Annotated in this window: 94 protein-coding genes (2 of these 94 only partly in view); 83 read left to right on the top strand and 11 right to left on the bottom strand. The window is 36.9% G+C overall.

Annotated elements, in window-relative coordinates:
• From AA0017_RS15470 to AA0017_RS15390, 17 genes are all read left to right on the top strand, one after another.
• Positions 1-281: the 3' portion of a hypothetical protein gene (locus tag AA0017_RS15470; RefSeq protein ID WP_413375857.1), read on the top strand. 220 nt of this gene lie to the left of the window's left edge; the window shows 281 of its 501 coding nt (coding positions 221-501); the start codon falls outside the window, past its left edge; it ends in the stop codon at positions 279-281.
• Between the two features lie 98 nt (positions 282-379).
• Positions 380-796, top strand: coding sequence for a hypothetical protein (locus AA0017_RS15465; RefSeq protein ID WP_413375855.1), 417 nt, complete (start codon positions 380-382; stop codon positions 794-796).
• 708 nt (positions 797-1,504) lie between these two features.
• Entirely contained in the window at positions 1,505-2,617 is a 1,113-nt protein-coding gene (locus AA0017_RS15460; RefSeq protein WP_413375854.1) for a sugar ABC transporter substrate-binding protein, read from the top strand.
• Between the two features lie 599 nt (positions 2,618-3,216).
• Entirely contained in the window at positions 3,217-4,737 is a 1,521-nt protein-coding gene (locus tag AA0017_RS15455) for an ATP-binding cassette domain-containing protein (RefSeq protein ID WP_413375852.1), read from the top strand.
• A gap of 12 nt (positions 4,738-4,749) precedes the next feature.
• Complete coding sequence (locus AA0017_RS15450; protein WP_413375850.1) at positions 4,750-5,922, top strand: sugar ABC transporter permease; 1,173 nt, start codon at positions 4,750-4,752, stop codon at positions 5,920-5,922.
• Between the two features lie 245 nt (positions 5,923-6,167).
• Positions 6,168-7,148, top strand: a complete 981-nt coding sequence (locus tag AA0017_RS15445) for a sugar ABC transporter substrate-binding protein (protein ID WP_413375848.1) — start codon at positions 6,168-6,170, stop codon at positions 7,146-7,148.
• Positions 7,145-8,608, top strand: coding sequence for a sensor histidine kinase (locus AA0017_RS15440; RefSeq protein ID WP_413375846.1), 1,464 nt, complete (start codon positions 7,145-7,147; stop codon positions 8,606-8,608). Before AA0017_RS15445 ends, AA0017_RS15440 begins: the two co-directional genes overlap by 4 nt.
• Complete coding sequence (locus AA0017_RS15435) at positions 8,583-10,124, top strand: response regulator (RefSeq protein WP_413375844.1); 1,542 nt, start codon at positions 8,583-8,585, stop codon at positions 10,122-10,124. Before AA0017_RS15440 ends, AA0017_RS15435 begins: the two co-directional genes overlap by 26 nt.
• Positions 10,125-10,155: 31 nt before the next feature.
• Entirely contained in the window at positions 10,156-11,253 is a 1,098-nt protein-coding gene (xylF, locus tag AA0017_RS15430) for a D-xylose ABC transporter substrate-binding protein (protein ID WP_413375842.1), read from the top strand.
• Positions 11,254-12,265: 1,012 nt separating this feature from the next.
• The gene (locus AA0017_RS15425) at positions 12,266-12,658 is read left to right on the top strand and encodes a RidA family protein (RefSeq protein ID WP_413375840.1); all 393 of its coding nucleotides are present in this window, start codon (positions 12,266-12,268) and stop codon (positions 12,656-12,658) included.
• Between the two features lie 146 nt (positions 12,659-12,804).
• Positions 12,805-13,032 carry a helix-turn-helix transcriptional regulator gene (locus AA0017_RS15420; protein ID WP_413382619.1) on the top strand — a complete coding sequence of 76 codons (228 nt, stop codon included), beginning with the start codon at positions 12,805-12,807 and terminating at the stop codon, positions 13,030-13,032.
• 54 nt (positions 13,033-13,086) lie between these two features.
• On the top strand, positions 13,087-13,338 hold the full coding sequence (locus AA0017_RS15415) for a hypothetical protein (RefSeq protein WP_413375838.1): 252 nt from the start codon (positions 13,087-13,089) through the stop codon (positions 13,336-13,338).
• 649 nt (positions 13,339-13,987) lie between these two features.
• Positions 13,988-14,911, top strand: coding sequence for a hypothetical protein (locus AA0017_RS15410; protein ID WP_413375836.1), 924 nt, complete (start codon positions 13,988-13,990; stop codon positions 14,909-14,911).
• 234 nt (positions 14,912-15,145) lie between these two features.
• Positions 15,146-15,559 carry a hypothetical protein gene (locus tag AA0017_RS15405; RefSeq protein ID WP_413375835.1) on the top strand — a complete coding sequence of 138 codons (414 nt, stop codon included), beginning with the start codon at positions 15,146-15,148 and terminating at the stop codon, positions 15,557-15,559.
• Between the two features lie 213 nt (positions 15,560-15,772).
• Positions 15,773-16,495, top strand: a complete 723-nt coding sequence (locus AA0017_RS15400) for a class I SAM-dependent methyltransferase (RefSeq protein WP_413375833.1) — start codon at positions 15,773-15,775, stop codon at positions 16,493-16,495.
• A 57-nt stretch (positions 16,496-16,552) separates the two neighbouring features.
• The gene (locus AA0017_RS15395; protein ID WP_413375831.1) at positions 16,553-17,101 is read left to right on the top strand and encodes a GNAT family N-acetyltransferase; all 549 of its coding nucleotides are present in this window, start codon (positions 16,553-16,555) and stop codon (positions 17,099-17,101) included.
• A gap of 398 nt (positions 17,102-17,499) precedes the next feature.
• Positions 17,500-17,895 carry a DUF4181 domain-containing protein gene (locus AA0017_RS15390; protein ID WP_413375829.1) on the top strand — a complete coding sequence of 132 codons (396 nt, stop codon included), beginning with the start codon at positions 17,500-17,502 and terminating at the stop codon, positions 17,893-17,895.
• Positions 17,896-18,017: 122 nt separating this feature from the next.
• On the opposite strand, the gene AA0017_RS15385 is transcribed toward AA0017_RS15390, so the two are convergent.
• A complete protein-coding gene (locus tag AA0017_RS15385) occupies positions 18,018-18,287 on the bottom strand; it encodes a hypothetical protein (protein ID WP_413375827.1) in 270 nt (89 codons plus the stop codon).
• A 382-nt stretch (positions 18,288-18,669) separates the two neighbouring features.
• Here AA0017_RS15385 and AA0017_RS15380 point away from each other — a divergent pair, with 382 nt between their 5' ends.
• The 14 genes from AA0017_RS15380 to tnpA all read left to right on the top strand — a co-directional run bounded on the left by AA0017_RS15380 (position 18,670) and on the right by tnpA (position 43,740).
• The gene (locus tag AA0017_RS15380; protein ID WP_413375825.1) at positions 18,670-20,847 is read left to right on the top strand and encodes an MMPL family transporter; all 2,178 of its coding nucleotides are present in this window, start codon (positions 18,670-18,672) and stop codon (positions 20,845-20,847) included.
• Between the two features lie 557 nt (positions 20,848-21,404).
• A complete protein-coding gene (locus AA0017_RS15375; RefSeq protein ID WP_413375823.1) occupies positions 21,405-22,361 on the top strand; it encodes a carbohydrate ABC transporter permease in 957 nt (318 codons plus the stop codon).
• Between the two features lie 16 nt (positions 22,362-22,377).
• On the top strand, positions 22,378-23,196 hold the full coding sequence (locus AA0017_RS15370) for a carbohydrate ABC transporter permease (protein ID WP_413375821.1): 819 nt from the start codon (positions 22,378-22,380) through the stop codon (positions 23,194-23,196).
• Positions 23,197-23,226: 30 nt separating this feature from the next.
• Positions 23,227-24,564, top strand: coding sequence for an ABC transporter substrate-binding protein (locus AA0017_RS15365; RefSeq protein ID WP_413375819.1), 1,338 nt, complete (start codon positions 23,227-23,229; stop codon positions 24,562-24,564).
• Positions 24,565-24,781: 217 nt separating this feature from the next.
• On the top strand, positions 24,782-26,605 hold the full coding sequence (locus AA0017_RS15360; RefSeq protein WP_413375817.1) for a cache domain-containing sensor histidine kinase: 1,824 nt from the start codon (positions 24,782-24,784) through the stop codon (positions 26,603-26,605).
• Entirely contained in the window at positions 26,586-28,139 is a 1,554-nt protein-coding gene (locus AA0017_RS15355) for a response regulator transcription factor (protein WP_413375815.1), read from the top strand. The genes AA0017_RS15360 and AA0017_RS15355 overlap by 20 nt, the downstream gene beginning before the upstream one ends.
• Positions 28,140-28,273: 134 nt before the next feature.
• Positions 28,274-29,974 carry a DUF2264 domain-containing protein gene (locus AA0017_RS15350; protein ID WP_413375813.1) on the top strand — a complete coding sequence of 567 codons (1,701 nt, stop codon included), beginning with the start codon at positions 28,274-28,276 and terminating at the stop codon, positions 29,972-29,974.
• Positions 29,975-30,178: 204 nt separating this feature from the next.
• Positions 30,179-31,306 (top strand): glycoside hydrolase family 88 protein, encoded by a 1,128-nt coding sequence (locus tag AA0017_RS15345; RefSeq protein ID WP_413375811.1) that lies wholly within the window; start codon positions 30,179-30,181, stop codon positions 31,304-31,306.
• A gap of 676 nt (positions 31,307-31,982) precedes the next feature.
• Positions 31,983-38,768, top strand: coding sequence for an immunoglobulin-like domain-containing protein (locus AA0017_RS15340; protein WP_413375809.1), 6,786 nt, complete (start codon positions 31,983-31,985; stop codon positions 38,766-38,768).
• Between the two features lie 304 nt (positions 38,769-39,072).
• Entirely contained in the window at positions 39,073-39,684 is a 612-nt protein-coding gene (locus AA0017_RS15335; protein WP_413375807.1) for a peptidoglycan-binding domain-containing protein, read from the top strand.
• Between the two features lie 359 nt (positions 39,685-40,043).
• A complete protein-coding gene (locus tag AA0017_RS15330; RefSeq protein WP_413375805.1) occupies positions 40,044-40,985 on the top strand; it encodes an iron-hydroxamate ABC transporter substrate-binding protein in 942 nt (313 codons plus the stop codon).
• 66 nt (positions 40,986-41,051) lie between these two features.
• A complete protein-coding gene (locus tag AA0017_RS15325) occupies positions 41,052-42,059 on the top strand; it encodes a FecCD family ABC transporter permease (RefSeq protein WP_413375803.1) in 1,008 nt (335 codons plus the stop codon).
• Positions 42,056-43,075 (top strand): FecCD family ABC transporter permease, encoded by a 1,020-nt coding sequence (locus AA0017_RS15320; RefSeq protein WP_413375801.1) that lies wholly within the window; start codon positions 42,056-42,058, stop codon positions 43,073-43,075. Before AA0017_RS15325 ends, AA0017_RS15320 begins: the two co-directional genes overlap by 4 nt.
• Before the next feature lie 203 nt (positions 43,076-43,278).
• A complete protein-coding gene (gene tnpA / locus AA0017_RS15315) occupies positions 43,279-43,740 on the top strand; it encodes an IS200/IS605 family transposase (protein WP_413382362.1) in 462 nt (153 codons plus the stop codon).
• A 214-nt stretch (positions 43,741-43,954) separates the two neighbouring features.
• Here tnpA and AA0017_RS15310 read toward each other — a convergent pair whose 3' ends face one another.
• Positions 43,955-44,761 (bottom strand): alpha/beta hydrolase, encoded by an 807-nt coding sequence (locus AA0017_RS15310; RefSeq protein WP_413375799.1) that lies wholly within the window; start codon positions 44,759-44,761, stop codon positions 43,955-43,957.
• A gap of 207 nt (positions 44,762-44,968) precedes the next feature.
• Positions 44,969-46,153, bottom strand: coding sequence for a helix-turn-helix domain-containing protein (locus AA0017_RS15305; protein WP_413375797.1), 1,185 nt, complete (start codon positions 46,151-46,153; stop codon positions 44,969-44,971).
• Between the two features lie 153 nt (positions 46,154-46,306).
• On the opposite strand from AA0017_RS15305, the gene AA0017_RS15300 reads away from it, so the two are divergent.
• From AA0017_RS15300 to AA0017_RS15265, 8 genes are all read left to right on the top strand, one after another.
• Entirely contained in the window at positions 46,307-47,245 is a 939-nt protein-coding gene (locus tag AA0017_RS15300) for an ROK family protein (RefSeq protein ID WP_413375795.1), read from the top strand.
• Positions 47,246-47,375: 130 nt separating this feature from the next.
• Positions 47,376-48,083, top strand: a complete 708-nt coding sequence (locus tag AA0017_RS15295; protein WP_413375793.1) for an SDR family oxidoreductase — start codon at positions 47,376-47,378, stop codon at positions 48,081-48,083.
• Between the two features lie 413 nt (positions 48,084-48,496).
• Positions 48,497-49,504: an LLM class flavin-dependent oxidoreductase gene (locus AA0017_RS15290; protein ID WP_413375791.1), complete on the top strand. Its 1,008-nt coding sequence runs from the start codon at positions 48,497-48,499 to the stop codon at positions 49,502-49,504.
• Positions 49,505-49,934: 430 nt separating this feature from the next.
• Positions 49,935-51,263: an MATE family efflux transporter gene (locus tag AA0017_RS15285; RefSeq protein WP_413375789.1), complete on the top strand. Its 1,329-nt coding sequence runs from the start codon at positions 49,935-49,937 to the stop codon at positions 51,261-51,263.
• Between the two features lie 278 nt (positions 51,264-51,541).
• Positions 51,542-52,633, top strand: coding sequence for an NAD(P)-dependent alcohol dehydrogenase (locus tag AA0017_RS15280; RefSeq protein WP_413375787.1), 1,092 nt, complete (start codon positions 51,542-51,544; stop codon positions 52,631-52,633).
• A gap of 294 nt (positions 52,634-52,927) precedes the next feature.
• Positions 52,928-53,602, top strand: coding sequence for an alpha/beta hydrolase (locus tag AA0017_RS15275; RefSeq protein ID WP_413375785.1), 675 nt, complete (start codon positions 52,928-52,930; stop codon positions 53,600-53,602).
• A gap of 122 nt (positions 53,603-53,724) precedes the next feature.
• Positions 53,725-54,597 (top strand): VOC family protein, encoded by an 873-nt coding sequence (locus AA0017_RS15270; protein ID WP_413375783.1) that lies wholly within the window; start codon positions 53,725-53,727, stop codon positions 54,595-54,597.
• A gap of 55 nt (positions 54,598-54,652) precedes the next feature.
• Positions 54,653-55,252 (top strand): cysteine hydrolase, encoded by a 600-nt coding sequence (locus AA0017_RS15265; protein ID WP_413375781.1) that lies wholly within the window; start codon positions 54,653-54,655, stop codon positions 55,250-55,252.
• Positions 55,253-55,367: 115 nt separating this feature from the next.
• On the opposite strand, the gene AA0017_RS15260 is transcribed toward AA0017_RS15265, so the two are convergent.
• The 3 genes from AA0017_RS15260 to AA0017_RS15250 are packed head-to-tail and all read right to left on the bottom strand — an operon-like array spanning position 55,368 to position 58,838.
• A complete protein-coding gene (locus tag AA0017_RS15260; protein WP_413375779.1) occupies positions 55,368-57,401 on the bottom strand; it encodes a TRAP transporter permease in 2,034 nt (677 codons plus the stop codon).
• Positions 57,398-57,907, bottom strand: a complete 510-nt coding sequence (locus tag AA0017_RS15255) for a DUF1850 domain-containing protein (protein ID WP_413375778.1) — start codon at positions 57,905-57,907, stop codon at positions 57,398-57,400. The genes AA0017_RS15260 and AA0017_RS15255 overlap by 4 nt, the downstream gene beginning before the upstream one ends.
• Positions 57,861-58,838, bottom strand: coding sequence for a TAXI family TRAP transporter solute-binding subunit (locus tag AA0017_RS15250; protein ID WP_413375776.1), 978 nt, complete (start codon positions 58,836-58,838; stop codon positions 57,861-57,863). Before AA0017_RS15250 ends, AA0017_RS15255 begins: the two co-directional genes overlap by 47 nt.
• A 906-nt stretch (positions 58,839-59,744) precedes the next feature.
• On the opposite strand from AA0017_RS15250, the gene AA0017_RS15245 reads away from it, so the two are divergent.
• The 3 genes from AA0017_RS15245 to AA0017_RS15235 all read left to right on the top strand — a co-directional run bounded on the left by AA0017_RS15245 (position 59,745) and on the right by AA0017_RS15235 (position 61,139).
• On the top strand, positions 59,745-60,494 hold the full coding sequence (locus AA0017_RS15245; RefSeq protein ID WP_413375774.1) for a DUF6904 family protein: 750 nt from the start codon (positions 59,745-59,747) through the stop codon (positions 60,492-60,494).
• 34 nt (positions 60,495-60,528) lie between these two features.
• Positions 60,529-60,702 (top strand): zinc-ribbon domain containing protein, encoded by a 174-nt coding sequence (locus AA0017_RS15240; RefSeq protein WP_413375772.1) that lies wholly within the window; start codon positions 60,529-60,531, stop codon positions 60,700-60,702.
• A 131-nt stretch (positions 60,703-60,833) separates the two neighbouring features.
• Complete coding sequence (locus AA0017_RS15235) at positions 60,834-61,139, top strand: hypothetical protein (protein WP_413375770.1); 306 nt, start codon at positions 60,834-60,836, stop codon at positions 61,137-61,139.
• Positions 61,140-61,348: 209 nt separating this feature from the next.
• Here the strand turns inward: AA0017_RS15235 and AA0017_RS15230 are convergent, their stop codons facing one another.
• On the bottom strand, positions 61,349-61,960 hold the full coding sequence (locus AA0017_RS15230; RefSeq protein ID WP_413375768.1) for a tetratricopeptide repeat protein: 612 nt from the start codon (positions 61,958-61,960) through the stop codon (positions 61,349-61,351).
• A gap of 1,064 nt (positions 61,961-63,024) precedes the next feature.
• Here AA0017_RS15230 and AA0017_RS15225 point away from each other — a divergent pair.
• The 15 genes from AA0017_RS15225 (at position 63,025) to AA0017_RS15155 (ending at position 77,860) form a co-directional block, all read left to right on the top strand.
• On the top strand, positions 63,025-64,548 hold the full coding sequence (locus AA0017_RS15225) for a helix-turn-helix domain-containing protein (RefSeq protein ID WP_413375766.1): 1,524 nt from the start codon (positions 63,025-63,027) through the stop codon (positions 64,546-64,548).
• Positions 64,549-64,743: 195 nt separating this feature from the next.
• Positions 64,744-66,195 carry an aldehyde dehydrogenase family protein gene (locus AA0017_RS15220; RefSeq protein ID WP_413375764.1) on the top strand — a complete coding sequence of 484 codons (1,452 nt, stop codon included), beginning with the start codon at positions 64,744-64,746 and terminating at the stop codon, positions 66,193-66,195.
• A 12-nt stretch (positions 66,196-66,207) separates the two neighbouring features.
• The gene (locus AA0017_RS15215) at positions 66,208-67,077 is read left to right on the top strand and encodes an NAD(P)-dependent oxidoreductase (RefSeq protein WP_413375762.1); all 870 of its coding nucleotides are present in this window, start codon (positions 66,208-66,210) and stop codon (positions 67,075-67,077) included.
• Between the two features lie 21 nt (positions 67,078-67,098).
• Positions 67,099-67,905 (top strand): DUF3100 domain-containing protein, encoded by an 807-nt coding sequence (locus AA0017_RS15210; RefSeq protein WP_413375760.1) that lies wholly within the window; start codon positions 67,099-67,101, stop codon positions 67,903-67,905.
• Complete coding sequence (locus tag AA0017_RS15205) at positions 67,889-68,338, top strand: hypothetical protein (protein ID WP_413375758.1); 450 nt, start codon at positions 67,889-67,891, stop codon at positions 68,336-68,338. Before AA0017_RS15210 ends, AA0017_RS15205 begins: the two co-directional genes overlap by 17 nt.
• 657 nt (positions 68,339-68,995) lie before the next feature.
• Complete coding sequence (locus tag AA0017_RS15200; RefSeq protein ID WP_413375756.1) at positions 68,996-69,682, top strand: hypothetical protein; 687 nt, start codon at positions 68,996-68,998, stop codon at positions 69,680-69,682.
• A 2-nt stretch (positions 69,683-69,684) separates the two neighbouring features.
• On the top strand, positions 69,685-69,852 hold the full coding sequence (locus AA0017_RS15195) for a hypothetical protein (RefSeq protein ID WP_413375754.1): 168 nt from the start codon (positions 69,685-69,687) through the stop codon (positions 69,850-69,852).
• A 108-nt stretch (positions 69,853-69,960) separates the two neighbouring features.
• Entirely contained in the window at positions 69,961-70,701 is a 741-nt protein-coding gene (locus AA0017_RS15190; protein ID WP_413375752.1) for a helix-hairpin-helix domain-containing protein, read from the top strand.
• Positions 70,702-71,299: 598 nt separating this feature from the next.
• On the top strand, positions 71,300-71,983 hold the full coding sequence (locus AA0017_RS15185; RefSeq protein WP_413375750.1) for a response regulator transcription factor: 684 nt from the start codon (positions 71,300-71,302) through the stop codon (positions 71,981-71,983).
• Between the two features lie 11 nt (positions 71,984-71,994).
• Positions 71,995-73,032, top strand: a complete 1,038-nt coding sequence (locus AA0017_RS15180; RefSeq protein ID WP_413375748.1) for a sensor histidine kinase — start codon at positions 71,995-71,997, stop codon at positions 73,030-73,032.
• Positions 73,033-73,201: 169 nt separating this feature from the next.
• Positions 73,202-73,981, top strand: coding sequence for an ABC transporter ATP-binding protein (locus AA0017_RS15175; protein ID WP_413375746.1), 780 nt, complete (start codon positions 73,202-73,204; stop codon positions 73,979-73,981).
• Complete coding sequence (locus AA0017_RS15170; protein ID WP_413375744.1) at positions 73,978-75,900, top strand: FtsX-like permease family protein; 1,923 nt, start codon at positions 73,978-73,980, stop codon at positions 75,898-75,900. Before AA0017_RS15175 ends, AA0017_RS15170 begins: the two co-directional genes overlap by 4 nt.
• A 15-nt stretch (positions 75,901-75,915) precedes the next feature.
• Positions 75,916-76,230, top strand: a complete 315-nt coding sequence (locus AA0017_RS15165; RefSeq protein ID WP_413375742.1) for a YxeA family protein — start codon at positions 75,916-75,918, stop codon at positions 76,228-76,230.
• A 203-nt stretch (positions 76,231-76,433) separates the two neighbouring features.
• Positions 76,434-77,102: a DNA alkylation repair protein gene (locus tag AA0017_RS15160; protein ID WP_413375740.1), complete on the top strand. Its 669-nt coding sequence runs from the start codon at positions 76,434-76,436 to the stop codon at positions 77,100-77,102.
• A gap of 428 nt (positions 77,103-77,530) precedes the next feature.
• Positions 77,531-77,860 carry a DNA-binding protein gene (locus AA0017_RS15155; RefSeq protein WP_413375738.1) on the top strand — a complete coding sequence of 110 codons (330 nt, stop codon included), beginning with the start codon at positions 77,531-77,533 and terminating at the stop codon, positions 77,858-77,860.
• 994 nt (positions 77,861-78,854) lie between these two features.
• On the opposite strand, the gene AA0017_RS15150 is transcribed toward AA0017_RS15155, so the two are convergent.
• Both AA0017_RS15150 and AA0017_RS15145 read right to left on the bottom strand, forming a co-directional pair.
• On the bottom strand, positions 78,855-80,249 hold the full coding sequence (locus AA0017_RS15150; RefSeq protein WP_413375736.1) for a glycoside-pentoside-hexuronide (GPH):cation symporter: 1,395 nt from the start codon (positions 80,247-80,249) through the stop codon (positions 78,855-78,857).
• Positions 80,250-80,476: 227 nt separating this feature from the next.
• Positions 80,477-81,916 (bottom strand): FAD-binding oxidoreductase, encoded by a 1,440-nt coding sequence (locus AA0017_RS15145; RefSeq protein ID WP_413375734.1) that lies wholly within the window; start codon positions 81,914-81,916, stop codon positions 80,477-80,479.
• A 321-nt stretch (positions 81,917-82,237) separates the two neighbouring features.
• On the opposite strand from AA0017_RS15145, the gene AA0017_RS15140 reads away from it, so the two are divergent.
• From AA0017_RS15140 to AA0017_RS15115, 6 genes are all read left to right on the top strand, one after another.
• Positions 82,238-82,870 carry a WYL domain-containing protein gene (locus AA0017_RS15140; RefSeq protein ID WP_413375732.1) on the top strand — a complete coding sequence of 211 codons (633 nt, stop codon included), beginning with the start codon at positions 82,238-82,240 and terminating at the stop codon, positions 82,868-82,870.
• An 88-nt stretch (positions 82,871-82,958) separates the two neighbouring features.
• Positions 82,959-84,041: a hypothetical protein gene (locus AA0017_RS15135; RefSeq protein ID WP_413375730.1), complete on the top strand. Its 1,083-nt coding sequence runs from the start codon at positions 82,959-82,961 to the stop codon at positions 84,039-84,041.
• 959 nt (positions 84,042-85,000) lie between these two features.
• A complete protein-coding gene (locus AA0017_RS15130; RefSeq protein WP_413375728.1) occupies positions 85,001-86,548 on the top strand; it encodes a type I restriction-modification system subunit M in 1,548 nt (515 codons plus the stop codon).
• Positions 86,545-87,786 carry a restriction endonuclease subunit S gene (locus AA0017_RS15125; protein ID WP_413375727.1) on the top strand — a complete coding sequence of 414 codons (1,242 nt, stop codon included), beginning with the start codon at positions 86,545-86,547 and terminating at the stop codon, positions 87,784-87,786. The genes AA0017_RS15130 and AA0017_RS15125 overlap by 4 nt, the downstream gene beginning before the upstream one ends.
• A gap of 1 nt (position 87,787) precedes the next feature.
• Positions 87,788-88,984, top strand: coding sequence for an AAA family ATPase (locus tag AA0017_RS15120; protein ID WP_413375725.1), 1,197 nt, complete (start codon positions 87,788-87,790; stop codon positions 88,982-88,984).
• 41 nt (positions 88,985-89,025) lie between these two features.
• Positions 89,026-92,124: a type I restriction endonuclease subunit R gene (locus AA0017_RS15115; protein WP_413375723.1), complete on the top strand. Its 3,099-nt coding sequence runs from the start codon at positions 89,026-89,028 to the stop codon at positions 92,122-92,124.
• An 84-nt stretch (positions 92,125-92,208) separates the two neighbouring features.
• On the opposite strand, the gene AA0017_RS15110 is transcribed toward AA0017_RS15115, so the two are convergent.
• A complete protein-coding gene (locus tag AA0017_RS15110) occupies positions 92,209-92,358 on the bottom strand; it encodes a hypothetical protein (RefSeq protein WP_413375721.1) in 150 nt (49 codons plus the stop codon).
• A 31-nt stretch (positions 92,359-92,389) separates the two neighbouring features.
• On the bottom strand, positions 92,390-93,427 hold the full coding sequence (locus tag AA0017_RS15105; RefSeq protein ID WP_413375719.1) for an IS701 family transposase: 1,038 nt from the start codon (positions 93,425-93,427) through the stop codon (positions 92,390-92,392).
• Between the two features lie 508 nt (positions 93,428-93,935).
• Between AA0017_RS15105 and AA0017_RS15100 the strand changes: the two genes are divergently transcribed.
• The 20 genes from AA0017_RS15100 to AA0017_RS15005 form a co-directional block, all read left to right on the top strand.
• A complete protein-coding gene (locus AA0017_RS15100) occupies positions 93,936-94,973 on the top strand; it encodes a nucleotidyltransferase (RefSeq protein WP_413375717.1) in 1,038 nt (345 codons plus the stop codon).
• Between the two features lie 10 nt (positions 94,974-94,983).
• Positions 94,984-96,798, top strand: coding sequence for a ThiF family adenylyltransferase (locus AA0017_RS15095; protein ID WP_413375715.1), 1,815 nt, complete (start codon positions 94,984-94,986; stop codon positions 96,796-96,798).
• Positions 96,795-97,271: a Mov34/MPN/PAD-1 family protein gene (locus tag AA0017_RS15090; RefSeq protein WP_413375713.1), complete on the top strand. Its 477-nt coding sequence runs from the start codon at positions 96,795-96,797 to the stop codon at positions 97,269-97,271. Before AA0017_RS15095 ends, AA0017_RS15090 begins: the two co-directional genes overlap by 4 nt.
• A complete protein-coding gene (locus tag AA0017_RS15085) occupies positions 97,268-98,383 on the top strand; it encodes an SAVED domain-containing protein (protein WP_413375711.1) in 1,116 nt (371 codons plus the stop codon). The genes AA0017_RS15090 and AA0017_RS15085 overlap by 4 nt, the downstream gene beginning before the upstream one ends.
• Before the next feature lie 259 nt (positions 98,384-98,642).
• Positions 98,643-98,948 (top strand): response regulator transcription factor, encoded by a 306-nt coding sequence (locus AA0017_RS15080; protein ID WP_413375709.1) that lies wholly within the window; start codon positions 98,643-98,645, stop codon positions 98,946-98,948.
• 26 nt (positions 98,949-98,974) lie between these two features.
• A complete protein-coding gene (locus AA0017_RS15075) occupies positions 98,975-99,322 on the top strand; it encodes a winged helix-turn-helix domain-containing protein (RefSeq protein ID WP_413375707.1) in 348 nt (115 codons plus the stop codon).
• A gap of 95 nt (positions 99,323-99,417) precedes the next feature.
• Positions 99,418-100,332, top strand: coding sequence for an ATP-binding cassette domain-containing protein (locus AA0017_RS15070; protein ID WP_413375705.1), 915 nt, complete (start codon positions 99,418-99,420; stop codon positions 100,330-100,332).
• Positions 100,329-101,078: an ABC transporter permease gene (locus AA0017_RS15065; protein WP_413375704.1), complete on the top strand. Its 750-nt coding sequence runs from the start codon at positions 100,329-100,331 to the stop codon at positions 101,076-101,078. The genes AA0017_RS15070 and AA0017_RS15065 overlap by 4 nt, the downstream gene beginning before the upstream one ends.
• Positions 101,079-101,098: 20 nt before the next feature.
• The gene (locus AA0017_RS15060) at positions 101,099-102,007 is read left to right on the top strand and encodes a sensor histidine kinase (protein WP_413375702.1); all 909 of its coding nucleotides are present in this window, start codon (positions 101,099-101,101) and stop codon (positions 102,005-102,007) included.
• A gap of 276 nt (positions 102,008-102,283) precedes the next feature.
• On the top strand, positions 102,284-103,285 hold the full coding sequence (locus AA0017_RS15055) for a tRNA dihydrouridine synthase (RefSeq protein WP_413375701.1): 1,002 nt from the start codon (positions 102,284-102,286) through the stop codon (positions 103,283-103,285).
• A gap of 343 nt (positions 103,286-103,628) precedes the next feature.
• Positions 103,629-103,898 (top strand): hypothetical protein, encoded by a 270-nt coding sequence (locus AA0017_RS15050; RefSeq protein WP_413375699.1) that lies wholly within the window; start codon positions 103,629-103,631, stop codon positions 103,896-103,898.
• Between the two features lie 384 nt (positions 103,899-104,282).
• Positions 104,283-106,859 carry an McrB family protein gene (locus AA0017_RS15045; RefSeq protein WP_413375697.1) on the top strand — a complete coding sequence of 859 codons (2,577 nt, stop codon included), beginning with the start codon at positions 104,283-104,285 and terminating at the stop codon, positions 106,857-106,859.
• Entirely contained in the window at positions 106,828-109,290 is a 2,463-nt protein-coding gene (locus AA0017_RS15040) for a DUF2357 domain-containing protein (protein WP_413375695.1), read from the top strand. The genes AA0017_RS15045 and AA0017_RS15040 overlap by 32 nt, the downstream gene beginning before the upstream one ends.
• 68 nt (positions 109,291-109,358) lie before the next feature.
• Positions 109,359-110,432 (top strand): endonuclease NucS domain-containing protein, encoded by a 1,074-nt coding sequence (locus tag AA0017_RS15035; RefSeq protein WP_413375692.1) that lies wholly within the window; start codon positions 109,359-109,361, stop codon positions 110,430-110,432.
• 56 nt (positions 110,433-110,488) lie between these two features.
• Positions 110,489-110,725 (top strand): hypothetical protein, encoded by a 237-nt coding sequence (locus AA0017_RS15030; RefSeq protein WP_413375690.1) that lies wholly within the window; start codon positions 110,489-110,491, stop codon positions 110,723-110,725.
• A gap of 45 nt (positions 110,726-110,770) precedes the next feature.
• The gene (locus tag AA0017_RS15025; protein ID WP_413375688.1) at positions 110,771-111,277 is read left to right on the top strand and encodes a DUF4652 domain-containing protein; all 507 of its coding nucleotides are present in this window, start codon (positions 110,771-110,773) and stop codon (positions 111,275-111,277) included.
• Between the two features lie 793 nt (positions 111,278-112,070).
• The gene (locus AA0017_RS15020) at positions 112,071-112,649 is read left to right on the top strand and encodes a plasmid pRiA4b ORF-3 family protein (RefSeq protein ID WP_413375686.1); all 579 of its coding nucleotides are present in this window, start codon (positions 112,071-112,073) and stop codon (positions 112,647-112,649) included.
• A 359-nt stretch (positions 112,650-113,008) separates the two neighbouring features.
• Positions 113,009-114,061 (top strand): ring-opening amidohydrolase, encoded by a 1,053-nt coding sequence (locus AA0017_RS15015; protein ID WP_413375684.1) that lies wholly within the window; start codon positions 113,009-113,011, stop codon positions 114,059-114,061.
• On the top strand, positions 114,058-115,059 hold the full coding sequence (locus AA0017_RS15010) for an amidohydrolase family protein (protein ID WP_413375682.1): 1,002 nt from the start codon (positions 114,058-114,060) through the stop codon (positions 115,057-115,059). The genes AA0017_RS15015 and AA0017_RS15010 overlap by 4 nt, the downstream gene beginning before the upstream one ends.
• A 30-nt stretch (positions 115,060-115,089) precedes the next feature.
• Positions 115,090-115,343, top strand: partial view of an ABC transporter permease gene (locus AA0017_RS15005; RefSeq protein WP_413375680.1) — the beginning only. 580 nt of this gene lie beyond the right edge of the window; 254 of the gene's 834 nt are visible here — the first part of the coding sequence; it begins with the start codon at positions 115,090-115,092; its stop codon lies off the right edge, out of view.

Genomic DNA, 115,343 nt, shown 5'->3' with positions numbered 1-115,343 from the left:
CGGAAGAAGAAATGAAGCAGATATACAATGAGATGATCAAGATAGATATAATGAGTGACCTGAATTTGGAAGGAGATAAGCAATGTGACGTTGAACCGCCTTCCATATCAGAGTGGACGATTCAAATAAATAATGAGATAAATAGCTTTGCATATGGTAATTATTGTGAACATCCAGAGGTTATTTTAGATTTAATCGAACTTGAAGATTTTATACACGAAATCGTTTCTTCTAAAGATGAATATAAAGCATTACCAGAAGCAAAGGGATTTTATGAATAGGACGTTATCTATACATGGGTATTAGGGGGACGATATTTAATGGTTAACATTAAACAAGTTCCAAATTTTTTTAATACTATTATATAGAGGGTGTATTTATGAAAAAAAATCTTAAATGGGCCATTTTTGCCGTAATGATGATGATTATTGGAGCTATTATTGCAACTATTATCGGTGCTATAGCTCTCATAGGCGTTATATATCCTTCAGGTGAAATAACGGTCACGATAGAGAATCAAACCGATCAAGATATTGAAGGGCTAATGATTGCATTTACTAACAACATTTCAGATATTGAATTACCTCCAGTTGAACCTGGTGAAGAGTATAGCTCAGATGTGAAAACAGTAGCTGATGATTTTTATGAAGGCTCAATTGAGTTAATCTATGATAGCTATAGTGAAACAATTGTTGGATATTTGGGCAGAGGTTATGGAGGAACAGTAGAGGTCATCATTGAGTCAATAGATGAAGAAAATCAACTTAACACTCGAATAACCAATAATGTGAAATAATTGAAGTAGTTCAATTCAAGGCAGCGAAAATAAGCATCGCTGCCTTGAATTTTTTCTGGCTCTCTCAAAATTAACCTACCGCAACCTACACTTCTTATCGAACCAGTTATTGTCCAGAAGCCGCCCTCGTTAATAAGCCGAGCTAACCGGAATTCGGCATATATCAAGAAGCGCTCTCTCCTTATAAGCCAAGCTAATCAAAATTCGACATAATCTCAGAAGCTGGCCTTGTTTATAAGTCGAGCTAATCAAAATTCGGCATATATCAAGAAGCCGGCCTTGTTTATAAGCCGAGCTAACCGGAATTCGGCATATATCAAAAAGCCGGCCACGTTGATAAGCCGAGCTAACCAGAATTCGACGTATATCAAGAAGTCGCCCTTGTTTATAAGCCGAGCTAACCAGTATTCGGCATATATCAAGAAGCCGCCCTTGTTTATAAGCCGAGCTAACCAGTATTCGGCATATATCAAGAAGCTGCCTCTCCTTATAAGCCGAACTAATCGAAATTCGGCACATACTCAGACTCCACTCCTCATTTTAAGCCGAGCAATGATGTCTGTGAAATTCCCCACGTATTTAAATGAAATAAATAAAAAAGTACAGATAATGTTAAAAGAGTGCTATTTGTTAGCGTTTTCATTACACTCCTTGCTATATATAATTTAGCTGAAAGATAATAAAAAAGGGCTTGAAAGGGGAATGTTAATGAAAAGTTCGTGGAAGTTAGTTACGTATCTACTAGTTGTTTCAATGGCTACAATTATGCTCGCTGCTTGTGGAAGTTCTGGAACAAGTAGTAGTGGTGGTGTGAGTGTTGGGATTGTTTTACCTACAAGGGATGAGCCAAGATGGGTACAAGACGAACAAAGATTTAAAGATGCTCTAGCAGACTCTGAATATACAACCGAGATTTTATTTAGCCAAGGTTCTTCTGCTAATGAAAAAGAGAATGTGGAAACGTTACTTAATAGAGGAATTGACGTTCTAATTATTGCTCCTCATGATGGGGCAGCTGCAGGTTCTTCTGTAGAGGCTGCTAAAGCAGAAGGGGTTACCGTCATTGCTTACGATCGTCTTATTACAGAAACAGATGCGGTTGATTATTATGTAACATTCGACAGTGTAGCTGTAGGTGAGGCACAAGGTCAATATTTAATTGAAAATGCTCAAGGCACAAACGTTCCATTATACCTTTATGCGGGGGCCTCTTCTGATAATAACGCCTTCTTGTTCTTTGAAGGAGCTTGGAATGTGTTACAACCTAAAATTGCTGATGGTACTTTTGTAATCGCTAACTCTAGTGAAGCTACTGCTTTACAAGATTCTCCTGAACTAACTCGTGAAGAAATGGGGAGAATTCTAGGGCAAATAACAACTAATTGGGATCCAAACGAAGCCATTAATAAAGCTCAAACACATTTAACGGCTGCAGGTGCCGACTTAAAAGGTGATATTGCTATCTTAGCTCCAAATGATGGTACGGCCCGTGCTATTGCTGATGTATTCTCCACTGATAGTGAGGTAACAAGCTATTTTGTTACTGGTCAAGATGCTGAGCAAGCATCGATTCAATATATAATCGACGGAAAACAATCGATGACAGTCTTTAAAGATGTTCGAACGCTAGTTGAGGATGCAATGGGGATGGCTGTTGACATTCTAGATGGAAATACACCAGAAACAACGGGCTCTTATAACAACGGTAAAGTCGATGTACAAGCAAAACAAACAGATGTCATTGTTGTAGACGAAGACAATGTGAAGCAAGAGCTGATTGACTCTGAATACTATGAAGCTAGTGAATTTACAGGATTATAAAAGAACACCGTGTTTGTAAGGAAAGGCAACTGAAAATGTCTCATTCTAACCTTTAACTGGGAAGAATCTCAATCGATTAGGTGATTCATTAGATGATCAATTATGGCTTCGACTGGTTTTTCTTTGACCAAAACGGAACGAGCGGAATGCCCGGAGACTCCTGCGGGACTTGTGAGGAACGGGAGACCCCGCAAGCGTTAAGCGAGGAGGCTCCCGACTCACCTGCGGAACGCGTAGGGCGTGCAGCGAGTGGAGTAAAGCAAAATGATAAGCCATATTCTAACGTTAGGAGTTTTTCAGTGGCCTCGATTAATCGTTAACGAGGCTCCCGACTCACCCGCGGAACGCGTAGGGTATGGAGCTGGCGGAGTATTGCTAACTAATGTAACCCTATTTTAACAAGTAGACAGTTTTTCAGTGGACTCACCCGCGGAACGCGTCGGGCATGCAGCTCGCGAAGTATGCATAACTAATGTAACCATATTTTAACGGATAGACCGTTTTTCAATCACCATTTTAAGAACATAGGGCTGTCTCGAAAAAGCCAACTTATAGGACAGTCCTGTGTTTATCGTGTCGTTAGCTTGGAGGGAATAATGATGAGCGAATATATCTTGGAAATGAATGATATATCAAAAGTTTTTACAGGTGTTAAAGCCCTTAGCAAAGTCAATTTCAAAGTGAAAAAAGGTGGAATTCACTGCTTAGTAGGTGAGAACGGTGCAGGTAAGTCTACTCTCATGAAAGTGCTTAGTGGCGTTTATTCTTATGGAAACTATGAGGGAGACATCGTTTATGAAGGCGAAGTTCAAAAGTTTAATAATATCAATGATAGTGTAAATAAAGGCATTGTCATCATTCACCAGGAGCTAGCTTTATTTCCAGATCTCACAGTTAGCGAAAATATTTTTGCTGGCAATGAGATTAAGCAAGGTGGGTTGATTGACACAAACAAAACGATAGTAGAATCGAAAAAATTGCTAAATAAGGTGAAACTTAATATTAAGCCAGAGGTACTTATCAAAGATTTAGGAATAGGTAGCAGGCAACTGATTGAAATTGCTAAAGCTTTAAGTAAGGATGTTAAGCTGCTTATTTTGGATGAGCCTACTGCTGCTTTAAATGAAAATGATAGTGAAAATCTGTTGAACCTTTTAAGTGAATTGAAAAAGGATGGCATCACTTGCATTATGATTTCTCACAAATTAAAAGAAGTGATTTCGATTGCTGATAGTGCGACCGTCATTCGTGATGGGCAAACGATAGGAACGTTTGACGCTTTAAAGGGAGAAATTACAGAAAGTAAAATTATTAAAAATATGGTTGGGCGTGAGATTGAGGATATCTATCCGAAAAGAGAAAAGAAGAATTTCGGGGAAAAGATTCTAGAAGTTAATAATTGGTCAGCCTATGACACTAATTTAAAGAGACAAGTAATAAAGAAAGCGGATCTTTATGTAAGAAAAGGTGAAATTATTGGTTTAGCAGGCCTAATGGGAGCTGGGCGGACAGAGCTTGCCCTCAGTATTTTTGGAAATGCCAAGTCGTATAAATGCCAAGGTGATTTAGTCGTCGATGGTGAATTAAGCGCATTCAAGCATCCGGTCGATGCCATTAATGCAGGGATTGCCTATGTTTCAGAGGATAGAAAAGGCGACGGGCTGTTTTTGATTCAAGACATCAAAAGTAATATATCGGCGGCAAATCTTAAAGGAATTTCTAAAAATGGAGTTATTAATCAAAATGAAGAAATAAAAATCGCCGATGTATACAAAAAGTCTTTAACGATAAAGGCTCCTTCCTTGGAACAAATTGTTGGAAATTTAAGTGGAGGTAATCAACAAAAAGTTTCTTTAGGAAAATGGCTTTTTGTGGGCCCAAAGCTTCTAATTTTAGATGAGCCGACTCGAGGGATTGATATTGGAGCGAAATTTGAAATTTATACCGTTATGAACAAGTTAATTGCCGAAGGGTTAAGTATCATCATGATTTCCTCTGAGCTCGGAGAAGTTCTAGGTATGAGTGATCGTATTTATGTTATGGCTCAAGGTGAAATCAAAGGCGAGTTGTCTGCACAAGAAGCTAACCAAGAAAAAATAATGGAGCTAGCTACGCAATAGGAGGTTAAACCAATGAAGTTATTTACCGAAGCAAGAACGTTAATTAGTGAAAATATCCGTGACTACGGAATGTATATTGCCTTACTTATTATTATTTTAACTTTTACCATTCTTACAGATGGCCTCTTTATTTCTTCTCGTAATATAAGTAATTTACTCGATTCTGCTGGATACATTGCTGTCCTAGCTGTTGGAGTTATGCTCGTTATCGTTATCCGCCATATTGATTTATCGATTGGATTTTTGGCGGGATTTTTAGGGGCTATTGCCGCTATATTACTAATGGAATTTGGTTTGCCAGTCTATCTTGTGATACCAATCATACTTATTATTGGATGTTTTGCTGGCTTATTCACAGGCTTTTTAGTAGCTAAAGTCGGTATTCCTGCTTTCGTTGCCACATTGGCGGGCTGGCTTATTTACCGAGGAGCGATCCTATTAGCAACAGAAAAAAGCGGAACAATCATTATTACGAATGATAGCTTTAATGCGATCGGCAATGGATATATCCCGTCGGTTATGCAAATAGGTGGATTGCATTTGCTTTCGTTAATTTTAGGGGGAGTAGCTATTGTCCTGTATATTTATAGTGCAATCTCTAATCGCAAAAACAAAATTAAGTATGATTTTGAAGTCGTTTCAAAGGAAATCTTTATTATATATTTAGTGTTAGTTTCTTCTATTATGGCTTGTATCACCTGGATTTTAGCAGGATATAATGGGTTCTCATGGACGGTCATTATTATGTTGCTCGTTGTGATCATCTACCATTTTATAACGACAAAAACGGTACTTGGAAGACATATTTATGCGGTAGGGAGTAACCCAGAAGCCGCTCATTTAAGTGGGATCAATGTGAAGAAAATTACCTTAATCGTATTTGGTTCAATGGGTCTATTATCAGCCCTTTCCGGGATTTTATTTACGGCTCGATTACAAGCGGCGACAACAACAGCTGGGACATTATTTGAGCTTGATGCAATTGCTGCGGCTTACGTAGGTGGCGTATCTGCAGCGGGTGGGGTTGGTAAAGTAACAGGAGCAATTATAGGTGCGATCGTGATGGCCTCGTTAACTAGTGGAATGAATCTTCTAGGAGTAGGAATTGCGTATCAATATATTATTAAAGGTGGAGTATTAGCCTTAGCAGTTATCTTTGATGTGATGACGAGAAGGAAAAGATAGTGATTTAAATCTATTTACTCTGAGCAGCAGCTTAACGAGCAAGCTTATTTCATAGAGTCTTATTTACAACTAAGATTATTATCAAAATGTCTTCCACTTGCTGATTTTGTGGAAGTCTTTTTCCTTTAGTTCTGATTTAGAAGGGGCGAGAAAAATTAAACTGATTGAACCTATGATATTGAACAATGGTAATATAGTGCTATGATGATAGTAGTTTTAGGCAAAATAAGAAAGGAACGAGCATCTTGAGAAAAAAGATAAAAATAGTGTTATTATATTCTATCTTTATTATTCTTTCTTATTATACGTATACATCAGCTGAAAAGGCATTTCGTACAGATTGGCAATTGCCTCAATCCATTAGTCAAGAAGAAAACCAGCTAAGACTTGTTCTCATCACTTATGACATGGAAACGCCATTTTGGGATAACGTAGGGAATGGTGCTCTAAAAAAGGCTAAGGATGCGGGAGTTAGCCTTGAAGTATGGGGGAGTTATGGGAATAATAAAGAAGATTTTTTGAAAAAATTTGAAATAGCGATTCATTCTAAAGTCGATGGAATTATTATTCAAGGACTTGATACAGAAGAATTTAACCAATTGTCTAAATTTAAAGCATCCTTTTATGGTATCCCGATTGTAATGGTGGCAAATGATGTCCCTATGACGGAAAGCTTAAGAAAGACGTACGTCGGTTCAGATCAATTTATGGCTGGTAAAATGATCGCTGAACAATTACTAGCTGATATGGGGACGGAAGGGAACGTCATTCTCATGTATGATAGTCAGCTAGAGCATTACCAAGAACAGCGATTGTTAGGAATTCAAGATATCCTCCTGAATTATCCGAATATTCAATTGATACATGCGGAAACAAATGATACGAGGGAGCAAGTAATTACAACGACACAAGAAATAATGAATCAGGTACCAGATGCCGATGCCTTTATCGTATTAAATGCCAATATGTTAGGGGGAATGCATCAAGAGATCGGGAGGCGTTCCCAGATGGAAGCATACTTTATCTATTCGTTTGACGATGGACCGGAATCTATGTATCTTTTACAAAATGGAATGCTTGATGGAATGATCCAACAATCTCCAGAAATGATGGGAGAGCTGAGTGTTGAATTAATGCTAGAGTGGTTAAATGGCGAAACCGTACCGTTAGACATTGAGGGTTACTTTACGGACATATTTAATTTGAAAGCGACAGACGTGCAATGAATAAAATTCAAAAGAAGATTTTGATGATAACATCAGTCGTTCTAATTATTATGGTCGTATTTTGGATAACGCTTACATTATTTAGTCATCAAACCCAGAGTCAATATAATGAAATTTTGCAACGGTATTTAAGTATGAATGAAGTGTCAAGAGCAAGTCAGCAGGTGCTTACTGACTTAAACAACTATATGATCTTTTCATCAATTGAAAATTTAGAAAAGCTTGAAGAAAGTAAAGAGCAGGTAGAAAGTGCGAAATACGAGATTTTCAAACTCAGAAATACGGAGAATAATTTTTCGATCACGAATTATATTCATTTGATTGAGAGTTTTATCGAGACAACCGATCGTCTGTTACTGTTTCAAGAAGAAAAGGATACAGAGGCCTCAGCTAAGGAATTTTCGGAAGCTAATCGTATTTCTAATTATATATCCGAAATGACCCTTTCATTAATTGATACAGAGCTTAATACGTATGACAGGTTCTATCGGGGCATTATCCAACAATCCGAAGAATTTATTAAACTAGGCATCTGGTCGTTGCTTTTGATTTCATTCATCCTCCTAATCGTGACGTATTGGTTTTCATTAAGTATTATAAGGCCAGTTCAGAAGTTGACGAAAGCGGCTAATGAATTATCAAAAGGAAATTTTGACTTACAGATTAAAGTCGACACCAATGATGAAATTGCGTTTCTAGCGAGAACATTTGACCGGATGCGTAGCAATATTAATAACTTAATTTTAGAAATAAAGCATAAAGCCGGACTAGAGAGGGAGCTCCAACAAAATAAAATCCTCCTACAAGAAAGTCAATTTCGGACGTTGCAAAGTCAAATAAGTCCGCATTTTTTATTTAATACACTTAACACGATTTCTAAGAAGGCTTATTTAGAAGGCTCTGAGGAAACGAGTGATTTACTTGTAAGTGTAGCTGGGTTGCTCAGGTACAATTTAAAACAAATAGACAGAGCGGTGACCGTAGAGGAAGAAGTCGCCGTTATTAATCAATATATGCATATTCAAAAAGCGAGATTTACAGAGCGATTGCAATTTTCTTTTGAAATAGATAAAGAAGTCCTTCATGTAAGAATTCCTCCATTAACGTTGCAGCCAATTGTGGAAAATGCTGTTATCCATGCAATCGAGCCAAAAGAGGATGGTGGTCTTATTTCGTTTCGTGTCCGCGATGATAGTGAGCAGGTAGTGATCGAAATTGAAGATGATGGTCAGGGGATGGCAACAGAGAAAATCAAACAAATTTTAGATGAAGAAATGAGCCCATCACAAGGTCACTCTACGGGGATTGGATTTAGTAATGTCGTAAAGCGTTTGCGTCTCTTTTATGGCTATGAAGATGTGATAGAGATTGAAAGTGAACTAGGTAAAGGGACAAAAGTGGTGATAAAAATAAGAAAGCAGGGAGGGGAGAGCGATGCTAAAGCTCCTAATCGTGGATGATGAAGAGATCGAACGTAAAGGAATGGAAGTCATATTAAAGAAAAATTTCTCTGACATTGTGATAGAGCAAGCGAAAAATGGCAAAAAAGCAGTTGAGATGGTTCAAAACAATCGGTTTGATTTAATCTTAATGGACATTAAGATGCCAGGAATGAACGGTCTAGAAGCGGTTGAAAAGATATCGGAACTTCAACCTCAGAGTAAATGTATCATGGTCACAGCCTATGATACATTTGAATATGCTCGTAAGGCTATTCAATTAGGGGTTAAAGATTATTTGATTAAACCGAGTAAAGCAAGTGAAATAGTTGAGACAATTGGACGAGTGTTAAAGGAAATAAGAGATGAACAGATTTCACTTGTAGCGACAGAGAGGCAAAGAGAATCATATGAAAAAACATTATCATTAGTGGAAACGGATGTCGTCACACAGTTACTATTTGATCACGTACATGAGGTCCATTTAAATATGCTTGTTGAAATGTTAGACATTCGATCGACGAATGAGATGTTTGTTATGGTCATTATGGTCCCACAACGGTCTGAACATTTATATTCGGCTGTAAAAGAAAAAGTGAGAGAAACGAGAAGTGGATGGGTTGGTGCCTTGTACGGAAATCAACTACCACTGATAATCTTTCGTGAACCAGATAAATCATTTCGTTCTCAAGCAATCATACTGGCTCGGAAGATTCTTCAGATAGAGAAACAAGAACATGAAGCAGGATGGTTTATCGGAATTGGAAGTGTCTGTCATTCATTAGAACAAATCCGACAATCATATCAGGATTCTTTAAATGCTACAATTGATACAGCGATGACTGTTAAATATCGCTTTTTTTCAGATGTGCCAGCATTTGATGGGGTTGAAGACGAACAATGGGTGAAGGTTCAAATCAGAGAGCTAGCTGATTTTATTCGTCTTGGTCAATGGGAACAAGCTAAGCTGAAAATAATGAATATGGTTCAACATTACGAGCAAGGTGGAACGGATTTGCTACACACACAGCAAGTCATATTAAGGTTGCTTTGGAGCGTCTCTAGGGTGTTAAGTGATATCGGAGTAGAAGTAGAGATTCCGCTTTATTCATATCAAACGAGCGAATATCGTCAATTACGCTTAGAAACAGGTCAGTTGCTTGAGCGAATGAGGATTTCATACGTCGATCATTATGACAGACTAGAGGCTGATACGATTCATCAGATTAAACAATACATTATCGATCATTCCCATCAAGACATTTCATTGGAATCGTTAGGGAGAAAAGTAGGCTTAAGCCCTATTTATATTAGCAAGATGTTTAAAGAGAAATTAGGGATTAATTATATTGATTTCCTAACAGAATGCCGAATTGAGAAGGCGAAAAAAATGCTTGGAGATCCAGAAAAAAGCATCAAAGAGATTACATTTGAAGTCGGCTATCATGAACCGAATTATTTTAGTAAAGTATTTAAAAAAATATGCCACGTTTCTCCAAAAAACTATCGGAAGACATTGCTTGGCAAAAGAGACTAATACTATTTTGATGAAAAAGGGGCGAAAGCCGATGAGAAAGGTGTTTCATCAAGGGTTACTGCTTCCCTTTATCTTGTTCTCTATTTTTATAGTTACAGCATGTGTTAGTGATGAACATAGTAGGATATCAAATAATGTTCCGGATTTAATAGAAGATAATACGGAGGGGATAAGCGATTCTCCTGAAAAGAAGATTAAAATAGGCTTTTCAATGGACACATTAGAAGAAGAACGTTGGCATCGAGATCGGGATTTATTTCAAAGGGCATTAGAAGCATTAGGGGCAGAAGTGGAAGTGATGAATGCCAATGTGGATGATGCGATACAAATCTATCAGGCTGAAACATTAATTAGCAAAGGGGTTGATGTTCTTGTAGTCGTTCCTAATAATGCTGAAGCGACCGCAGCTATAGTGAACAAAGCACATATGTCAGGCATTAAAGTTCTTTCTTATGACCGTCTTGTAAAAAACGCAGAAATTGATTTATATGTTTCCTTTGATAACGAGATGATCGGGGAGTTACAAGCGGAGGCTATCACGAACTTAGTACCAAAGGGGAAGTATGTCTATATTGGAGGAGCGGCTACGGATAATAATGCTCATTTATTAAAAAAAGGAGCTTTTAATGTGTTGCAGCCTTATATTGAGCGAGGGGATATTACGATTGTGTATGATCAATGGACAGCAGATTGGGATCCAGCAAACGCCTTCGTTAATATGGAAGAAGCACTAAAAGCAAATCATAATCAAATTGATGCCGTTATTGCGGCCAATGATAGCACAGCAGGAGGAGTGATTGAAGCCCTAGCCGCACAAGGGTTAGACGGAAAGGTACCAGTTGCAGGACAAGACGCTGACCTTGCAGCTGGTCAACGGATCGTAGAAGGAACCCAAACGATGACGGTCTATAAACCAATTATGACACTGGCCACAGAAGCCGCCGAACTTGCCGTCATGCTAGCAAAAGGTGAGAATATCGAGGCGATCAGGAGAATTAATAATGGAAAAATTGAGGTTCCTTCTATCCTGCTCAATCCGATCTCAGTCGATAAACAAAATATTGACCAAACGATTATTGCAGATGGTTTTCATTCTAAAGAAGATATATATAAGAATGTAGAAGAGTAAGGGTGTTTATATTGGTGATTTTAATAGAATGATATATTTCTAAAAGAGAAAGAGCAGACCGAAACGCGTCGTCAAGAGAGAGAAAGCGAATCATAGGAAGGCAATGAAGTCGAAAGAGAGTGATGGTGAGCCGCAAAGGGAATCAAAGAGTGGGAATGAAGCTCGAAGCCGTTGAACAAAAGCCGCAAAGGGAATCAAAGAGAGTCAATGAAGCCCGAAGCCCTTAAATAAAAGCCGCAAAAGGAATCAAAGAGAGTCAATGAAGCCAAAAGCTGTTGAACAAAAGCCGCAAAGGGAATCAAAGAGAGTCAATGAAGCCCGAAGCCGTTGAACAAAAGCCGCAAAAGGAATCAAAGAGAGTCAATGAAGCCAAAAGCCGTTGAATAAAAGCCGCAAAGGGAATCAAAGAGAGTCAATGAAGCCAAAAGCCGTTTAATAAAAGCCGCAAAGGGAATCAAAGAGCCGCAATGAAGCCAAAAGCTGTTGAACAAAAGCCGCAAAGGGAATCAAAGAGAGTCAATGAAGCCAAAAGCCGTTGAATAAAAGCCGTAAAGGGAATCAAAGAGAGTCAATGAAGCCAAAAGCTGTTGAACAAAAGCCGCAAAAGGAATCAAAGAGAGTCAATGAAGCCAAAAGCTGTTGAACAAAAGCCGCAAAGGGAATCAAAGAGAGTCAATGAAGCCAAAAGCCGTTGAATAAAAGCCGTAAAGGGAATCAAAGAGAGTCAATGAAGCCAAAAGCTGTTGAACAAAAGCCGCAAAAGGAATCAAAGAGAGTCAATGAAGCCCGAAGCCCTTAAATAAAAGCCGCAAAAGGAATCAAAGAGAGTCAATGAAGCCAAAAGCCGTTTAATAAAAGCCGCAAAGGGAATCAAAGAGCCGCAATGAAGCCGAAAGAGAGCTCGACGAATTTCTTTATACTTATCTTGATTTTGATAACTTAGTCTCAAGTTGAGAATGTTTATTTGTAATAATGAAGTTAATTAAACTATTTTGCAAAGGATTGATACTGTATGAAATTGACAAGAAACCCTGAGACTATTCACAAACCTGTTGCACCTTATGTACATCAAATTGAAGTTAGCGGTCCAAATAGATGGCTAACTTTATCTGGTCAAGTAGGAATGGAGGTAGATGCCACAGTTCCAGAAAGCCCTTTAGACCAGTTGGAATTAGCACTAAAGAATATTGAAAGAAACCTTGTGGCTGCTGAGATGGATGTTAATGACTTAACAAAATTAGTCTTTTATTTAGTCGGCGACTTTGAGGCAAATCAAAGAAAGAAAATAATTAATGATTTTCTTGGAGAACATCTACCTTGTACAACGCTGATTTATGTCGTTGCCTTAGCCGCACCTATATTTAAAGTTGAAATTGACGCATGGGCGTGCAAAGAAATCGAATGAATTAAAAACTCTTTTTTAAGGTTAGTATAGGCATTTTTTCATCAGGAAGAGATGCTTTTTTCTATGGTTAAAACGCTGAAGTTGGACGTAGGGATGATAGGTTTTTATACAATAAATAGAATTTTTGTATAAAATGTATGTAAAAGATATTTGGCAGACCTTATAATGGTGGTGACAGTAAGGTAGAAAATAAAATTAAATATTACAGAGAGAAAAAAGGTCTATCACAGGGGAGATTAGCAGATTTGTGCCAAGTGAGCAGGCAAACAATAAATGCAATTGAAAATAATAAATATGACCCGAGTCTTCAATTGGCTTTTGATATTGCATTCCACTTACATACATCTGTGGACGAAATTTTTAAACCTCGATGAAGGTTTGAAAATTAGAGTTGAATATTATACGAACTAGGAAGAGGGGGAAAGCAAATGAATACTAGAAAGATTGGTGGACTTATTATAGGTTTAGCCATTTTAGCTGTACTTGGTTTTACTATCTATAAAATCTTAACAGGTAAAGAAGTTGGATTTAATGAAATCATAACGTTTAGTATTTTATTTATGATGTTCTTTTCTGCTATTACATGGGGTGGCGAAAAAGAAAAAGATGGGATTTTACAAAAGGAAGAATTAGGGAAAAAATCACAGAGCAAAGTTCAAAAATTAGTTATTATATTTTAGTAGTATTGATACTTATCGCTGTCTTCTTAGACCACTTAATAAATGGTACTTATAACATTTTTTTATTAGCGGTTTTAGGAGTCGCTGTGGTTTTGTTACCATTAGTTGAATTTTTAGTTTCTAGAAAATATCAATAATGACGTTTTTTGATTATGAAAGAGATCTTTTTTATCCTACGCTCTTTGTGTCGATAGTTTAAATTAGTTGTATTTAGAAATGGTTTGTTTAATTAAATGGTGCGTTGCTCTAAGAAGGTTTAACACATTTTTTGTTTAATTTATGGAATAGTAGGTAAAATAAGGGGATTTGATATGTAACACTTAAGTAGATATATTGCTAGGAGAGATGATTAGTGAAATACATAAAGTGGATGTATATGATAATGTTTCTGATAGTGTTTACTAATTGGATAAGTGTCTATATTTTTAAGGATCAATATTCAGCGATTGCAAGCTTGGTTGGAATCTGCCTTTTTTTCTTTGGTACCTTATTTTTTATAAATGCAAAAAGTTATTTAGCTAAGAATATGTATAATGATCAACTTAAATAAGAATGATTATTCTATTGTAGAAGGCTTGTGAAAGAAGCAATAAATGTTTTATTTAAAAGACACAAACAATCTGTGATAATTTAGAAAAAGGAAGTACTTATGGTGATAATGAACAATCTAAGCTCAATTACTCCCCAAGATATAGAGGAAATCAATTCTTTACTAACTAAAACATTTGAAAATGATGAGCTTACTATTAATCAATTTTTAGACGGTTTCAAACGTGAAAATAAGCTTCTGACATTGAAAGCCGCTCAAAATGGCCAAATTAGTGGAGTCATAACATCTTGGAAAAATAAAGTTCACCCGCATAGTGTTTATATATCGTATGTAATAGACTTAGAATGGCAACATAATTTCTCTGTTGCATTAGAGCTATTCACTAAATTAAACAATCTATTAAACAGCCCCTCTATGTATCAAATAACTTTACCGGAAAAATGGCGAGAGCTCATTTCTATTTGTGAAAGATTAGGGTTTAAAGAATACAGGAAAACGTATATATCCGTATTGAACCTTCCATCAAAAATGAATCAAATATCAAATATCTCTATAGTGAGAGAGTCTATAAAATTAGTAAACCTTAGCGAAATTAAAGAAGATAAAAAGAAAAGAAATGAGTTAATTTCTTTAGTAATTGATACATACGCCAATACACATAAAGATAATCCACTTGGTATATTCGATAATAATTTTTGGGAAAAGAAAATCTTTGCAAAAGATACAATTTATGAAGGCTCATTTATAGCTATAGAAAGAAATAGAATCATTGGTTTTGCCTTACTTCATTACTCTGATAACCCTAATAGGTACGAATTTGGCTGGAGAGGTACAGTCGAGAGAGTAGAGATAAGTTTCATTCAATATTTAACATATAAACAAATAATTTACTCGAATCAAATGGGGATAATGGAGCTAGAGGGAGAAATAGATACAACAGATCCATATTCCCTAAGTATGTTTGAACAGTTTTGTATGTATAAAGAACAGTCTTTTGTTACTTTACAAAAAATAGTTAAGTGAGCAGGAGAATATTTATTCTGTATAAATCTCTTAGGCAAATTTAATATTAAATAACTGAATAATACACCTTATTTCTTGAACTACTGTAGTGGCGGCATTCCTTTCTTAATAGAGGGATGTTTTTACTTATGTCACAAATGAAGCAGTTGCAGAAGTTAGTCGGATTAACCTTTATCATTGTCCGAATAAAAGTCTCCTGATTAGGAAAGCTAATGGCAAAAAGGAGACTAATATATGAAAAAGAAATCGGTTATCCAAATTTTTTTAATGATATCCATACTTTTTTTACAAGTTCATTCTGTTCATGCAGAGAAAAGTGAAGAACCTTGGGCAAAATATCCTGACAACTCTCAATTGGATTTTGAGGATGTAGATTCATTTTATGATAAATATTTAGATGAAAAAATCTATCTTGAATATGAAAATGCAAAACTAAATATAAGAGAGAAAACTACTTTTAAGGATATTAATAAAATGAAAGAAAAAGCTGATAAATATGGACAGTCAAGATCAGGTGGTATGGGTGTTCATCCTAATAGGCAAGTATATGTGTTTGTAACGGTTTCTCAAGATGAAGAAATGAAAACAGCCGTTTTTGATGCAGAGACAAAACGCCCTTTGAATTATGATGGGCCATTAGAAAAGTAAATGTAATATTCTAGCACTCAGAACATATAGTACAAACAAATTACTTTATCAATTACGGCTAAACTGAATGATATTTATTCAATGATGCGGGCATTCCTCATTTAAAAAGGAGTGCCCTTTTTTATATGTCACAAACTGTGAATTATTTGAAGGAGAGGAAATGATTAATACATATAGAATATTAGTTTAACTGGATTGAGGAGGTAATATTTGATGGCTGATGAATTATTTGAGAATCCAAGATTAGCATATATCTATGATCCATTTGACCCTGATCGAAGTGATTTAGATGCTTATGAGTCTATGGTTAATGAGTTTGGGGCAACTTCTGTACTTGATATTGGTTGTGGAACAGGAACTTTTGCTTGTCGTCTTGCTGCTAAGGGTGTCGAGGTTATTGGATTAGACCCAGCTGAAGCGTCATTAAAGGTAGCTAAATCAAAACAATGGTCTGACCGCGTTAGGTGGATTAACGGTCATACACTTGACCTGCCGCCATTGAAAGTTGACCTTGTAACGATGACAGCTAATGTTGCCCAAGTTTTTCTAACCGATGAGGAGTGGGAAGAGACATTGCTTGTAATCCGAAGTGTATTGCTTCCAGGGGGAAGATTAGTGTTTGAAACTAGGAAACCTGAGTTACAAGTATGGCTCGATTGGAAGAAAGAGAATACATACGAGCGGGTTGATGTTCCTGAATGTGGTATGGTCGAGGGTTGGAAAGATGTCACTGACGTTCGAGGATCCTTAGTATCATTTCGATGGACTTATGTTTTCGAAAATGATAGTGCCGTAATAACGTCAGACTCGACGTTGCGATTTAGGGGTCTCGAGGAAATAACAAAATCTCTGAGCGATGTAGGACTAACTGTAGAGGATGTAAGAGAAGCCCCTGACCGACCAGGGCGAGAGTACGTTTTTATCGCACGTCGATGACAACAGTTTAAAGATACTATAAGCTACACGTAAAAATATAAAAGGGTGGAGGCGGTTGTGATCGAAAACAATGAAGTGTCTCTTTCAAACGAAAGATTATTACTAAGGAAATTTAAAAAAGGTGATTGGATTGATGTCCATAAATACGCATCACAAGATGTCGTTTGTCAATACCAACCTTGGGGACCAAATACAGAAGAAGATTCACAAGCGTTTGTTACACAAGTTATTGAAGACACTGCCAAAATACCGAGAGAAAGATTTATTTTTGCGATAGTTTACCATTCCAAAATGATTGGAGCAGGTGAGCTGAACATACGAGATTTCACAAACAAAGTAGGAGAAGTCGCCTATATAGTAAACCCGAATTATTGGGGCAAAGGTATAGCAACAGAGGTGGCTAAATTATTGATTGATTTTGGTTTTGAAAAATTAAGACTCCATCGTATTTATGCAACATGTGACCCTAGAAACATTGGGTCATCCAAAGTATTGGAGAAGGTCGGAATGACTAAAGAAGGTAGAATTCGTGAAGGTTTATTAATCAAAGATGGTTGGCGAGATTCTCTATTATATAGTGTTTTGGAACACGAGTGGAAAAGATAATGTAACAAGCCTTCGTTTCAGCTAACGAGGCAATACGTTAATCAAGGTATTGCTCTTTTTTTGTGGAACTATTGGGGTGGGTTAGTGGATGGGATAAAATCATATACATATCCAATGATTTATAATGAAATATCAACAAAACTCTAATAAACGAGGTTTCTAGGACAAAAGGAGAACTAGGAACAAGAGAGTGACCAATAAACGAGGTTTCTAGGACAAAAGGAGAACTAGGAACAAGAAAGTGTCCAATAAACGAGGTTTCTAGGACAAAAGGAGAACTAGGAACAAGAAAGTGTCCAATAAACGAGGTTTCTAGGACAAAAGGAGAACTAGGAACAAGAGAGTGACCAATAAACGAGGTTTCTAAGACAAAACCGGAATAATTAAGGAGAAATTTAATGTTTTTACTAAAATTAGTGTTAGTTGCATTGGTTATGCTTTTTTTAACTTCAGCAGTTAAGGTCATTTTAAGAAAAATATTTAATATTGAAAAAGAGAAAAAGAAGTTCTTCTCTTACAACCATTTAAACGAATTACATAAAAAGATAGATTGGGGGATCAGAATTTTCTTTTCAGTTGCCCTAGCCTTTTTCATATATTTTGAGTACTCAATAAATATTGGTCTAGTTACATTAATTTTCTACATTGGACTAGAGTGTTCAACACGGGCATTTTTTGAATGGAAATATTCAAAGAACCCTAAGCAGTCCATCATAACAATTAGTGAAGTGCTTTTGTTAATAATCGTATTAATCATAGTCATTCAGTTAGACATACTAAGTACAGTATCTTAATAGTTTTACGAGAGCTCAAAAGAAATCATGATTCTTCTGAGCTCGTATTAGTGGTTACATAATAATCGTTGACGGTGCACGACCAGCTATCGATTTCATACTTATGTTGTTTAGGAAACGTATCATTTTGTTAAATTATCAATTTTTTTACTCAATAGTTCGATTTGCTTTTCCAGTGATTGTATCCTTTGTTCTTGCTCTTGTGTTTCTTCACTTTGAGTGATGTTATCTTGAATCGCTTCATCGATTGCAATTTTAGCTGCATATGTTCCAATTGCATCACCTATCGTAACCAATACCCCGCTTAACAGAGCCAGTTTTAAACTCATCGCAAGATTGATTTCCTGTATGGTTTGTTCAGAATGGTTGTTATCCACATTTTTATTTTTCATAAATTCAACCTCAATTATTTAATGTTTACTTTTAATGTATTCGTTTATTTTAAATTAGTTAATCAATATCTAAAGCAGACGTAGCTTTCTTTGACTGCGAACTGTCGATTATATGGACTTGATTTCAGGTTGAGATATACAATGTACGTCGTATTGGATGAATTGTGTCGCGATGTAAGTGTGAGTTACACATTTTACGACTACCACATCCCTGATCGCTTTGTGATTAACGTTTTAGGGGTGTTAATGTTGAAAAAAGAGCTCGCTCCCTACCTAAAATTGTCACCTCCTGTTCATCTTCCATTCATATTGTATTCACGGTTTGTTCATCTAGCTTTCCTATACTACGGTTGTAAATCAAACGAGTAAAGGAGAGAGAAGAATGCTTCAACCTTTTAGAAAGTTAGCGAAGTTTTCAAGTAGTCCGTTTGGGGCGAAAATGGTTCTGATATTTTGGCTTGTGACCCTTGTGCTGTTAAGTTTGTTCCTGCCGTCTGCCAAAGATTATGCTGGTACAAGTTCGGAGGGCAGTGTAAGTGGGGATAGGCTGTCAGAAATTGCGGCCGAAGTAAATGCAGAGGAGTTTTCGAGTGATGATGATGGAATCCCCGCTTTATTAGTATTTCATCATGAAAAGGCCTTAAATGCAGAAGATAGAGAGAAGATATCTGAGTTAAGTAAATGGTTAGCTTCAGAGCATAAACCAGCTCATGTTGTGAGTGCCCTACCCTATCATCATTTTCCAGCAGAAATACAAAATCAAATGTATTCGGAAGATGAGACGACGATGCTTTTTCATGTTTCATTAGAGCGAGGTTTAGAAGCGAGTGAAGCAAATGAAACATTGGCTCAAATAAGGAATGAAGTTGAGGCGATTGGTCTAACTGATATTCAATTTGAAATTACGGGTCCAGCGGCAATAGCAGCAGATACGACTGCTTTATTTCAAAATGCCGACTTTGTGTTAATGTTGGCAACCATCGTGCTCATCTTTGTTATTTTGATTGCCATTTATCGTTCACCACTACTCGCGATTATGCCATTATTGATTGCAGGAATGGTCTATGGAGTTGTCGATCGGTTGTTAGGGCTTGCTGGAAAAAATGACTGGTTTGCCGTTGATTCCTCAGCCTTTTCGATCATGCTTGTTTTACTATTTGCGATTATTACCGATTATAGTTTGTTTGTGTTCTCAAGGTATAAAGAAGAGTTACAAAAGCAGGAATCTAAATACGAATCGATGAAAGAAGCGATTCATCATGTGTCAGAACCAATCTTCTTGAGTGGTGGCACAGTCTTATTAGCGATGTTGACTTTATTTGTGACCGTCTTTGAACCATATAATCACTTTGCCCCAGTCTTTTCAGTAGCAGTTGTCATTATTTTATTAGCAGGGTTAACCTTAATACCAAGCATCTTTGCCCTGTTGGGGCGAAAAGCCTTTTGGCCGTCCATTCCAAAAATAAATGAAAAAACTAAGAAACAGAGTAAATATTGGATTAAAGTCAGTGAAATCGTCACAAAAAAAGCGAGTCTCATCACTAGTTCGTTACTCTTATTATTAGCTGTCGCAGCTTTTAACACAACTACGATTAACTTCTCTTTTAATTTGATGAAGTCCTTCCCAGAGGATATTTCATCAAGACAAGGTTTTGAAATATTAGCAGATCATTTTCCAGAAGGACAGCTAGCACCTGTATCGGTTATCCTAAAGTCTGACGAGCAACTAGATTTAGACGAACCGTTTTATAAACAAGTTAATAGCTTAAGAGCTGAGTTGGAAAAGGTAGAAGGAGTCAGTATAGTAAGTCCAAAAATTACCGAGGAAATGATCGCCGGTGAGGCAAATCTACCTCGAAACTTTCTAGCAGAAGAAGAGAAAGCGATCAAATTCGAACTGATCCTAGAGCAAAACCCGTTTGAAATGGAAGCTTTAGAAACGGTCCAAACGTTAAGAGAGTTAGAAGAAACTTTGTTGGAAAGTCACCAATTCTCAACCGACAACTTCTCCCTTCATTACGCAGGACAAACAGCAGAGCAATTGGATGTTAAAGAGATGAACGAACGAGACATGATTTTCCTATTTTCCAGTGTCATTCTATTGTTAACTGTCATACTCATTTTCCAATTTAAATCGTTTTTATTGCCATTGATCATGATGGCAACGATCCTCCTAACCTATGTTGCGTCATTAGGAATAAGCTGGTGGATCTTTGAAAATCTATTAGGTTACGAGGCCATCAGTTATCGCATCCCAGTCTATACGTTCATCTTTATGGTCGCCTTAGGCATCGACTATAGCATCATTCTCATTTCAAGAATCCGAGAACAAGCTAGCCACTTCGCTTGGAAAGAAGCCATTCAACAAGGAGTCGCCAAAACAGGAAGTGTCATCGCTTCAGCTGGTCTGATCCTTGCCGCTACATTCGCCGTCCTCATGACACAACCGTTACAAGAGTTATTCTTGTTTGGATTTACAATGGCTGTGGGAATATTGTTAACGACATTTATTACGAGCACAATATTTTTGCCGGCAGTGTTGATGTTGCTGAGGAAGTGAGTGGAATAAAATAGAAGATAGAATCCGAGAGGGGACAGAAGGGCTAGTCCATGTCAGAAAAAAATTATTCTTAAAAGTGGAGAGGAGTTAGAATGGGAAATCTCGACTAACAAAGATTTTGAGCGTCAAATAGTACCCACCTTTTTTTGTAGGTGGGTACTATTTGACATTAATTAACTTTTGGAGGGGTGTATTGTAAGCTCTCCTTTCAAACGAAGCATATATACACACAGCACCTCCAAGTAAGATGCAGTATTAAATAAAAGGTTTACATCATTTGTCGGAAAATGATATGGGAAAGGTCTAGTTGGATTGGCTACACAGATTCAAAGTTCTTTTGAACTGGATCCGTATAGTGATTCGATTTTTTTATTTTCTGAACGGGATAGACTTAGTTCCTGAACAATTTGTCTTAGAAAGTCAAATTTTTTCTATTGAAGAACAAAATACTTTCATGTAAACGCATACACTTGTTTGTATAATAAGGAACGTAGATAAAAGATTTATTCAAAGGATTAGTGTATCAACGGTTAATTGAAAATAAAGGAGTGATAGAAATGGCCCGAATTATAGAGCCAAAAGAAAGCTCTAAAGGATCTACATTAAAAACAAATCGCGGAAAAAGTAGAAAACTTACTATGAAAACAAAAGAATCGTTGGCAGGTTATATATTCATAGCTCCAATGCTAATAGGTACAACAATATTGGTAATCTTGCCAATTATAGCTGCTTTTATAATGAGTTTTACAGATTGGGTATTTATCCGTGGGTTAGGAGATTTAAATTTTGTAGGTTTTGAGAATTATAAGAAGTTGGTAAATGATGAGTTGTTCATAAAGTCTGTACAAAATAATATCTGGCTTATTCTTGCTGTTCCATTAACAATGGCAGTGTCTCTAGTAATAGCCATCATCATTAACAAACATGTTTATTTATCATCATTTTTTAAAATTGTATATTTCATTCCGTACATTTCAAGTATTGTTGCTATTGCTATTGTTTATCAATTGCTATTCCACCCGTCATATGGACCAATTAACGAGGTTTTAATGGCAATAGGAATAGATAACCCGCCGCGTTGGCTAGCAGATTCGAGCTGGGCACTAGTGTCCGTTATTATAATAACCATATGGACATCAATAGGGTTTAATTTGATCATTTATTTAGCCGCTATACAAAATATTCCTCATGATTTGTATGAGGCTGCAGATATAGATGGTGGAGGAATGTGGAAAAAGTTTAGATTCATAACATTGCCGATGCTCTCTCCAACCACATTTTTCTTGCTTATAACGGGGATTATCTATAGTTTTAAATCCTTTGAGCTTATCGTCGTATTAACGAGTGGTGGACCAAGTTACTCCACATCCGTAATTGTCTATTACCTTTACGAACAAGCATTTGAAAGCTTACGTTCTGGATATGCATCAGCTATCTCTATCGTACTATTATTAATTCTTTTGATTATAACAGCTATACAGTGGATTGGACAGAAAAAATGGGTTAATTATTAAGGAAGGAGGTAGCTTAATGAAAGTTAATCTATCAAAACTAATTGTGACCTTATTCATGGTATTGGGAGGTATCGTCTTTCTACTTCCGTTCATATGGATGCTCTCAGCTTCTTTAAAACCAGAAAGTGAAGTATTCGCTTATCCAATAAAGTGGATTCCTGAGGTTTGGAGGTGGGATAACTACGCTACGGTTTGGTCAGGTGATTTTCCCTTATATTATTGGAATTCCATAAAGGTCACATTATTGACAACGCTTATTTCGACTATAGTCTCAGCTATGGCTGCCTACGGATTTTCGAAACTTGAATTCCGAGGCAGGAATGCTTTATTTATAATTGTTTTAGCAACGTTTATGATTCCGGCACAGGCCATTTTAGTACCGCAGTTCCTGTTGTACATGTATTTAGACTTGTTTGATACACATCTTGGTTTGATTTTATTAAATAGTTTCAGTGTATTAGGTACATTTATGCTAAGGCAATTCTTCGTTGGAATCCACGATGATTATATCGCCGCAGCAAAAATTGATGGAGCGAATCAGTTTACTATTTTTACAAAAGTAGCAGTACCTTTAGTACTACCAGCAATCTCAACATATGCAATTTTAAGGTTTATATGGACATGGAATGATTATCAAGGACCATTGATCTTTCTTCGTTCAGATAATCTTTCAACCATTCCACTAGCTATATCTCGTTTTGCTACTGAGAGTGGACAGCTCTACAGTTTAATGATGGCAGGTACTGTTTCAGCCATTCTTCCGCTGATCATCATTTTCTTAATTGGCCAAAAATACGTCATTGAGGGAATTGCTATGGGTGGAGTGAAAGGATAAAAAACAATTATGTAAAGGGGAGATTTTAAAATGAAAAAATTACTACAGTCAGTTTTATTCATGGGGTTTGCATTTGCCTTAATAGCTTGCTCTACTGGTACTGAAGGAGGGGAGAGCAGTGAGGCAGACAATGATACAAATAGTGATGAGCCAGTAACAATTAGATTACACCATTGGTACAATGAAGAAGCTGATAACTGGGATCAAGTAATTGCTCAGTTTGAAGAAAAATTTCCTCATATTAAAGTAGAATCAATTACTCCAGAGAATAATGATGCCAATGAAACCATGCAACAAATTGACCTTGCAACTGCTTCAGGTGATCAGTTAGATGTAATCATGGTAAATAGTCCAGCTAACTATTCACAGCGAGTTAATCATGGGATGTTTGAACCTTTAAATGGATTTATTGAAGAAGCAGGAATGGTTTATGAGGATAACTTCCGAGTAGATACATCTGTTGATGGAAATTATTATGCATTACCCGGAAAATATAATATGAGTTTTGTTATGCTAAATGAAGATGTTTTAAATGAAGTTGGCTTATCTATTCCAACAGAGTGGACTTGGGATGAATATATGGATTATGCAGAAGCATTAACAGCAGGGGAAGGACAAAACAAAAGATATGGAACATTCTTCCATACATGGGATGACTACATTCGATTAGCCACTTTTAATCAACCAGAAAATAGTAGCTTTGTAAAAGATGACGGTGTGACATCCAATATAGATAGTCCATTATTGAGACAATCATTGGAAATTCGTGAGCGAGGCCATCAAGATGGATCAGCGACACCTTATTCAGATACCATTTCAATGAACTTAAACTATCGTTCGGAATATTTCTCAGAGAGAGCAGCGATGATTATGACTGGAAGTTGGATGATTAGTGAAGCTGGAGGTATGCCAGGTGAAGAAGCTTCCTTTACAACAGCCTTTGCACCATACCCAAAAGCTAATGCAGGTGACGATATCACAACTCCTGCAGGGGCTGACTTCTTGACCATTTATTCAGGATCTGACTATAAGGAAGAAGCGTTTGAATTTATTCACTGGTACACAACGGAAGGAATCGTATTACAAGGAAAATACCTTCCAGATTATTTAGGAGCAGACATGAATGTCGTATTAGATAATTTGCTTGAGTCAACTTATTCAGAAAAAGTTAACTTAGATTCTCTTGTACACACATTAGAAGTTACTCTAGCTGCGGATCTTTATATTCCAGTACCTTTTATTAGTGAAGTTGTCACTGTCTACACTAATGAAGTTGAAAAATTCTTATTAGAAGATCAAGATATTGATATAACTATTGAAAGAGCACATGAAGCAGTACAGAAAGTAATTGATGATAATACTAATTAGAAATTAATAGATTTACATGGGAAAGGTTGGAACTACATATAGTTTCTAATCTTTCCTTTGTATTTAGTGAATAATAAATCATTTTAAACGACCTTTTTTGAGTGCTTTTTGATATGGTTGTATATTTTTTAGCGAAGTAATAATAAATCTTAATATGATTACGCTTTCATGTTACGATAAGATTATAAAATTCTACTTTGTATAGGGGATGTTTAGTATGAGGTTTATAAAAAAGAAAAACCTTAAAATTAGCGATAAATTCTCATTTAAGCATAAACTATTAATCATTATAATCCTATGTATTTCCTTTCCTATTTTATTTAGTATGGGGAGTGTTATTTATACGAGTAGTAATATTATGAAAAGCCAAACAATTGAAAATGAAAATTATTCATTAGAAATAGGGAATCTTTATATTAACAAAACAATAAGCGATATTATCCAAATTATGAATTATATTCTTTTTGATGATGAAATTAAAAGTATATTAAATAAAAGCCTTCATGAACCAATAAAACCAAGTTCGTTTTTAGAAGTGAATTCTAAATTAGACCATCTCACTAGAAATAGCAATATTAATCTATATATTATACCGACGCAAGGTGAGCAATATTTCGTAAATAAAAATTATCGTGATAAGGTCGATTTAGATGTTGCAAGGGAACGGTTTGCAATTTTAGAAAAAATGCATACATTTAAGGTTCATAGTTTTACTTCGTTAGAATTGGAGCTCGAAGGTAAGGATATAAATCAAGATGAGCAAATGTTTCTATTAGGGAGGAGGCTGATAAACTATAATAACCAAACAACAGCCTATATATTCGCAGGAATTAATAAAAATGAAATTGACAAATTACTTTCTAGTAGTGAAAAAAATGAAAATCGCAATATCTTCCTTTTAGACGAAACGGGAAGAGTTCTATACGATGAAAAAATGGATATTATAGGTGATGAATTTACACGCTTTTCTGAATTAAATAAAAATAATTCTGTATTTATTTATGAAGATGGCAATGATTACTTAATGAGCCATAGAGACATAGGTTTTGCAAATAAGAGCCTAGTAAGTTTAACTTTATACAATGAAGCAACCGCGGCGCTAGGAAAGGCCTACACGATAAATATTTATTTGTTAGGTGCTGCCTTTGTATTATTAATCGTTACTTTATTTATTGTTGTGAGTAAGTTTACCCAACCTATTGGAAAATTAGCAGGAATTGCAAAGGAGATAGAGGAGGGGAACCTCGACGTTCGATCGAATATCGATCGGAAGGATGAAATTGGAAGATTAGGAGTCGCATTTGATTTAATGCTAGATAAAATTCAAGATATGATTTATCAAGTAAAGGTTGAACAATCAATAAAACGAAAAAAAGAGATTGAAATACTCCAGGCAAAAATAAAGCCACATTTTATCTTTAATATTCTTAATACGATACGAATTAGAATGATTAAAAATGGAGATACAGAAACTTCGAGTTTAATTGTTTCCTTTAGTAAATTTTTAAGAAATACGTATAGAGGAGAAGAGTGGATTACGTTACATGAAGAGGTGAACTATACGTTAGATTATTTGAACCTTATAAATTTCATGAGAAAGCAAAATATAGAAGTTCACTTGAATTTATCTTCGTCGACATTAGGTGTAATGGTACCACGTTTTTTTATTCAACCAATTGTTGAGAATTCTTGTAAGCATGGGTTTTTAAATCAACTAGGGAATATCGAAATAAATACGAGAGAAGAAGAAAACTATGTCATTGTAATCGTTCAGGATGATGGATTAGGCATAGACGAAAGTAGACTAAAATTATTGCAAGATCATTTGAATTTAAATAAACAAAACATTGTTTCAAAATACCTTAGAGACGATGAAAAGATGTTTGGAATTGGATTAAAAAATATCTATGAACGAATGAGATTAATTTATGGTGATCAATTATCGATGAAGATTGAAAGCAAATCAAATAGAGGGACTGTGGTTACTTTTCGTTTACCGATAAAAGGAGGAGGTTTAATAAATGAAAGTATTACTAGTTGATGATAATTATCAAATGTTGGAGTTTATACATGACTGTATTCCTTGGGCTGAAAAGGGGCTAGAAGTTATCGGGTTGTGTGAAAATGGAGTCGAAGCCCTAGAATTAGCTAAAAAGAACATGCCAGAGATTGTTCTTACAGATATTGATATGCCACATATGAATGGGTTGCAACTTATAGAAGAAATTGAGAAATTAAATCCGGATATACAATCCTTGATTATTTCTTGTCATGACGACTTTCAATATGCACAAAAGGCACTGAAATTATTAGTAAATGATTATATTATTAAAGAAACAATTGAAGCTGAATCATTGATGGAAGCAATAGATAAGGTCATTGCAAAAATTAAGGTGAAGAAATCACTAGTTGAGCAAAATAGAACAATGTTAAAAAAACAATGGCTAAGAGCATTAGTTGATGGTCCCATTAACATTGAAGCAGAATGGGTGTCTAGAAGCAGAACGTTTAATATTGATTTAGAAACAAAAAGTTATATACCTGTTATTGGGTATGTGCGCAATATAAATAGCACTCTAGAACGTTTTAAGTCAGCGGATTTAATAATGTATAAAATAGATGAGATGGCACAAGAGAATAATATGGAAGGGTTTATATATGACAATTTTCAGATGCTTTGGTTTTTCCAAGACTCTAACTGTATAAAAGAAAATATTTACGAATATATTAGAGACTCTTTGTCAGAACTTCAAGAAACTCTTAATAAAAATTGCGGAATTAAGGTAGCTTTTATATATAGTAAGCCTGTGGCTACAATCCATGAATTTCAACAGTCAATCCAAAAAATGATCCAGATTAAACATGAGTGGTTTTATATAGAAGACGAAAGTGTATTTGCTTTAGAAAATATGAAAAGTTCATTCTCAACAGAGAATATTTTCTCTCAATTCCCAACAGTAGTAGATGATTTAAAAAAGTTGGTATACGAAGAGGAAGATTCTACTATTGAGCAAACGGTTAACAATTGGATTGAGTTATTAAAAGAGAATAAATATCACCCAGAAATGATTAAAAGCTGGTTAAATAATATCTTGGTCATGATTCAATTAAATAATAATTTTGTTAACTATAAAAATCAATATAATGATTTATTCCATAATGAAATAAATTCAATTGATAATATTCAGCAACTAAGAGAATATGTCTGTCAATATATAAGAGGGGTTATTGATTATGTTAAATCTGAGGGGAAATCAGAGCGACAAGAAATATGGGAAGCGAAAAAATATGTAGAAACACACATTAATGAGCGGATAACAATGGAGAGTGTGGCTCAGCACCTATTCATGAATCCAAGTCATTTTAGTAGAATCTTTAAAAAAGAGACAAATGAAACCTTCATTGAGTATGTAACAAAGTTAAAAATGAAGAAAGCTGTCGATTATTTAAAAAATACAAATAGTACGGTTGAAGAGATTTCTTATAAACTTGGTTATGAAAATACAAGTTATTTTATTAAGTTATTCAAAAAAACGAATCTATTATCTCCATTAGAGTACCGGAAAGCGAACTAATTTAAAAGCACAATTTCATACAAGGACATTTAGTCAAATTTATTCTATCATTTGTCAAAATAGCTTCATGAAATCAAGAACTCCCGTCTATAAAATGAAACTATGATTAGTTCATTGTAAAAGAGGGTGATCTCATGAGTAATGTTAATGAGGAAAATTGGTTACGAAATCGAAACGATATCATAAATCTATTTCATACGATTACTGAACCACTGAGCCCCCACTTTAGCGAGGGAAATGCCAGATTGCACTTGGGAAACACGAATGCACACTTTGGTCATGATATCGCTGGTATCGAAGGTTTTTCCAGAGCCTTATGGGGAATAGTTCCACTGCTCACAGGTGGGAAAGAAACTAAGCTATTAAATGGATACTTACAAGGAATAAAAAATGGTACTAATCCTGAACATGAGGAGTATTGGGGAGAAGTAGAAGATTTTGATCAACGTTTAGTAGAAATGGCTGTTTTTGGTTTTGCCCTAGCTCTTGTTCCGGAGAAATTTTGGACGCCATTAAATGAGAAAGAGCAAAACAATTTATATCGGTGGTTAAATCAAATTAATGAAAAAGAATGTGTCCCAAATAACTGGCAGTTTTTCCGAGTCTTTGTCAATATCGGCTTTGAAAATGTAGGGCTTCCTTATGATATGGAAAAACAAGAAGAGGCTCTTAATAAAATTGAGTCCTATTATATGGATGATGGTTGGTATAGTGATGGTGATACTGCTCAACAAGATTATTACATTCCTTTCGCATTCCATTTTTATAGTCTTATTTATGCGAAATTAATGAAGAATAAGGATCCAGAAAGAGCACAGCGATTTATAGAGCGTGCGTCAATCTTTGCAAATGATTATCTATACTGGTTCGCTTCAGATGGTTCAGCCCTACCATTTGGAAGAAGCTTAACATATCGGTTTGCCCAGGGGGCCTTTTGGAGTGCCGTTGCTTTTGCTAATTTAGAAGTTATGGACTGGGGTATTGTAAAAGGAATGGTTTTACGTCACATGCGTTGGTGGATGAACCAGTCTATTTTTTCAAAGGATGGCTTATTAACGATTGGATATACTTATCCGAACTTGGTAATGGCTGAAAACTATAATTCACCTGGTTCTCCGTATTGGGCGTTAAAGACGTTCTTATTATTGGCATTAGAAGAAGAACACCCATTTTGGCAAGCAGAGGAGCAAGCTTTTCCGAGGCTTGAAAAACGGAAGATTCAAAAGAATCCTAAGATGATTTTTATTCATAATGAGAAACAAAATCATGTGCTTTCTTTAACTTCAGGCCAATTTTTAAAATCAATTCATGGTCAAAATGATGCAAAATATACGAAGTTTGCTTATTCGAATCAGTTTGGATTTTGTGTACAACGAGGGAATGACAGTGAGGAACAGGGAGGCTTTGATTCCATGCTGGCATTAAGTGAACGGGATGGTTATTATCGTGTTCGCAAATCTTGTGAAGTGGTGAAGTGGGAGAATGAATCATTATATTCATTATGGAAGCCCTGGGATGATGTAGCTATTGAGACGTGGCTTGTTCCTATTGATGAGTATTGGCATGTTCGAGTTCATCGCTTGGAATCAGAGCGAGAATTGGATGCGATAGAAGGTGGTTTTTCTATACCGTGGGAAAAAGATACTATTTCCACTGGGAGAGGTAAGCTAAAGACTCAAGAAATGGAGAAAGGATACGTCTCATTACCGTGGGGTGTGAGTGGCATTGTTCCATTATATGGAGAGCGTCAAACAAAAGTGGTCAAAACAGAATCCGAATACGAATGTATTGTACTCAAGCCCTACATTTATTCCTTCATTAAAGGGGTTGATTAATAAAGGGGTCACTTGGTACGGTGCTGCTATTTTCGGGTATGTTGGTAATGAAGACGTCACGGAAATATGGAATGAATCCCCGAAGTTATTTAGTCGTTCAAATGATAATAATTTCGAAGTTATGTATCAAGGGGATGTTATTCACGTTATAGGAAGTTATCTATAAAAAGATTACTAGAAAATTATGCATGGGAAGTGATGAGAATGAACGAAATGGAATTGGCATGGGTTGAAAAAGCATGGAAGCAGGTGACCGAAAAAGTAGGGCGTACAAGTGATAAAATCGGTGCAAACTTTCCTCATGCAAGTGTTAAGGGGGAATATAAGCTAGAGTCGCCTAACTGGTGGACAGCTGGATTTTGGCCTGGACTTCTTTGGTTGTTGCATCGTGATTTAGATGATCTGAAATTGAAGAGAATTGCAGAAGAATGTGAAGAAAAGCTGGATAAGGTTATTAAGGATTTTTATAACCTTGATCATGATATGGGATTTATGTGGACGTTAACAAGTCTTACAAATTACAAACTTACAGGAAGTGAAGATTCAAAACGTCGAGCTTTGTTAGTGGCGACTATTTTGTTAGGACGGTTTAATACAAATGGAAACTTCATCCGCGCTTGGAATCCTTGGAATGAAGGAGAAGAAAATTCTGGATGGGCTATTATTGATTGCCTGATGAATTTGCCGCTTTTGTATTGGGCATCCGAAGAGACTGGAGATCCTCGGTTTAGAAGTGCAGCTAAAAAACATGCAGATATGGTGTTGGACTATTTTATTCGGAAAGATGGAGCTGTTCATCATATTGTTAAGTTTGATTCAGAAACGGGTGAACATTTAGAGAATATAGGTGGCCAAGGGTATTCAGAGTACTCGGCTTGGTCCCGTGGAACGGCATGGGCCATTTATGGTTTGGCGTTAAGCTATCACTATACTGGAGAGGAACGGTACTTACAAGGGTCTAAGAAGGTAGCTCATTTCTTCTTGTCTCATTTACCAGAGGATATGGTCCCACATTGGGATATGCGTATTCCGGAAGAGGTGCCCAAATACCGAGATTCTTCTGCAGGTGCTATTGCTGCCTCAGGACTCCTTTTTTTAGGGGAAAAAGTAGGAGTTAACGAAAGTGAGGTTTACCGTAATGCAGGTATTAAGATACTTCAATCCCTTTATATTAATTATGGTGATTGGGAAAATGAAAATGAAGATGGTTTGATCCTTCATGGAACAAGTCATTATCCTGAGAGAAGTAATATAGATGTGCCACTTATTTATGGTGATTACTATTTTGTCGAAGGATTAGCGAGATTAAAAGGGTATGGTGGTTTGTTCTAAAGATAATGCTAAATAAAAAATATGCGGCACAACTAATTTATTACGTTAGTTGTGCCGCATATTTTTTATCAATTCTTTTGTTATTTCCTAGATACAGGAAAATATTTGTTAGTTACTTAAATACTGTTACCTTCAAATCAATCTCATGTATTCTGCAATTTGAAAAGTTAATAATTCGCTCATTTATTTAACTGTGCAAAAAAAACAATATATGTAGTCAATATAGTGGCATAAAAAAAAATAGATATGATGGTAATATGTAAGCGTTGCCAAGTTGTTTTGGATGATTGTGATGCAAAATAGGAAATGATTCGCCTTTTAATTATCAGAATTATCAAACAAAAAAAACGATTGTTGATAGGTGTGAAGAGGTTAGAACTGATATGGGACAAGCTCATTCAGCTAACATATAAGCTTTTAATCATTGGTTACGTTAAAATGGGATGTTGATTTTATATTAGTTATATTAAAAGTTATTTAGAGAGCTGACTTTAAAAACGTTGTATGTAACTTACCGAGTGAATGTACGTGTTTGAAAATGTTCAAAGCGCTCGAAGTACCATCGACTAATACAATAACAAGGTAATTAACATCACACTTTAACAAAACAAAATGAAAGGAGGTATTGGAAAAGTCATTCATATCTTGGCAGATTTTTATGAGGGGGAAAATGGTAATGGTTTATTGTTTGAGGAATAAGGGAGTTAAAATTGGACTATCTATATTGCTGGTCTTTTCGATGTTTTTTTCTAGCATTCCAAGCCTGTTAACATATGCAAATGAAGGGAATCCAAGTGTGGCTCAAGACACAAAAGGCATTCAATCTGGAGTTCTGTGGACTGATACAGATGGGAAGGCTATTACAGCTCATGCTGGTTCTGTTCAAAGAATGAATGAAGCTGAGCTAGGTATTGATTTTACTGGAAATGGGACCATGTCTGAGGATGTTTGGGTGTGGTATGGTGAGGATAAAACAAATGCTACCCGTCCAGTAGATGGAGTAAGATTATATTTATCTGAAGATTTTATTAATTGGACAGATATGGGAATTGTCTTGCATACGCATGATAAATTACCAACGAAATTAAACTCAAGTGAAACGGAATTAGAATACGATGTTGATAGTTTAGAAGAATTAAAAGAGTGGGGGAATTTAACTGAATCAACTGAAGATGTAGCAGATTCTCAAATAAAAATGGCTAAAAACTTCTTGGAAGCCTATGTAACCGAGTGGAAGGACGAAGATAATAGGATAGCTGAAGCTTATGATGAAGAGCATTTAAAGGTCGCTTTTGAAAACTTGTATGGTCGTTACAACATTGTTGAACGTCCAAAAGTTATTTACAATGAACAAACGAAAAAGTATGTGATGGTTTATCACGCCGATGGTCCTCAAAATATAAATGAAGATCTAGTAAATTGGGTTAAAAGAGGGGCAGATCCTGACGATATTGATACCGGGAGTCGTTACGGAAAAGCACAAATTGGGTTTGCTGAATCTGATTCACCGTTAGGACCTTTTAAATTAGTGAATGCTGAACGAATGAATTGGACAGAAGGAGTGACACCAGCTCATCGATATGGTGAATCTCGTGATATGACAGTCTTTGTTGATGATGCAAGTGGTTTAAATGATAGCGGTGTCTACAATGCATATGTAGTGTATTCTAGTGAAATGAATCAAGAGATGTACGTTTCTTTATTAAATTCAGAATATACTGGTCCAGCTGTTGAAGGTGGCGATGCGGTACCAGGGGAGCACTATAATTATAGAGTGTTACCAGACAAGCATAGAGAGGCTCCAGCGATTTTTTACTTTGATGGATATTATTATATGCTGACTTCAGGAGCTGATGGTTGGAATTCTACTGATGTCATTTATTATCGCTCTGAATCAATGATTTTGCCAACAGGGGAGCAATGGGAGAAGGTTGGAGATCCATTTGCTGAACAAGGCACAAAGGGAAATGATTCTCAACCAACTAGTATCATTTCAGTAGATGATGAAAAAGGGCAATTTATATATATGGGTGATCGGTGGAGTGTAACAGGAAATGGTTCAGCCGGTAGTGATTCACGTTATGTATGGTTACCGATTCAAGTAGGAAGCGACAATACGATTAGAATTGAAAATGAAGATAGCTGGGACCCAACAAATGAGTGGTTATATCAAAAGATTACGATTAATACAGAAATCCCAGAACAAGTATTAGTTGGACAAACACCAGATTTACCAAGCGTTGTGAATGTCACAACAACTAAAGGCAATACATTTGATACACCTGTGACGTGGTCGTATCATGCTGATTCATTTTTAGAACTAGGAACAGTGACTGTGGAAGGAACTTTTCCTGAATTAAATAATAGGGTAATCAATTTAAAAATTGAAGCCGTTGAACTAGTGGTACTTGGAGAAGTCGAATTAGATACAGATGTAGTCTTGTATGGAAATGAGTATTTTCTAAATACAACGGTTCAAAATAAATCCAATTCAACTACAGAAGTAACAGTAAGAGCAAGTGTTCCAAGTAGTTGGAGTACTGAACCTGTGACATTACAGTTAGATAGTCAAGAAATGCAAGATGTTGCTATTCCTGTTAGCCCACCAAATGAAGGAGGGCCTCACTTAGGAAGTTTAACGGTTTCTATTTCCATTGAGGATAATGTCCTTGAAGAAAAAAGAGTGGATTTTGTATCTGTCCCAAAAGCAGAAGATTTAGTTTATGCCTTAGATGCAGGAACCGAATCTAGTGAAGTGTTTGAAAATTATACTAGGTTATCACCTGTTGATTTGTATGTTGAGGAAAATGGATTTGGTTGGAAGGGTACTGCTCCAGACAGTCGTGATCGCGGGGGAGTAGATGCTTTACGAAGAGATTTTATCGCTAATTTCAATCCAGCCACATTAGTGCTTGATATTCCAGCTGGAGAGCATCTCGTTTACGTGTTATCTGGAGATCGCCAGTATAGCCAAAGCAATACAGCTGTTGCTGTTAATGGAGAGAAGGTTGCGGAAACGAGGGGAACGGCTGAAGCAGAATTTAAAGTTTTGACTTTTGCTTTAGATGGTGGTGAAGAAGGAGAATCATTCGATATTGGTTTTTCAGGTGTTCAAGGAAATCATTGGGTCTTTAATGCCGCTATGGTAATGCCTTTTGAGGGGGATTTGCTTGAATATGCTGCGAATCAAATTGATTACAAAGATTTTCTAAATAGAAATGATAGCAAAGAAGAAATTAGAACAGATTTAGCATTTCCACACCTTGGGCCTTATGGAATGAATTTAACCTGGGACTCAAGTCATCCAGAAATTATTTCTAATGAAGGAGCCGTAAATCGACCTTCGTATTCTGAGGAGAACCAAGATGTAGTTGTAACTTTAACAATCTCAGATGGTTCAAAATCAGTTACAAGGGAGTTTACGTTCACTGTATTGAAATATGACTCAAGAGATGATGATCTTAGTACAATAGTGATTGATGGAAATGATATAGATGAATACAATCGTTTTAAAGGATTTGGAACCGTTACGGCTAATAACACATCACGTTTAATGATGGACTATAAGGAGGAGCACCCTTCAGCTTATTGGGAAATTATGAATAAGTTATTTAATCCAAAAACAGGTGCAGGGCTTACGCACGTTAAAGTAGAGTTAGGTGCTGATGTAGACTCATCTTCAGGAACCGAACCTGCTACAATGCGATATTCTGATGAGCCGGCGAATGTTATTAGAGGAGCTGGTTTTCAATTCGCTGCTGATGCAAAATCTATTAATCCAAATATTACAACTGAAATTTTGCGTTGGGGCGAACCTCGTTGGACTTGGGAAGGTGCGGCAAACCAAGAATATGAGGCACGTTACCAGTGGTATAAACAGACAATGGATGCTGTTTATGAAGAATATGGCTTTCAGTTGGACTATGTGGGTATTTCTCAAAATGAGAGAGCTCAGAATAATGGTCGAAATGAGTTGGAGTGGCTAAAGTATTTTACGACAACAATAAAAGAAGAGCCTAATTATGAAGCAGATTATCAAGATATTAAGCTTGTTGGGGGAGATGGATATCGCGATACACAAACCATTGCTCAAACACTTTTAGATCATCCAGATTTAATTGATGAAATTGATGTGATAGCAACTCATTATGGTTTAACAGGTTCAAATGCCTTGACTGAACTGCAAAATAAATTAATTGCTGAAGGAAAACAGCCAAAAGAAGTTTGGTCATCTGAAGGCGTTTCTCCAATGATTAATGCTCGTTATCGAATTAATATGGAGCCTCATTATCAAGGGCTTGGAGGTCAATATGGTATTGTTGATGTAACGTCCCGCATTATTTCTATGTATACATGGGAAGGAGCAGGGGAAAATCCATTAAATGCTGTTTCTTTTGACTTTCAACCTTCTGTAGGTGCTTTTTATCAAGGGTCTTCTTATAGTCCAAAACATTTAATTAGTGCATTTACTCCATGGAATGGTCATTATGAAGTCGATGGTGGGATATTAGGTGTACGTCATGTCATGAATTTTGTCGGTTATAATGACGTGAGCACAACTGAAAATGAACGTTGGCAATATATTAAAGGTGCAACATATAGCGATGGGAATTTCATGGACGGTGGAGTGGATGTCGATACGAGTACGCATAATTATATGACGTTAAAAGACTCCATAACGGATGATTATACGACCATCTTTGCAAATAATACAAGAGATGTACGTCATTATACAATTCAGACGGAAAATTTAAATGGAAAAGAGAATGCGGAAGTTTATGTTTGGGAAACACGTGGTCCAGATGAGGGCCAAGCTTATGATGCCAATTGGTTTCAAAATGTCAATGTCATTACACCGGTAGATGGTCAGTATCAAATTGAAGTGAAGCCTTATTCGATCGTAACGATTTCTACATTAGATCGAGCATCTGAAATTGAAGGTTTCGAGTATGAATCAAACCCAGTTGATCTAACAGAAGACACTATTTTGCCATTACCTTATACGGATGATTTTGAATATGGAAATTATGGTGTAGATGAAAATGGTCGTGATTATATTGAACGTCGTGGAGGTACCCCTCGTTATACGACAGACCAGCGAGGAGCTTTCGAAGTTGTAAGAGAAGCAACAAAACCTTTAAATCAAGGAAGTGCAGAACGTATTGAACGAGAAATTCCAGAAGCCGAAACTCGAGGAAATCTACTTCAACAAAAAATAACACCTGATATTATCGGAGCAGATTGGGCCGTTTGGGGTGGAACGGATGGTAGTGCGAATAATAGTAACCCACATACGAATTTTGGTGACTATCGTTGGGTGAATTATAAAGTCTCTTATGATTTCTTGTTAGACTCTCATACACCAGAAGTGTCTGGAAGAAGTAACTATGCTTTAATCGGGGTCAGACATGTAAAAGCAGGTGGAAATGATTCACATGCACCTTATAATGCACGCGTCTATTTAGATGGTACCTATGAAATTCTTCGCTTGGGAACAGTCGTTGAACACGGAATGATTGATGATTTTGATCATACAGTTTGGAATCATTTGGCGTTTGAAGCGAGAGAAAATGTCTTTACGCTTTACCTAAACGAAGAAAAGATCGCTTCTTATACAGATGTTGATGCTACAGTCATGTCTGGTCGAGCTGTAATTGGCTCTGGTTATTATGAAACGCTATTCGATAACTTAAGAGTAGATCCAATTGAAGGCTATTCTTATAAATCGGAGAAATATTCTAGTTCACAAGGAAAATTATACGAATCTGAAGAGGACGCTTTAAAGAATACGGATACGATGAATCCAATTGGTTATGTGGGCGATTGGAACTATGCACGAGTTGGTTATGGACATTATAACCGTTCACAAATGTCTACTAGCACAGATTATCCTGTTTCAAGCTTAGTATCAGTCTGGTTTGATGATGTATCAGAAGGGCTAAGGACTCAACAAATCAGGCCAAATGATATTGTAAAAGTACAAGATGATGAATCATTAATTGGCGATGAGAAGAATACCGTTTATGCATTTAGAAAAAATAACCAGTGGGGTTCGCAGGATTCGAATGCTTGGGCGAATTTTAATGATGACCCTTATATTCTCATAAACTTTACAGGTACTGGAATTGATTATCTGTCTGGAACAGGAGATCAAACGGCGTATCACTTTGAGTTAAATGGTGAAGATGTCGGTAATCATACGGTCGATACTAATACTGGTATCAGGTTTTCAATAAGGGATCTAGAAGAAGGAGATCACATATTAAAGGTTTCATTAGGCGATAACGAAAGAAAAGAAGACTTTATGGATTTCCGTGAAGTTCGCATTTACAGTGAAGGAGAAGCAGATACTTTACATCAAGTCGTTTATTCAGGCGATTGGAATTCAAACCATTTACATGCATGGGGAGAAGAAGCTTCTTCCTTTAACATTAAATTTGAAGGGACCGAAATTAAGCTATTTGGGATAACAGGCCCTTCACATGGCTCTGCCAATATTTATTTAAATGGTGAATTCGTTGGTGAGGCAAATTATTTAAATAATAGTGAAGTGAATCAGGTTGTCTGGTCTATAGCTGACCTTGAAGACAAAGAGCATACTATTGAAGTGGTTGCTCAAGATGGTTCAATTAGTTTTCACAAGGCAGAAATAAGTAATTCAACTGAAGTAAATGTAAATCCTGGTAGTGGCGATAGCAGTATGATTTTTCATTTTGAAGGGGAAGGGTTTAATTTATTCGGTTCGACACCTGCTGCTATGATTGATGTATATATCGATGATGAACTAGTGGATGGGAATTATAGAGTAAACCCTAAAGGTCAAAGAGAAACTTCGTATTATATTCGTGGACTTGAGAATGAAGAGCACACAGCTAAAATCATCGTGAAAGGTGGAACATTCCATTTAGAAGGTATGGATGTAATTAAAGGTTTAGGTGAACCCGGAGACGGAGACGGTGAACCCGGAGATGGAGACGGTGAACCCGGAGATGGAGACGGTGAACCCGGAGATGGAGACGGTGAACCCGGAGATGGAGACGGTGAACCCGGAGATGGAGACGGTGAACCCGGAGATGGAGACGGTGAACCCGGAGATGGAGACGGTGAACCCGGAGATGGAGACGGTGAACCCGGAGATGGAGACGGTGAACCCGGAGATGGAGACGGTAAGCCAGGAGACGGAGATGATAAACCAGGAGATGTAGACGGTAAGCCAGGAGACGGAGACGGTAAGCCAGGAGACGGAGATGATAAACCAGGAGATGTAGACGGTAAGCCAGGAGACGGAGACGGTAAGCCAGGAGACGGAGATGATAAACCAGGAGATGTAGACGGTAAGCCAGGAGACGGAGGTAAGTTACCGAATACGGCCACTAATGTATTTAATTGGTTATTAGTAGGGTTTATCATGCTATTAGTAGGGATAGGATTTAAAGTATATCTAAGGCGTAAAAGCATATAGACCGATTTTATTGATAAGTTAAATAAAATTAATAATTAGTTGTTTGGATAACCAAAGACCCTTAATCTCTAGATTGGTATCTAGAAGTTAAGGGTTTTTTTCTGGCTCATTCACAAGAGAAAGAGTTAAATGAATCAAATAGTTAGACAGTTAATTTTTTGATTTTATCTTTAATTAACAAAGAGCGTAATGATTATTAGCTAGTGCATTAGTCAATTATAAAAAAAGATGTGAATTTTCACAAAAATGGTTTCACAAGTACAAAAGGGGTATATGTCACTAACCATTAAAGGAGGAGATTTGTATGAAAAAGAAATGGTTAGCTTTAGTACCAGCAATTGTGCTTGCAGCTGCATCAATTGCTATTCAACCTGTTGATGCAGCCTCGGAAACGGAAGCAAAAAATAAACAGGTTCAACTTTCAGAACCCTTAATAACACCAAATTATAGTGCGTTATTCGAATGGGCACCTAAAGAGCAGCCAATACTCCAAAAAGGGCCGCAAAAGTCTTTTGAAGTGGAATTTTTACAAGTGATGTTAAACCATTTTGGATTTGATACAAACGTTGATGGCATTTTTGGTCCTCAAACTGACCACCAAGTTCGACAGCTGCAAGAGGCCAAGGGATTAGCACAAGATGGGGTTGTTGGTGTTAATACTTGGACAGTATTGCTTGACGAATATGGAGAAAAGATTTTCTCGGTAGAAAGAGCCATTCATTTTGCAGAAGAAGCTCTAAATAATGACGATCTTGTGTTTAGTAGAGTAAGTGGATATCATGAGGAATCAGATGAGCAAGGTTTTTATAAATTGAGAGCGCAAAGTCAAGAATTAATTGATGGTGGAGGTAGTGGTACGGTTGGATTCTATGATGTGTATACAAATGGAGATGTTGTAGAATCTGAGCCAAATTAACCTATGCCATTTAATCTAGCTCCAATAGATATTTTGAAAAGAAAATATGAAATTATCCTCCAAAAAAACTTTGACTGAAATGGTCAAAGTTTTTTTGTGGATTGAGGATACTTTTTTTAGGAGATATAAAGAGATTCTTGTCTAATGACTGTTAGAACTTGGTTATTATTGATAATCATTTTCAGATATTTTTATAATAGATATTGACAATCATTCTCAATAGGATTATATTCTTGATAGCGTTTAATACTGATAATTGTTATCAATATAATTATATCCTTTGCTTTGTCGGAGGTTTTTAATATTGATGCATTGATTGGAATTGAGTCAATTATATATAAACCAAGGGGAGAATAAAAATGAATAGAATATTTATGAGAATAACACTCGTATTCTTGTTTCTACTGCTTGTTAGTGCTTGCGGTCAAACGAATACTCAAGAAAATTCTAGTGAAGAGGAAAGTGACGTTTCAGAAGAAGCAAGTGTAGAGACGATTACGTATGAATCAGAGAATGGTCCAATTGAAGTTCCAGCTAATCCAGAAAGAGTTATCGTCCTCGCATTTGCCGGTAATGTGATGGCTTTAGATGTTCCTTTAGTCGGTGTTGATTCTTGGACAAAAACGAACCCTCAATTTGCTGATAGACTTGAAAATATTGAGGAAGTATCCGATGAAAACCTTGAGAAAATTATTGAGCTTGAGCCAGATTTAATTATTGCTTATTCGACTGCAAAAAATTTAAATCAACTTGAGCAAATTGCCCCGGTTGTAACGTATACATACGATGCCGTCGATTATTTAACTCAACATATTGAGATTGGTAAGCTTCTAAATAAAGAAGAGGAAGCAACAGAGTGGGTTAATGACTTTAAAGCTCGTTCTCAAGAAGCTGGTGATGAAATTAGAGCACATATTGGCGAAGACGCAACGGTTTCAGTTATTGAAAACTTTGATAAGCAACTATATGTCTTCGGTGATAATTGGGGACGCGGAACCGAAATTCTTTATCAAGAAATGAAGCTAGAGATGCCTGAAAAGGTGAAAGAAATGGCATTAGCTGATGGGTATTATGCATTATCTGTGGAAGTGTTGGATGAATTCGCAGGAGATTATTTAGTCATTAGTAAATCCGAAGAAACAGAAGGCTCTTTCCAAGATACAGAAACGTATAAAAACATTGATGCAGTGAAAAATGATCGTGTTTTTCAAGTAGATGCGAGTGAGTTTTACTTTAATGATCCATTAACATTAGAGTATCAACTAGAATTTTTTATGAAGAATTTTTTAGAAAGTGAATAAAATAGAGCTCATGGTAGGGATTCTCTTAAGAGAATTCCTCTTCGCTTTTATGGTGAGGGAGATTAGATGGAAAAAGGGTCAAAGAGGGTTCTCACATTTTCAGTGAAATTGATACTAGCAATTGTTGTAACGTGTTTTGCTTTTATTATGGCTTTAACTTATGGGGCAGCAGAAACGAGTATACAAGATGTATGGAGTGCATTGTTTAGGACAAGCACTTCAAATGTGGTAGTCATGCTCCAAGAAATTAGGCTCCCACGGATAGTCGCTGCTGTTGTTGTAGGAGCAGCATTAGCTGTTGCAGGTGCTATTATGCAAGGAATGACGAGAAATCCATTAGCAGATCCAGGGCTAATCGGATTAACGGCAGGTGCTAACGCAGCATTAGCCTTAACGATTGCTTTGTTACCAGCAGTAAACTATTTTGGCTTAATGATTGCCTGTTTTATTGGTGCTGCCATTGGTGCTGCACTTGTATTCGGAATTGGCTCCTCACAAAAAGGAGGATTATCTTCGTTTCGGATTATTTTAGCAGGTGCTGCGATCTCTGCTTTTTTGCATGCGATTGCAGAAGGTATTGGCTTATACTTTAAAATTTCAAAAGATGTATCGATGTGGACGGCTGGTGGTCTAATAGGGACCACGTGGGGACAGTTAAACATTGTCATCCCGATTATTATGAGCGGATTAATCATAGCGATCCTGTTTTCAAAACAATTGACGATTTTAAGCTTAAGTGAGGATGTGGCAACAGGACTTGGCCAAAAAACGTTTGTTGTCAAAATGGTTCTATTTATTGTTACGGTTGTCTTAGCAGGTGCGGCTGTTTCTATAGTAGGGAATCTCGTTTTTATTGGCTTAATGATTCCACACATCGTACGTATGATCGTTGGAATGGATTATCGAGCCATTATTCCAATGTCTGCTGTCATAGGGGGACTGTTTATGGTATTGGCTGATACTGCGGCACGAACGATTCATGCTCCTTTTGAAACACCGGTTGCGGCGGTTGTTGCTTTATTAGGCCTTCCATTCTTTTTATTAATCGTACGAAAAGGAGGGAAGGCAATATGATCGTAACAAACTCTTATAAAAAGCGCTATAAATGGGTTTTATCCGCTATTCTCATAGGATTAATAGGTACCATCTTAATGGGGATTAGTTTAGGGTATTCCTCTGTTTCCATTAATCGTTTAATTCCGACCATACTTGGACAAGGTTCTTTTAAGGATGAATTCGTGCTATTTTCTATTCGTTTGCCTCGTATGATCATCACACTTTTGGCAGGAATTGGTCTTGCCTTGTCAGGGGCGATTTTACAAGGGGTAACAAAAAATGATTTAGCCGATCCTGGGATTATTGGTATCAATGCTGGTGCTGGCGTAGCCATTACTTTGTTTTATTTATTTTATCCGTTGGACACAGGTATTTTTGTCTTTTTATTACCGATTATTGCTTTTTTCGGAGCGATGATAACAGCTCTACTTATTTATGCTTTTTCTTATGAACGAAAACGAGGAATTCAGCCAAGTAAATTGATTTTAACAGGTATTGGTTTCTCTATGGCACTCTCTGGCTTAATGATTGTATTAATTTCTTCGTCTGAAAGTCAAAAGGTCGATTTTATTGCAAGATGGCTGGCAGGAAATATTTGGGGATATGATTGGTCTTTAATTTTATCAATATTACCGTGGTTTTTAATTTTAATTCCGTTTATTTTGTATAAAGCCCATCAACTAAATGTATTAGGTTTAAGTGAACAAGTGACGATAGGAGTAGGCGTGCCCTTGCAAAAAGAACGCACCTATTTATTACTGGCAGCAGTTGCGATTGCCGCCGTGAGCGTTTCGGTAACTGGTGGTGTCGCTTTTGTCGGATTAATGGCCCCTCATATTGCCCGGGCACTAGTCGGCCCTAGACATCAATACTTTCTACCAATTGCGATGCTACTTGGTGGATGGCTATTACTCGTAGCCGATACAATTGGCCGAAATGTATTAGAGCCTGATGGAATCCCAGCAGGAATCGTCGTTTCTTTAATTGGTGCACCATATTTTATTTACTTATTATTAAAAAACAGTCGCACTTAGGTTTGTGAAAGTTTCAAGTCCTGATAAATCAGTCATGCTGATTTGTCAGGGCTTTTTAGTGGTTTCGAAAACCCCTGGCTATGCCGGGGGTTCTAAAAAGCTTCAAGCGTGGTATTAAAAAAAAACCTCACTTCATGGTAGGATAAAGTTGGTTTCCCGACCGCTTCATCGCACCAAAGAAGGAGGTATGCCCTGTGAAGGACATGAATAGTTTAGCACACACAACATGGAATTGTAAGTATCACATCGTGTTTGCACCAAAATACAGAAGACAAATCATCTATGGAAAATACAAAAAAAGTATCGGACAGATCATAAGAGATTTATGTGAAAGAAAAGGGGTCGTGATTCATGAAGCAAATGCTTGTCCGGATCACATCCATATGTTAGTAAGTATTCCGCCGAAGTTAAGTGTGTCACAATTCATGGGGTACTTAAAAGGGAAAAGTAGTCTCATGATATTTGATCGACATGCCAATTTGAAGTATCGCTACGGGAACAGGAAGTTTTGGTGTAGAGGCTTCTATGTTGATACAGTGGGAAGAAACAAGAAGCAGATACAAGAATACATTAGGAATCAGCTAAAAGAAGACTATATGGGTGATCAGTTATCATTGTTCGAAGACTATGACCCGTTTACCGGAGAGAAAAATAAGAAGAGATAAAGAAATTCTTTAGAATTAGTGGGTGAATGTGGTGCAAAAGGGAAACCGGTTCAGTGGGCCTTTAAGGCCTAGGCCGGTAAGAAAGGCTTTCAGCCGCAGAGTAAACCACCAGTTCACACTGGTGGTTTTGATTTTACGATAGGGGCACTTATCGTTTTAAATGAGTCCGTAGAACGGTGTAATTTAGATGGACCTCAGCAAGTCAATTGAATTACTAACGGTCTTTCTTTCTCAAAAAGAAATCTAAAGCTCTTCTAATTAAAGGGTGGAAAATAGAAATATGCCCTTCACCTTCAAACAGCTTATAATCGATATTTAAACATGGTAGGTTTTTAGATGCCAGGCGATCATACATAGTTGCTGCATCCTCGACCATGAATGAAAGTTCTTCTGAACCAATGGCAAGATATAAATTTTTTTGTTGGCTTTGTTGAGATAGCTTGCTACACGAGTCCTCTAGATTCTCCAGCAAATAACGATTTTTCCACCAGAGCGACGGGCTGCCCGCAATATAGGTTTGAAAGCATTCAGGATGGTGAAACAAGGTATGGAGTGCAAAAAAACCGCCAAGAGAATGACCAAAAATCGCTTGTCTATTGTGATTCACAGGAATACGCTGTGCAATTGCGGGTTTTAATTGCTGCTCTATAAATTGAAGAAAGGGATCGGCTCCTCCTACTTCAGGAAGTTTCATTCCCTCTGGTGACTCATCGTTCGTTGCGTGAATCGTATAATCGAAAAACCTTCTTTCAAAATCGTAGGGCTTGTCGGTTGGGTAACCGATGCCAACAACTGCCGCAGGCTCATATCTGGCATAAGTATATTCCTCCATTCGAAGAGCTTCGACAACAGAACCAAAAATAGCGTTCGCATCAAGCAAGTAAAGAACAGGGTACCCTTCTTCTGGTGCAGGAGTATCTGGTGTATGTAAGAAGATTTGATAATCTCTTTTTTCTTCAGAATACATCATGAACTTTTCAGTTTGAGCAATAGAGAATACATTATTATTGTTTTTGTGCATTTCTTTCTCCCTTCATAGACTCAGCGGCACAGGAATTTTGCTAAACGCATCAGCTATAATCATAAACAGTTATGGTCAGTATATAGTGAGGGTCGAATAATGTAAATGAGAAATGATATCAATACATTCTGAAAGTTCTCGTGCAATACGCTCAAAGCCTTTCCCTGAATAAGAGTTAAAATTTCTTTTTATAATTTTCGTAGAACATTATGTTTGTTTAATAATCATATTGTTTCGAAATTGAGTAGGAGTTTGAAGAGTATATTTCTTAAACACTTTTACAAAATAACTTTGATCATAAAAATTTAAAAGGGAGCAGATTTCACTAATGCTTAGATTTGAATAGATTATCAGTTCTTTTGCTTCGTCTATTTTTTGTTGCTGAATGAAATTTATCAGGGTTCCACCAGTCTCATCTTTAAATTTTTTAGAAAGATAGGCAGGGCTTAAATTGACATGATTGGCCAAGGTTTCTAAAGTTAAATCCTCATATAAATGGTTAAAAATATATTCCTGACATAATAAAATTGGTTTCGTATATTTAAAACGATTGACCCTAGCTACTCTATTTGTAAAATCGATGAAAATTTCCTCCATCAGCTTGGTGGTAGAATCAATATTAGTTAACCCCTCTACATGTTGTATATAAGAGTCACTTAAATTATATGCATATTTAAGGTATAGTCCTCCCTCAATTGCAGCTCTCGTTGCTAAAGTAATTGCCACGATTAATATATTCTTGTTGTTTCTTAACGAATCGTTTTTGGAAAGGGTACCATAAATGCCTCCTTTAGAATGAATTTTCATATATTGAATCATTTTCTCTTTATTTCCTAGTTTAATAGCGTGAAGAAGCTGCTTTTCAAGTAGATAAGGGTGATGATGAATAGCCTGTTCTCTTTGTTCAATAATTTTTAACTCGATAATATCGGGTATTAAAGAGAGATTAAAATTCTGATTTTCCTTAATAACTTCATTTAGAGAAAGTTGTTCGTTATATAAGAGATAATGAAGTAAAATGGCTGTGTTCAGAAGTATATTTGTATCAAATTCAAGCGCTGAATTTTCAATATCTTCATTTTTAACATTTGGCGAGAAGTAGCTTTCAGCATTTGGCCAAAGAACGAAGAGTTTGTCTTCATTATCTGGATAAGGCATTAACACGATCTTATCATTTTTTGAGTTTAAATAAGCTAATTGGACGGGCTTTTGATCTTTAATAGAAAATAGTTTGTTGACCATCTTTAGAGGGAGGGTCTTTTTTTCTATTAGAGAAGAGTATTTGCTAGTTGAAACCCATATCGTTTCTTGGTTATTTTCCAATAACAAAATGGGGATTGCTGTAGTGTTATAAATTAATTTACAAGCAATTTGAACATTATTATTATGCATTCACAATTAAATCCTTTCCGAATCTCATTCATTACAATAAAATAACTTACGGTGAAATAGTACCATTTGTCATAAAAAAATACCATATGTTAAAATGAAAACGCATTATACTTATGAAGTAGAAACGCCATATGATGATTAGGAGAAATGTTTATGTATTTAGTATTGGATATTGGTGGAACATTTATTAAATATGCCTTGATGAATTCTGGTGGAAATATTATAGATAAAGGGAGAATACCCTCTCCAAACAAGGGTGCCTTAATTAATTTAACTATTTCGGATACAGAGAGGCAGTTAGAGCGTTTTAAGGAAGTGCTTTTTTCTATCATAGATAGGCAAGATTTAACGAGTATCAAGGGGATTGCGATTAGTTGCCCAGGAACGATTGATGTTGAAACTGGAATTATTTATAACGGTGGGGATTTGTACCCGTTTTTACATGAGGTAAATGTAGTTGAAATCTTGGAAGAGCGATATGGTAAAGTTGTTCATATTGAAAATGACGGAAAATGTGCTGCATTAGCCGAATTATGGCTTGGTAGTGTGAAAGACGTAAATGATTCTGTTGTATTAGTTCTAGGTAGCGGTGTTGGCGGAGGCATTATTTTGAACAAAAAACTTCACCGTGGAGTGCATCTTTCAGCAGGTGAAGTAAGCTATGTCATGAGTGGATTAGACGCGATAACAAAAGAAGCTCAGTTTGTGGGGTTAGAATACTCCGCTGTAGAAATGGTGAAGAGAATTGCTCAAATAAAGAAGATTGAAGATCCAACGGATGGAGAGGCTGTCTATAAATATATTAATCAACAAGATAGGGAGGCGATGGAGGTATTCGATGATTACTGTACTAAGGTGGCCAGTCTTGTCTTAAATATGCAGTATATCCTTGATCCAGAAATCATTGCGATTGGCGGAGGGATTAGTGCACAACCGATACTTGTGGAGCGAATCCAATGGGTCATTGATGAAATTAAAAAGAAAAACCCATTACATGTGGCAAGCCCAAAGGTAGTTGCTTGCCAGTTTCAAAATGATGCTAATTTATATGGTGCCTTGTTTCACTTTTTTGTTAATCAGGAAAAAAAGTAAGTGAATGGACAAATATACCTATTTTAGGGGTCTCTTTTATTCGTTGTATAATAGTAAATAAATAATTATCTCAAATAAAAATGCTATGCTCGTATGGAATGAATTCTTATTTTAATAGGAGGTTTTCAAGATGGGACTATTACAAAGGAGAACGGCCATTATCACAGGAGCAAGTAGCGGAATTGGTGCTGGTATTGCGAAAGAACTGGCTAAAGAAGGGGCAAATATTGTATTGGCTGCCCGTAGTATAGACAAACTGGCTGAAGTAGAAAAAGAAATTAATGAACAAGAAAATGGAAAAGTTTTGACCGTCCAGACAGACGTAACAAGTAAGCAAAGCTTTGAAGACTTAGTTAAAAAGGCTGAAGACAGATTTAATCATGTTGATATTTTAGTGAACAATGCGGGGCAAATGCTTTCGTCTCAAGTTTGTTCAGGAAAAGTAGAAGAGTGGGAAAAAATGATCGACGTTAATATAAAAGGAGTGCTTTATGGTATTCATTCTGTCTTGCCATCTATGCTTGAACGCTCAAGTGGTCATATTATTAACATTGCATCTGTTTCCGGTATTGAAGTAACGAAGGTAAGTACTGTCTATAGTGCCACGAAATTTGCGGTCCGTGCGATTTCCGTTGGACTAGAAAAAGAACTGGCCAAAACGGGTGTCTGTGTCACCAATATTTCTCCAGGAATGGTGGACACGACTTTAGGTAACGAGAGTTCATGGAATAACGGACGTAAGAAGTTAGAGCCAAAGGATATTGCAAAAGCAGTCGTATATGCAGTAACACAGCCGGAATATGTGAATGTGAATGAAATAACCGTTCGTCCGGTTTGAAAATAAATAAAACAGAAATATCATAATCCTATCAATAAATTTCACTAGTATATGAATAAGAAGTGCTGGGACAGTAAGCCGGTAACATTTTACAATGGGTAAAATGTTACCGGCTTTCGTTGTAGAACCGAAGTGAAGGATTTTCGGATCTGCCGATTAGATTCTATGGGGTCTGTGCATAACGCGCCCGCTAGGGCACTGGGTAATCTCCGTTTTTATACATGTAGGGAATAGCGTGAAGTGAAAAGGATTTTAGTTGGTGAAAGCTGTAAATTTGACAGTAATATAAAAAGCGTTCTATTATATCGTTAATTCTAGATGTATAGAAACGAATGAAATACTGAAGATTTCAAATGATAGAAGAAATAATTTAAAGTGAATGGGTAACGATATTGTAAAAGGGGAGAGTGACAGTGGTTTTACTAAATATACTAGATTACTCACCGATATTTGAAGGGGCTAATGCACGTGAAGCCTTACTTCATACAAGGAATTTAGCACAACTTGCAGATAACCTAGGTTACTACCGTTACTGGGTTGCAGAACATCATCATGTGTTTTCTGTTGCAGGAAGTACCCCGGAGATGCTGATGATGCAATTGGCTGCTTCTACAAATCAGATACGAATCGGTTCAGGTGGGGTCATGCTGCCACATTACAGTTCTTTAAAAGTCGCTGAAAATTTTCGCATGCTGGAGGCATTTTATCCAAACCGAATTGATTTGGGAATTGGCAGATCACCAAGCTATCCAATGGTTAATCGTGCTTTGAATGAATCGAGGGGCAAGCGAATCACATATGAGCAACAGGTGAAAGATTTATATAAATACTTAACAGATAACAAAGATGGAGAGCATCGTTTTAAAGAGCTAATGGCAACACCGGTTATCGACACAACTCCGCAAATATGGATACTTGGGAGAGGGGAGGGAAGTGCAAAGATTGCTGCTGAAAGTGGAGCGGCATATGCCTATGCTCATTTTGCCCCATCTTCTAGTTCAAATGGCCAGGAAATAGTAAGAGATTATCGAAGACATTTTAAGCCCACTTATTTATTAGAAAAACCAATGGTCATGATTGCGGTCTTCGCGATTATTGCAGAAACAAAAGATGAGGCAGAGAACATCGCTCAAGCTTTCGATTTGTGGTTGCTTTCTGTCGAATCCAACCAACAGCCCCGATATTTCCCTTCTATCGAGACAGCTAAAGCTCGTGGACGAAGTGCCATTGAGGATGAAAAAATCAGCCGAAATCGAAGACGTATTATTATTGGGGACTCAATACAGGTTAAAGCAGAAATCGAAAAATTGGCTGACATGTATCAAGCTGAAGAAATCACCATTATCCCCCAATTTAATGATGCCAATAATCGATTGAAAGGAATAAGCTTATTGGCAGAAGCGTTTGGATTAGGACGATAAGGGGCTGCGTTCTTAAGAGGATGGCTAGATAGTAGCGGCATGAATTCTATTGATTTAACTACGTCTACTTATAAAAGCATTTATATTAATAGTTAAAGAACGTTCATTTATTATTAAATTATTTGTACTCAAGTTTCGCAGCGCATGATTGACCCTTAACCGTTGATAGAGATTAACTTTAGGGCGATACAATACTCAATTTGACTTTACATGAACGGTTCAATCGTTGACAGTCTGAACACATCTCTTCGTAGGCTGTTGAAGGAAATTGTTCACTAAAATTAAGTGCTTCCCTTTCGCTCTGCCAGCTCGTTGAACGGGGTCTCTCGATGCGAAAGTTGAATTATTTAGTAGATTCGTCCTATAATTATTCTCCGGTGCTTTTGGGTTTAAAGTAGATTTAGATTAGTTTTTGAAAGGTGAGTTGTATGTGAAGGAAGATTTTACTCAAGGATCGATCTATCAGAAACTTTATCAGTTTTCATTGCCTATGCTATTAACGAATTTACTCCAGGTAGCGATGCAATTGATAGATAGTCTATGGGTCGGGAACTTGTTAGGAAGTACAGCTTTTGGTGCTGTTACGATTGGGATAACGGTTTTGACGGTCGTTTTAGCATTTATACTTGGGATGAATAATGCGACCTTAACGATTTTTGCACAATTAAGAGGGAAAAAAGATCTGGATGAAATAAAATCCTATTTGAGTACATTTGTCATTATCTTAATTGTACTATCATTGGCTGTTGGAAGCTTAGGATATATTTTAATAGAACCTATACTTATTCTCCTTAATACACCGACATCTATCATACCTATTACAAAAGTTTATTTGCAAATTAATTTTATTGGAACGATATTTTTAGTCGGGTATAATTTTATCGGAACAGTGTTACGGGCGTTTGGGGATAGTCGAACCCCACTTTATTTTGTTTTATTAGCAACCATACTAAATGCCATTTTGGTTCCGTTATTTATAGCTGGTTTTGGCATGGGGATTGAAGGGGCTGCCTACGCAACCGTGTTGGCACAAACGTTAGCATTTGTATATAGCTTATTCTATTTAGCTAGAAGATATAAAAATCAATCTTTCAACCTTCAGTTACCGAAATGGATTGAAATCAAAACCATTTTACAACTAGGTATTCCCTCAGGTATACAAATGATCGTCATTTATGCAGGTATGACTGTTATTTTATCCGTGGTGAATTCATTTGGAGAAGCGGCAGTAGCGGGATTTGGTGCGGCTCAACGTCTAGATAGTATTATATTATTACCAGCAATGGCTCTTGGGATGGCCGTAAATGCGATGGCAGCACAAAATATAGGGGCTAATAAATGGGAGCGCGTATTGCAAACGACAAAAGCAGGTGTTATTTATAATATAAGTATTATGCTCGTTATCGCTGTTATCTTATTCATATGGGCAGAACCTTTAGTCAAGCTATTTATCCAAGATGTGGATAGTGTTGCATTTGGGACATTATACTTGCAGACAATTGCTTTCTTTTATCCTTTCATAGGGTTGAATTTTATTTTAAATGGAGTTGTTCGAGGGGCAGGTGCAATGTTTCACGTATTGATTTTAAATATCATTTCCTTATGGATATTACGTGTCCCGTTCACCTATTTGGGTACTTCCTTATTTGGAGAAGTAGGGATTGCATTAGGTATGGGTACTAGCTTTTTTGTCAGTTGTCTATTTTCCATCGGTTATTATCAATGGGGAAGCTGGCGAAAAAAGAAGTTATTTGCTTAAACCATTAGATTAGGTCTACTAATAATAAGTGAGATTTGGATGGGGGGACGTATTTCCGAAAGGTGGCTTCATGATTCTTAGGTTTTAAAGGGGGAGGGTGATAACAATAAGGTGAAACATACATGAAGCTAAGAATGATACAAATGATAACGAGGAAAATTAATGTTGAAGAAAGCCCACTAGAAATAAAAGATGATGGTTATGTTACAGAACAAAAAAATTCGTAATAAAAGCTTATACTAAAAAATAGAGTACCGTTCAAAAAAGGAGATATTCAGATGAAAATCAAAGCAGCAATTGCACGAAATGTCGGCCAGGAATTAAAAATAGAAGATGTAGAGTTAATTGAACCAAGAGCCGATGAAGTATTAGTAAAAATTGTAGCTTCAGGAGTTTGCCATACTGATGCTGAATCAATAAAAGGAAATGGAGCTCCTTTTCCAGCTGTATTAGGTCATGAAGGGTCAGGTATTGTAGAAAAAGTTGGTTCTAGTGTTACGAATATACAAACTGGAGATCATGTAGTGCTTTCCTATTCCTATTGTGGTGAATGTTCACAATGTTTAGCAGGACACCAAAATTTATGTGAGCGAACGGTAGAACTTAATTTCGGTGGTAAGTCAAAGGATGGGACTATCCATCTTCATCAACATGGTCATGGACTTTCTACTTTCTTTGGTCAATCATCATTTGCAACCTATTCAGTTGCAAACAAAAACAATGTAGTAAAAGTGGATAAAGATGTTGATTTAGCACTATTAGGTCCATTAGGGTGTGGTATTCAAACGGGTAGTGGTACAGTTATGAATAGTTTACGTCCTGAGCCAGGCACATCTATTGCTATTTATGGTGGGGGTGCGGTTGGTTTAAGTGCTGTAATGGCGGCTCATATAATGGGTCTAAAAGATATTATTGTAGTTGATCTTCATCAAAATCGTTTAGAGCTGGCGAAAGAACTTGGTGCTACTCATGTATTAAACGGAAAAGAAGTCGATGTTGTTGAAGAAATTAAAAAAATCACGAACGGTGGCGTTCATTATGCAGTGGAAACAACTGGTGCACCTCCAGTAATCAAACAATCCATTCATGCTCTGCGCGTTTCAGGAACAGTAGCTATCGTTGGTATGGGTGGAGATGTTACGTTAAACTTTACGAATGATATATTAATGGAAGGTAAAAAGATTGTGGGTACGGTTCAAGGAGATTCCGTTCCGCAATTACATATTCCAAAATTAATTCAATATTATAAAGAAGGTAAATTCCCATTTGATAAATTAGTGAAATTCTACGACTTTGAAGATATCAACAAGGCTTTTGAAGAATCAAAAACCGGTGTGACCCTTAAACCGATCGTAAAAATTGCCCAATAATTATAAAAAAGAGTGCTTATATTAAAGAAGAGGATTCGACATAATGAATCTTCTTTTTTAGATAGGTGCCTGTCAAGATACGGGTAGTGCCAGTTATCAAGGTGACGAATAAGCATTGATATAACTAGGTAAATTGCCGAACCATACAGCTAATAAGTTTAATTTCACAATTAGCAAAGCAATAACATTGACAATCCACTTCGATATTTAGTATTTTATAAGAGAACAAAAATTCATATAAAGAAACTAAGGTCAGTTTTGTAAGCAATGTTATTTAATTGGGAGGCTCCGCTAATGAAAACTGATATGATTTACGAACTTCGCCAGCCAAGGAATATGATTCCTGGGGAAAAATATCCTGCATTGTTTGTTATGCATGGTATAGGAAGCAATGAACAAAATATGCTTACCCTTGTAAATGGTTTAGAGGATTCCTGCTTTATTTTCAGTGTAAGGGGGCATTTACCTCAAGGACCAGGATTTTCCTACTTTACAATCCAGGGCTATGGAAAACCAAATCGAGAGGTTTTCGATGAAGGAATCCAAAAATTAACTAATTTTATCGATTATGCATCATTAAAGTATGAAATAGACCTTGAGCAAGTATATTTGTTGGGCTTTAGCCAAGGAGCGATTGTAGCCATGACATTAGCCATGACCCTTGGAAATAAAATTAAAGGTGTAGTAGCACTTAGTGGATATATTCCTCAATTTGTAAAGGAAGAATACAAGTTAAAACTGGGTGAGCATTTATCAGTGTTTATCTCACACGGAGAATATGATCAAGTCCTTCCCTATGAGTGGGGGAAGGAAAATGTCGATTGTTTTACTAAGTTCGGGGTTCCTGTAACGTTTAAAACATATCCGGAAGGACACACAGTTTCTGAAAAAAACCTTCAAGATTTCAAATCGTGGATCTTGGCTGATTTACGAAATAATGAATCCAGATCAAAACCAAATGAGCTATAGATTTTCTTATCTCTGATTATGTACAAACTTAGAGGATGAATAGGTTATATTCAGCGCTCATAATATAATTTCTTATTTAGTAGCAGTTCATATCGTTACACTAAAATAAGGGAGGAACTAAAATGAATTTTCATCGCAAACCTACAACATTCGTAGGTCAAGTTAACCTAAAAGTATTAGACTTAGAACGTTCCTTAACATTTTATAAAGAAATCATTGGGTTTAAAATATTGGAACAAACAGAACGTACTGCAAAACTAACTGCGGATGGAAAGGGAGTTCTGTTGTCAATCGAACAACCTGTTGATGTGATACCGAAACAACAGCGTACTACTGGCTTATATCATTTTGCTTTATTATTGCCTAATCGTTCTGACTTAGGAAAAATCTTAAAACACTTTTTACAAATTAAATACCCGATCCAGGGGGCTGCCGATCATCTCGTAAGTGAAGCTATTTATTTAGCTGACCCTGATGGCAATGGAATCGAAGTCTATTCCGATCGTGCTCCGTCTAGATGGACTTGGGAGCATAACGAGGTCGTAATGCCATCAGAACCGTTGGATGCTGAAGAGCTTCTAGCTGAGGCACAAGGAGGTTCTTGGAACGGACTTCCTCGTAATACGCTAATGGGTCATATTCATTTACATGTATCCGATTTAGAAGAGAATCGAAAGTTTTATGTTGAGGGACTAGGATTTGAAGTCGTCAGCCGATATGGGAATCAGGCACTTTTCATTTCAGATGGTCGCTACCATCATCATATTGCTTTAAATATATGGAATGGTGTAGGTGCTCCTCTACCACCAGTTAATAGTGTTGGACTTGAATCATTTACTTTAATGTTTCCTAATGAAGAAAAGAGAAGTGAAATTATTGAACATTTGAAACGAATGGGCTTCATTGTCACCGAAGAAAATCGTTCTTTTATTACTTCAGACCCTTCTGGAAATAGAATCCATTTGAAGTGCGGGGACGGTTCTCATGCTTCCTGACAATGTATGTCCAATATTGAGAACAAGGTCCTGAGCAGAAAGGAAGACTAGACGAATGAAATTTGATGTTAATAAAACAGCTTTACTAATTGTTGACCTTCAAAATGATAACCTTTCAAAAGGAGGCAAGTTTGAAAATTCAGGAGCTGTAGAGCACGCCGAAAAACAAAATGTAGTTGAAAATATAAGATCTATTGTTGAAAAAGCAAGAGGACTAGGGATCCCTGTTTTCCATAATCATTTTGTAGTTGAAAAGGGTGCAAAAGGCATTGGAAATAGAGCTCCTATATTTAGAGCTATAGCCGAAACAGGAAGTATAGTTAGGGGAACTTGGGGAGCTGCACCAGTTGATGGAGTAGAGGTAAAAGAAGGCGATTTTGTAATAGAAAAGTCCCGTATGAGTTCGTTTAATGGTACACCATTGGATACATTATTAAGAGGGCTAGGAATTGAAACAATTATCGTTACAGGTGTTTGGACGAACATGGCTGTAGAGCATACTTGTAGAGATGGTGCTGATTATGGGTATAATGTTGTAATTGCAACGGATGGAACTTCAACCATAAATGAAGAGTGGCAAGAAGCAGCATTAAACTATGCAATGAACAATATAGCCACAAAAATGACTACAAAAGAAATAATAAACAATATGTAAGTGCGGGGACGGTTCTCGCGCTTCCTTAAAAAGCGTCAGAAGAAAAAAGGCTAGAAACGAGGATGGTTTATGATCTTCGTTTCTAGCCTTAACATATTTAACAGCTTTCTACTATTTAAATAGAGCTCTCAACTTTTACTGGTGGATCATTCTCTTTTTTAGCTTTCATGTAGTTGAATGCATAAATGACGATGATAATCCCTATCCCAATAAAGTTCGTCATCATTTCGGGAATAATGGCTAGGATGGAAGCGGCTCCAAGTATGATTCGATTGATGACACTTAAGTTAGCCTTAATATACCCTTCTACTGCTGCACTAATGGCGATAACGGCAATTGTCGAAGTTACTAAAACGAGCCCAATATCTGAAACAGATGCAAAGGCGAACTCTGTAGCGTTAGCCGGAAGTCCAGTCGTATCAATTAACAGCATAGCGTGATCATAGACAAATATGAATGGAACAAGGAACCCTGCTATAGACAATCTAAGTGAGATTATACTTGTTCGCATTGGGTCTCCTCCCGCCAGTCCAGATGCGGCAAAGGAAGCTAGGGCTACAGGTGGCGTAATATTGGCAAAGATCCCAAAGTAGAATACAAATAAATGTGCTACGAGAATCGGTACGTCAAACATCGCTAGAGCTGGAGCTGCCATTGTCGCTGTAATAATGTAAGCAGGGATTGAAGGCAAGCCCATTCCTAATACTATCGAAGCAAACATCGTTAAGATTAACGTTAAAATTAATGAACCTTGACCAAGACTTGTAATGGCTGAAGTTAAGGTAGCACCGAAACCTGTTAAGTTGACGACACCAATGACAACCCCAACAATTCCACAAGCAATAATGGTTGAGAGAGATTGTCTTGTTCCAGTCTCTAATGCTTTAATGATATCTTTTGGATACATTCTTGTATGTTTTCTCATCCAAGATACAACAATCGAGATTAAAATGGTATAGAAAGCAGCATATGAAACAGGTACGCCAGCAAAAAGCATCACGATTAAACTAATAAGTGGAATCATTAAATGCCAGCCTTGCTTCATTACTTTTTTCACTTCTGGAAGATCCGCTTTAGGTAATCCTCTTAAATTAGAACGACCTGCCCGGTAATGCACTTGCATAATACTCGTTATAAAGAAGAGAAAGGCTGGAATAATGGCAGAAAGTGCGATCGTTCCATAGGAAATCCCCGTTGTTTCCGCCATAATGAAGGCACTGGCTCCCATAATCGGTGGTAGTATCTGTCCACCAATGGAGGAACTGGCTTCAACCGCTCCTGAGAAGTTTTTATCGTACCCTATTTTTTTCATGAGTGGGATCGTAAAAGCACCTGTACTTACAACATTTCCAACAGCTGTACCGTTAACAGAACCCATAAAGGCACTTGAAAGAACAGCTACCTTTGCCGGCCCACCTTGCTTATGACCCGCTAAAGCAAGTGCTAAATCATTAAAGAATTTCCCCATTCCTGACTTTGCGAGGAATGCACCAAACAAAATGAAGAGGAAAATAAATTGTACGGAGGCACCAATCGCTGTTGAAAATAACCCTTCCGTTTTTGTAAAAAGTTGACCGAAAATATCAGCTAAATCAAAGGGTCTAGTTAGAAACATTCTTGGCAGCCATTCTTGATGACTAAAGAATGGGTACATTAGGAATAAAAAGGCTAGAATTGGCAAAATCCATCCGGTTACTCGGCGTGCTGCTTCAAAGACTAAAATCACCGTTAAAATGGCTACCAGTACATCAGTTGTACTAGCAATTCCACCACGCGTTGTCACAATATCTTGATACACATAATATAAGTAGACAAAAGAGCCAATGCTTAGCGTAAATAAAATCCAGTCATAGAAGGGCACTTTTGTACGGTCCTGCTTTTTAAAAGTCGGATAGAGTAAGAACACCAATGCCATCGCAAATGTTAAATGAAAACTACGTTGTAAGAGAGTTGGAAGTGGATTAAATGTAATATAAAAGTGAAATAGTGCATAACCAATTGTTAGTAACCCGAAAAACCATACAAGCCCTTTGTTGCTCCATTTCCGTGTATTTGATTCGGTATCATATTTTTCCAGTACCTTTTGAACCTGTTCATCTGGAATTTCAGCATCGGTAATGGCTGTCGGCTCTAGCTTTTCATTTTTCAAAGAAAATCCCCCCTTATAAATTTCCAAATTGGTATATCGCTTGTTTTAATGATGACCGATTCGTATTGATCGAAATATTCATATAAAGGTAGTTGGCGGTCACCGAAAAACAGGGTGGTTTGTACATGTTTAGAGATGGTTAGATTTAATTCTTCATAATCAATTTGCAGCTCAATGGTAATGAAGCCATCTTTGGTTGTTGTTTCGAGCCCCTGATACGGAGTTCCGGCCCCAAATGTTTTAAATCGAGTCTCTGTTAGGGTGATTTTTTTATGATCCCTCTGGTAATGTTCAAACCACTCCTCTTTTTCAATGGAATGGATCCATCCAAGTACAAACTGCTCCTCTTTAATAAAATAAGAAGAGTCTTCACCTACTATTTCTATAATAGGGAGGCGATAAAAAAGAAGAAGAGGGAGCGCAAAGAGGAAGGCACTCCCAATCCAAATGATCGTTTTTTTACTGTTCATTAAAGTATTTTTCAGCACCAGGGTGTAATGGTGCAATAAGACCCTCTTGAGCGTGTTCGATCGAAATTTCAGAAGCGGCTTGGTGAGAGTTCACTAATGTATCCAGGCTTTCAAAGAATTCCTTTGTGAGCTTATAAACATCATCTTCACTTAAGTCGCTACGTACGACAAGTGCATTTGGAACGGCAGCAGTTGGAATCGCTTCAGCGTTAGCATATGTTCCAGCCGGAATTTCGAGTGGCATGAAGTATGGATGCTCGTCTACAATAGCGTCAACATGTTCTGGAAGCACTTTTACAATATTAATATCTAACGTCTCAGATAATTCCAAGACAGAAGCATTTGGTAGACCACTAGTTAAGAAAGCTGCGTCGATTCGCCCTGCATTCAATCCATCAGATGCCTCAGCATAACCAAGATAATCGACTTGTAAATCATCATACGTAATCCCATTTCCATTTAATAAGGCTCGGGCATTTAGTTCTACTCCAGATCCTTGATCACCAACAGCAATTCGTTTTCCTTTTAAATCTTCAAGAGTTTCAATTCCAGCATCGGTTCGTGCTACAATTTGAACTACATTTGGGTAAAGGTTCGCAATCTGTGAAATCCCTTCAATTGGCTCTGAGAAACTTGCTTCCCCGTTTAAAGCTTGACTTAATGCGTCACTCATAACAAAAGCCATTTCTACTTTATCATCGGCCATTAAGTTTAAATTCTCAGCAGAAGCTCCTGTTGTTTGTGTGCGTGAATTGACATTAAATGTGGAGGAATATTTGTCCGCAAGCGTTGTACCAATAATGTTATATGGACCCGAAGCCCCACCTGTCGCAATGGTCACAATATTTGCCTCTAACCCATCTACATCTCCGCTTGCGTCATCATTTGATCCAGAATCACCGCCACAAGCCGCAAGAATGAGAACTAGTAGACCAATAATAGGTAACATAAACCTTTTCTTTCTCATAGAAAGTCCTCCTTTTTATCATTTTCCATTTTGTTAAGCGTTTTCATTATATTTCTCGAGTAATATTTTGTCAATTGCATTTATTTATATTATTCAGATTTTTAGGTGGTTCAATGAAGCTTTTTGATACGTGCTGTTAATCATTCATGTGGACTCTTAAGACGCTCTAGCCAAGAGGGACAAGCCATTTTCCATCGTTTCTGGTTAATGAGCGAATTATTCAATAATTTCTCACCTGTTTTTTACTCATTTTGTTCAATATAGACAAGTTAGAATTATACCGTTCAATCAGAAAGAAGTGATTCTGTTTGTTTTGGATTTAATGCAATGGAATGTTCAAAGATACAAGTGGCTAGATCCGCTCTTTCACCTATGTAATAGAGATTTCCTAAACGGTTCCAAATGAATGAATCCTCTTTGGAGTCCGTTTCCTTGAAATGATTGGTGAAATTCCAGAACGAGAAGTGGATAAAAAAACACCTCAACTCTAGCCAATGTGGCGGAGAAGGGTTGATTTTTTTAATCGCTATCAGCTCTAGCGAATGTGGCAGAAAATATTACGATTATTCGTATCATTAACTTAACTTAATATCCGTTGTTTAGTGCATCAATACCCTTTACAATAAAAGAGATTACAATAAAGGTGTTAATTAAATGAAATATGTACGGGTGTTGAAATATTTGTCGATTCAAGTGATGAGTATGAAAAATTGGGATTATATAAGAAGTCAATCAAGTGTAAAATAGATTAAAACGACTAAAAAAGGAACTCTAGATTGTTATAAGTGTCTGTTACTCCTGGAATATAACGAAAATGCATCCTACTAGAGAGGGTCCTTTTCTTCATATTCTAACAACATTCGGGTAATGACAGGCATGCATTCTAAAATAAAAGAGGGATGTAAAATGATTCAAGTGAAAAGTACACCCAATTATACAGGAGTTACGATAAGTGGGGATTTTTACGATTTGGAGGCCCTTTATGATTCACTTCATGAAATTGTAGGTGATGATTGGGAGTGGGAAAATTATGAGGGAGCAAGATTAAGGGTACTTGGTGTTTGTTATGATATTCGTCATGCGTTATTGGGGCATCGTGAAGTTATGTTTGTTGAAAATGGACTTGATCAGGATAAAAAGAAAAATTTGTCAATAGTTGCAAACGACAAGAATATCTATTTAACATTTAATGTTTTATGGCCAGAAGTCTTGTTTGTTTTAATGGCTTTAAATGATTTTATAAGAGTTAATGCAAAAAAACAAGCTAAAGGCAATTATAATGTCTTTAATGATTACCGAAATATTTGGGAGTTTTCTATTATAACAGTTCGAAACTTTCAGGCGGCTATTGCAAACTGTATTAAAGAAACAATCCCAAAAACATCAATTAGTCGAGTGTTCAAACTAATGAATCATGACTATTCTTGGTCTGATCATTATGCAACACAATACCTTGATGAATTAAATTGTAAATTCATTGACATGGATGTGGAGAAGCGACAAAAAAACATTACTCTTATGGCAAAGAGACTAGCAGAGAAAGGTCGAGAGTATCAAGCAGTAAAATCAGCTGTGTTAGAGGCGGCAAGAGAATATAATTGCCACATGACAGACATAAGGGCAGCAACAGAATACCCAGAAATAATAGAATGGTAAAAAATACCTGTAAAAGTATGGGGACATGATTTAGATGAGGAGGGCATACTTAGCGGGTTTAGCACCACATGACCTACTTTTAAAATGTTGGGAATGTGGAAATCGATTTATTTTTACAGCAGGAGAGCAGCAGTTTTTTAAGAGAAAAGGCTTTTCCTATCCGAAAAGATGTAAAAAGTGTCGTAATGAATATGATGATGTGATATAGATGCTTGTCCCCTGAAATATGATGAGAAAGCATTCTCGTTAGGAGGATACTTTTTGTCATATTCTAACAAGTTTCGGGTGATGACAGGCACTTAAGCATTTGATACTATTAGTGAAGGAGGTGAAAGGGTAATGGAAGAACGTTTTAATAAGATTGAGGACATGTTATCACAATTAATTCACATGGTAGGTACGATGAAGGCTGAACAAGAAGAAATGAAAAGCGAAATAACAGGAATAAAAGCAGACTTAGGCACAGTGAAAAGAGAACAGGGAGAGCTAAAAGATACCGTAAATATTTTGAAACGTGATAATGAGCATGCGCATAAGGAAATGGCAGAAACTCTAAAGTCTTTAGAGAGCGACCAGGATTTCATATGGAAAAAAGCTGTAAAGAATGAACGTGATATTGCAAGGTATGTAAAGCCGCAAAACTAGGGAAGGGTTTACTAGTAGTGAGCGAGTCCTAGAAATCTCCAGAGTAATAGTTAAACTTCAAGAATGATCATCCTCAGACTAGAACGGCAAGCAATCTTTTTCATCGTTTACATGATTGATGAGCGTAAAAAGTATTCCACAGTAATTGCCGCATACTCGTCCTAAATTCAATTAGTCCCCATTTATGTTTTTAGTTAAAATTATACCGATCAATAAGAAAGAAGAGGTTTCGGCATAATGAATCCTCTTTTTTGTGAAAAACACGTTTCCACTTCCAGATATTGTGATGTTCTTTTTTTTTTTCGTTTCTTCTTCTTCTTTTTCTTAAAGTATTTTTTATTACCTGGTAATTCTTTGCTTCTTTCTCCCATAAATAATTCCGCGCTTGGAAAAAAGGATGTAAGATCATCAGTAACTATTTCTCCTTCTAATACTCCTGTAGAGCCCTCTTCTGAATTAGGTATATTAATTTGAAACTCGCTATACAATTCTATTGGAGGAGGAACAGAAATCGCTCCGTTTGAGATTGTGTTTAAATGAAACAATTCCCTCAAGCCATTCGATAGTAAATTTCTTAAATCTGAAGCATTCATTTGGCGATAACTTGAAGCACTGATGAGCATTTTATGAAGATAATTGGCCGCTTCCTGTACTTCACCAATAGCTGATAAAATCATTCCTAGTGAAAAGTGTGATTCCGTTTGTTTCGGGTTTAATGCAAGGGAATGTTCATAGGCACAAGCGGCTAGGTCCGCTCTTCCACCTTTGTAATATAGATTTCCTAATCGATTCCATACGAATGAGTCCTCTTTAGATTCCATTAGCGTATTCAGCAAGTGTTCTTCTGCATTTGTTGCATATTTATGTGAGCTTCCGTCAAAGAGTCTATTCTCCCCTAAAGAGAATCTACTATACTTCACTATTTGAATTAATTATCATTAAAGCGGAAATGAGCATGATCCTATATTCATTTGTAATCTCCCATTTTCCAGGTGAATTGCAGTGCTTGCAGCGAAAATAACCCGTAGATTGGACATACTCATCGATATCTGCTTGTTTATTTTTATTATAGTTCCGAAGATTGATTGTTAGATGTTCCAAATTATATTGAGCTTTCATTCCACAATTTTTGCAAATTAAAAACTGAAGGTTGCTCTCAAAAGGTGGAACAATTTTTTTGATATTTTTTGAAACTAACTGAACATATTTGCTAGGTAGAGCAGAAAGCGTTGGTAAATCGGGCACCTCTTCGTTCTTTTTTCCTGTTAGAGCACAAATAAGTTGAGGGTTAATTTATAAGCTATTCAAGGATTTGCTAAAAACATTATTATCTTATCAGGAGCTATGAAGAAGAAGGAACGTCAACAAGCACTCGAAAAGTTAATGAAGATACCTGATAGTGAGGAGAGGCTATTAATTGCAACGGGAAAATATGTCGGACCTGTCACTCCCAAAAATATGACGAAAAAGCATCCTTCTAGCGAGGGTGCTTTTTCGTCATATTCTAACCATTTTCGGCTGGTGGCAGGCATGCATTCTCATTGTAGGTATCAGAGTTGCGGTTTGAAACTGGATAAGAAAGTGGATGTACTATGGTTTGTTATGCTTAAATCCAAGTGGAAATCCGGAAATATTTACTTGTTATTTTTTGATTTGCTATAATACACAGAAAATTAAAGATTGAATTATTCTTCAATGAGATTTAAATTAGATACATACCATTAAACATATCACCTTATTTTTTGCCATTTGTTTGCGGATTCTTATATGAACATTTGATAGATATCTAACGAGACGGTAGATTGACGATGTAAATATACCATAAGCTAAAGTTAGTAACTTTTTGTTAGATTAGATGAAGTTAACAATAAGGGGGGAATAGGCGGTGGTTGAACGAGATGGGGAACAACTTTGGAAGGGCGATCATGAGTTTATGAACACTCGGGGTGTTGGAGGGATTTTAGAGCTAGTGACCCAATCTGTATCAAAACTAATTAAGGATACGGATATGGTTTTATTATACATATATGATGATAAGCAACAAGTTCTGCGGTTGGGTAATGGAGTTGGCATTGTTTCTTCCCAATTACGCCATGTCGCATTCTCTCCTGGTGAGTCTATTACTGGTTCCGTTTATATACGGAAAGAGCCACTTTTATTTCTTGAAGATAAAGAAGTTGAGGAAGCTATGGCTAATATATCTGATAGAAATAGGCACTATTATCTTGAAGGTGTTGCCAATAAAAAGGTGTATAGTTCTTTGAGTATTCCCGTTATGTTTCAACATAAGTGTATCGGGACATTGACGGTGAATCGGTGTCGAGCGAACTATCCATTTACTTCTCAAGATATGAGAGTCGCTTTAGAGTTAGTCCAGTATGGTGTCTTGGCATTAGAAAAAGAATATGAGTTTAGAAACTATCAACTTGAATTAAAAGAACGACAATGGAGAGAGCGTACAGAGAATTACTTTAAACAAGTTCTCCTTGAAGGGGGTGATATGAATCGAGTGCTAGATGTTCTTAGTCGATTACTGAATGGAATGAATGTTAAGTTCAGTGAATCTTTGGGAGAGCATTCCTACTATTATTCAATTGTGAATCAAGAGATCCACCACGGCTGGCTGCTACTGCAACGGCAACCGAATATGAGGGAGCAACATTACATCGAAGAAGCAGCGAAGACGATTGCGATCTTATTAACGTTTGATTCAAAAAAGATTGATGCAACATTAAAAAAAGAGGCAGAGTACTTTATTCAAATGCTGCAGACAGCTCATCAGTTTGACGAGAATTTTTGGGGGATGACGGCAAGTAAATATGTATACGCACTTGTTTTCTCGAAAAATAGTAAGTACGAAGTGAAGCAATATCGTACACTGCAATCGTACATACAGTCCTTTGAATCGCATTGGAAGCTTTGCAAATATAAAGAGGTATGGGTACTTTATATTGGTGTGAATAAAGAAAGGTTAAGTCGATTATTGAATAAATTGACTACTTTACAAGGAATGCAGGTTGGGGTTAGCCGCTTCGCACCACTTAGTGAGTATAGACAACTTTTTCAAGAAGCGATGGATGCTTTTGTTTCTAAGACTGATAAGAACGTCATTCATTATGATTCACTCGGATACGAACGCTTATTGATGCACCTTGATGAAGGGCAAAGAACGTCCTTTATCAACGATCATCTAGGACCGGTGATTCAGCTAGATTCCCATTATCTTGAAACATTACAAATGTTAATGAGCACAAATCGTAATCGAAAAGAAGCTGCTGAGAAACTCTTTATACATCCTAACACCTTATATCAGCGGTTAAAGAAGATAGAAAGTGCTATAGGAAAGTCATTGGACAATGAAGAGGACTGGTTGAGTGTGATGATTGCTATGAAGCTACGTTCCTTTTAACGATTGTACATAAAGTAGGGGCTTCTGGTTGTGCCCCTTGAATTTACATATTCGTAAGTCTAAACGCAGAGTACAGTTCTTGCAATGTACGTTCCCACACTATTGACATGAATAAAGTGTGCACACATCTATTTATCTTCATTTTTTAGAATATTAAGATAAAAGTAACTTGAAGATAGAAAGGTGTGAAGCCAATTGGCCAACACGTATGGAAATTATATAGGTGGAAGCTGGGTTCAATCAGAAAGTGGGAAAACGTTTAAAAGTGTAAATCCAGGTCGAACGGAAGAGATTCTCGGGTATTTTCCAGAATCAACGGTAAATGATACAAGGCAAGCCATTGACGTTGCGAGGCATACCTTTCGTGAGTGGAGTCAAGTATCACCAATTAAAAGAGCAGACATTTTATATCGGTTAATTCGTCTGATGGAAGACGATAAAGAGACATTAGCCCTCTTAATATCAAAGGAAGTTGGAAAAACGTTAACAGCAGGCGAAAAAGAGGTAGATGCGACAATCCAAGCGTTAAAGCATTTTAGTGGTGCTGCGAATCGTTTAGCCGGGGAGACGTTACCTTCTAACGACCCAGCGTATTTTACGTATACGATTAAAGAACCGCTAGGGGCGGTTGGGGTCATCACCCCATTTAATTTTCCCCTAGGCATAGGGGTGTATAAGATTGCTCCGGCGATGCTCGCAGGAAATACAGTGGTTTATAAGCCACCAAATGATACGGCTCGTATTGCGGTTGAGCTTGTTAGCCTTTTTGAACGTGCTGGCATGCCTAGTGGTGTTCTTAATTTAATCTTTGGTGAGGGTGAAGTGGTGGGAAAAGAAATGGGAGAGAACCCTCATTTAAAAGCGATCTCCTTTACCGGCTCCACAGCAGTTGGATTAAAACTAGGGCAAGCTGTCACGGCGCGTGGTGGTAAAATGCAAGCAGAATTAGGCGGGAAAAATGCGACGATTATTTTAGAAGATGCCGATTTAGAAGCCGCTATATCCGGTGTGATGATTAGTGGGATGTACAATAATGGGCAAAGTTGTACGGGAACAAGTCGAGTCATTGTTTTAAAGGAAATGGCTGATGTCGTGATTGATAAGCTTGTTAAAGCAGCCAAATCATTAAAGATTGGCTACGGACAAGATGGTGAGAACGATAACGGAGCCATTGCAAATGAGAAACAATTAAAAACGTATTTACACTATATCGATAGTGCTAAAGAAGCCGGTGCAAAAATTGAATGTGGTGGAAAACGATTAACTGATAATGGTTTAGAGCAAGGGTACTTTGTCGCACCAACGATTGTAAGTGGCGTTACTTCTGAGATGGCAATTGCTCAAGAAGAAATATTTGGTCCAGTAGTAGCTGTTATGGTAGTAGATTCATATGAGGAAGCCATTGCCCTCGCAAATGATACGACCTTTGGCTTATCGTCCTCGGTTTATACAAATGATTTATCAAAAGCTCATGATTTTATTAAGCGGATTCAGGTTGGGGTCGTCCATGTGAATATTCCGTCAAATTATTTTGAGAACCAGCTTCCATTCGGTGGGATGAAAAATTCAAGCATCGGTTTACGAGAGCAAGGATCATCTGCATTAGACTTTTGGTTGGACACAAAATCAGTTTATATAAAACCGTAGGAGGGTGTCATCATGGAAGCTATTGGAGTCATTGGATGTGGGGCGATGGGAGCGGGCATGGTTCGCAATTTGTTAGCGGCAGACTATACCGTTTATGTGAGTGATCCTTATTGCGTTCGGCAAAAAGAATTAGAGGGGCTTGGAGCCAGATTTGTTTCAAGTCCTATGGAATTTGTAAAAGAAGTAAAGGCTGTGTTTCTTTCTTTGCCCTCTCCGCAAATTTTGACAAATATTTTGCAAGGGGAAAATGGTTTATTTGCGGGGCTTCAAAAGGGAAGTTATGTTTTTGACGTTGGAACAACTGATACGGAGACAACGAAGCTCTTACATGGGGAAGCAAACTCATATGGGATTCATTTTTTAGACTGTCCTGTAAGTGGTGGGCCAGCTGGGGCGAATGCGGGAACATTAACGGTGATGGTTGGTGGGGATAAGGCAGCTTATCTTTCATCCCTTCCTTATTTAGAAGTCATCGGACAGACGATTCGATACATTGGTACATCTGGAGCAGGGCAAACAGTAAAACTCTGTAACAATATGATAGTTGCAGGGATTACAGCGCTTCTAAGTGAAACAATGATTGCGGCTGAATCTCAAGGTGTTGACGTGGAGACATTGTTTTCAATTTTGCGAGAAAGCTCAGGGAATAACCGAGTTATAGAAGTGTTTGGAGATAATCTTAAAGATAAGTCGTTTGAACAGGTGCTTTTTTCCTTAAGTCATATGGCAAAGGATTTAGAGCTTTATATGAAGATAGCGAATCAATCAGCTAGTCCTCAACCTGTATCAGCAATCGTTAATCAGCTCTATCGGTTAGCTTTACAACATAACAAAGCATCACTAGATTCAACAGCCATTTATTCAATGATTGCGAATGATTAAGAGAGGCAGGTGCTTGTATTCGTGTTACATTTAATTAAAGATTGGCGACTGCATGTATTGGTATTAGCTGTCGTCATTTTGACCGAGGCGATCGGTACGATCCGTATTCAGATTGGGCCAGGAGTTATCATGCTATTGCCAATGTTATTTGCAATAGTTATTGGATTAATTTTATATTTTACCCCGCTAGTCAAAGACAAGCAGTCAAAGCATGCAGAGCCGATTATTACTCTGAGCGTAACATTACTCATTGCCAAAATTGGTGTCACAATTGGACCTGGATTAGCCGATGTTATTGCGGCGGGACCTGCTTTATTGTTGCAAGAGATTGGAAATTTCGGAACGATCTTTTTAGCCTTACCAATTGCGGTTTTACTTTTTAATATGAAACGTGAATCGATTGGAATGGCACATTCTGTCGGACGTGAGCCAAACTTAGGATTAATTTATGATAAGTATGGTTTTGAATCACCAGAAGGAAAAGGGGTTACAACAGTCTATATTTTCGGGACGGTATTTGGAGCGATGTTCTATGGACTTATAGCGGGCTTTTTGGCAACCTTTACGCCTCTGCACCCGTTAAGTCTAGCGATGGCAGCTGGTGTAGGGAGTGGGAGTATGATGGCCGCAGCTGTTGGCTCACTCGTCGCACTTTATCCAGAACTAGAAACCCAAATCGTGGCCTTTGCAGGAGCGAGTAACTTATTAACGTATTCAACGGGAATGTTTATTAGTATGTTCATTGCCTTGCCGATGACAGAAAAACTGTACAATCTATTCAGAAAGTGGAAGGGAGAGGAGGAGAAGAAAGATGAAAAATCTGCATGAGTACTTTTTGCTAATGTTAGTTGTTGGGGTTGTAGCCTATGTTGGAAATTGGGTAGGTTACGGAGTTTTCTCATTGGAGTCGATGGCTGGAATGTTAATTCTGATTGTCATTGCTGGGTTAGGTCAGCTATTCAATAAACTGATCCCACTTAACATTCCGAGTGTAGTCTATGTGATTGCCATTGGAATTATTGCTTCTCTTCCACAAACTCCATGGGGAGGGAGTGTCATTGCATTCACAAGTGATATTAATCTACTAGCAATTGCTACACCAATCTTGGCCTATGCAGGGATTGCAATCGGACGTTCCTGGACCGATTTTGTATCGATGGGCTGGAGAGCAATGGTAGTATCTTTATGTGTATTACTTGGTACGTTAGTTGGTTCTGCGATTATTGCGGAGCTTGTGTTGAGGTTTCAGGGGATTATCTAGGTTTAACTAAATGATAGGGGTAAGATATAGATACAGTTTGCAACTTTATTGTTAATAGATAAACCGTGGTCGCATTTTGATCATGGTTTATTTTTCTTAAATTTATTAAAAAATAACGAAGGCACCATCAAGCTCTTTCAAGGGGACAGCTTAATCGGCGAAGGATCGATACAACAAACCGATGAACTAGGCTTCTCAAGAGGCAGCCTACAATTAAAATAAAACGAACAAAGCCCCATCAGCAAAGAATACGAAGTCGCATTACTGTTTGAAGGAGCAATCAGATAAGTTATCTACTTTAGGTGGTTATACGGAAGGTTTAGAAGCTTCCTTACAGGAGGAATTAGCGACGGAGTAAAGGGTATTAAAGGAACAAAGAAGTAAAGGAATAGAAGGTTCAAGGAGGAGGGGTGTCTTCTTGGGCTTTTTGTTGTGGATTTAATGAATCGAAAAATGTAGATGCTGAATAATATATTCATTTTGGAACATTAAAATGGCTCTGTTATATTAAAAGGTCATATTGTAGGCACTATGCATAATGAGTCTTTATGCTCGTATTTATTAAAGATTTCTTTGACTAGTTTTGTCGAAATAGTACAAATTTCTTGGGTTGATGTTACAATTGCCATTGTTAATATAAAAATGGGGGAATTTTCTATGAAAAAAACACTTTTTGTCTTATCTTTAGCAATTATGATGTCTATTACAACTGCATGTGGTTCTGAAGAGAATACAGATGTAGAACCACAAGAAGAAAATACTGATGAGGTTTCGGCAGACAATGTTGATGATAATGAGGATTTGATAACAGAGGTTGAAGAGGAAGAGCCTGAAGTAAGCGAAGAAACTAGCGATAGTGGTTGGGAGCAACAAGTCGGAGATACAGTCGAAAACGAAGGCGGGAAATTTACTCTCCATGCTCGCAATGATTCAACCGAGTCAATTGAAACAGGAAGCATGACGTTAAATCTAGTGCAAGTTAATGCAGTTTCAGGAGAGCTAAGTGATGAGTTCGCTTTATTTTTTGATGATGAAACAGAGCTTCATTATATTCAAATAGATGTGGAGATTTCAAATTCATCAGAGGAGACTATTAACTTTTATGCCGATCAAGCGACTATCACAACAAATACGGGAGAACAGCTTGATATGCCTGACTTTTTCTTAAGTGATCATATTGGCGGTGAATTTATAGGAGCCGTTAATAAATCAGGTAGCATCTTTTATATATTAGAAAATTCAACTGCTGATGAAATTGAATGGGTACGTATTCTCATCAGTGCACCTTCTGATGATTCTTATGAAACAGTTGGTGAAGAAATCGATATTAAAGTGGAGTTTTAAAAATGAAAGCTATTTCCATTATATTAATCGTTATTGGAGTCATTGGCCTGCTCCTCTCAACTTTAATGTTTGGAGATATCGGTTTATTAGCAGCGTTTGCCTCTACAGTAGCTATATTGTCTGGGATAGGATTTTGGATGATTGTTAAACAATTAAACGAGAAAAAATAGATTTCTAGAGCATTTGGTAAAGAGTATATAGGATAATTTTTAGGAGGTAAAGACCTTAAATTATCCTATATATATTACTTGAATTTTATTAAACAGGAGAAGACATCTATGAAAACAGTCTTATTTTTATTAGTAGTTTTTACACTATTAGGTATGATAGGTTGTTGGTATTTAACAAATCAATATAAAGGATTATTCAGTAAACGAGTATTATTCCTTCCTTTAATTTTAAGTATAGGTTTTATTGCTGGGTGTGGGAGTGGAGATGAGTCAGCTGCTGCTATTGAAGAGATGCATGCAGAAAATGAAACTCTTCAACTATCAGTAGCTGAGATGGAAGAGGAAGTTGAAGAACTTCTTTCAAAAATAGAAGAATACGAAGAACTTTTAGACGAACAAACAGAAGTAATCGCAGCACAAGAAAAAGAGCTTGAATCATTATCAAATGAAATTAGTATAGAAGAGTTAGAAGAAAAAGATAAGGAAATAGCACAATTAAAAAAAGATATCGAAACTAGTGAAACAGATATAAAAAATAAAAATTTAACGATCTCTTCTTTAGAAAAAGAAGTAAAAGTATTGTCTGAAGCAGAAAGTACAGCTAAAGTTACGGAATCATCCAGTGAATCGGAAATTGAAAATAGTTGCTCACCTGGGACTATCAGCATTAACACTGCTTCTTTTCATGAACTACAAGGAATCCATCAAATTGGACCAGATCGTGCTCAACAAATTATTGATATGAGAAGTAATCCTTTTACCAGCTACAATAGCCTTACTCGAATAAGCGGTATAGGTGATAAGAGGGTAGTAGAGATTGAACAGCAAGGGATTATTTGTTTTGATTAGGGTGTATTAGAGATGGAGTGAGCCATGTAAGGATAAGTATTAAATGTTTTCAAATGGTACACATTTAGAGTACGGAAACATTCTAATGAAAATAGAGTATTGGGAGAATCATATAAATATTGTAAACGTGAATTTCTAATATAAGGTAATTTAAGGAAAGATGTTAATGAGAATCAAGTTTTAATTCAGAAAGGTATTCATGATAATCTAGTATTAGTAAGAAATGATATTGCTGTTTTAAAAAAGCAAGATTCAAATAACTAATATGCGTTGACCACCTATCTCGATCAGGAGAAAGGCGGTCTTTTTTATATTATATTGGTTCACTGTCGCAGCTCGAAAGGTGTCGAAATTTAATCGACAAAAATCGAGTAGTGGCAGGCACTATTACTATGGGAGGAACCATAGCGGGGACAATCGAGCCATTATCAAAGAAGTGAATGAAATCACAGCAGGTTGGGTGCATTACTACGGGATAATCCATCCTTATAATACGGCTGTTTTTACTGATTTAACATAGCTCCGTAAATCTAACAAACAATAGCTTTCTAATCGTAACTAATTTAGAATAATACGTATAAAAGAAGGAGGGCTTAAAATGAATATGAATATCTTTATTATTGAAGATGACTCCCTTCTCTTAGAGGCATTAAAAGAGGGGTTAAGCCAGTGGTCTTATAATGTAAGTAGTCCAAAAGACTTCTCTCTTGTAATGGAAGACTTTGTTGCACATGGACCTCACTTAGTTTTGATTGATATACAGCTTCCTAAATTTGATGGCTTCCATTGGTGTAGAGAAATCCGTGCCATCTCACAAGTGCCTATTATTTTTCTCTCATCAAGGGATCATCCAATTGATATGGTGATGGCCATGAACTTAGGGGCAGATGATTACGTACAAAAACCTTTTCATATGGATGTTCTTCTCGCCAAAATTCGGGCGATCCTTCGCAGGACGTATACATATGAAGAAGCTTCTGCTGATGTCATTGAATGGAATCAAGCCATTATTGACTTAAAAAGTGGAGAGATTTATAAGGGTGGGAAAGCTATTGAGCTTACTAAAAATGAATTTTTTATTCTTTCCGTTTTAGTAAAATCAAATAACAAAATCATCTCGCGTCACGAACTGATGAAAATACTTTGGGATGATGATCAATTTATTAATGACAATACGCTTACAGCTAACATCACAAGACTACGACAAAAGCTTTCATCTCTTCATTTAGCCGATGGAATTGTAACAAAAAAAGGGCTCGGATATATGGCCATTACACTATAGGAGGGTCCAAATTGTTTATCCGTTATCTCGTTTATAAAAAGAGTTGGATCATCCTCATTGCTACACTCCTACTACTTACAAACACTTTAATCCTGTTTGATGAGGGCATTGGGTTGGAGCCCTACTCACTTATTTATTTAAATGGGCTGTTTCTCACGATCTGTGCTGTTTTTTTGGTTTGGAGGTACAAAAAAGAAACTTCTTATTATAAATCTTTACTTACGCTTTTTAACGATTTAGACGATGATTGGTTTCAAAGCATTCCGTCTCCTAAGCAGTATTTTCCAGACCAAATCTTGTACACGATTTTCCAGACCATTGATGAGCAAAGTCAAAACAAACGTCGTGAGGATTTCTTTTCTCAACAAATGGACCATAATGATCTTGCCTCTTGGGTTCATGAAATGAAAACGCCTCTTACTGCGATGAAGATAACGATTGATTCTTATCAGTCGAATGAGTTAGCTCAAAAGCTTCATAAAAATTGGCTAAAGGTCCACTTATTACTGGACCAGCAACTATACATGTCTCGATTAACCACCTTAGACTCAGATTTGTTGCCTAAAAAACTAGAAGTGATGGATTTGCTAAAAGAAGAGATTCGTGAACTATCGACCTGGTGTATGGAAAAGAATTTAGCCATCGATATAGCAGGAAAAACGAAATCTACCGTTTATACGGATAAAAAGTGGTGCGGGTTTGTCATGCGCCAGCTTTTAACAAATGCGATTAAATATAGCCCCACAAATGGAACAATTGTCATTAACGTCGATTTAGATGATAATCATTCCGTTTTCGTAAATATTAAAGATAAAGGACCAGGCATTCAACCACATGATCTCCCTCGCATATTCGATCGAGGCTTCACGGGGGAAAATGGACGTGTACAACACAATGCTACTGGTATGGGGCTTTACCTTGCAAAAGAAATAAGCAAGAAATTACATATCCATCTTGAGGTTTCTTCTGTTGTTGGAGAAGGCACCTCGGTTTCAATGTTCTTTACTAGCAACAATTCATTTGAACAAATTAGACGTGAATTAATATAAATTTAACCATAAAAAGTAGTCAGAATTTATTCGTTTTCTGCCTACTTTTTATTTGTCTAGGTGACAAAAATATCACATTCAATCCTGTTTTATCACCTAAAGCGTACGACCTAGAATCAAAACAGAACTATACTATGTGTATAACAACTTGATTGGAGGAGTGTAGAAAATGAGAATTCAAAAGACACCTAAAACCATGTTAAACGCTGAAGGCGTACGTAAATCCTATGGTTCTAAAGGGAATGTTCAACAAGTGTTAAATGGAATTAACCTTCGTGTGTTGGAAGGGGAATTTGTTGGCATCATGGGGCCTTCAGGTTCAGGTAAGACGACTCTTCTTAATACGTTGGCCACGATTGATCGTGCCACAGACGGCCAAATCTTTATAAATGAGCATGAAATTTCAAACATGAAAGATAACCAACTTTCAAGCGTGCGTCGCCGGCATTTAGGCTTTATTTTTCAGGACTATAATCTACTTGATACATTAACAGTGAAAGAAAACATTTTGTTACCTGTTTCGCTAACCAATATAAGCAAAGAGCAGGCTGAAACAAAGTTTAATGCCATAGCAGAGATGTTAGGTATTAAGGAGTTAGCAAATAAGTACCCTTTTGAAATTTCGGGTGGTCAAAAGCAACGAACCTCTGCAGCACGAGCATTAATTCATTCGCCTTCAATTGTATTTGCTGATGAGCCTACCGGAGCCCTTGATTCAAAAGCAGCCTCCGATTTATTAGAAAATATGCACAATATTAACCAAGCGCGACAGGTCACCATTGTGATGGTCACTCATGATCCATTAGCATCTAGCTATTGTAACCGTGTGGTCTTTCTAAAGGATGGAAGAGTTTTTTCTGAATTGTACCGGGGAGAGAAAACGAGAGAATCCTTCTTTAAGGACATTCTTGATATGCAAGCCGTTCTTGGAGGAGGCCACCAGAAGTGACCATACAGAAATTAGTAATCCGCAGTATGCGAAAGAACATCAAAATGTATTACCTCTATTTTTTCGCAATGATTTTCAGTATAAGTTTGTATTTTATCTTTTCAACCCTACAAAATGATCCAACCATTGTTCATATGGCTAAGACTAGCATGAACTTCTCAACGAGTTTTCAAGTCGCTGGAATATTACTCATTCTCATTACCATTTTGTTTACGGTGTATGCTACGAACATCTTCATTAGAAGACGTAGTCAAGAAATCGGATTGTATCAGTTAATTGGCTTGTCTAAGGCTTGGGTCGCTCGAGTATTAATTTTAGAACACACGATTCTTGGTCTAGGAGCTTTACTTATCGGAATATTAGTTGGAGCTTTGCTCTCGCGACTCTTTCTTTTAGTGTTTTTGAACCTGATAGGCCTTGAAGCTATGGTTGGCTTAACCTTCTCCAGCCAAGCAGTCATCCAAACAATTGCTGTTTTTACTTGCCTAATTGCTGTCACATCCGTACAGATTATCGTGACCGTTTATCGCCGTACACTCATACAATTGTTTCAAGCAAATCATAAAAATGATTACTTTTCCAAACGGCCAAGCTTCGTTTCAGGCATTTTGGGGTTAGCAGGATTAAGTCTGATAGGGTTTGGCTATTATGTGTCTACCTTGATTGTAGAGCATGCAGATTTGCTGATGTTTCTTATGTTATTAGTTCTCGCCAGTACCATATTCGGAACTTATTTAGTCTTCCATACGACCATAAGCTGGATATTGTATGTTTTTCGAAAAAAGCAAAATGGAAATCTCGGCTTATATAATAGCCTGTCGGTAGCACCCTTAATGCAAAGAATGAAAGGTCACGCCAATTCGTTAACTTTAATCACTGTATTGTCTGCCATGACCATTACAATGATTTCTCTTTCCTATTCCTTATATTATTCAACCGAAAACGATGTGAGATTGGCGATGCCTTTTGATTTTGCAGTGGAAAATATGCAAGAAGAAGCCGCTATTATCTCAAGTAGTTTAGAAGAAGAGCAGATTGAATTCGATTACTATCAACTAGATGCCATACGATTTGATGGTGCATGGGTGGAAGAGGATCGAAATGGAAACAATCGTCACAGAACGTTTATGCTTTTCTCAGCAGAGCAGATGGAACAGGCGGGAATAGATGTTGAAAGTCCCCCAGCTGGTGAAGCCATCTATTATAATACGCGAGCCATTATAGAAGGAATGGAGATTGCATTTCCAAAAGATGTGCAGTACGCGTCAAACGATGAAGAAAATCGACTAACAGTTTCCCATTTTATGCTTGAAAACGTGATGAATTATAGGTTCTATGGCGAACAATTACTTGTTTCTGAAGAAACCTTTGAGAGAATGAGAGACACCATTCAGGATGATGAGTACAAAGAATCTTTGACCTTTGAGGTGTTTCACTTATTGGATACTGAAAAATCAGATACCGCCTCTAACATCTTTCTAACGAATGTGGACAGTGACGAGTATATCACTGACTTTTATTCCGCATACGAGGAATCTCGTCAAACCTTCGGACTGCTCATTTTCATCGCCGGCTTATTAGGCTTTGTGTTTATCCTTTCAACGGGAAGTATTTTGTACTTTAAACAAATGACAGAGGCTGAACAAGAGAAAAAACATTATCGGACACTGCGACAACTCGGATTTCAAGTGAACGATATTATGAAAGGCATCATCCGTAAACAGCTCTTTGTTTATTTAATCCCTCTTGGAATAGGGTTAATTCACGCTGCTTTTGCTCTTAACGTAGGTTCTGTTCTTATCGCCGCAAGCATGCTCACCCCAATCATCATTAGTATGGCAGCATATATTGTCATCTACTTAATCTTTGCGGCGTTCACGATTCAATACTACAAAGGCATCGTGAAAGGTGCATTATAGAAAGGAAATGTGTTTATGAAAAAAATCCTTATCTTTTGTCTCGTTGTAGTCGTTACTTTTACAAGCCTATACCTTCTCTTTCGCGAAACATTCGACCGTTTTAATCCTTTGATTGCCGAAGAATATGTTTATGTAGAGGTTCAAGATGAACCTAAAGATGATAACGGAAGGTTTAAGTATGACCTAAAAGGTGTTAATGAAAACAATGAAACAAAACGAGTCGTATTTAGTTCCAGCACGAGGCTCGATCCAGGTACATTCATAAGAGTTTTCGCGAAAGGGACGCACTCAAAAGAATATGAATTTATAAATCAGGATGAAATGCCGTAGGATAATTCTTTAGCCTTCTGTGCTACTTAATTAGAAGCGTTTACTCACGGTAAACCGTAACATAAGTAACGGCGAAATGAATCACTCCTTTTACCTTGTTATGATACAATTGTATGCAATAAGACGTATAACGAAATTTAGTTATAGATATATCCCGCCCATGACATATTATGAAACAGTGTTTTAATAAGGAGTTGTGTCAAATGAATAATAATAAAAGCACCGATATAAAACGCTCATCAAAAGTAGAAAACATTCTACTTCAGATCAATAGTAAAACTAAGCTAGGCGACTTACGAAAAATCGCGAAGGACATAAAAAAAGATCACGAACTAGCTATGGAACTTTGGTCAACAGGAGAGTTTTTGCCCAGACTATTGGCCATCTTAATTATGGACAAAAAACTTCTTTCACAAGATGTACTAAATAGGCTTGATAAGGATATGCAGACTCACTCATTTGATGAGCGAAATAACTTAATGGATTGGCTAATGGCTAATCAGCTCACCAAAGACAAGAAGAACATTGCATTGATGGAGTTATGGGAAAATAGTCCTTCTGCTCTTCAAAGGCGAGCTTTCTGGTATTTTCAAGGGCGATTGAGATGGACTGGACAGACACCGCCTGATAACACCGCAGACTTACTATCTGCAATTGAAGCCAATATTACGCAGGAAGAACCGGAAGTGCAATGGGCTATGAATTTCACCGCAGGCTGGATCGGCGTTTATGATGAAAAGTATCGAGCACGTTGTATTAAACTTGGTGAGAAAACGGGTCTTTACAAAGATGAAATGGTATCAAAAGGATGTACTCCTAATTATTTGCCAGAGTTCATTACAATTGAAGTTAACAAACGAATTAATAATTAGTTACTACTGAAAAATTTATAATGGTTTGATGTGAAATTAAAGGAATTCAAAGCCTCAAAAAGGATCTGAAACTAAGTTTTCAGATCCTTTTTTGCTTGGAGAGAAGTTTTGAAATTCGCTCATTTTACTTTTGAGTTCGTTATGGTTGAACCGTATCATAAGTAAATGAGGTTTTTTAATAAAGAAGAGAACCTATTCATAGTTTAATTAGATTGAATTGGCTGCCGAGTGAGATTTTAAAATTTCGTTTGTAGAAGGATTTAATAAAGTTGTGCAGCCCTTAAATTTTTTAGTAACCAAAACAGTGGTTTCCTCTTCTATAGGTGATGATGTTATTAAAGGTGCTGAAAACCCACAATTTTCCAAACTTATCAAAAGTTAACTGTGTTATAATTGAGAAAATAACAACAATTTAGGAGGGGACTAGGGTGGATAGTTTTTGGTTTGCAATCGCAATAATCGGGGCTGCTTACTTAATCGGAGATGGGTTGAAAAATTTTAAGAGTACAGGCTCGGCGTCTTCAAATAGTAATGCTGATTCTAATAACAAGTTTGGCACAGATGATATTAATTTTTTGGGGGCACCTGAGCTGATAAAAGAGAGTAAAATCCAGAATTACATAGGCATTTCAAAAGAAGATGAAAAATCACTTGTAAAAGACTACCCTTCAGTTCCTCATATTATCGTAAACGGTCAAGTATACTTCCCCACAAGTAAGCTTAAAAAATGGATTAATGAAATACCTAATAATCAATAAATGCAAAAGCCTTCTTTAATTTTAGTGAAGGCTTTTAGTATTTTTTAAGACTGTGTTTAAGAAGCATTGGGTCTCGCACTTCTTCCACCCTCGAGTGCGAATCGTCCACCAGCTTACGTAGTTGCTATAAATAGTCTAGCAGAGCCAATCGGTTAAACTTATGGCTAATTAAGATTAATAGCACTAAAAAATAGAACCTAGTGCTATCCGAAAAATCGTTAGAATTCATCGACTGTTTATAACCACTAAAATCATGAACAACGAAAAGCATCTTCACTTTGAGGGTGCTTTTTCGACATATTTAGAGGCGTGGCAGGAACCAAAACATGGTAAAATAGAATTAGGTATAAAAATGTGATTATTTAGAGAATAAGGAAACCAATTTGAACTCTGCAGAAAAAATGTTTGAAAAGTGATTAAAAGGATAAAAAAATATTGGGTATAGTCTGCAAAGTGAACACGCCGAAGAAAGCCAACAAAGTAGTGGAAATTGACCGTGCTAAGTAGTATTTGTGAGGATTTACGCACATATTAACTACCTTTACTGAAAGTTATCAGGTGCAAACAAATTTGACTTAAAATTCAGATATTTTAATATTATTTATTCACCTAACTATATAATCGATACTATAATAAATGCCGAAATCAAATCTATTTCGAAAGACTTGCACTCTAACAAACAGTTAAAAGTCTCATGATATTGAAATAACGTTTGATAGAACAGCAATAGAGAAGATTTCGGCTTATAGAAATAAGCTAGCTCATGATAATTCAATATCAAATAGGGGATATCTTGCTGGGAGAACAAATAAAGGTACCCCCTATCACTTGAAAAAGCCAAGGTTCTTATAGATATCTTAACGAGAGTTTTGTCAGAATTAGAGTTAGTTCTATATTTGATACAATTTAGAGCTTGGTTGTCTACGTGAAAAAGTGTTTATTTTAAATGTACTTACTTTATATTTTGAGGTGGTCGTGATCCCCTTTCTATATTTTAATTTTGAGCAGTTCTTCTTGCCTCTAGTTCAGTAATAATTTCTTCATGTGGTTTTTCCCATTTATAAAATATCATTAGGATAAAAGCTATGACACCTAAGATTACAGGTATCCAAATATAACTAAATGAAATCATATTTAGTGAAGTTTGAGTTTGAGCTTTACCGGCCGCATAGCCACCAAAAGCAAGTAACCAAGCTGGTATCGCGGCACCAAGGCCTGACCCTAGTTTAAATCCAACAGAGGATGCAGATACAAGTAAACCCTGTGCACGTATGCCCGACTTCCATTCACCATAATCTACTGTGTCAGCCATTAAAACAAATAATAACCCTGCTGGTAATCCTAGACCAATTCCTCCGATTACCGTACCGATTGCAATTATCGTTATATTTTGGTCGCCTAAATAAATTACTAGTTGTCCCATGATGCTGATGATAAGCCCCGCCATGATGACTGATTTTTTACTGAATTTCTTTGTTAAAAAAGGTATACTTAAAATTCCGACAATTGTTACCATTCCTAGTGAATTGATTAATGAGACAACTCCAGGTTTACCAACGTAATAAGTAATATAATAAATAGATGCTGATAATTTAGTTATATACATCATAAAGAATACTAGTACTAATAATGACATGATAATCCAAGGTCGATTCCCTTTAATTGCTTTTACACTTTCTTTTAATGGAATCGATTCCACTTTACCTGAGGCACTATGAACACGTTCCTTCGTACCAAAGAAAGTAATTAAAAATAATACAAAGGCCAATACTGAGAAAAGAGTCATCGTATAGAAGAAACCTTTTTGTTGATCCCCAGCACCAAGATAAGCAACAAGTCCAATCAAGGACATGTTAACAATTAATCCACCAAGTTGTCCCCCAACCATACGAAATGTATTTGCAACTGTTCTTTCTTGAACATTACTTGTCATACTAGGTAGCATCGTAGCTAATGGACCATTAATGGCGGCATATAAAACACTGACAAGAATATATAAGATATAGGCATAAGTCAATTTTCCACCTTCACTTAAATCGGGACCAGCAAATAGTGCAATAGCCCCTACTGTAAATGGAATGCAAGTCCATAATATCCAAGGCCTTGATTTCCCCCATCTTGTTTTTGTTTTATCGATTAAAATCCCGAAAATAGGGCTATCAATCATATCCACAAACCGAACAATTAACATCATGGTACCAACTGCAGCCGCACCAATTCCGTATACGTCTGTAAAATAAAAGGTTAAGTAAGTAGTGATGACTGTATAAATTAAGTTAGAGGCCATATCCCCAAAACCGTAGCTGATTTTTTCACTTAAAGGAAGCTTTTGATTAGATTGTGCATCAATGTTACTATTTTTTATACTTTGCTCTCTTAATGCCATCATTTAATCCTCCTTAATTAATAATAAATAGCCTCTCAACATTTGCACGAGTCAGATGCAACGGAGCAACCAACCCACTGTAGACGGTCGCTTCAACAAGTAGAAGAAAAATTACAGCTTAGAGGATGGTCTGCACCGCTCAACAGGGATAGTGAAATTCGGCTCGGTCAAACAAATTGTTACATTGTCAAATACCCTTCACAAATCAAAAATAAAATTGCAGTTATTAACTACTTGTGCTGCCAATGATTGGTATTCATTGGTACCTCGTCTTTGCTAAGATAACCTACAAACAATCTGTTTGGATCCCACTTGTTTCTGATCGTTTGAAGTTTCTCCCAGTGTGTGTCATCAAGAAATTTAACCTGTCTCATCGTGAAGTCTGAGTCTCCGAGGTACTGTCCTATAGTTACAGGTTCCGTACGATTCATCCGTTGGGCAATCCAATTTTGAAACTCTTCATCGTTCGACTCGTCTTCGTAAATTGCATAGGTCGCAACATAATTCTCTCCCAGTAAAGAAAAAGCCATGTCAGGTAATTCTCGCAACGGTGCCATACTAGACCAGATAGAGTAGGACTTTGGCGTAGGCAGGGTGACGAATATGTCACGAATTACAGGGACTACGACTTCAGATGGTCCTTCTACCCAAGTACAGTCCGCGATGTAGCGATGATTCTCAGGATTTGCAAATTCATCTTCATCATATAGTTGCTGTATCGAGGTTGGCTTAGCCTCAATACGCATAAGAGCACGATCCACTTGGGGGAAATCCGCCAACGGGGCCAGTGCTATCTTCGCTTGATTCATCGTTTCACTGAATGCCACACCACTTACAATAAGAACAGGCTCCTTTTCATAACCGGGTATTGGCTCTGGATAGATTCTAGAAGTCGCCGCAAGCTCAACATCACTTGAAATTCCTTTATGAGTCTCTAGAAGCCATGTCATAACCTCGTCAAACAGGTCCATAGGATATACGTAAACGCTTCCGGTTATGCCCTTTGGTCGCGGAATTGTTTGCAAGTGAAAGCGTGTTACAAGACCGAAGAAGCCTGGACCAGCTCCTCGTGCTGCCCAAAACAGCTCACTGTTCTGAATAGCGTCTGCACGAACGAGTTTACCTTCAGCAGTTACAACATCTATAGCGTCAATGTATTCTGCACTCATTCCCATTCCCCGGGCGTTCCAGCCAAAACCTCCTTGAAGTAAAAATCCACCAATACCAACGGTCGCACAGTGACCCGTGGGAAAAAAACGACCTCGTGTAGCGAGAAAGGCATCAAGATCGATTCCTTTAACAGAAGGTGTCGCAGATACGATGCCAGTGGTTTCATCGTATGAGGTTTCTTGATATTTGCCGAGATCAATCAACAATGATTTATCTCTCACGCTCCAGGATGCCCAACTATGACCTCCAGACCTAACAGCCACTTGCCAGCCACGATCCATTGCTAGACGAACACCCTCGACAAGATCGGTTTCAGTTTCCGCTAAAAGAATGGCTTCGGGGTAACGATCTGGGCGCCTGGCATTAAATACTCTTCCAACCCGTGCCTCTTCATACCCAGGCTCGTCGTGAAAAATCAGCTGACCAGTGAATCGTTTCTCTAAAGCAGTGTTGTAATTTTTTTTTCCTTTTTGTGAATTCATCATTTTCTTTTCATTCATGTTAAAACCTCCTAGAATTAATAATAAATTTTACTAGCTGCATGCCAAGGTTCCGTAGGGCGTATGTCTGAAACATTAAATTGACAAGAAAGTCATCAGCAAATAACCTGATATATCATAACTTACTAGTCTTATAGTGTTTCAATAAAAAAATGTAAACGTTTTCTATATTTACTATAAAGCACTTTCATTTATTTTTATGGTATTTTTTTATTAATAATAGTATTTTTTTCTTAATATTTAATTTAACTATTGATATATTTGTCATCACCTGAATTAGTGAAAACTCTTCTTTAATGGAAAAACAAATGCCAATAGAATTTGTCAATAAGCTTTTTAAAAAAGATAGTAAGTCCGTCTAATCAGCTTATCATTCAAATGGGGACGCCTGCCTTTCAAGAACAACAACAAAATTTTTTATCACCTGTCATTCAAGCGATTATCAATTCACACACGATTGAAGTAAAGTATCACACACAGAGCCGAGATGTAACAACTAACCGTTGTCTTGATCCGTATTACTTAATTCCGCGTGATCACCGTTTTTATTTGATTGCTTATTGCCATAAGCAACAAAGGGTGCTTACGTTTAGGTTGAGTCGGATACTTAACGTCACACAGACTGATCAAACATTTGAAAAACAAGAGTTCAATGTAAAAGAGTATTTTAAACATACGTGGTCGATTATCCAAGGAACGGATAAGGTTCACTTTAAAGTGTTATTTAGTAAAGATATTGCCCGTTACATAAGAGAAGAAGAATTATTTGTGAAACCAAAGCTTACAGAGAGAGAAGATGGAAGCTTATTATTTGAAGTGACATTAAATCATGAGCGTGAGTTTTTACAGTGGATCATGCAATATGGAACGAGTGCTGAAATCCTTGAACCCGTTCATTATCGTGACAAGATGAAGGAGACCCTTCAGAGCTGGTTAAAAATGTATCAAAAATAAATCGATAAAACATGCGTTCGATGACAAACAGCTGTCAAATTCCCTTGTTATCCTATTCATGTAACGAACAATTCATGGGGGGATAACAATGAAAAAAGTAAAGTTATTTGTTTTACCATTCGTCGTAGCGGCGTTTGTATTGACTGGATGTGGAGCGGGATCAACGCTTGAGAAGGTCGAATCGGAAAATCAAACGGGTTCAGAATCAGACGCTGAATTGACACCGAATTGGTTAGAAGAAAAGGAAAATCTAACAACAGAAGAACAGATGATTAAAAGCTTTGTCTTAGATTTTTACACGACCGATGCAGAAGCAAGAGAGCAAGCCATTAAAGAATACGTTCATCCAGATTTACAGGAACTCTTTTTGTTCATTAGTGGATTTACAGAAGAGGACGAAATCACAACCATTGAAAGCGAAAAGTTCGCAGTAATTGAATCGATGGAGCACAAAGATGATGGAGAGCAAGGCACGATTGTACTGACGAGAATTGAAGATGAATCAGGCAAGATAGACGAAAGGATTTTCTTTGTCTATGAAGAGAAGCTAGGATGGATCTTCAGTCGAGGTGCAGAAGACGAAGAGATGCAAGAAGCTTTTGAAGAAATGAGAGCCCTTCTATCAGCAGAAGTGCCACCAGCTGAGTTACTCGTTGTCTATGAGCATGAGGAAGAAACAGGAGAAGAAGACTCGTCAGCTAGCTCAGACCAAGAAATTGGCACAAGAAACGAGCCATTAACCATTGGTGAGCGTGTGACGTTAACATATTATGATTGGCTTCATGGAAATGTTGAGTTAGAGCTAGAAATGCTTGAGGTTATTAGTGGGGATGCAGCATGGGAAATGGTCCGTAACGGCAACCAATTCAATGACGCACCTGGTGAAGGTCAAGAATATATTCTAGCCAAATACCATGTCGTTGTCAATAAAGTAGAAGAAGAACCATTCGACTTACACCATGCCCTATTTGACGCAGTGAGCAGTGGCGGGAATGCATATGATGACTTTATTTCCGTATCAGGCCTGGAGCCGGATCTATCGAATGAATTGTATGAGGGTGCAGAACGTGAAGGGTTTACGTACTTTTTAGTTGATAAAGATGATGAAAATCCTTTGGCTGCCTTTCAGCGACGAACGGATGCGGAGGTTTGGTTTCAGTTGAGGGAGTAGTAAGGGGAGTGGAGTGGGCCAACCGGGCAGGGATGCTTGGTTGGCATGTTAGTATAGTTTGTAAAGATCTGAAATAGGTGTATAAAAAAGAATGGATAAAAAGAACCAAAGAGGAGAGATATTCATGAAAGAAAAATCTATAACTTGATTAGTACATAGTAGACTATTGCTGAGTAGCAACGATTTCTATAACAATCGGGATATAGATTGGGTAATATTAGTATGTTCTAGAGGAGTCTAGTGATATAACTTGACGTTAGTTTAACCAATCATATTGAAGTCTTTGATACCTACATCCATCACTATGCGGATTTTTTTCATGTGAACACATACTTGCTGATAGTAAATTGACGGTGGAATGGTGTATAATATGGTAAATCATTGGCGAATAAAGGATTTACCAGTAGGTTTTTGAAACAAGACTATTGGACTGTTGAGCTGGTATTACAGAGTGATTTTACATAAAGTATTATGTCGGTGTAAAGACAGTAATTGGTCCCAAAACTTTGGTAGAATAAGTGGAGTAGGTAAGGTGCTATAAAGCCTAGTGGCTAAAGATTTTGGGGATAAATTGTAGGCAAACATTATTTTAAGTTTACAGTGACCAATTGAAATAAATAATCAAGCTCTGCAAGTTACAGTGAAAAGAGAGAACATGAACTAAAATCGTGTCATTATCGAGCTGTATGAACTGTGTGTGAGTTGTAAGATATAAAACGCCTGCTGGCAATACTACGAGGACCCATTATATGGAAAGGTCATTTTGCAATATCTTGTGAAAGTATAATAGAACAGATATACAGATCACCATAGATCCCTTTTAACGTTACGTTAGAAAAAAGACAAGAGCATTGCATGTGTGAATATAGTAAAAAACTAAAAATGGAAGGAAAACTTCAATCTTATTTAGAAGTGCTTCTAAAATAAATGTAATAAGAAGAAAAACTGGAGGAATATAAATGTCAAGTGCAACACAACGTGCCGAATTACAATCTCAAATCTGGAAAATAGCCAATGATGTCCGTGGCTCAGTAGATGGATGGGATTTTAAACAATATGTTTTAGGAACACTTTTTTATCGTTTCATTAGCGAGAACTTTTCTAGCTATATTGAAGCGGGAGACGAAAGTGTCAAGTATGCTGACCTTCCTGATGATATTATAACTAAAGAAATTAAAGAAGATGCCATTAAAACAAAAGGTTATTTCATGTATCCGAGTCAGCTGTTTGCTAATATTGCGAAAGCCGCTAACGCAAATGAAAGTTTGAATACTGATTTAGCTGCGATTTTTTCTGCTATTGAAAGTTCAGCAAATGGTTATCCTTCTGAACGAGATATTAAAGGCTTATTCGCTGATTTTGACACGACAAGTAATAGATTGGGAAATGCTGTAAAGGATAAAAACAGTCGTTTAGCTGCTGTTATTAAAGGCGTTGAAGGGCTTAATTTTGGTGATTTTGAAGATAGTCAAATAGACCTTTTTGGTGATGCCTATGAGTTTCTAATCTCCAATTATGCTGCCAATGCTGGTAAATCTGGAGGAGAATTTTTTACCCCGCAGTCTGTATCTAAGCTTATTGCTCAATTAGCTATCCACAAGCAAACAACCATTAATAAGATTTATGACCCTGCAGCTGGTTCAGGTTCATTGCTATTACAAGCGAAAAAACAATTTGATGCTCATATTATCGAAGATGGTTTTTATGGACAGGAGATTAACCATACAACTTATAACCTTGCTCGTATGAATATGTTTTTACACAATATAAATTACGATAAGTTTAATATTGTTTTAGGAAATACGCTACTAGACCCTCACTTTGGTGATGAAAAACCTTTTGATGCTATTGTATCTAATCCACCCTATTCAGTAAAATGGATTGGAACTGATGATCCAACACTAATTAATGATGAAAGATTTGCTCCTGCAGGCGTTTTAGCCCCAAAATCTAAAGCCGATTTTGCCTTTGTACTTCATGCCCTTAGTTATCTATCAAGCAAAGGTCGTGCTACTATCGTTTGTTTCCCAGGTATTTTTTACCGTGGTGGTGCAGAACAAAAAATTAGAAAGTATCTGATTGATAATAACTTTGTTGAAACGGTTATTTCTTTAGCACCTAACCTTTTTTATGGGACTTCAATAGCGGTGAGTATCTTGGTTCTTTCTAAGCATAAAACCGATAATAAAACTCAGTTTATTGATGCAAGTGGAGTAGATTTCTATAAAAAAGGAACTAATAATAACATACTTACAGATGAGCATATTGAGCAAATAATGAAAATGTTTGACAGCAAAGACGATTTTGATCATGTTGCAAAATCTGTTGAATATGATGCAATCGTTCAAAATAATTACAACCTTTCTGTTAGTTCCTATGTGGAAGCAAAAGACACAAGGGAAGTCATTGATATCAATGAGCTGAATGCAGAAATAAAAACAACTGTAGCAAAGATAGACCAACTTCGTGCCGAAATTGATGACATTATTGAGGTGATTGAATCATGATAAAGCAGAATTATATGGATAAATTGCTTGATGGGGGTGATGTTGAGTGGAAGCCTTTGGGAGAGATAGCGAAATTTCGTCGTGGCTCATTCCCTCAACCTTATGGTAAAGATGAATGGTACGACGGTGAGGGTGCAATGCCTTTTGTTCAAGTAGTTGATGTTGGGAAAGATATGCGACTTGTACAAAACACAAAAAATAAAATCTCAAAATTAGCACAACCTAAAAGTGTGTTTGTACAAGAAGGTACTGTCATTGTAACTTTACAGGGCAGTATAGGTCGAATTGCTATTACACAATACGACTGCTATGTAGATAGAACCCTTGCTATTTTCGAGAGCTTTCAGGTCGAAATTAATAAAAAATATTTTGCATATCAACTACAATCCAAATTTGCGTTTGAAAAAGAAAAAGCTCGTGGCAGTACGATAAAAACTATTACCAAAGCAGAATTTACAAAGTTTCAAATTCCCATCCCACCTCTAAAAGTACAAGAGGAAATCGTCCGTATTTTGGACGCGTTCACAGAGCTTACCGCAGAGCTTATCGCAGAGCTTATAGCAGAGGTAACAGCTCGTAATAAGCAATATACCTATTACCGTGATAAGTTGTTGACTTTTGACGAGGGTGAAGTTGAGTGGAAGACGTTGGGGGATGTGGGCGAATTTACTCGAGGCAAGAGATTTGTAAAAACCGACATGCTTTCAGAGGGGTTCCCGTGTATTCATTATGGTGAAATGTATACGCATTATAATATCTGGGCAGAAAAGACAAAATCTTTTGTTAGTCATGATTTAGCTTCAAAGCTAAGAGTTGCGAATCATGGTGATGTTGTAATTGTTGCTGCTGGAGAAACAATTGAAGATATTGGGAAAGGTACTGCATGGCTTGGCAATTCGGGAGTTGTTATTCATGATGCTTGTTTTTCATATAGAAGTTCTTTGAATCCTAAATATGTCTCATACTTTTTACGCACCAAGCACTTTCATGACCAAATTAAAAAATATATATCTTCAGGGAAAATCTCGGCGATTAATGCGAACGGTTTGAGCAAAGCAAAAATCCCCATCCCATCTTTTGAAGAACAAGCCCGCATCGTATCTATCCTCGATAAATTCGATGCATTGACATCATCAATTACCAAGGGTTTACCACGTGAGATAGAATTGCGTCAAAAGCAATACGAATATTACCGTAATATGCTTCTTAGCTTTCCAAAAGAGGAGGTAGAGGCATAATATGGGTGTTTCATTAACTGATATTGCACAAACGTTGAAAGACGCCAAACATAAAACTAAAGCTAAAGATGCGAGTGAATCTGATGTAAAAGTTCAGTTGGTTTATGCTTTTAATGGGACGGGGAAAACTAGGCTTTCACGGGAATTCAAATCGTTAGTATCAACGAAATTAGAGGGGAATAAGGAGTTAGAGTTATCGGAAGAAGTGGGTAAAAAATACCTTTATTATAATGCTTTTACGGAAGATTTGTTTTATTGGGATAATGACTTAGAAAATGATACAGAACCAAAACTTAAAATCCATCCTAATATTTTTACAAACTGGATTTTAGAAAGACAGGGACAAGATAGGAATATTATTACTAATTTTCAAAACTATGCCGATGAAAAATTAACTCCATATTTTAATGAAGAATATTCTATTAAAGATAAGAATGGGAATATTGTAACAGTAGGGGCTTTTACAGAAATAACTTTTTCATATGAACGTGGTAATGATGAGATTTCAGATAACATTAAAATTTCAAAAGGTGAAGAGAGTAGCTTTGTATGGTGTGTTTTTTATTCTTTACTTGAACAAGTTATTGATGTATTAAATGTAGCTGAACCAAGTGATAGAGAAACAGATCAATTTGATCAGTTGGAATATGTATTTATAGATGACCCAGTAAGTTCATTGGATGACAATCGTTTGATTGAATTGGCGGTAAGTTTGGCAAAATTGATTAAGACAAGTCAGTCAGACCTAAAATTTATTATAACCACACATAATCCTTTATTTTATAATGTGTTGCATAATGAGTTTAAGAAAGAGAAATTTAAAAAATATTTTCTAAAAAAAAGGGAAGATGGAGAACATGAATTAGTTTTCCAAAGGAAAGATTCACCTTTTGCCTATCACATTTTCTTAATAACAGAAATAGAGACGGCTATTGAAACAGATCAATTAAAAAAGTATCATTTTAATTACCTTAGGAATATTTTGGAGAAAACATCGACATTTTTGGGTTATGACAACTGGGGGGAACTTTTAATTAAAATTACAGAGGGAAATCCTGAACCTTATATTACAAGAATCATTAATATTTCGAGTCATTCTAAGCATTCAGGAGATGAAATAGCTGAATTATCAAATGATGATAAACGTGTTTTGAATTATTTACTAAAAGGGCTTAAGGAAAAATATCATTTTAAATAAGATGAAAGAAATGAAATTGAAGTAGGGGAGGCGGTAAATTAATGAGCGATTTCAAAGCCATTGCAGAGTCAAACAACTATATAGTTTTAGATAAATATACCAAGATAGCAGAACAAGGTGTTGGCTATCAAACGGAAGCTAATTTAGAACGTGAACTGATTCAAGATTTAGTAAATCAAGGTTATGAACATCTACCAAATGTAACCACTCCTGAAAAAATGCTTGCTAATGTCCGAGTGCAACTGCAAGGTCTTAATCGTGTGCAATTTTCAGACGCTGAATGGATTAGGTTTTGTGAGCAGTTTTTAGATAAACTGAGTGATAACCACATTGATAAAACCCGTAAAGTTCATAACGATTATATATATGATTTTGTCTTTGATGATGGGCATATTCAGAACATCTACCTAGTAGATAAAAAAAATATTGCCAATAATAAAGTGCAGGTTATTTCGCAATTTGAACAAAAAGGAACGCATGCGAATCGATATGATGTTACCATCTTAGTCAATGGCTTACCTCTAGTACAAGTGGAGCTCAAAAAGCGTGGGATTGCGATTCGTGAAGCCTTTAATCAGGTTCATCGATACAGTAAAGAGAGTTTTAATTCGGAAAACTCTCTCTTTAAATATTTACAGATTTTTGTAATATCTAATGGTACAGATAGCCGTTATTTTGCAAATACGACTAAACGTGATAAGAATAGTTTTGATTTCACTATGAATTGGGCAAAATCGGATAATATCCTAATTAAAGACATAAAAGATTTCACAGCTACATTTTTTCAGAAAGATACTTTATTGAATGTACTACTGAAATATTCCGTATTTGATGCGAGCGACAATCTGCTGGTTATGCGACCTTATCAAATTGCCGCGGCAGAAAGAATATTATGGAAAATTAAGAGTGCATACCAAGCAAAAAAATGGAGTACCATTGAAAGCGGCGGATATATTTGGCATACAACAGGTTCGGGAAAAACGCTTACGAGTTTTAAAGCAGCTCGCATGGCTACTGAACTGGATTTTATCGATAAAGTTTTTTTTGTTGTAGATCGGAAAGACCTGGATTTTCAGACGATGAAAGAGTATCAGCGTTTTTCTCCTGATAGTGTTAATGGCTCAGAAAGTACCGCAGGATTAAAACGCAACATAGAAAAAGATGATAATAAAATTATTGTGACGACGATTCAAAAACTGAATAACCTAATGAAAAGCGAAACAGAGTTACCTATATATAATAAGCAAGTGGTATTTATTTTTGATGAAGCTCACCGTTCACAATTTGGTGAAGCTCAAAAAAATATCAAGAAAAAGTTTAAGAAGTTCTATCAATTTGGATTTACAGGCACGCCTATTTTTCCAGAAAATGCGTTAGGTTCTGAAACGACTGCTTCTGTCTTTGGCCGAGAGGTACACTCTTATGTAATTACGGATGCCATTAGAGATGAAAAGGTTTTAAAGTTCAAAGTAGATTATAACGATGTACGTCCCAAGTTCAAAACGATCGAAAAAGAACAGGACGAGAAAAAGCTATCGGCAGCAGAAAATAAAGAAGCACTACTGCATCCTGAACGCATCAAAGAAATTTCACAATATATTCTTAATAATTTTAGAGTAAAAACCCATCGTCTAAACGCGAATGGAAAAGGATTTAATGCCATGTTTGCTGTGAGCAGTGTTGACGCAGCAAAACTTTACTATGAATCATTAAATAAATTACAGCAAGGAAGCAATAACCCCCTTAAGATTGCTACAATCTTCTCTTTTGCTGCTAATGAAGAGCAAACTGCGATAGGTGAAATTCTTGATGAAACTTTTGAACCTTCAGCAATGGATAGTAGTGCAAAAGAGTTTTTAAGTTCAGCCATCAAAGACTACAATGCAATGTTTAAAACCAATTATGGTGTAGAAAGTAAAGAGTTTCAAAATTATTATCGTGACCTTGCTAAACGAGTAAAAGACAAAGAGATTGATTTGTTAATCGTTGTTGGAATGTTTTTAACTGGTTTTGATGCACCTACATTAAATACTTTATTTGTTGATAAAAATCTTAGGTATCATGGTTTAATGCAAGCTTATTCGAGAACAAATCGTATTTATGATTCCACTAAAACTTTTGGGAATATTGTTACTTTTAGAGATTTAGAACAAGCAACCATAGACGCTATTACTCGTTTTGGAGATAAAAACACTAAAAATGTGGTTTTGGAAAAAAGTTATAAAGAGTATATGGAAGGATTCGCTGATGTGGCAACGGGTGAAGCCCGTCGTGGTTATGCAGATATAGTCAGAGAATTAAAGGAACGTTTTCCTAATGTTGATGAGATTGTTACTGAAAAGGATAAGAAAGAATTTACTAAACTATTTGGTGAATATTTGCGTATTGAAAATATCCTACAGAACTATGATGAATATTCCGCTTTAAAAGCTTTACAAACAGTAGATATGTCTGACCCTAAAGCTTTAGAAGACTTTAAGGCTACTCACTATGTAACGGATGAAGATATAGCTGTTATGCAAGAGACTCAAGTGTTAGAAGAAAGAGCTATTCAAGATTATCGTTCTTCATATAATGATATTCGTGATTGGTTTCGTCGAGAAAAAACTGGAAAAGAAAAAGGAAATGCCTCTATTGATTGGGATGATATTGTCTTTGAGGTAGATCTTTTAAAATCCCAAGAGATCAACTTAGATTACATTCTTGAACTTATTTTTGAGCATAACAAAAAGGTGAAAGATAAAGCATTCTTGGTTGAAGAAGTTCGCCGATTAATTCGTTCTAGTGTAGGAAACCGTGCAAAAGAAAGCTTGGTAGTTGATTTTATCAACCAAGCTGATTTAGATAGTATTCAAGATAAAGCAAGTATTATTGATGCCTTTTTCTCATTTGCTCAAACTGAGCAAAAACGTGAAGCAGAAGAATTGATTAGTAATGAAAATCTTAATGAAGAAGCTTCAAAAAGATATATTTTAGCTTCATTAAAAAGAGAATATGCCAGTGAAAATGGAACAGAGCTTAATGAAGTTCTTCCTAGAATGAGCCCTCTTAATCCTCAGTATTTAACAAAAAAGCAGAGCGTTTTTCAGAAAATCTCTGCCTTTGTAGATAAGTTTAAAGGTGTAGGTGGAAGGATTTAATAAATCTAACTTGATCCTTGCAATTTTTGATTAATCGCCTAAAAAAAGGCAGACGGGTAGTGTGGTACGGTTTTCAGATTTTTTTTAAACCGTTAACTTTAATTCTTTCAGGACATCAGAGAGTGGTTTCTCCAGTAAGGCTTGTTCATAGGCATAGACAGCGATTTGACCAAGATGATCTTTTCGAAGCTCCGAACGACGTCCCCTATCGTTAAGGGAAGTTCCTGTTGCCACTCTTGACGTTGGTACTCTAGATAGTTATAGGTCAGAACTGGATACACCAAAAACGTTCAATCCCTTTGCGTGAAAGAAGCTGGTATTCGTCAAAGCCGAGTAACTCCTTAAAATAACGATATCCGGTTTCGATATTCCACCGTACTTGATAATAGCACAGAATGGTCACGAGATTCAGGCTACTATCTGTACAAAGAAGACAAAATGGTTTTTTCCTCGAATCGAATTTGTTTTCCCAGGACAACAAGACTTTGGCACATTCTGTATCACTTAGATTGCCTTCATCCGTATAAATTTTATAGGTATGACCGTCCACGGTAACGGGGTGGAGGTCCGTTGATTCCAAATAAGTGGAGGCAAAATCAGATAGTTTGATTCCGACTCCAGCTGGGTATATCTTTCGGTTTATCCTTAAACCACCAATGAGATGAAACCCTTTCTGATAACAGGATTCGATCAGCTTTTTAGTCGTATACCAACTATCAACCAAGACGTAAACTTGTTCATCGTCACGAGCTGGATAGGAGTCGATTAACTCAATGGCCAGATCATTTTTACTCTTAAAAGAGAGCTCCTCTTTTTGGCAATAGGATTTACGGAAATAAGAGCGAAAATCCCAAGCGAAGGAATGGTTCTCACTGACGACATGAGCGGTTACTACACAATGAGCCCAGACCGTTTTCCTATCTGAGTGAGAAAAATGATAGTCGAGACCTTCCATCCGTTTCGTTGTACGATCCTTTTTACATGGTGTGTCATCGACAATGAAAAAGACAATGGGCCGTAAATCTCCAGCTTTGGACCGAGATTTTTTGATTTGATTGACGACAAACTGGAGTCTACGCCTTTTCAATCGGTTTCGGCACCAAGGGGATTCATTTAGAAAACGAGTCATGCAGCTAAGATCCCGATTTTCATTCGTTGATCGGCGAATTTGGGAGACATTTATTCTTCCGTCCGTCAAAATAATGCCATGAACAAAGGTCAACATTTGTTTCATTTGTGGTTTAGAAAGTTGTAACTGCAGGGCTAAAATAAAATTGACTATATGTGAATAGAAGGTTACCATGTTATTGGAAATTCTCCTTTTTAATGGAATTTGGGCTGGTAACCAAAATTTCACCCAAAAGGGATGAATGTCCTTTTTTATTTTCAGAAACGACAAAAGTTCTGTGCCTTACACAGGTTTAGACAAATTTCGATATGACAATTTTTTTGCAAGAGTCAAGTGTTTTAAGTATGATTCGTTTTATCTTGTGAAAGTTTTCACTTAAACTAACAGGATACTTTAATCGAATAAAAACAGTATAAAAATTCTATTTTGTTGTTTTAAAATACTTTTTTGTTTTCTTAGAAAGTACCAATTGATTTATGATGTATATCATTATGAATATATTGATTGACGATTAAATAGGTAAAAAGATATAATGATAGTACCTCAAAAATAAGAATGTATGTTTGTATTTTTGCTTTTCATCCAGATGATATTCTCTTCACATTTTCTTTTTTTTTTATTAGCCCACTTCGTAGAAAAAACATCCAGTAAACAGTACAAATGAATTAGGAGGTAAAAAGGGATGGGGAACCTGCAATCATATTTCTTGGATTTTCATGATGCAATTAAGTTGGAAATCGATGATAACCAAGTCCTGCGAGAAAAACGTGAGGAGCTACTCGAGATTTTAAAAGAAAATATCGACCTTGAAGAAGGTAAGTACGATATTTTTCATCAAGGAAGCTACACGATGCACACGGGTGTTAAGCCTTTAGAGGATGGCGACTATGATATTGATGTCGGCCTTTTGTTTAACATCTCAATTGTGGATTATCCTAACCCAGTTACAGCAAAGAAGCTTGTATATAACGCATTGAAGGATGATTATGAGGACACCGAGATGAAGTATCCTTGTGTGACTGTAAAGTTCGAAGGAGAAGGCGATGAGGACGACCGTAATTATCATGTGGACTTTACGATATATTCGAATGGAAATGATGATGGTCAAACGTACCTAGCGAAAGGGAAGCTTGGTAGCGGGAGTGACAGCAGGACCTGGGAGCATTCTGACCCAAAAGAGTTGGTGAGAACCATCAAAGAAAACCTGACGGATAAAGAAGACCGCAAGCAATTCAGAAGGGTCATCCGATATTTAAAGAGATGGAAAGATTTGAGGTTTAAGGGTGTCGTAAATCGTCCATCAGGGATTGGTCTAACGGTAGCTGGTTTGACTCATTTTTATCCGCATTTTTCTTATAACGCCTTTACAAAGACATACGATGACTTGGACGCTTTGGAATCGTTTGTTCAGAATATGATTAACTCGTTTAGTTATAGGTTTAATGATGACGGTGAATGGGAGGAGCGGTTAGAGGTGAATCTACCAACCCCTCCATATAATGATATTTACGAGAAAATGACAGGCGGCCAAATGAAGAATTTCAAGTCGAAGCTTGAATCTTTACGTGACAGATTGAAAGAGTCAAGAGATGAAACAGATCCAGTAAAGGCATGTGAGATGCTGCAAAAAGAGTTCGGAGAAGACTTCCCTGTTCCGACGAAGAAGGAGTCCGCTCAGCAGAGAGGACCTGCCATCATGGTAGACCATTCTTCAGCATGAGGTGTGTTTTATGTCAGATGATTTTACGATTGAAAGCTTGGAATTGGACGAGCTGTTTACCGAAGTAAATGCAGTAGATGTATACCAAGTAAAAAGTGAGCGTAGTCAGTTTCTTCATGCATTTGAGGGGAAGATAAGTGTGGCGGAAGAGCAATTCACGATTCAGCTTGCTCTTCCTCCTCTTTTTCCTTTGAAAAAACCAATGTACTTCCTGAAAAATTGTCAAGAAGCTGGATTCATTCCTCATATAGAACCAGACGGATTTATCTGCTATTCGCATGAAGAAGGATTACTGCTCGACAGGAACAATCCGAAGGGGATTATACATGAATCGTTTCAACGTGTGAAAAGAACGCTTGAGGAAGGCGTTCTTAAGTTGAATTTAGAGGACTTCTTGTTGGAGTTTGAAGCACTGTGGTCAAGGCAGAAAGGGATTGGCCTTGTGGATGCTATCATCACTCCCGAAGAAAGCTTCAAAAAGATATTGATTTTTAACGATGAGAAGCGAGGAAAATCCATTTTATTGGATAGTATTAATAAAAGCACCGTTCAATATCTGAACTATTTATATAGCAGTAGCAATGTGTTAGATGAGTTTAATAAGAGAAATGGAATTTATATTCCTTTGAGAAAGTCTCCCGCCTTGAAACCACCCGCATTTTGGGAGACATGGGATATCAGGGATTATCGTCAGCTTATTAACAACAACATTACAGCTTCAACCAAGAGAAGGCTGAATCAATATTTAAAAAGGAAGTTCATACAAAAGGGGAATGAAGAGTATATCATACTTGGAATCCCTATTTCCAAGGGGCAAAGAGCTTTTATAGGCTTAAAGCTTTCTGATTTCCGTGTAGACCAGGAAAAAGGAAAGAAATTTCCTTTTCTTCATCCTTTGAAGAAAAACCAGGCTGCATTTGAAATAACTCCACTGTATATCAAACGACATGATAAGGAGTATTTGTTGAATAGAACCCAGGGTCATAACAGAATCTCTGATAAGAAAGTGACGGTTGTTGGGCTTGGTTCATTGGGAAGTAGGATATGCTTTGAATTAGCACGTGCGGGTGTTGAAAAGTTCACTTTGATCGACAACGATGCTTTGGATATCGATAATGTTTATCGGCATGAACTAGGAATAAGTGATGTTTATTTTAAAGGCACCGAAAGATATTATCATTTTCCTAAGACAGAGGCGATGAAAAGAGCAATGAAGAATAAATTCCCATTCATTGAGATTAAATATGAGACCTCTGATATTTTGGACATCATTCATGAAGAACCAGGACTACTACTTGAATCTGATCTAGTCATCATCGCTCTAGGCTCTCCTACGGAAGAGTTATACGTAAATGAAATGATGCGACAGATGTATGGGGCGCCACCTATCCTTTTCACATGGCTTGACCCTCTTGGTTTAGGAGGGCATGCCTTATCGATGAAAAAAGAGGCAACAGGTTGCTTTCAGTGTTTGTTTACGCAACCGGATACCCCTAGTCGATTAATTGCTAACCAGGCGTCATTTGCCGCTCCTGGTCAAAACTTCCGAAAATCGTTAGCAGGCTGTCAATCTGTTTTCACTCCGTACGGTTCAATCGACGCCCTTGAGACAGCAGTTATGGCAACTAGGTTGGCTTTAAGGGTTTTGACAGGTGAGGAAAAGGGCAGTCCGCTTATGTCATGGAAGGGGGATTCCACGGAACTCCTCAGTCAAGGATATCAGTTAAGTCAGAGGTATGGATTTTCTTCTGAGGTATTATTTGATACGCGTTATCTATATAAGAATGAAAATTGTGTGATATGTCAGGTGGGTGAAACATCATGATTTTCTCCTTAGGTCCAACCTCAAGGTTAAAGATAAACGATGATGTTTTAGAAAAGTTTCGTACCTATCGTCAACTAGAAAACTGTGACACGGAAGCAGGCGGAGTTTTAATGGGAAGATTCATAGAAGGCTCTGATGATATCATCATTGATTTAATTACCGAACCATCAAAAATAGACAAGCGTGAAAGGTGCTTCTTTAAAAAGCATTTGGAAACCCACCAGGAACTCGTGGATAAGATTTGGGAAGAAAGTGATGGTACCTGTAATTATGTGGGAGAATGGCACACTCATCCAGAGCAACACCCTTCCCCTTCATTTCATGATAGAAGGGAGTGGAAAAAAGTGTTGAAAAAGACGCAGTGTGAATCATCATTTCTATTTTTCATTATTGTCGGTACTACATCAGTCGGAGCGTGGATGGGGAATCGGAAGAATGCAAAAATAAAAAAGTTAGAGGTGTGGAACCCATGAGCAGGGACCCTTTTAAATTATCTACTGCAGAAGACCGTTCTTTATGGATAAGTTCAGGTGGATTGTGTGCAAGATGTAAGACAGCCTTAATTCTGGATGATGTTGATGCAAAAGTAAATATTGGAGAGAGAGCTCACATTATTGGGAAGGCAAAGGGGAAAGGAAAGAAGGGTGGACCAAGAAGAGAATTTGCTGATGATTTCGGTATAACGGATGAGAATATAGATTCTCTTGAGAACCTGATGCTGATGTGCAGTCCGTGTCACCATATCATTGATACCAATGATAAAGCATACTCCCCTCAAGATTTGTTTGAAATGAAAAAAAAACATGAAGGCTGGGTAAGTGAACAGCTTTCCAAAAAAAATAAGGCGATCGTGGTGGTTCATAAGCGAAAGAACCTCATGCCTGTCGATTCAATCCTTTTATCGAAGGAAACGAACTGTTTATTGTTGGATGCGGTTTCTTTACAAGAGGAATTCGCTGATTTCACGGAAGAAGGTTGGAGTGCTGCTAAGAAAGAAAATGAGGATTTCTTCCGTAAAGTGGTGAATTCAAAGAGGGAAAATGAAGGTGCCTATCTTTTTGTTTTTCCATTGTCTCCGATTCCGTTGTTAATTCATTTGGGAAGTCTGATATCAGATACAACGGCCGCTGTCGTTCATCAATTTGATAGGGACACACAAATGTGGTGTCATGAAAATGTAAACCCTGATAAAAATGTCGTGCTACCAGAAGTAAAGGTTTCGAAAGAAGTTTATGATAAGTTGGTGGTCAGGGTACAAGTGAGCGGAACGATTCATGAACGGGATATAACAGATGCGGTAGAGGTCCAATTCCAAAGCTTGGTTATCAAAATTGATGGGCCTAAATTAAATGCTGTTTTATATGAGGATGATGTTGAAGTTCTAAAAAATGTGTTTCGCAAAGAAGTATATCGATTACAAAATGAAAATCAATATTCAGAAATTCACTTGTTCTATTTCGGACCAGCAGGGTTGGCTGTAGAACTTGGTCGCTGCATTAACCAAAACATGTTGCCACCAGTTCACCTGTATGAATATAATAACAGGTCTACTGAGGCAAAATATCAAAGAGCTATTACTATTTAAAGAACTCTTAGGAGCTACATTGGAAAAGAGAACAAACGAGTATTTTCAGAAAGGGGCTGACTGTAATTCAGTGCCTTTCTTTTGGTTCGCCAGTTATGCGCAGTATCTATAGGGTTTATATTGATTGCCTGTCACCGCCCGAAAAGGTACTATCCAGCCAATCCTGCCCTTCCACCAACCCACCCGAAACGATATAATTACCAATAAACAATAAAATTTCCTACAAAACGAAAATATCATCCAAAGACAGGTGATCAATTTGAATAAAAGCAAACGCGTTCTAATTATCGAAGACGATCCAGAAATCAGCAAACTCCTAAGCCTGATCATAACCAAATCAGATAATACTCCGACAGTAGCTTACTCCGGTACTGAAGGGCTGTTACAGCTGCAAAGTAATACATATGATTTAATTTTATTGGACTTAATGTTACCGGGGATAAATGGAGAAGAATTATTAAAACTCGTTAGGAAAGAGAGTACGATTCCGATTATTGTCATTTCAGCTAGGGTGAATATAGATGATAAAGTACAGGTGTTAAAAATGGGGCAGATGATTATATAACTAAGCCCTTTAATCAAAAAGAGGTCATGGCTAGAGTTGAAGTTCAATTACGAAAGGCAAGTGTTCAGCCAACGCGAACTGGCGAGAAAGTATGGCGAGGACTGAAAATCAATTCAGAAAAACGCTCGATATTTTTAGAAGACAACGAGCTACGCTTAACGATTGCAGAATTTGATATTCTTTGCTTATTTGTTAGTCATCCGGAGCGTGCTTTTTCGAAAAGAGAGATTTATGAAAGAGTCTGGAAAGGGACCTACTATGGTGATGACAACACGATTAGTGTTCATGTATCAAATCTTCGCAAAAAAATAGCCGAAATCACTTCTGAAGAGTATATAAAGACGATTTGGGGAGTAGGCTTCATGCTCGTCTAATTTCTTTATGATTTCTTTATGTTTTGTTTAAGGGATTTTAAAGATAGCTAAGCTAAACTAAATGTATCAAGAAATTTAGCGAAGGAGTTTACAAGATGAATCCCATTATTCAAACGTATCAATTGACGAAAGTTTTTAAGCATGAAGAAGTGATAAAACCTCTAGATTTCTCAATAAGGAAGGGAGAAATCTGTGCCTTAATTGGTAAGAATGGTGCTGGTAAATCGACGATCTTTAAAATGCTTGCCGGACAAATCATGCCAACAGCTGGAGACATTCATTTATTTGGAAAATCAGGCAAGGAAACGGCTCAAGCCAAAAAAAGAATGGGTTTTATGATAGAGTCACCTGAGTTTTTCCCGGATTTTACTGCGACTCAAAATCTAGAGTATTTTCGAATTCAACGAGGTGTCGTTGAAAAAGCACGCATTAACGAGGTTTTGCAACTTGTTGGTTTAGCGAATCAACAGAAGAAACGGTTTAAAGACTACTCAATGGGAATGAAGCAGCGATTAGGTATCGCACTTTGTCTGCTCAGTAATCCAGATTGTTTAGTGTTAGATGAGCCGATTAATGGGCTAGATGCTGAAGGGATTATCGAGATTCGTAAGTTATTATTAAAGCTCAATCAAGAAAAACAAATAACGATTTTAGTTTCTAGCCATATTTTAACGGAATTACAATTAGTAGCGACACGGTTTGTCTTTATCAAGAATGGTGTAATTGTCGATGATTTAAGTAAAGAGGCTTTAGGCGAAAAAAGTAAAAAACAAATCGAACTTAAAGTCGATCATACGGCAAAAGCAGCCCAATTGTTAGAACGAGCCTATCCAGGTATTCAGTATCAGATCCTGCCTAATCAGATCATAACGATTCAAAGTCACATAGAAGAAGGCGGCGAAATCAATCGTTTCTTAATCAAGAATGGAGTACTAGTAAGGGAGTTTCGTATGAAAGCTCTAAATTTAGAAGAGTACTTCTTAGGGTTAGTAGGAGGCGATGAAAAATGATTAATTATTTGAAAAGCGAAAATTATCGCTTGTTACGCAAAAAAGGTCTTTATCTTACGAGTATCATTTGTTTATTGTTAATTGTCGCAGCAGCTTTTGGTTTGCACTATTTTCAACAGTACGACCCGAATTTCCCTTATGGAACTAGTCTATTCTTTTATGCGAATGTAATTACTAGTGGAATACTGATTATGATTGTAGGCTTTCTCTTTAATTTGGCTCTCACTGGGAAGGATAGGTCTCTTATTAAACAACCTGTATCCTTTGGTATCTCTCGCAACACGATCTTTTGGTCAAAGTTAGTCCTAACTTTAAGTTATTTTGTGTTGCTATGTGTGGTTGGTCTCCTTTTGGTAATTGGATTAGGAGAAGGTCTTCTCATTAGCGAGGAACAATCAATCAAAAATTTCGTGGTAGCTAGTTTAAATATGGGGCCAATTGTCCTTAGTGGTTTTATGATGATTCATGTCTTGAAAATGCTGAAGGTCGGTGACGTGTATATCATTATCGTATTGTTTTTCCTTTTTATCTTATCTGGTGATTTGTTACGGTGGCTGCTTGGCTCGGTTTCGGGGTTAAATGAGTTATATAAATACGCACCAAGTACACTATTAAACGATAACTTGATGAGTTTTATGAATCAAACCGCTCAATTCGATTATCTGTTTTGGGTTACGGGTATGGTGATTTCATTAATACTTTTGCCGATAGGGGCGAATAGATTTGCTAAACAACCTATTGATTGATGAAGAAGGGATGAGAGGAAGTGAGTAACTGGTTGATCATCATTATTTTGGCGTTCCTCCTAATGGTAAGTATCGGGATGCTTTTGCTTATACATTTTGATATTAAAAGGATGACGCACCAATTAGACGAAATCATTAAAAATTTCGGTACAAATGAATTGGTTCGGACAAATACACATAATAAAAGCCTAATCCGATTTATTACGAAAATCAACCAGCTCATTCATTTATTTAAGCAAGATCAGCAACACACGCAAAAGAGAGAGAAAGAACTAAAGCAAGAAATCACCAATATCTCTCATGATTTACGAACGCCTTTAACATCGATTAAAGGCTTTTCGGAATTGTTAACGGATCCGTCTTTAACAAAAGAAGAAAAGGAAGAATTTCTAGCTATTGTTCAAAAGAAAATCGACCATCTTACCATGATGGTCGATTCATTCTATGAGCTCTCACAGCTTGACTCTTCCGATAAGAAATTCCTCATGCAACAGCAGTTTTTGGATCAGATTGTCGTAGAAGCTTTGCTCATGTTCTATGAAGATTTTGAGAAAAGTCAGTTAAATATACAGGTGGATGAAGTTTCTGTGTCTTCTATTATGGCTGACAAAAAAGCAACCAATCGAATCGTGGCAAACATAATTCAAAATGCGCTACGGTATGCGAAAAGCTATGTAACAATTACCTTTATTGAAGAAGATGGATATATCGGGTTAAGGGTAGTAAATGATGTGGAGGAGTTTGATCATGCGGAACTCAATCGAATTTTTGATCGAACATTTAGAATGGACACGAGTCGAACGGGTGGGCAGCTTGGATTAGGGCTACATATTGTCCAACAGTTGATCGACAAACAAGAGGGGAAAGTAGCTGTTGATGTGCATGAAAATGAATTTAGGATGGACGTATCGTTTAAGAAATGGGATTAAGTCAGCATGGATCCTCTATTATTAAAGTTGAAAGAAAAAAACGTAAATCTATAGAAAGCTTATGGGTGAATGTCATCACATTTTTACTCTCAGTTTTGGGAATTGAAAAATGTACCAAAAGAAGAAACACTTCTGCTTTTTACAATACCTTTCTCATGAATTATAATTGTTAATTATAATATTTGATAACAAGTTATAAACCATGGTATAAGTGTAAAAGAGCACCACTATTTTACCTTATAATTTTAATACGTTAGTTTGACGTTATATTCATAAATGAGAGGATTTGAGTTTGAATTGAGCGATAATTTTTGGCGGGATTTACCACGGCCTTTTTTTGTACTTGCACCAATGGAGGATGTGACGGATGTTGTTTTTCGCCATGTTGTGAGTAAAGCTGGTAGACCTGATGTGTTTTTTACAGAGTTTGCAAACACGGAGAGCTTTTGTCACCCAGAGGGGAGCCAAAGTGTGCGTGGGCGTTTGACTTTTACGGAAGATGAACAGCCAATGGTTGCCCATATATGGGGCGATAAGCCTGAATATTTTCGGCAAATGAGTATTGGGATGGCGGAACTTGGGTTTAGAGGTATTGATATCAATATGGGCTGTCCTGTCCCTAATGTGGCATCTAAAGGGAAGGGTAGCGGTTTGATCCTCCGTCCAGAAGTCGCTGCAGATATCATACAAGCAGCGAAAGCGGGAGGATTGCCTGTAAGTGTAAAGACAAGGCTTGGATTTACGGAGGTAGACGAGTGGCGCGATTGGCTCACACATATATTGAAACAAGACATTGCTAATCTTTCTATTCATCTGCGTACAAGAAAAGAAATGAGCCAAGTAGATGCTCATTGGGAACTGATTCCGGAAATCAAGGAACTTCGTGATCGTGTGGCACCAGAAACATTATTGACGATCAATGGCGATATTCTTGACCGTGAAGCGGGTTTGAAGCTCGTCAATGAATATGGTGTGGATGGGGTGATGATCGGGCGTGGTATTTTTCAAAATCCATTTGCTTTTGAAAAGGAGCCGAAAGACCATAGTAGTGAGGAATTGCTTGATCTGTTAAGATTACATCTTGATCTCTATGATAAATATTCAAAAGATTTAGAGCTACGGCCATTTACAGCTCTTCATCGCTTTTTTAAGATCTATGTTAAAGGGTTTCGAGGGGCAAGTGCATTAAGAAATCAATTGATGAGCACAAAGTCAACAGATGAAGTGCGTACATTACTCGATAACTTTTGGGAAGATCTTGAAGGTCAGGAACAGTAGAATGATGTCATTACTTTCAAAAAGGTAGAGATTATATTAAGCAGTAAATTGGCTGGCATGGGTGTGGACCTATTCCAGCTAGTTTTTGTTTTATGCGTTTAGTTGGAAAAGTTTCAATGAATGTCAAGTTAGAATGGGTTTTGTTCAAGTAGGTAAGTTCCACTGCTCATAAAGTATGGGCTATAGTGGTTTCTATTATGCTCTTACCTTATGAAGTAATTCGCGGATAATTTCTTGGTGTAGAGAATGGTGTTACATTCCTTTAACCTTTGACGATGTCTTTGTTCTCAATTAATCAAAATGTTATTATTAAGAGAAAAGGATCATAATGGTGGTGATAACTATGGCAAAAATCTTTTCTTCCGAAGAGCTAATGAAGTATATCTCTAATATGAATAGTGAAAATTCTGTATTTCAGTTTTCTATTCCTGGAAAAGGGAAGTTTACCCTTGTTCTTCAAGAAGATGATGAACAATCCATAAAAGCTGAAGCTGAAAAAAATCCTGAACTCAAACGTATGTTAAAGGAAAGCATGGAGCAGTACGAAAATGGAAAAGGCATGAATACGACAGAGTTATTAAGGTCGCTATCCAAAAAGGACTTTATAAGCTAATAGATAAGGATGTTGTTACTTTAGCCGTCCTTTTCCCAGGTGAAAACTAAATAGACAACACATGTGTCCATATACTTAAATGTTGATATGGTCTTTTTTTATGAATTTTCTGATGAAATGAAAGTGAGGGGTTGTGGAGTATTACGGTTAAACAAATGGGACTAAAACTAAAAGGCATAATTAAGATTTATTATGTTAAAACGTTGGAATAGGGAAAATTAAAAGAGCTTATGAGATCTCTGTCTCCTTAAAGGTGGCAGGGATTTTTAGTATCTATAGAAGCTGGAAGAATAAAATGAATATTTTAGATAATTAATCCTATTACATAAGAATCAATTCGTATAAAATAAAAGTAATACAAATGATTACAAGGAATGGTTACTTATGTTAACTGGATTATTGAATGCGTTAGTTGAAAAAACGAAAAACTTTAAACTTATTGATTCCGAGCGGATTATAAATTTGGAACAAAAAAACAAAGAACACCTATCTTTCCAATTATATGATAAGGAAATCGTTATACCGCTAACCTTAATTAAACAAGAATTCAATCGTTTTTTCGAGAGTAGAGTTTATCGAGTGGGACAAGTTAATACGGAGCCAAAAAGCTTGATAATTGCTAGTTTGTTTGCCCAGTTTCCTTTTGTAATGGTGAGTAAAAAGAATGACACTCTTACAGTGAAGTTATTAGAGTTCAAAACAGATGATTTACCGTCTGAACAAATAAGAAAAGTAATCGTATTTTTAGATGAAGTAGTTAGTGGTAAGTATGTACCAGCAAATTTAAGTAAAGAGCTAAGGGACGATCCTCAGCTGTATCGAATTAAATCGAGGGCTAGGCAAGACCTTAGAATGCTTGGATTTCTAGATAACACTCATCAAGAAAAAGATGAATTAATATTAAATTATAGCCAGGCATCAGATAAAAGTCTTTACATGCAAAAGATTATATTAGATAACAGTTTTTTTAGAATGGCAATGGATACTTTGCTTTTATTAGAAGATGAAGAGCCACGAGCTAAAAAGAGAGTTTTAATTGAGCTGGCAATGAAACTTGTTAAAAACTCTAGAGGTGAAAATTATCTGGTTGAATCTCTTGGAGTTGAACGAGTAACAAACCTTTTAAATTGGCTTCAACATTATGAACTAGTTGATGAAAATTTCCAGCCGGAAAATAAATATGGGCAAGTTGAGGGGCAAATAGATATGACTACTACAAATCTGCGCGTTACGTTTGAATCCATATTTAAGGAATACATAAAAGCAAGAAACGAAAAACTGTCTGCGGCACATCCGATGAGTCAATTAATTACAAGAAATCTAGTTGATGAAATCAAGACTTTGCCATTTATTAATGATGGATACTTAGTGAAAGCTTCGGTAGGTATGGGGAAATGGACGCATAATCCATGGTTAGCACTCATGAATAAAGAGATTACAGAGACGACACAGAGTGGGTATTATATTGTTTATTTATTCCATGAGGAAATGAAAAGACTGTATTTAACCTTTGGACAAGGGATAAAAGAAACTAAACCTGAAAGAATGGCTGAGGTCAAAGAGAAGTTTCGGGAACGAATTGAGATGGAGCCGAAAGTGAAAACGAATGATGAAATTATTTTAGGAGAAGCTCAAAGAGGGAAAGGCTATGCCAAATCCACAGCTGCCTATATTGAATACTCAGCAGATGCATTACCGCCTGAAGAGGTTTTAGTATCGGATTTAGAAAAAATGATTGGCTATTATGAGCAATATATTGAAATAGAAGAAGGAAGACCAAGGAATGAGAATACGCAATCAAATTATCAACAGGAATCTATACAAGAAGAGAGAGAAATTATAAGAGAAGAGATGGTAGATATTGAGATTCCTGAAGTAGTTGACCATATTCATTCTTACATAACTAGTAAGGGATTTTATTATGAGAAAGAAGAAGTGACGAATCTTTTCTTGTCCTTGAAAGCTAAGCCTTTTGTTATTTTATCAGGCATATTAGGAACTGGTAAAACAATGATGGTTCGTTGGTTTGCTGAAAGTGTTGGAGCGGATGAGGAAAACGGCCGTTTTACGTTAATTCCGGTGAGGCCAGATTGGAGTGACGGTTCTGACTTACTTGGCTATGTTGATATAAAAGGAGATTTTAATATCGGTCCTCTTACAAAGGTCCTTATGCGAGCTATGGATGACCCTACTAACTCCTATTTTGTTTTACTTGATGAGATGAACTTAGCTAGGGTTGAGCATTATTTTAGTGATTTATTAAGTGTGATGGAAAGTAAGAAATGGAAGGATGGTCAGCAAATTACGTCTAAAGTATTGCCGTTTGACGTAGAAGGGAAAGAGGTTTATATCCCTTCCAATCTGTATCTAATCGGGACGGTCAATATGGATGAAACGACTTATCCTTTTAGTAAAAAAGTTTTGGATCGAGCGAACACAATTGAATTCAACCGAGTTAAGCTGGACAATCTATCTTTTTTAATGGAGCAAGAAGAGAAATCGGCTGTTATTTTACATAATGATAAGTTTAAATCACAGTATTTAACGTTAAAGGACTTGTATCAGTCAATGCCACAGTTAGTGGAGGAAGTAACTCGATTTTTAGTGAAAGTCAATGAGGTCTTACAGGTGAACGGGTCTCATGTTGGTTATCGTGTACGTGATGAAATTTGTTTTTATGTTGCATATAGCCAATCTTACAATCTTTTATCAATGAATGAAGCAATTGATAATTGTTTGTTACAGAAGATTTTACCGAGACTGGCTGGTAGTGATAGTCGGATAAAGGGTGTGTTACAAGGATTATATAAGGTATTTACGAATAAAGTAATTGCAGAGGCTGCTGATATAGTAACGGAAGATATCCAAGATGCTAAATATCCAAAAAGCACTGAAAAAATAGCAGATATGCTAAGGAGGTTAGAAGACGATGGTTTCACTTCCTTCTGGATCAGTCAATAAGGAAGTTGAACTTGTTCTTATTGAAACAAATTATCTCTCTTTAGTGATTAAAGGAAAACCTTTTCACCAGCGTTATGAAGGGTTAAAGCAATACCGGACGATGGATTTTCATGATGAGATGGAATTTGACGTTTTTGGTGAAGCTGTAGGGGTTGTGAAGGTTTTTGATGTAGAAAAACAAAGCTTACAACCCTATTCAAAACAGCGGCCTATCTTTTTTGAGAACAGTAGTTATCAACTTATTATCTCTCCAAAGGGAAAGCCGAACTTAACCTTTTATCATGAACATTTAAGTTTACGAAACTCAATTAGTCGTGTTGAGATTGGTGGAAATTATCTGTTAATGGGAACTCTTAATTTTCGAAGTGAAGTAGGTCTTTCAACTTTCGAAATCCGTTCTGATGAAACAGTTATCTTAACAGTGACGATGGAAGTTTATCCTTCTAAGTTAGATTATAAAAGGGATTATAAGCAATTAATTGATGAGGTCAATGATGAGATTTACAATTTATCTTATCATTTTCTAAAGAAGACGTATTTAGGGGCTCAAATCAAACTGGATGGACGGCCATCATTAGCCGAATTCTTCCGATTAATGACCTTTCACTTTGAATCATACGTGAAGGCCATTGAGAGAATTGAAAAACAACCACATCATAAGCTTGAAAAGTCCTATAAAAAAGTGAGAGCGGACAAAATTAAACGATTAGATAGCTCAGGAAGAAGTTATTTTAGAAAGAATCCTTCAATTTTTGTACCGAGTGAAAAAGGGATAGAGCTTAAGAATCAAACGATCATTCCGCTAAAAGGATTAAATGCACAAAAGCATGTCATTTATGATACTGCAGAGAACCGTACTATTAAATGGATGACGAATTGTTTAATTGAAAAGTTAGATGGTTTGTTAAGTAAGTTGAAGTCATATGGCTGGAGGCAAGTCGATAGAAACGAACATCTTGAGAATGAAATAGAAGGAATGACAAAGGTTTTAAGGACAAAATTAACAAACAATTTTTGGCGAGCCATTAAGGGAGCTACTCAGCAAAATATAAGTCTTGTGATGCAAATGGCACCAGGTTATAGGGATGCTTTTCAAATCTATTTGACTGTATCAAAAGGGTTAGCTTTACAAGGGAAGCTTTATCAAATGTCCGTGAAGGATGTTGCGGAACTGTATGAGTATTGGACCTTTCTAAAAATGGGGCAAATTCTTACCAGTAAATATAAACAAGTAAATCAAGATATTATAAAAGTGAATCGGGATGGATTATTTATTAATTTAGATACGAAACAGTCGGCTAAAAGGATATTTGAGCACCCTTATACAAAAGAAAGAATCACATTAACGTATCAAAAGACAGAGCGAAATCCAACGACTACACAAAAGCCTGATACTTTATTAACTATCGAAAAAAAAGGAAAAGATTATCAATTTAATTATATTTTTGATGCGAAATACCGCGTTGATTTTGCTTTAGAGGAGAGTTATTACCAGCGCCGTTATCAGTCTCCAGGACCATTAGAAGAGGATATCAATACAATGCATCGTTATCGAGATTCTATTGTCGCCAGAACGAATGGGCCGTATGAACGAACAGCTTTTGGTGCCTATGTTTTATTTCCATTCGGTTCAGAAGATGCTTATACGGAGCATCCTTTTTATAAAAGCATCAATGAAGTTAACATTGGTGGGTTACCCTTTTTGCCATCTGCTACAAGCTTAGTGGAACAGCTGATTCATCATCTAATTGAAAAAAGTCCTGAAGAAATCCAAGAAAAAGGGGTATTGCCTATTGGCACAAAGGATGAATGGAGAGCAGCGGTAGAAGAGTCAGTGTTAGTAGGCGTTGTTTCAACGGAGGAACACTATGTGTATTGTAAGCAAAATGTTAGTTTGATAATACCGATGAATCAATTAAGAAAGTCATGGCAGCAATCCAAATATCTAGCTTTGTATGTTAGCCAAACAGCTAATAGAGAAAATGGAGTCGTATGTTACGGTTTAATAAGCGATGTGAACGTTATACAAAACGAAGTAAGGTTTGTGGTCGATTCCTGGATTAATTTAAAACAAGTCATAAAACCAGTGAACTATGGCATAGCGGGAAGTATGATAACCACTCTATCACAACTTAAAGAAGCAACAGAGCTCCCGGAATTATTTATGAAAACAAAAGAAGAAACACTCGTTTGGAGAATGTTAAGAAGAGTATCTGATCGAATAAAAGTGGAGTTGGATTCAAACGAACTAGACAGAGCTAATTCGATCGAAGCATTCCACTTTAAAGATATTACGGTTGAAGTTTTAAAGGAAGAGAACAGACTATGCTTTAAAAAGGATAAACATCATAAAGAAATAGCTTTAAGTGAGTTACAGGAAACACCTTCGAAAGTGTTTAGGTTAATGGTTGATTTTATGGAATTAGGATAAGAAAAGCAGAGACGAGTTTTTGTAAAAAAGGGTTTAAATTAAAATAACTTGTACTTGGAGGGGATTTAATGCCGATTGAAGTAGGAGTCTGGAAGATTAATGACGGTATTAAAAAAGTATCATTTTCAGCTATTGAATCAGAAAGGAAACTGGAAGATATTTTAGTTAAAGATCTCTCGATTATTTCTGAAGATTTATTACTTATTGGGAGGCAAATACAAACCGACTTCGGGAAGTTTATTGATATGCTGGCGATGGATGAGGAAGGCAATCTCCATATTATTGAGTTAAAGAAAGAGCGAACCCCAAGGGAAGTAGTGGCGCAAACTCTTGATTATGCCTCCTGGGTACAAAACTTATCCTTTGAGAGAATATTAGACATTTATGAAGACAAGAATAAAGAGCATTTAGAAAAAGCATTTGCCCAAAAATTTGAGCAATCACTTCCTGAAAAATTAAATGAATCACATCAAATGGTGATCATATCCTCTTATTTAGATAGCGAGACGGAAAGGATTATTAACTATCTCTCTACTAATTTTGATGTACCGATTAATGCTGTATTCTTTCGATATTTTGAAGAAGAAGGCCAGCAATTTATTACGAGAAGCTGGTTATTAGACCCTCACAATGTTGAGCAGAAATCAAGCAATAAAGAAGTAAAACAGAAGAAAGAGAAATGGAATAAGCAGGACTTTGTTGTTAATTTTTTAGATGCTGGAACGAAAAGAAGTTGGAAAGATGCCGTAAAATATGGATTTGTTTCTGCAGGTGGCGGAAAATGGTATTCACGAACCTTACATTCGTTATTTGTGGGAGCAAGAGTTTTTTGTATGATGCCAGCTGTTGGGTACATAGGAATTGGGAAAGTTATTGAAACCGCTCAACCGATAAAAGAGGTAACGTTCGATGTTGATGGGATTGAAAAAAGAATGGAAGAATTAGAGCTTCACGGTCCTGATATTTTGTACGATAAAGAGGATTTAGATAATTGTGAGTACGTAGTAAAAGTGGAATGGATCAAAACAGTACCAATAGAAAAGGCATTTAAAGAAAAAGGATTAAAGGCTAATCAGAACACGGCGTTTAAGTTAAATAGTCAGTACACTATTGATAAAGTATCAGAGTTTTTTGGATTGTAGAGATTTTAGTTTTTAATATCTTAGTAGAGATTAAATTAAAGAAAAGAGGCAGAGTTATGGCACTTATCAGACAAAATGAAATGAAAAAAATATCAAAAGTGAGAAATCGAATTCATGATGAGGTAACATGGTCTTATTCTACTTTCAATGATGGACGTAAGAAATACTTACAGATTGATACGTATGGTACTAAAACGAGAGAATTTAAAGGAAGTGTTAGCCAATCGATTCAGTTTGATAAAGAAACGGCAGAAGAGTTAATTGTGATGTTACAAAAGGAGTTTGGTCTTTAAGTAGAGAGTACCTAGTTATGCTTTTCACAGAAGGAGCTGAATAAAATGTATGAATTACATTACGATGAAACGGAACAAGTCATTTTTCAAGTAGACCCAAATGGGAAGAAAACCATAATAGCGAATGATTCACCTTCAAAACCTCTTTTTTCAAAAGAGAAGACAAAAGCTATTTATATTACTCCTCTAGAATGGGAATGTACGGGAAACCTTTATTTATATGATTTAAAAACAGGACATGAGGTAACTTTATTTAAGGCAGAGGGGGATGAGCAAGTTCCTAAATATGCTTCTTGGTTGGACGATGATAATGTACTAGCCATTATTGGTTATGGCATGGGGACAGTCTGTGTAGGTGGAAATGTCTATTCGATTAATATTCATTCCATGGAAAAAGAGCAATTAACGGATTATCCTAATGAAATTCAAATTACACGCTTTACAGTAGAGGATGATACATTGAATTTAGAAGGGATTAAATATATTGATGATGAATTAAATCAATTTGTCCCTTATCAAGAAAAAATAGATTTGCCAAAACGAGTGAGGTAAGCGAGGAGAAGTTGTGATAAAACCATAATTTCTTCTAGTACTAAGTGTTTCTGTCCTATTTACTCCAGTTTCAATGTTAGAGACGAGATGTAAACAACTGTAGCTTATAATAAAAGAAAAGAGCGGGATGAGATATGAAGTGGCAAGAACTTAGAGACTTATTTTCTGAACCGTTTGTGCCGTGCTCTTAAAAAAATTATGAAAACTATCGATGAGTAATGGAAAAAAAGAATCTTGTTGCATAATCATGTATCCTTAAAAAACTGGTCGGTGCGAACCGGAAGCTCTCATAAAATCCCTGGGAGATTCGCACTGTTTAAGTAGTTTAACAAAAACGCTTATATGACGCAGTTTAATAGTTAAATATAGATAGAAATTAACTATTTTGAGTGTCTTTTTTAGAATGATTAACGTTTAACTGCAGAGGTTCGCACTTAAAGGTGTTTGAAGTGTTGATGTATATAGCTTCAAAAACTCCGCTGTCGCACTCTATATGGGTGCGTGGATTGAAATCCAATCCAACCGAATAATGTCCCCAAACCAAGTGTCGCACTCTATATGGGTGCGTGGATTGAAATCATCGATGCCGTTGTTAGGTGCTCCACGGTCTGGGGGGCACACTCCGTATGCGTACCTGGATTAACTCCGTACGGCAATGTCTATAATATTAAAGCCCCTCAAGCCACACGTATATTGCTGCGTCAATGTAAAGTAAAAAAAACGTACATTATAAATGATGAAGATACGGCAAGGCTTCACCACCTGAGGGGTTCATAACAAGGAGGATTGAAGGATGAGTGAAAAAAGAACCTACTATCAAGTGAAGATTACGTTACAAGATATTGAACCTCCAATTTGGAGAAGATTAATGATTCCAAACGGCATTACTTTTTTTAAGTTTCATAAGATAATTCAAGCTGCTTTTGATTGGCAAGATTATCATTTGTTTTTATTCGAATTTCCGGATTACCTCATTAAACACCCTGACCCTGATATTCCGCTACATAAAGTGGAAAAGGAGCCAAAAAGGGTAAAAATTGATTCTGTTTTTAATGAGCATAAACGTTTTTTATATGAGTATGACTTTGGTGATTCATGGAGACATGACATTGTAATTGAAGGTACTGTTACAATAGATGATGACGAAATCAACTACCCTATATGTATGGCTGGTGCTAGAAATCGTCCACCTGAAGATGTGGGAGGGGTTGGTGGATATGAAGGGTTTTTAGAGATTATCAATGAGGAAACTCACCCTGAATATGACGATATGTTGTTATGGGCTGAAAAAGATACAGGTGGTCGGAAGTTTGATCCAGATTATTTTTATAAAAATGAAGTAAATCGGAAGCTTAAAAGAATCAAGTGTTAGTAAGTAATATCTTTTACATACAATGAAAATAATTCCCTATAATTGAATGTGCCTGCCCCCGATTACTGTACAGCATAACATATCGGGGTCAGGCATTATTATTTAGAGTTTAACTTAATCGTTCAAACCCCCAAGCACCTGTCGAATCCTGCATGTGCTTTTTGTCTTGTTTTGAATCTTGTTCGAGAGAAAATATAACGAGAGTGTGGATGGGATCTGACTATGGGCGATAAAATTAGCGAAAGTAACTAAAAAGATTTCGTTTTTATTGTGAATAAACAACAATTACTCATGCTTTTCTGAATGCTAAGATTAAATTAACTTAAAAACACGAAATATTCAGAAAAGGGGTTTGTCGAATGAACTATCAATTAATTCGCTGTGATATGGAGCATCCTGGTGATGTTTCAGCTTTAGAAAAATTGTTAAATGAGGAACGAGTTCAAGCAGAGGATATTAAAGCGATTATTGCTCAGACGGAAGGAGATGGATATTCGAGAGGGTATGCTACGTTGGCTTTTCAGATTCTGTTATCAGAAAGGTTGAACATTAGTCAACAAGAGGTATTTGATACGATTCCGATGATGATGATTGGAAAAACGGGTGGTTTGATGACTCCGCATTATACGCTTTTTATTAAAAAGGAAAAGGGAGAATCCAACCAAACAGGAGCAGAAAAACGGTTTGCATTTGGGGTCGCTTCAACGCCGGTTTTAAAAAAGGATGAAATTGGGACGCTAACCCAGCTCGATTTAGTAACAGAAGCGGTACAAAAGGCGATGTTAGAAGCGGGGATTGAATCGTTGGATGATGTGAAATGTGTTGAGGTGAAGGCTCCATGGGGCGTAGGGGGGACACTTTCAAAAGCAGCTTCGGCATTAGGGGCAGCTGTTGCCTTACAAGAAGTAAGTCGAGAAGACATTAGAGAAGACAGTCTCAATCAAGATCATTCTCTCTACTCGAACAAAACGTCTGTATCTGCTGGTCAAGAGCAAGTGGCGGCAAGAGTGATTGTCATGGGGAACTCGAAAGCGTCTGAAAGTGATTTGTATATTGGAGCCGGTGTGATGGAGGATGGGTTGGATTTAAAGGGTATGCAGGCTGCGTTTCAAGATGCGGGACTTAAAACAGATTCTTTTTTAACGGGTGATCAACAGGAGCAAGTCGTGAATGTTTTTGTCAATGCTGGGGCTGATGCGATTCAAACGGTTCGTGGTAAACGGCATACGATTCATACAGACGCCCTAGCCATGCATGCCGGTATCGTTGCTAAAGCGGTAGCGAATGCTGTTGTCGGCAGTTATGTTGGGGAAACCCGTATTTTATGCTCGGCTGGTTCAGAGCATCAAGGACCTCAAGGAGCCAACTTAATTGCCCCAGTTGTACGGGTTATGGAAGGGGGACGCTCATGAACTATTCGGGCTGGAAAAACTATCATGCACATATCGATAAAGGGTTTTTAATCCCACCAAATTCGTATCAAGACGAACCGGCACCGATTAGGGCGGAATGGACGAGAAATGCGAAAGTTCTGTTGTCTAAAGAAGAAATTAAAGTAGCGGCTTCATTAGCCCTTGAAAAAATGCATAAGTACGGTACGACGTATGTGAGGACGCATGTAGATGTCGATCCATTATTTGAATTACGAGCAGTCGAGGCACTTCTTGAAGTCCAGCAAGAATGGAAAGACAGGTTGGTCCTTGATCTCGTTGCTTTTAATCAAGAAGGCTTTGAGCGCTTTCCAGAGACAGAAGTTCTTCTTCGTGAAGCCATCAAGATGGGGGTGAATGGGGTTGGCGGCCATACGAGTATGGACCAAGATGGAAAAGAACATATCGATAAAATCATCGGTATTGCGGAGGAAGGAAACCTTGACTGGATTGAATTCCATACAGATGAAACCGGAAGAGCGGATGATTTTAACCTTCCCTATTTAGCCAAGGTTACAACGGAAAGAGAATTAAAAAATAAAGTGACGGCGATTCATTGTTGCTCACTCGCAAATGTGGATGACAAGGTGGCGCTCGATACGATTGAAGCGGTAGCGAAATCAGGAATGACCATTACGACATGCCCAACGGCGATTGCGACACGCTCTCTAACTAGAGTGAAAGAATTAGCGAAAGCAGGGGTGCCGATTCAACTTGGTTCCGATAATCTAAGAGATTATTTTAACCCACTAGGAAGTGGAAATATGCTTCAATATGGACAACTTCTCGCGTATGTTTCCCGTTTTTACGAGTTAAAGGAAATTGAGCAAATCATTAGTTGGTTGAATGCTGAGCCAGAGAATAAACGAGTCAAGCAACAATTAAGTCAATTGGCCATCCATCTATCCTATCCATTAAAAACGAATACCGACTTACTAGCTGAGGCACCAGCACCGCAACTGATTGAGGCCGTTCGTTAAGAATGAAATGAAATGTAAGGAGGAATAACCATGCAGTCAACAAAAGTGAAAATGGCAAATATGAGTCAAGCGGATACGATGATTAAAAAAAGGAAGGTTGAAATTCCACAATTTCTTTGGTCGGTGCTGACCTTAATCGGACTAGGGCTTTTATGGCAAGTTCTAACGGTGTTAATGGATATCCCAAGCTATATTCTCCCTTCGCCGCTTGAGATCATTAGCAAATTTATAAGTGATTTTAGTCTCATTTTCAGTCACTCCCTTACAACTCTCTCAGAAGTACT

The sequence above is a fragment of the Alkalihalobacillus phoenicis genome, assembly GCF_047302405.1.
Lineage (GTDB): Bacteria > Bacillota > Bacilli > Bacillales > Bacillaceae_D > Alkalihalobacillus.
This window is presented reverse-complemented; position numbering and strand designations above follow the sequence as displayed.

Coding starts and splice junctions, on each gene's coding strand:
- AA0017_RS15240 (WP_413375772.1), top strand. CDS start 60,529: ATGAGGAGGGCATACTTAGCGGGTTTAGCACCACATGACCTACTTTTA.
- AA0017_RS15175 (WP_413375746.1), top strand. CDS start 73,202: ATGAGAATTCAAAAGACACCTAAAACCATGTTAAACGCTGAAGGCGTA.
- AA0017_RS15320 (WP_413375801.1), top strand. CDS start 42,056: ATGATCGTAACAAACTCTTATAAAAAGCGCTATAAATGGGTTTTATCC.
- AA0017_RS15035 (WP_413375692.1), top strand. CDS start 109,359: ATGCCGATTGAAGTAGGAGTCTGGAAGATTAATGACGGTATTAAAAAA.
- AA0017_RS15345 (WP_413375811.1), top strand. CDS start 30,179: ATGAACGAAATGGAATTGGCATGGGTTGAAAAAGCATGGAAGCAGGTG.
- AA0017_RS15185 (WP_413375750.1), top strand. CDS start 71,300: ATGAATATGAATATCTTTATTATTGAAGATGACTCCCTTCTCTTAGAG.
- AA0017_RS15010 (WP_413375682.1), top strand. CDS start 114,058: ATGAACTATTCGGGCTGGAAAAACTATCATGCACATATCGATAAAGGG.
- AA0017_RS15090 (WP_413375713.1), top strand. CDS start 96,795: ATGATTTTCTCCTTAGGTCCAACCTCAAGGTTAAAGATAAACGATGAT.
- AA0017_RS15120 (WP_413375725.1), top strand. CDS start 87,788: ATGGGTGTTTCATTAACTGATATTGCACAAACGTTGAAAGACGCCAAA.
- AA0017_RS15340 (WP_413375809.1), top strand. CDS start 31,983: ATGGTTTATTGTTTGAGGAATAAGGGAGTTAAAATTGGACTATCTATA.
- xylF (WP_413375842.1), top strand. CDS start 10,156: ATGAGAAAGGTGTTTCATCAAGGGTTACTGCTTCCCTTTATCTTGTTC.
- AA0017_RS15205 (WP_413375758.1), top strand. CDS start 67,889: ATGAAAAATCTGCATGAGTACTTTTTGCTAATGTTAGTTGTTGGGGTT.
- AA0017_RS15330 (WP_413375805.1), top strand. CDS start 40,044: ATGAATAGAATATTTATGAGAATAACACTCGTATTCTTGTTTCTACTG.
- AA0017_RS15145 (WP_413375734.1), bottom strand. CDS start 81,916: ATGAATGAAAAGAAAATGATGAATTCACAAAAAGGAAAAAAAAATTAC.
- AA0017_RS15435 (WP_413375844.1), top strand. CDS start 8,583: ATGCTAAAGCTCCTAATCGTGGATGATGAAGAGATCGAACGTAAAGGA.
- AA0017_RS15280 (WP_413375787.1), top strand. CDS start 51,542: ATGAAAATCAAAGCAGCAATTGCACGAAATGTCGGCCAGGAATTAAAA.
- AA0017_RS15150 (WP_413375736.1), bottom strand. CDS start 80,249: ATGATGGCATTAAGAGAGCAAAGTATAAAAAATAGTAACATTGATGCA.
- AA0017_RS15275 (WP_413375785.1), top strand. CDS start 52,928: ATGAAAACTGATATGATTTACGAACTTCGCCAGCCAAGGAATATGATT.
- AA0017_RS15295 (WP_413375793.1), top strand. CDS start 47,376: ATGGGACTATTACAAAGGAGAACGGCCATTATCACAGGAGCAAGTAGC.
- AA0017_RS15195 (WP_413375754.1), top strand. CDS start 69,685: ATGAAAGCTATTTCCATTATATTAATCGTTATTGGAGTCATTGGCCTG.
- AA0017_RS15390 (WP_413375829.1), top strand. CDS start 17,500: ATGTTTTTACTAAAATTAGTGTTAGTTGCATTGGTTATGCTTTTTTTA.
- AA0017_RS15460 (WP_413375854.1), top strand. CDS start 1,505: ATGAAAAGTTCGTGGAAGTTAGTTACGTATCTACTAGTTGTTTCAATG.
- AA0017_RS15385 (WP_413375827.1), bottom strand. CDS start 18,287: ATGAAAAATAAAAATGTGGATAACAACCATTCTGAACAAACCATACAG.
- AA0017_RS15265 (WP_413375781.1), top strand. CDS start 54,653: ATGAAATTTGATGTTAATAAAACAGCTTTACTAATTGTTGACCTTCAA.
- AA0017_RS15135 (WP_413375730.1), top strand. CDS start 82,959: ATGAAAAAAGTAAAGTTATTTGTTTTACCATTCGTCGTAGCGGCGTTT.
- AA0017_RS15095 (WP_413375715.1), top strand. CDS start 94,984: ATGTCAGATGATTTTACGATTGAAAGCTTGGAATTGGACGAGCTGTTT.
- AA0017_RS15325 (WP_413375803.1), top strand. CDS start 41,052: ATGGAAAAAGGGTCAAAGAGGGTTCTCACATTTTCAGTGAAATTGATA.
- AA0017_RS15250 (WP_413375776.1), bottom strand. CDS start 58,838: ATGAGAAAGAAAAGGTTTATGTTACCTATTATTGGTCTACTAGTTCTC.
- AA0017_RS15100 (WP_413375717.1), top strand. CDS start 93,936: ATGGGGAACCTGCAATCATATTTCTTGGATTTTCATGATGCAATTAAG.
- AA0017_RS15270 (WP_413375783.1), top strand. CDS start 53,725: ATGAATTTTCATCGCAAACCTACAACATTCGTAGGTCAAGTTAACCTA.
- AA0017_RS15370 (WP_413375821.1), top strand. CDS start 22,378: ATGAAAGTTAATCTATCAAAACTAATTGTGACCTTATTCATGGTATTG.
- AA0017_RS15375 (WP_413375823.1), top strand. CDS start 21,405: ATGGCCCGAATTATAGAGCCAAAAGAAAGCTCTAAAGGATCTACATTA.
- AA0017_RS15230 (WP_413375768.1), bottom strand. CDS start 61,960: ATGGAATCTAAAGAGGACTCATTCGTATGGAATCGATTAGGAAATCTA.
- AA0017_RS15245 (WP_413375774.1), top strand. CDS start 59,745: ATGATTCAAGTGAAAAGTACACCCAATTATACAGGAGTTACGATAAGT.
- AA0017_RS15075 (WP_413375707.1), top strand. CDS start 98,975: ATGGCTAGAGTTGAAGTTCAATTACGAAAGGCAAGTGTTCAGCCAACG.
- AA0017_RS15440 (WP_413375846.1), top strand. CDS start 7,145: ATGAATAAAATTCAAAAGAAGATTTTGATGATAACATCAGTCGTTCTA.
- tnpA (WP_413382362.1), top strand. CDS start 43,279: ATGAATAGTTTAGCACACACAACATGGAATTGTAAGTATCACATCGTG.
- AA0017_RS15065 (WP_413375704.1), top strand. CDS start 100,329: ATGATTAATTATTTGAAAAGCGAAAATTATCGCTTGTTACGCAAAAAA.
- AA0017_RS15050 (WP_413375699.1), top strand. CDS start 103,629: ATGGCAAAAATCTTTTCTTCCGAAGAGCTAATGAAGTATATCTCTAAT.
- AA0017_RS15360 (WP_413375817.1), top strand. CDS start 24,782: ATGAGGTTTATAAAAAAGAAAAACCTTAAAATTAGCGATAAATTCTCA.
- AA0017_RS15450 (WP_413375850.1), top strand. CDS start 4,750: ATGAAGTTATTTACCGAAGCAAGAACGTTAATTAGTGAAAATATCCGT.
- AA0017_RS15200 (WP_413375756.1), top strand. CDS start 68,996: ATGAAAAAAACACTTTTTGTCTTATCTTTAGCAATTATGATGTCTATT.
- AA0017_RS15425 (WP_413375840.1), top strand. CDS start 12,266: ATGAAATTGACAAGAAACCCTGAGACTATTCACAAACCTGTTGCACCT.
- AA0017_RS15405 (WP_413375835.1), top strand. CDS start 15,146: ATGAAAAAGAAATCGGTTATCCAAATTTTTTTAATGATATCCATACTT.
- AA0017_RS15105 (WP_413375719.1), bottom strand. CDS start 93,427: ATGGTAACCTTCTATTCACATATAGTCAATTTTATTTTAGCCCTGCAG.
- AA0017_RS15070 (WP_413375705.1), top strand. CDS start 99,418: ATGAATCCCATTATTCAAACGTATCAATTGACGAAAGTTTTTAAGCAT.
- AA0017_RS15380 (WP_413375825.1), top strand. CDS start 18,670: ATGCTTCAACCTTTTAGAAAGTTAGCGAAGTTTTCAAGTAGTCCGTTT.
- AA0017_RS15045 (WP_413375697.1), top strand. CDS start 104,283: ATGTTAACTGGATTATTGAATGCGTTAGTTGAAAAAACGAAAAACTTT.
- AA0017_RS15190 (WP_413375752.1), top strand. CDS start 69,961: ATGAAAACAGTCTTATTTTTATTAGTAGTTTTTACACTATTAGGTATG.
- AA0017_RS15335 (WP_413375807.1), top strand. CDS start 39,073: ATGAAAAAGAAATGGTTAGCTTTAGTACCAGCAATTGTGCTTGCAGCT.
- AA0017_RS15300 (WP_413375795.1), top strand. CDS start 46,307: ATGTATTTAGTATTGGATATTGGTGGAACATTTATTAAATATGCCTTG.
- AA0017_RS15165 (WP_413375742.1), top strand. CDS start 75,916: ATGAAAAAAATCCTTATCTTTTGTCTCGTTGTAGTCGTTACTTTTACA.
- AA0017_RS15085 (WP_413375711.1), top strand. CDS start 97,268: ATGAGCAGGGACCCTTTTAAATTATCTACTGCAGAAGACCGTTCTTTA.
- AA0017_RS15055 (WP_413375701.1), top strand. CDS start 102,284: ATGAGAGGATTTGAGTTTGAATTGAGCGATAATTTTTGGCGGGATTTA.
- AA0017_RS15160 (WP_413375740.1), top strand. CDS start 76,434: ATGAATAATAATAAAAGCACCGATATAAAACGCTCATCAAAAGTAGAA.
- AA0017_RS15355 (WP_413375815.1), top strand. CDS start 26,586: ATGAAAGTATTACTAGTTGATGATAATTATCAAATGTTGGAGTTTATA.
- AA0017_RS15350 (WP_413375813.1), top strand. CDS start 28,274: ATGAGTAATGTTAATGAGGAAAATTGGTTACGAAATCGAAACGATATC.
- AA0017_RS15030 (WP_413375690.1), top strand. CDS start 110,489: ATGGCACTTATCAGACAAAATGAAATGAAAAAAATATCAAAAGTGAGA.
- AA0017_RS15415 (WP_413375838.1), top strand. CDS start 13,087: ATGAATACTAGAAAGATTGGTGGACTTATTATAGGTTTAGCCATTTTA.
- AA0017_RS15310 (WP_413375799.1), bottom strand. CDS start 44,761: ATGCACAAAAACAATAATAATGTATTCTCTATTGCTCAAACTGAAAAG.
- AA0017_RS15125 (WP_413375727.1), top strand. CDS start 86,545: ATGATAAAGCAGAATTATATGGATAAATTGCTTGATGGGGGTGATGTT.
- AA0017_RS15305 (WP_413375797.1), bottom strand. CDS start 46,153: ATGCATAATAATAATGTTCAAATTGCTTGTAAATTAATTTATAACACT.
- AA0017_RS15365 (WP_413375819.1), top strand. CDS start 23,227: ATGAAAAAATTACTACAGTCAGTTTTATTCATGGGGTTTGCATTTGCC.
- AA0017_RS15410 (WP_413375836.1), top strand. CDS start 13,988: ATGGTGATAATGAACAATCTAAGCTCAATTACTCCCCAAGATATAGAG.
- AA0017_RS15235 (WP_413375770.1), top strand. CDS start 60,834: ATGGAAGAACGTTTTAATAAGATTGAGGACATGTTATCACAATTAATT.
- AA0017_RS15115 (WP_413375723.1), top strand. CDS start 89,026: ATGAGCGATTTCAAAGCCATTGCAGAGTCAAACAACTATATAGTTTTA.
- AA0017_RS15130 (WP_413375728.1), top strand. CDS start 85,001: ATGTCAAGTGCAACACAACGTGCCGAATTACAATCTCAAATCTGGAAA.
- AA0017_RS15215 (WP_413375762.1), top strand. CDS start 66,208: ATGGAAGCTATTGGAGTCATTGGATGTGGGGCGATGGGAGCGGGCATG.
- AA0017_RS15040 (WP_413375695.1), top strand. CDS start 106,828: ATGGTTTCACTTCCTTCTGGATCAGTCAATAAGGAAGTTGAACTTGTT.
- AA0017_RS15015 (WP_413375684.1), top strand. CDS start 113,009: ATGAACTATCAATTAATTCGCTGTGATATGGAGCATCCTGGTGATGTT.
- AA0017_RS15020 (WP_413375686.1), top strand. CDS start 112,071: ATGAGTGAAAAAAGAACCTACTATCAAGTGAAGATTACGTTACAAGAT.
- AA0017_RS15465 (WP_413375855.1), top strand. CDS start 380: ATGAAAAAAAATCTTAAATGGGCCATTTTTGCCGTAATGATGATGATT.
- AA0017_RS15400 (WP_413375833.1), top strand. CDS start 15,773: ATGGCTGATGAATTATTTGAGAATCCAAGATTAGCATATATCTATGAT.
- AA0017_RS15025 (WP_413375688.1), top strand. CDS start 110,771: ATGTATGAATTACATTACGATGAAACGGAACAAGTCATTTTTCAAGTA.
- AA0017_RS15455 (WP_413375852.1), top strand. CDS start 3,217: ATGAGCGAATATATCTTGGAAATGAATGATATATCAAAAGTTTTTACA.